Source organism: Corallococcus sp. AB030 (assembly GCF_003668965.1).
GTDB classification, from domain to species: Bacteria; Myxococcota; Myxococcia; order Myxococcales; family Myxococcaceae; genus Corallococcus; species Corallococcus exiguus.
In genome coordinates this window covers 1-87,391 of sequence record NZ_RAWQ01000010.1, presented here as the reverse complement: position 1 = coordinate 87,391, position 87,391 = coordinate 1, and the positions used below count along the sequence as shown (strand labels likewise).

At 70.2% G+C, this 87,391-nt stretch carries 44 protein-coding genes; 20 read left to right on the top strand and 24 right to left on the bottom strand.

Features of this window, described 5'->3' with window-relative positions; all coding sequences use genetic code 11:
• The 3 genes from D7Y15_RS04535 to D7Y15_RS04525 all read right to left on the bottom strand — a co-directional run.
• The coding region (locus D7Y15_RS04535; protein WP_148712685.1) for a DNA polymerase Y family protein at positions 1 to 1,469 on the bottom strand (1,469 nt) is incomplete at its 3' end.
• 20 nt (positions 1,470 to 1,489) lie between these two features.
• Positions 1,490 to 2,344, bottom strand: a complete 855-nt coding sequence (locus D7Y15_RS04530; protein ID WP_120575388.1) for an ImuA family protein — start codon at positions 2,342 to 2,344, stop codon at positions 1,490 to 1,492.
• A gap of 247 nt (positions 2,345 to 2,591) precedes the next feature.
• Positions 2,592 to 3,809, bottom strand: a complete 1,218-nt coding sequence (locus tag D7Y15_RS04525) for a VWA domain-containing protein (RefSeq protein ID WP_120575387.1) — start codon at positions 3,807 to 3,809, stop codon at positions 2,592 to 2,594.
• Between the two features lie 270 nt (positions 3,810 to 4,079).
• On the opposite strand from D7Y15_RS04525, the gene lon reads away from it, so the two are divergent.
• Both lon and D7Y15_RS04515 read left to right on the top strand, forming a co-directional pair.
• Entirely contained in the window at positions 4,080 to 6,539 is a 2,460-nt protein-coding gene (gene lon, locus D7Y15_RS04520; protein ID WP_120575386.1) for an endopeptidase La, read from the top strand.
• Between the two features lie 96 nt (positions 6,540 to 6,635).
• Positions 6,636 to 7,616 carry an aldo/keto reductase gene (locus D7Y15_RS04515; protein ID WP_120575385.1) on the top strand — a complete coding sequence of 327 codons (981 nt, stop codon included), beginning with the start codon at positions 6,636 to 6,638 and terminating at the stop codon, positions 7,614 to 7,616.
• A 23-nt stretch (positions 7,617 to 7,639) separates the two neighbouring features.
• Here D7Y15_RS04515 and D7Y15_RS04510 read toward each other — a convergent pair whose 3' ends face one another.
• The 4 genes from D7Y15_RS04510 to D7Y15_RS04495 form a co-directional block, all read right to left on the bottom strand.
• On the bottom strand, positions 7,640 to 8,608 hold the full coding sequence (locus D7Y15_RS04510; protein WP_121751803.1) for an FHA domain-containing protein: 969 nt from the start codon (positions 8,606 to 8,608) through the stop codon (positions 7,640 to 7,642).
• A complete protein-coding gene (locus D7Y15_RS04505) occupies positions 8,596 to 9,942 on the bottom strand; it encodes a serine protease (RefSeq protein ID WP_121751802.1) in 1,347 nt (448 codons plus the stop codon). Before D7Y15_RS04505 ends, D7Y15_RS04510 begins: the two co-directional genes overlap by 13 nt.
• 68 nt (positions 9,943 to 10,010) lie before the next feature.
• Positions 10,011 to 10,679, bottom strand: coding sequence for a hypothetical protein (locus D7Y15_RS04500; RefSeq protein ID WP_121751801.1), 669 nt, complete (start codon positions 10,677 to 10,679; stop codon positions 10,011 to 10,013).
• A gap of 54 nt (positions 10,680 to 10,733) precedes the next feature.
• A complete protein-coding gene (locus tag D7Y15_RS04495) occupies positions 10,734 to 42,233 on the bottom strand; it encodes a non-ribosomal peptide synthetase (protein ID WP_158629006.1) in 31,500 nt (10,499 codons plus the stop codon).
• Between the two features lie 313 nt (positions 42,234 to 42,546).
• Here D7Y15_RS04495 and D7Y15_RS04490 point away from each other — a divergent pair, with 313 nt between their 5' ends.
• From D7Y15_RS04490 to D7Y15_RS04450, 9 genes are all read left to right on the top strand, one after another.
• A complete protein-coding gene (locus tag D7Y15_RS04490) occupies positions 42,547 to 44,148 on the top strand; it encodes an MBL fold metallo-hydrolase (RefSeq protein WP_121751799.1) in 1,602 nt (533 codons plus the stop codon).
• 86 nt (positions 44,149 to 44,234) lie between these two features.
• Positions 44,235 to 45,242 carry a CPBP family intramembrane glutamic endopeptidase gene (locus D7Y15_RS04485; protein ID WP_158629005.1) on the top strand — a complete coding sequence of 336 codons (1,008 nt, stop codon included), beginning with the start codon at positions 44,235 to 44,237 and terminating at the stop codon, positions 45,240 to 45,242.
• Between the two features lie 76 nt (positions 45,243 to 45,318).
• Positions 45,319 to 45,798, top strand: coding sequence for a hypothetical protein (locus D7Y15_RS04480; RefSeq protein ID WP_120575378.1), 480 nt, complete (start codon positions 45,319 to 45,321; stop codon positions 45,796 to 45,798).
• 154 nt (positions 45,799 to 45,952) lie between these two features.
• On the top strand, positions 45,953 to 47,050 hold the full coding sequence (locus tag D7Y15_RS04475; RefSeq protein WP_121751797.1) for a 6-phosphofructokinase: 1,098 nt from the start codon (positions 45,953 to 45,955) through the stop codon (positions 47,048 to 47,050).
• A gap of 23 nt (positions 47,051 to 47,073) precedes the next feature.
• The gene (locus tag D7Y15_RS04470) at positions 47,074 to 49,053 is read left to right on the top strand and encodes a serine/threonine-protein kinase (RefSeq protein WP_121751796.1); all 1,980 of its coding nucleotides are present in this window, start codon (positions 47,074 to 47,076) and stop codon (positions 49,051 to 49,053) included.
• Positions 49,050 to 50,048: a hypothetical protein gene (locus D7Y15_RS04465; RefSeq protein WP_120575375.1), complete on the top strand. Its 999-nt coding sequence runs from the start codon at positions 49,050 to 49,052 to the stop codon at positions 50,046 to 50,048. Before D7Y15_RS04470 ends, D7Y15_RS04465 begins: the two co-directional genes overlap by 4 nt.
• A gap of 22 nt (positions 50,049 to 50,070) precedes the next feature.
• Entirely contained in the window at positions 50,071 to 51,972 is a 1,902-nt protein-coding gene (locus D7Y15_RS04460; protein ID WP_120575374.1) for a sigma 54-interacting transcriptional regulator, read from the top strand.
• Positions 51,973 to 51,991: 19 nt separating this feature from the next.
• Complete coding sequence (locus tag D7Y15_RS04455) at positions 51,992 to 52,576, top strand: hypothetical protein (RefSeq protein WP_120575373.1); 585 nt, start codon at positions 51,992 to 51,994, stop codon at positions 52,574 to 52,576.
• Positions 52,573 to 54,210 (top strand): carboxypeptidase regulatory-like domain-containing protein, encoded by a 1,638-nt coding sequence (locus D7Y15_RS04450; RefSeq protein WP_169819990.1) that lies wholly within the window; start codon positions 52,573 to 52,575, stop codon positions 54,208 to 54,210. The genes D7Y15_RS04455 and D7Y15_RS04450 overlap by 4 nt, the downstream gene beginning before the upstream one ends.
• An 8-nt stretch (positions 54,211 to 54,218) precedes the next feature.
• Here the strand turns inward: D7Y15_RS04450 and D7Y15_RS04445 are convergent, their stop codons facing one another.
• The 3 genes from D7Y15_RS04445 to D7Y15_RS04435 all read right to left on the bottom strand — a co-directional run bounded on the left by D7Y15_RS04445 (position 54,219) and on the right by D7Y15_RS04435 (position 56,643).
• Complete coding sequence (locus D7Y15_RS04445) at positions 54,219 to 54,728, bottom strand: hypothetical protein (RefSeq protein ID WP_169819991.1); 510 nt, start codon at positions 54,726 to 54,728, stop codon at positions 54,219 to 54,221.
• 12 nt (positions 54,729 to 54,740) lie between these two features.
• Complete coding sequence (locus D7Y15_RS04440) at positions 54,741 to 55,730, bottom strand: tol-pal system YbgF family protein (protein ID WP_233604822.1); 990 nt, start codon at positions 55,728 to 55,730, stop codon at positions 54,741 to 54,743.
• 178 nt (positions 55,731 to 55,908) lie between these two features.
• A complete protein-coding gene (locus D7Y15_RS04435; protein ID WP_121751795.1) occupies positions 55,909 to 56,643 on the bottom strand; it encodes a hypothetical protein in 735 nt (244 codons plus the stop codon).
• 180 nt (positions 56,644 to 56,823) lie between these two features.
• On the opposite strand from D7Y15_RS04435, the gene D7Y15_RS04430 reads away from it, so the two are divergent.
• Positions 56,824 to 57,249 (top strand): YciI family protein, encoded by a 426-nt coding sequence (locus D7Y15_RS04430; protein WP_120577702.1) that lies wholly within the window; start codon positions 56,824 to 56,826, stop codon positions 57,247 to 57,249.
• Between the two features lie 4 nt (positions 57,250 to 57,253).
• Here D7Y15_RS04430 and mutL read toward each other — a convergent pair whose 3' ends face one another.
• Positions 57,254 to 59,137: a DNA mismatch repair endonuclease MutL gene (mutL, locus tag D7Y15_RS04425; protein WP_121751805.1), complete on the bottom strand. Its 1,884-nt coding sequence runs from the start codon at positions 59,135 to 59,137 to the stop codon at positions 57,254 to 57,256.
• Between the two features lie 102 nt (positions 59,138 to 59,239).
• Here mutL and D7Y15_RS04420 point away from each other — a divergent pair, with 102 nt between their 5' ends.
• Positions 59,240 to 60,211 (top strand): SDR family oxidoreductase, encoded by a 972-nt coding sequence (locus tag D7Y15_RS04420; protein WP_120577700.1) that lies wholly within the window; start codon positions 59,240 to 59,242, stop codon positions 60,209 to 60,211.
• Positions 60,208 to 62,406 (top strand): lysophospholipid acyltransferase family protein, encoded by a 2,199-nt coding sequence (locus D7Y15_RS04415; RefSeq protein ID WP_121751794.1) that lies wholly within the window; start codon positions 60,208 to 60,210, stop codon positions 62,404 to 62,406. Before D7Y15_RS04420 ends, D7Y15_RS04415 begins: the two co-directional genes overlap by 4 nt.
• A gap of 36 nt (positions 62,407 to 62,442) precedes the next feature.
• On the opposite strand, the gene D7Y15_RS04410 is transcribed toward D7Y15_RS04415, so the two are convergent.
• Both D7Y15_RS04410 and D7Y15_RS04405 read right to left on the bottom strand, forming a co-directional pair.
• A complete protein-coding gene (locus tag D7Y15_RS04410) occupies positions 62,443 to 63,321 on the bottom strand; it encodes a GGDEF domain-containing protein (protein WP_121751793.1) in 879 nt (292 codons plus the stop codon).
• Positions 63,322 to 63,415: 94 nt separating this feature from the next.
• The gene (locus D7Y15_RS04405) at positions 63,416 to 66,007 is read right to left on the bottom strand and encodes a carboxypeptidase regulatory-like domain-containing protein (RefSeq protein ID WP_121751792.1); all 2,592 of its coding nucleotides are present in this window, start codon (positions 66,005 to 66,007) and stop codon (positions 63,416 to 63,418) included.
• A gap of 195 nt (positions 66,008 to 66,202) precedes the next feature.
• Here D7Y15_RS04405 and D7Y15_RS04400 point away from each other — a divergent pair, with 195 nt between their 5' ends.
• Positions 66,203 to 66,502 (top strand): DciA family protein, encoded by a 300-nt coding sequence (locus tag D7Y15_RS04400; protein WP_120577696.1) that lies wholly within the window; start codon positions 66,203 to 66,205, stop codon positions 66,500 to 66,502.
• Positions 66,499 to 68,109 (top strand): CAP domain-containing protein, encoded by a 1,611-nt coding sequence (locus D7Y15_RS04395; protein ID WP_199745879.1) that lies wholly within the window; start codon positions 66,499 to 66,501, stop codon positions 68,107 to 68,109. Before D7Y15_RS04400 ends, D7Y15_RS04395 begins: the two co-directional genes overlap by 4 nt.
• Positions 68,110 to 68,226: 117 nt before the next feature.
• On the opposite strand, the gene D7Y15_RS04390 is transcribed toward D7Y15_RS04395, so the two are convergent.
• Positions 68,227 to 68,460 (bottom strand): hypothetical protein, encoded by a 234-nt coding sequence (locus D7Y15_RS04390; RefSeq protein ID WP_120577695.1) that lies wholly within the window; start codon positions 68,458 to 68,460, stop codon positions 68,227 to 68,229.
• 313 nt (positions 68,461 to 68,773) lie between these two features.
• Here D7Y15_RS04390 and D7Y15_RS04385 point away from each other — a divergent pair, with 313 nt between their 5' ends.
• The gene (locus tag D7Y15_RS04385; RefSeq protein WP_121751791.1) at positions 68,774 to 70,909 is read left to right on the top strand and encodes a transglycosylase SLT domain-containing protein; all 2,136 of its coding nucleotides are present in this window, start codon (positions 68,774 to 68,776) and stop codon (positions 70,907 to 70,909) included.
• Between the two features lie 261 nt (positions 70,910 to 71,170).
• On the opposite strand, the gene cmk is transcribed toward D7Y15_RS04385, so the two are convergent.
• Genes cmk through D7Y15_RS04370 form a run of 3 tightly spaced genes read right to left on the bottom strand, consistent with a single transcriptional unit; the run spans position 71,171 to position 73,936 of the window.
• Positions 71,171 to 71,866 (bottom strand): (d)CMP kinase, encoded by a 696-nt coding sequence (gene cmk, locus D7Y15_RS04380; RefSeq protein ID WP_120577693.1) that lies wholly within the window; start codon positions 71,864 to 71,866, stop codon positions 71,171 to 71,173.
• Positions 71,863 to 72,954 (bottom strand): histidinol-phosphate transaminase, encoded by a 1,092-nt coding sequence (gene hisC / locus D7Y15_RS04375; RefSeq protein WP_121751790.1) that lies wholly within the window; start codon positions 72,952 to 72,954, stop codon positions 71,863 to 71,865. Before hisC ends, cmk begins: the two co-directional genes overlap by 4 nt.
• A gap of 13 nt (positions 72,955 to 72,967) precedes the next feature.
• Positions 72,968 to 73,936, bottom strand: coding sequence for an acetyl-CoA carboxylase carboxyltransferase subunit alpha (locus D7Y15_RS04370; protein WP_120577691.1), 969 nt, complete (start codon positions 73,934 to 73,936; stop codon positions 72,968 to 72,970).
• A 93-nt stretch (positions 73,937 to 74,029) separates the two neighbouring features.
• On the opposite strand from D7Y15_RS04370, the gene D7Y15_RS04365 reads away from it, so the two are divergent.
• Positions 74,030 to 74,722 (top strand): tetratricopeptide repeat protein, encoded by a 693-nt coding sequence (locus tag D7Y15_RS04365; RefSeq protein ID WP_120577690.1) that lies wholly within the window; start codon positions 74,030 to 74,032, stop codon positions 74,720 to 74,722.
• Positions 74,723 to 74,825: 103 nt separating this feature from the next.
• Positions 74,826 to 75,293, top strand: coding sequence for a hypothetical protein (locus D7Y15_RS04360; protein WP_120577689.1), 468 nt, complete (start codon positions 74,826 to 74,828; stop codon positions 75,291 to 75,293).
• A gap of 21 nt (positions 75,294 to 75,314) precedes the next feature.
• Here D7Y15_RS04360 and D7Y15_RS04355 read toward each other — a convergent pair whose 3' ends face one another.
• The 6 genes from D7Y15_RS04355 to D7Y15_RS04330 all read right to left on the bottom strand — a co-directional run bounded on the left by D7Y15_RS04355 (position 75,315) and on the right by D7Y15_RS04330 (position 83,767).
• Positions 75,315 to 77,162 (bottom strand): ArsA family ATPase, encoded by a 1,848-nt coding sequence (locus D7Y15_RS04355; protein WP_121751789.1) that lies wholly within the window; start codon positions 77,160 to 77,162, stop codon positions 75,315 to 75,317.
• Positions 77,163 to 77,499: 337 nt separating this feature from the next.
• Entirely contained in the window at positions 77,500 to 78,939 is a 1,440-nt protein-coding gene (locus tag D7Y15_RS04350) for a sigma-54 dependent transcriptional regulator (RefSeq protein ID WP_121751788.1), read from the bottom strand.
• Positions 78,940 to 79,011: 72 nt separating this feature from the next.
• A complete protein-coding gene (locus D7Y15_RS04345; RefSeq protein ID WP_169822133.1) occupies positions 79,012 to 79,674 on the bottom strand; it encodes a HAMP domain-containing histidine kinase in 663 nt (220 codons plus the stop codon).
• 255 nt (positions 79,675 to 79,929) lie between these two features.
• Positions 79,930 to 80,388 carry a cytidine/deoxycytidylate deaminase family protein gene (locus tag D7Y15_RS04340; protein ID WP_120563017.1) on the bottom strand — a complete coding sequence of 153 codons (459 nt, stop codon included), beginning with the start codon at positions 80,386 to 80,388 and terminating at the stop codon, positions 79,930 to 79,932.
• An 83-nt stretch (positions 80,389 to 80,471) separates the two neighbouring features.
• The gene (locus tag D7Y15_RS04335) at positions 80,472 to 81,362 is read right to left on the bottom strand and encodes a serine protease (protein ID WP_121751786.1); all 891 of its coding nucleotides are present in this window, start codon (positions 81,360 to 81,362) and stop codon (positions 80,472 to 80,474) included.
• A gap of 149 nt (positions 81,363 to 81,511) precedes the next feature.
• On the bottom strand, positions 81,512 to 83,767 hold the full coding sequence (locus D7Y15_RS04330) for a PrkA family serine protein kinase (protein ID WP_120598304.1): 2,256 nt from the start codon (positions 83,765 to 83,767) through the stop codon (positions 81,512 to 81,514).
• Between the two features lie 341 nt (positions 83,768 to 84,108).
• On the opposite strand from D7Y15_RS04330, the gene D7Y15_RS04325 reads away from it, so the two are divergent.
• A complete protein-coding gene (locus D7Y15_RS04325; protein ID WP_120577683.1) occupies positions 84,109 to 85,629 on the top strand; it encodes an Hsp70 family protein in 1,521 nt (506 codons plus the stop codon).
• A gap of 87 nt (positions 85,630 to 85,716) precedes the next feature.
• Here the strand turns inward: D7Y15_RS04325 and clpX are convergent, their stop codons facing one another.
• The gene (gene clpX / locus D7Y15_RS04320) at positions 85,717 to 86,994 is read right to left on the bottom strand and encodes an ATP-dependent Clp protease ATP-binding subunit ClpX (protein WP_120577682.1); all 1,278 of its coding nucleotides are present in this window, start codon (positions 86,992 to 86,994) and stop codon (positions 85,717 to 85,719) included.
• Between the last annotated feature and the right edge of the window lie 397 nt (positions 86,995 to 87,391).

Sequence of the window (87,391 nt, the reverse complement as noted above, 5' to 3'; positions counted from 1 at the left end):
ATAAGAGACAGTTGCACGCGGTAGTAATCCCTCTGGTACGGGGTGTCCGTCCACCATTCGCCACCCAGTCGCTCCGGCCCCGCCATCGCCGTCACCCGGTGCCGCCGCCCAGAGATCCGCGCCGCCAGCATCTCCCCGGACGCCGTCACCTCCGCGTCCAGCCGGGCCGGCTGGGCCAGCAGCCGCGACGGCCGCTCCCGGGCGGCCCCCGCCTCGCGCCAGACGGTGATGGGCGCGGCAGACTCCGGCGCCGGAGCCAGCGGGCCCGACGGGGACAGCAGACCGCGCCGCGCCTCTGGAGGATGGAAGGCCCGGGGCGTATGCGCGGACTCCGGCCGGTGCACGGCCTCCAGGGACGCGGCGAACAGCGCCCCCTCGCCCAGCGTCGTCGCCAGCCGCGACAGCACGCCCTCCAGGGCCGCGTCCCCCTCCGGCGCGTCCCCCAGCGCCAGCTGCTGGCCCAGGTCCTCGTCGTGCGCGTCCACCCGCACGGAGACCTCCGCCACTGGCCGCTCCAGTCGCAATTCCCCCAGCCGGTGCCGAGCCAGGTCCAACAGCAGCTTCGCTTGCGCCGTGGGCCGCGCCAGCAGGAGCGGCACCTGGGCCTCGCCGGTGGGGTCCAGGCGCAGCACGAAGGTGAGCCGCACCGCCGCCCGCTGCCGCCCGGACAGCCGCGCGCCCAGCCTGTCGAGCAGCGTCTTGAGCGCGAACTGCACGGGTTCGAAGGTGTCCGCGGGCGCGTCCAACACCACCCGATCCTCCAGCGCCTCCTCCAACGGATCCGGCGTGAAGGGCGTGTCGTCCACGCCCCGGCACCGCGCATGGACCCGGGCCGCACCGGCGCCTCCTCGCGCCGTCACCGCCCCGGCCGGCAGCGCCGCCACCTCTCCCAACGTGGACAGCCCCAGGACGGTGAAGGCCTTCGCCGCCGAGTCCTCCAGCGCGCCCATCGGAAGGGGCGCCAGAGCTCGCGCGCCCTGCCCCTCCGGCACCACCGCCACCCGCTGGGAGCCATACCGCGCCAGCACTCGCGAGGTGAACGCCTCCGACGCCACCGTCACGTGCGCCCGGTAGCCCTGCTCGCCGCAGACCTCCAGCACGCGCGCGCCCAACTCCCGTTCGCCGCCCACCAGGTGCGCCGCGCTCGCGTCGAACCACAGCCCGTCCGGTGCGTCGCGCTGGAAGCCAGGACACAGGCCGAGCAGCGACTCCCCCAGCGCGGCCAGCGCCTGGGCCTCGTCCTTCAACCGGTACGGGAAGTTCCGCAGCTCGGGCTCCAACGCGGTGGCCGCCGTCAGCGTCATCCCCGTCCGCACGCCGGCCTTCAGCGCGCGCGTGGAGGCGAACACCACCCGGCGCTGGCCGCGCACCTCCTCCACCAGCACCAGCGGCTGGCCCGCGAGCGCGGGAGACTCAATGACCTTGCGCTGCACCGGGAAGCGCGTGACGTGCAGGTAGCCCCTCCGCATGGCCCACCCTCTCTCTCTTGTCAGCGGCCGGCCGGGGACAGCGCGCTCCCCAGCGAAGGCATGGGCGCGTCCCGGCCGGGGCGCTGACCCAGGATGCCCATGCCGTTGCGCACGCGGTCGGCGGGGTCCCGGTAGAAGTCCGGCCCCGCATCCCCTGACGCCTCCACGTCCGCGTCCAGCAGCCGCGCTCCGGCATCCAGCCCCACCTCCGGGTAGAGCTCCCGCCAGGGGCTCACGACGCGCGTCCCCACGCCTCCGCCCCGGCTGCGCTCCAATTCCACGGACCAGCCCTGGACGCCCCGGGCCTCCAGTCGCAGCCGCGCGAGACCGTCCGCGGGCGCCTCCGGCGACGTCAGCAGCAACACCAGCGTCCCGCCTCGCGCCGCCGCGTCCGCGAGCTTGCGCGCCTCCGTCAGGGCCAGCCGCTCCGGACGGCCCGGAGCGCCCACGCCGAGCGTCAGATCCACCACCACCGCCGTGAAGGCACCACTGCGCGCCAGCTGCACGGCGGCCCACACCCGCTGCGCGAAGGCCTGGGGCCGCACGACGAGCAGCCGCTCCAGGTCCACGCCCAGCGCCGCCGCCGCGGGGGGATAGAGCTCCTTCGGACCATCCACCCACGCGCACAAGCGCAGCTCCCGGTGCGCGGCCGCCACCGCTCGCAACGCCAGGCTGGTGCGTCCCGACGCCGCCTCGCCGCACAGCTCCACGGAGTGCCCCAACGGCAGGCCACCTTGAGGCAGCAGCGCGTCCACCGCGTCCACGCCCGTGCGCAGCACCGACAGCGCGCGACGGGGCGCCGCCTGCAACTGGCGGATCCGTTCGCGCAGCTCCTCCACCACCGCCAACCCCGACCGTTCGACCGCCGCGCCCATGTGGCCTCCTCGCCTCGCGCACCGCGCGCGCATGGGGCCAGTATCCGAAGCCCTCTGACACCCAAACAGGCTGCATTCCGAGCGCATCGGACCTGTCGCGTCGGGTGCTCCGCTCGACGGAAGGAGGCGGATCCGCGCGCATTATTTTTTTGGCACCGGACATGACAGGTCACGTGCGGACCCACGAAAAAGGGCCCCGCGTCCTTCGCGGGGCCCTTCGGGTGATGCGCGGCGGATCAGCCCCGGGCTATCCGGCGCACAGCACCTTCACCTCCACCTTCGTGTCGCCCACGCGCCGCAGGCACGGGCCCAGGAAGAAGATGCGCGCGGAGCGGTCGCCGCTGGGGGGCTCGTAGCGGAAGTCGCCGTTGCCCGCCGTGCACGTCTGCACGGATCCATCCGCGCGCGTGACGTTCACCACCGCGAGCCGCGGATCCGGCAGGTTCACCACGGCCACGCTCTGCGCCACCGTGGCCAGGTCCGCGATGTCCAGCAGCGTCTGCTGGTAGCTCGTCTTGCAGATGGAATCCAGGTTCGCCCGGGTCGCGTCGAACGCCTTCGCCATGTCGCTCTGCCGGTAGCCGGGCCCGTAGGACGTCGGGCAGTCGACGTTGCGCACGTAGGTGGTGCCGCTCGTCGTGTCCACGATCAGCTCCGCGCGCTTGTCCGTCACCGCCACCGGCCCGATGGTCGCCCACAGCACCTCGCGCGACACGCCCTGGCTGTCACGCAGGCTCTGGAAGGCCTGGTAGTACTCCGACACCGGCGTCAGCTTGTCCCCCTGCTCCGTGCACGAGTCCACGGCCCGGTCCTCGCCCAGCGCCACCGGGGGCGGCCGCTGGGTGGAGCTGCAGTCCTCCTCGTCGGACACCACCACCACCAGCAGGCGGGCGTCGTCACGCAGGAAGCCCCCGTTGCCCCCTTCCGCCAGGGGTTGGGTGGCCAGGGGCGAAGCGACCGCCAGCCGCACCGCCTCGAAGGGCGCTTCCTGGCCGCTGCCGGAGGTGCCCTGGTCCACCAGCCGCTGGAACTTGGGCAGCAGCAGCGGATCCGACCCCTCGATGAAGCGCTCGGCGGTGGGCTGGTTCGCCTCGTCCCTCACCGGCCGCAGCCGGCCCTCCTGATCCGGGAAGGAGCGGATGACGTCCGCCCCGTCCGCGAAGCGCTGGCGCTGGTACACGGAGGTGGTGATGACCCCCACGCGGAAGTCCTGGGACACACCGTTGCCCTCCTTCAGCGCGGCCAGGAAGGCGGGCAGTTCCGTCGCGATGCCCTGCTGCTCCTCGCTCATGGATCCGGAGTTGTCGATGACGAAGAGGATGTCCGTCTTCTGGGGGGCCACCAACGGAGGGCTCGCCTCGCAGGTGTCCGGGACCGTGGATCCATCGTCATCCACGGGGGAGTGGCATCCGAGCGCCAGGAGCGCGGACAGCGACATCAGGTGGGCGCAGGTGTGGAGCTTCACATCGTCCTCCAGTGCGGGGACGCGCGCTCGCGCACCGCATCAGGCGTGAGAGGGGGCAAGCATGCCCCACCCCTTCACCGGACGCGAGACTTCTGGGCCGTTACATAGAGGAGAGTCGTACAGCCGACGAGGCACGGAAATAACGCACATCGCGTTTGCCATGTCCCTTTTGGTTGTTACGTTGGTTCATCCGCCGCAGAAAACAACCGGATGGTTCACCGGCCCGGCCGCTTGCTGACCGGGTTCAAGCAAGGAAGAGGCCGAACTCCCATGTCTGACGAGAAGAAGAAGGGCACCGCGGCCAGCGCCATGCCCACCGCGATGGCCCCTCCGGGGCTCATCAACAAGGAAGACATTCCGCAGGTGCTGCCCATCCTGCCGCTGCGCAACAGTGTCTTCTTCCCCGGCGGCGTGCTGCCCCTGGCCGTCGGCCGCCAGAAGACGATTGCGCTGATCAAGGACGCCGTCCGTGACGACCAGGTCATCGGCGTCGTGACGCAGCGCCGCGCCGAGGAAGAGGATCCGGGCGCGTCCGACCTGTACACGATGGGCACCGTCGCCCGCATCGTGAAGCTCTTGAAGATGGGCGAGGACAACTACTCGCTCGTGGTCCAGGGCCTCGCGCGCTTCCGCGTGATGGAGCTGGTCCAGGAAGCGCCCTACCTGAAGGCCCGCGTCGACGCGGTCGAGGACAAGACCTCCTCCGAGAACGTCGAGGTCGAGGCCCTGGGCATCAACCTGAAGAAGCTGGCGCGCGAGGTCATCGAGCTGATGCCCGAGCTGCCCGCCGCCGCCACGGAGCTGGTGGAGAGCATCACGCATCCGGGCCACCTGGCGGACCTCATCGCCGCCAACGTGGACGTGCCCATCGAGGAGAAGCAGGCCGTGCTGGAGACGGTCGACCTCAAGGCGCGCATGAAGCTCGTCCTGGAGCTGCTCAACCGCAAGCGGGAGATCCTCAAGCTCTCCAACAAGATCGACTCCGCCGTGAAGGGCGAGATGTCGAAGACCCAGCGCGAGTACTACCTGCGCCAGCAGCTCAAGGCGATCAAGGAAGAGCTCGGCGAGATGGGCGAAGAGGAAGAGGAGCTGGACGAGCTCCAGGAGCGCCTGAAGAAGGCCGCCCTGCCCCCCGAGGTGGAGAAGGTCGCACAGAAGGAGCTCAACCGCCTGAAGACGATTCCGGCGGCCTCCAGCGAGTACACCGTCGCGCGCACCTACCTGGACTGGATCGCGGACCTGCCGTGGTCGAAGATCAGCGAGGACAACCTCGACATCGAGAACGCGCGCCAGCAGCTGGACAAGGATCACTTCGGCATCAAGAAGGTGAAGAAGCGCATCCTGGAGTACCTGGCCGTCCGCAAGCTGAAGAACGACATGCGCGGGCCCATCCTGTGCCTCGTCGGTCCCCCGGGCGTCGGCAAGACGTCGCTGGGCCAGAGCGTGGCCAAGGCCACGGGCCGCAAGTTCGTGCGCCTGTCGCTGGGCGGCGTGCGTGACGAGGCCGAAATCCGTGGCCACCGCCGCACGTACGTGGGCGCGCTGCCGGGCCGCTTCATCCAGAGCATGAAGAAGGCCGGGACGAAGAACCCGGTCATGATGCTGGACGAAATCGACAAGCTGGGCGCGGACTTCCGCGGCGACCCGAGCGCGGCGCTGCTGGAGGTGCTGGACCCGGAGCAGAACAGCACGTTCAGCGACCACTACCTGGACGTGGCGTTCGACCTGTCGAAGGTCATGTTCGTCGCCACGGCGAACCAGCTGGATCCCATCCCCGGGCCGCTCCGCGACCGCATGGAGATCATCGAGCTGACGGGCTACACGTTCGAGGAGAAGCAGGCCATCGCCCGCATCCACCTCGTGCCGAAGCAGCTCAGGGAGCACGGCCTCAACGGGGACCACATCGAGATACAGGATGAGGCACTGCTCATCCTGACCACGTCGTACACCCGCGAGGCGGGCGTGCGTAACCTGGAGCGCCGCATCGCGGACATCTGCCGCGCGGTGGCGGTGGAAGTGGCCGGCGGCAAGATGGAGAAGCAGACCATCGGCGCGGAGCGGGTGAAGGAGATCCTCGGGCCCGAGATGTTCTACTCGGAGGTCGCGGAGCGCACGGAGGTTCCCGGTGTGGCGACGGGCCTCGCGTGGACCGCGGCGGGCGGAGATCTGCTCTTCATCGAAGCGACCAAGATGGCGGGCAAGGGTGGCATGACCCTGACCGGCCAGCTGGGCGACGTGATGAAGGAGTCCGCCACGGCGGCCCTGAGCTACCTGCGCAGCAAGGCGGAGGCGCTGGGCATCCCGTCCAACTTCCTGGAGAAGACGGACCTGCACCTGCACTTCCCCGCGGGCTCCATCCCCAAGGATGGTCCTTCGGCCGGCGTCACCATCCTGACCGCGCTCACCAGCCTGCTGACGGGCATCCGGGTGCGTCACGACACGGCGATGACGGGCGAGGCCACGCTGCGTGGCCTGGTGCTGCCGGTGGGCGGCATCAAGGAGAAGGTCCTGGCGGCGCACCGCGCGGGCATCAAGCGCGTCATCCTGCCGGAGCGTTGCCGCAAGGACCTGATCGACGTGCCGGATCAGGCGAAGAACGAGCTGGAGTTCATCTTCGCCACGAAGATGGACGAGGTCCTCAACGCCGCGCTGGAGACGTCTCCGTTCAAGGAGGGCGCCGCGATCGCCGCGCCCACCACGGACACGCCTCCGGCGGAAGTCCGGGCGTAACGAGGTCCATGGTTTGAAGTGACGCGGGCAGGTTCCCTTCATCGGGGACCTGCCCGTCGTCTTTTTCATGCAGGGCATACACGAAGGAGCGGACCCATGAAGTACGCCAACCTGGGACACACCGGCCTGCGGGTCTCCCGCATCTGCCTGGGCTGCATGAGTTACGGCACTCCGAAGTGGCGCCCGTGGGTGCTGGACGAAGAGGCGGCGCAGCCCTTCTTCCGCCGCGCGGTGGAGCTGGGCGTCACCTTCTTCGACACCGCGAACATGTACTCGGACGGGGTCAGTGAAGAGGTGACGGGCCGCGCGCTGCGCAAGTACGCGAAGCTGGACGAGGTGGTGCTGGCGACGAAGGTCTACTTCCCCACGGGCAGCGGCCAGAACGAGCGCGGCCTGTCGCGCAAGGCCATCACCCAGGCGTGCGAGGCGAGCCTCAAGCGGCTGGGCGTGGACACCATCGACCTCTACCAAATCCATCGGATGGATCCGAACACGCCCATCGAGGAGACGCTGGCCGCGTTGGATCAGCTCGTGCGCCAGGGGAAGGTGCGCTACCTGGGAGCGAGCTCCGCGTACGCGTGGCAGTTCATGCGAGCGCTCAGCGTGTCCGAGCGCAATGGCTGGGCGCGCTTCGTGTCCATGCAGAACCACTACAACCTGGTCTACCGCGAGGAGGAGCGGGAGATGCTGCCCCTCTGCGAGGCGGAAGGCGTGGGCGTCATCCCGTGGTCGCCGCTGGCGCGAGGACTGCTCGCGGGTTCGCGCAAGTCGCTGGACGACAAGGAGGCCACGACGCGCGCGGGCTCCGACACGCTGTCACCCATCCTCTACAACCAGCCCGGGGACTGGGACGTGGTGGAGGCGGTGAAGCAGGTGGCGGAGGCGCGCAAGGCCCCGCCCGCGCAGGTGGCCCTGGCGTGGCTGTTGTCCAAGCCCGTCGTCACCGCGCCCATCATCGGCGCGACGAAGCCCGAGCACCTGGAGGACGCGGTGAAGGCCGTGAGCCTCAAGCTCGCGCCGGAAGAAGTGAAGGCGCTGGAGGCCCCCTACAAGCCGCACGCGGTGCGCGGCCTGTAGGCGGTGGCAGGGGTGGACGCGCTTCAGCGCTCCTTCACGAGCGCGTCCACCTTCTTCTCCAGCGGCTTCACGTCCTCGAAGAACGAATCCATGGAGTGCGCTGGGGCCACGCGCAGCACCGGCGGCAGGAGCGAGCGGGGGAACTCCAGCTCCTCACTGAAGGGCTCATTGCCCAGCACCTCCGACGCGTTCGTGAGGATCAGCACGCCCACCGACGCGATGACGAGCCCGCGAACCACCCGCTTGCCGCTCCAGCGCGTCACGTAGCGCAGGTGCCAGTAGAGCCCCCACCCCACCAGTCCCAACACGGCCAGCATGCGCACGAAGCCCAGCCACGAGCCCAGCGAGAAGCTGAAGCTCACGAGCGCGAACAGGGGCGGTGAAAGCGCGAAGCCCAGCAGCACCAGGGCGGCGATGGTGGTGTGCACTCGGAAGTGGAAGCGCTTCCGCGCGATGCGGCTCGCCAGCGACCAGCCCCCGGCCCACAGGAGCGCCAGTCCCAGGGGCACCACCGCGGACATCAGCAGGTCGCCCCAGTCCGTCTTCCGGAACTGGGTCACCCGCTCGGAGATGAAGGACGTCACGACCAGCGCCTGCAGCGTGACCGCGAAGGCCCGGGGGCGCTCGATCAGGCGCTCGCTGGGGGCTTCGGGGGCTTCGTTGACGACGGTGTCCTCCACCACGAAGGAGCGGGGCCGGAAGCGCAGCACCGTGTCCCCCACGGACACGCGCGCGTCCGGGGTGATGACCAGTTCCTTCAGTGGCGCCCACGGCTCCACGCTGAAGGTGCCGTTGACGCTGCCCACGTCATGCAGCACCACCGCGCCGTCCTCGCGCCGCTCCAGGCGCAGGTGTTCGGCGGAGACCTTCGGGTCGTCCAGGATGATGTCGTTGGCGTAGCCGCGCCCCACCGTCACCGGCAGCGTGTCCAGCCGGTGGCGGGACTGGACGGCGTCCCCTTCCAGCACCTCCAGGAAGATCACTTCGCCCATGACAGGCCCTCCAGGTAGCGGCGCGCCAACTTGCGTGCGTTCTCCGCGGAGAAACCGCCCAGCGTGAGGCTGGTGTCCACGCCGTGCGTGGATGCGTTCAGAGTGGCCGCGCGCAGCACCAGATCATAGAGGCCCGGGAAGCGGCGGTAGGCGCGCATGCAGATGGCGGCGCGCACGGTGAGGCCGTTCACGTCCACGAACTCCGACTTGCAGCGGAAGTTGGTGACGTCCTCGCGAGTGGCGGCCACCGCGTCCGGGTCCTGCGAGAAGAGCGTGCTGTAGAGCGCGGAGAAGCGCATCGCGCCCAGCTTCTGGCTTTCCACGTGCTGGTGCAGGTAGGCCACCACGCCCGTGCGGTGGCTGGAGGACAGGAAGATGTCCTCCTCGGAGGAGCACTGGTAGCTCGTCACCGTGTAGGGAGTCTCCGGATCATGCGGCGTGTCGCCCCAGCACTTGAGGAAGGGGCTCCAGCGGCCGGGGACGCGGTACCCACCCAGCGACTGCTTCGGCAGGTCCGTGGCCATCAGCCGGTCGGTGATGCGCTGCTGGTTGGCCAGCAACTGGTCCTTCACGGACGTCATCAGCGCGGCCGGGTCCGGAGGCGCTTCCTGCTCCAGCGCCCGGTCGAGCAGCGCGCGCGCGCGGGCCACCGGCACCAGGAAGCCCACCTGGTTGCCCATGGTGGCCACGTTGACGCCCACGACGCCGCCTTCACCGCTGAGCGTGGGTCCGCCGCTCATGCCGGGGTTGATGGCGCCGGTGAAGTGCACGCGCTCGTAGAGGGCGTCGCGCACCAGGCCGTTGTAGGTGCCCTCCACGATGGTGGTGCCCAGGTCGCGCGGGTTGCCCATGGCGAACAGGCGCGTGCCCTGCGGCGGTTCGTGTTCCTCCAGCTTGAAGTAGTCGCTGACGGGCGTGTCCACCTGGATGACGGCCAGGTCGCTCGCCACGTCCACCGCGAGCAGGCGCACCGGCACCGTCGCGTCGCCGCGGTCCAGCTCCGCGGTGTAGTCCTCCGGGTGGAGCACCAGGTCGGAGACGACGTGGTAGTTCGTGAGGGCGTGGCCCTTCGCGCTCACGAAGAACGCGGAGCCGATGGAGGACTTCGTCCCGGAGCGGCGCTCGATGATGCGCACCTGCGAGACGCGGCCCTGGATGCGGCGGAACAGCTCGTGCGTGGCCGGAGGCAACGAGGCCACCGGCAGGGGCGGCACCACCACGTCCGCGATACCAGCGTCGGGCGCTGGAAGGGCCGGCGGGGTTGGAGACGCCGAGGGCGCCGGAGGAGCCACGGGCTCCTGCGCGAGCACGGCGACAAGAAGAAGGGAGAACATGGGCGGGCGGCACCGTATCCCACCGCGAGCCCCACCGGGGGACGCCTTGGCCCTCCTGTCAGGCCACGCTACGAAGTGGCCGGTCCCTCTCCCTGCCGGCGGCGGCGCCAGGCCGCGTACGACACCAGCAGGGCCCCGGCCAGGGTGCCCGCCAGCGCCCCCGCGAGCCGCCGGGAGACGACGCCCGCCACCGGGGCCTCCATGCGGAAGGTCTCCAGCGAGGCGCGCACCCCGGGGGCCAGGGCGTCCCAGCGGGCGGCGGGCGCGCTGACCGTCACCACGGCGTGGCGGCCTTCGGAGGCCAGCCCCGTCACCAGCACCGTGCGCACCTGCCCTGCTTCACGCAGCGTTCCCAGCACCTCCACCCGGGGCACGGGCCCGCCCACGCGGTCCACCCGCTCCGGCGTCAGCGCCACGCCCAGCTCCCGTTGGAAGTGCTGGACCACGGCGGTGGAGAAGGAATCGCGCTCGGAAGGACTGGCGGAGAAGCCTCCGTCCACCACGGCGATGAGGAACGTGGCCGCGTCCGGGCCCTCTCCGTCCGACAGCGCCGCGGACAGGGCGCGCGTGCGCACGCCGTCCTCCGACACCGCGCCCACCTGCGAGCCGGTGTAGCGCTCCCAGCGCGCCATCCGGAACGTGTCCGGAGGCCGGAAGCTGTAGCCATCCCGCCGCAGCTCCGTGCCGAGCGCACCGGACAGCGACAACCACACACCGGTGAGGACGGGCAGGAGCACGGGCCCCGAGGATAACCCCGAAGCCCGCGCCGCGCCCGCTCCCCTGCCCCGCCGCTACCCGATCTTCTTCTTCAGGTCGTCCACCGGCGTCGTGTGCGTGACGATGCGGGACTGGAGCTCCCGCGCCACGTTGGTGATGAGCGGCTTGCGCATCATCGTCATGTGCGTGCCCGGCATGTCCACGACCTCCACGCCGCCGGTGACGAGGTCCTCCCAGCCGGTGTGCTCACGCGTGTCCGGCCGCTGGCTGGCGCGCAGCAGCACGATCTTCCCGTCGAGCGGCTTCGCGTCGTACTGCGTGAAGGCGCGCGAGGTGGACTCGAACACCCGGTACAGGTTGCGCACGCGCTCCACGCCCACGTCGGCGATCTGCGTGTCACCCTGGCTGCCCACTTCGTAGAAGTAGTTCACGCGCTCCGCTTGCGTCATCTGCGAGATGCGCTCGCGCAGCTCCAACGGGTCGCGGCCCGTGGTGGCCGCCAGCATCATGGTGAGCTCGGAGGTGAGCATGTCCTCCAGGACCTGCTCCGGCGTCTTGTCCGGCACCATGTGCTGCACGGTGTACGCGTCGATGCTCGCCAGCAGCGCCACCTCTTCGCCCACGGCGCGCAGTTGCCGCGCCATCTCGAAGGCGATGATGCCGCCCAGCGACCAGCCCGCCAGGTGGTAGGGCCCGTGCGGCTGCACCTCGCGCACGGACGCCAGGTACAGCGCGGCCATCTCCGCCACGGTGCCCAGGGGCTCCTCGCCCTCGGTGCCCCGGGCCTGCAAGCCGTAGCACGGCTGATCCGCGTCCAGCTCGCGCGCCAGGTCCACGTAGCAGAGGACGCCGCCGCCCGCCGGGTGGATGGCGAAGAGCGGAGGCTTCGTGCCCTCCGGTTTCAGCGCCACCAGCGGCGACCAGGCGCGTGACTCGGCCTCCAGCAGCGCGGCCAGCTGCTCCACCGTCGACGCCTGGAACAGCGACGCCAGGGGCAGGTTCTTGCCGGTGAGCTGCTGGATGCGTCCCATGAGCTGCACCGCCAGCATGGAGTGGCCGCCCAGGTCGAAGAAGTCGTCGCGGATGCCAATGGGCGACATCCCCAGCGTCTCCTCCCAGACGCGGACCAACTGCAGCTGCAGCGGCGTGCGCGCCACCACCAGCGTGGAGCCTTCCGCGCGCGTGGTGTCCGGCGCGGGCAGCGCGCGGCGATCCACCTTGCCGTTGGACGTGAGCGGCAGCGAGTCCATCACCATGAAGGCGGACGGCACCATGTACTCCGGAAGCGTGCGCCGCAGCTGCTCGCGCAGCTCCGGGACCCCCGCCACGCTCTGGCCCGGAGCGCCCACCAGGTACGCCACCAGGCGCTTGTCGCCCGGCACATCCTCGCGCACCAGCACCACGGCCTCGCGCACGCTCGGGTGCGAGAGCAGGCCCGCCTCGATTTCGCCCAGCTCGATGCGGAAGCCACGCACCTTCACCTGGAAGTCCGCACGGCCCAGGTACTCCAGCGTGCCGTCAGGACGCCACCGCGCCAGGTCGCCGGAGCGGTAGAGCCGCGCGCCCGGAACAGTGCTGAACGGATCCGGGATGAAGCGCTGCGCGGTCAGCTCCGGCCGGCCCAGGTAGCCACGGCTGAGGCCGTCGCCGCCCACGTACATCTCACCCGTGACGCCCGGAGGCACCGGCTGTCCGTGCGCATCCAGCACGTACACCTGGAGGTCCGGAATCGCGACGCCCACTTCGCTGCCGCGCCCGCCCTCCGCGTCCGCCGCCGTGAGTGCGCGGTAGGTCACGTGAACGGTCGTCTCGGTGATGCCGTACATGTTGACGAGCACCGGCGCATTGTCCGCGTGGCGCGCGTACCACGGGCGCAGGCTGCCGAACTCCAGCGCCTCGCCGCCGAACACGACCGTGCGCAGGGACAGGCCCTCGTGGTCGCCCGTGCGCTCCTCGTGTTGGATGAGCTGACGGAACGCGGACGGCGTCTGGTTGAGCACCGTGACGCCCTCGCGCTTGAGCAGCGCGTGGAAGTCCGCGGGCGTGCGGCTGACTTCGTACGGCACCACCACCAGCTTGCCGCCGTAGAGCAGCGCGCCCCACATCTCCCAGACGGAGAAGTCGAACGCGTACGAGTGGAACAGCGTCCACACGTCCTTCGCGCCGAAGTCGAACCAGTGCTTCGTGCCGTCGAAGAGGCGCACCACCTGGGCGTGTTCAATCTGCGCGCCCTTGGGACGGCCCGTGGAGCCAGACGTGTAGATGACGTACGCCAGGTGATGCGGAGCCACGCCGCTGTCCGGCGGCGTCGTGGGCGCGGAGGCCCAGGCGGCGGCATCCGAGTCCAGGCACAGGCGCTTCGCCGCGCCCGACGGCACCACGTCCAGCAGGTGCTGCTGCGTGAGCACCACCGGCACGCGAGCGTCCTCCACCATGAACTCCAGGCGATCCCTCGGGTACGCCGGATCCATGGGCAGGTACGCGCCGCCGGCCTTGAGGATGGCCAGCAGGCCCACCATCAGCTCCAGCGAGCGCTCCACCGCGAGGCCCACCAGGACCTCCGGCCCCACGCCCAGCGTGCGCAGGTGATGCGCCAGCTGGTTCGCCCGCGTGTCCAGCTCGCGGTACGTGAGGCGCTGTTCGGCGTAGGTGACCGCGATGGCGTCCGGGGTGCGCGCCGCCTGACGCTCGAACAGCGTGTGCAGGCACGCGTCCACCGGGAAGCGGAAGGACGTGTTCCAGTCCGTCACCACCTGCGTGCGATCCTCTTCCGTGAGCAGCGGCAGTTGGTGCAGCCGCGCGTCAGGGTTGGCCCCGATGCCCGCCAGCAACACGCCCAGGTGACGGGCGAGCCGCTCGGCGGTGCTCGCGTCGAACAGGTCGGTGTTGAACTCGAGCCCGCCCTCGATGCCGTTCGCCGTCTCCGTGAGGCCCAGCGACAGGTCGAACTTCGCGGTGCGGTGCTCCACCTCCACGCCTTCCAGGGTGAGGTCGGTCAGCGTGAACGCCCCTTCCGGCGCGTTCTGCAGCGTCATGGACACCTGGAACAGCGGCGTGCGGCTGGTATCGCGCGTGGGCGCCAGCTCCTCCACCAGCTTCTCGAACGGCACTTCCTGGTGCGCGTACGCGCCCAGCGTCGTCTCCCGCACGCGGCCCAGCAGCTCGCGGAACGTGGGGTCGCCGTCCAGCTTCGTGCGCAGCACCAGCGTGTTGACGAAGAAGCCGATGAGGCCTTCCGTCTCCGCGCGCTGGCGGCCCGCGATGGGCGTGCCCACGCTGATGTCATCCTGCCCGGAGTAGCGAGACAGCAGCGTCTGCCACGCGGCCAGCAGGACCATGAAGGGCGTGGTGCCCTCCTTCAACGCCAGGGCCCTGAGCGTCTCCGTCAGCTCGCGGCTGACCTTCACCGGGACGCTGGAGCCGTGCGACGTCTGCACGGCCGGACGCGGACGGTCCGTGGGCAGCTCCAGCGCGGAGGGCGCGCCGGTCAGCTGCTGCTTCCAGTATCCGAGCTGCTTCTCCAGCACCTCGCCCTGGAGCCAGCCGCGCTGCCAGCCCGCGTAGTCCGCGTACTGCACCGGCAGCTCCGGCAGGGACGGCGTGCCGCCGTTGGAGAAGGCCTCGTAGGACGCGGCCATCTCGCGCACCAGCACGCCCATGGACCAACCGTCGGAGACGATGTGGTGCATGACGAGCAGGAGGATGTGCTCCTCCTCATCCAGCTTGAGCAGCTTCACGCGCAACAGCGGACCGGTGGCCAGCTGGAACGGCTGCACCGCTTCGTCGTCCGCGAGCCGGCGGGCCTCGTCATGGCGCTCCGGATCCGCGATGTCGGAGAGGTCCACCACCGGGAGCGGCAGCGACACCGCCGGGTGGATGACCTGCGTGGCCTGTCCGTTGTCCAGGTGGAACGACGTGCGCAGCGATTCGTGCCGGCGCACCAACTCCGTGAAGCTCTGCTCCAGCGCCATCACGTCCAGCGAGCCCTTCAGCCGAAGGACCATGGGGACGTTGTAGGCCGGGCTGGACGCGTCCAGCTGGTGCAAGAACCAGAGGCGCTGCTGCGCGAACGACAGCGGCAGGCGGCCCTCGCGCGGCAGCGGCACGATGGCGGGCGCCTGGGTGCCCGCACCGGCCTGGAGCGCCTGGTCGATGAGGACGGACAGCTTCTGCACCGTGGGCGCGTTGAAGACGTCCCGCAGCTGCAGGTCGATCCGGAAGATGCTCCGGACGCGAGACAGCACCTGCGTGGCCAGCAGCGAGTGTCCGCCCAGCTCGAAGAAGTCGTCCGTCGAGCCCACGCGGTCCACGTTCAGCAGCTCGCTCCACGCTCCGGCGAGCAGCTGTTCGGTGGGAGTGCGCGGCGCGATGAACGCGTCATCCTGCGCGCGCTCGTCGCTGGGGACGGGCAGCGCCTTGCGGTCCACCTTGCCGTTGGAGGTCACCGGCAGCGCCTCCATCACCACGAAGGCGGACGGCACCATGTACTCCGGCAGCGTGCGCTCCAGGTGTTCGCGCAGGCCCTTGCGGTCCAGGGACTCCACGTCACCCGCGACGTAGGCCACCAGCCGCTTGTCGCCGGCCACGTCCTCGCGGACAACGACGACGGACTCGCGCACGCCGTAGGCGCCCATGAGGGCGGATTCGATCTCCCCCAGCTCGATGCGGTAGCCACGCACCTTCACCTGGTGGTCGACGCGGCCCATGTATTCCAGCGTGCCGTCGGCGCGCCAGCGGGCCAGGTCGCCGGAGCGGTACAGCCGCGCGCCAGCGTCGGTGCTGAACGCATCCGGCACGAACTTCTCCGCAGTGAGCTCCGGCCGGCCCAGGTAGCCGCGGCCCACCTGCACGCCGCCGATGTACAGCTCACCCGGCACGCCCACCGGCACGGGTTGCAGCTGCGAATCCAGCACGTACATCCGCGTGTTGGGCAGCGGCTTGCCGATGCGCACCGCGCCGGAGGCGGAATCCTCCGGGGCCACGACGTGCACCGAGCAGCCCACCACCGTCTCCGTGGGGCCGTATTCGTTGATGAGCCGCGTGGCCGGCGCGTGCTTGCGCCAGAACGCCAGCTCCTCCGAGAAGAGTGCTTCGCCGCCGATGACGAAGGCGCCCGTGCGCCCCGCCGCCGCGTCCGCGCCCAGCAGGTCCGACAACAGCCGCAGGTGGCTGGGCGTCAGCTTCACCAGGCTGAAGCCCGTGCCTTCACGCAGCACGTCCGCCAGGCCTTCCACGCCCCGGGTCTCGGACACCATCACCACGCCCCGGCCCGCGACCAGCGGCGCCAGCATGCTGGTGACGGTCAGGTCGAACGCGAGCGACGAGTGCACCGGTGCGCCCGCGCCCGTATCCAGCCCGTACGCCGACAAGCACCACGTCAGGTAGTTGGACACGCCGCGGTGCTCGATGGCCACGCCCTTCGGCTTGCCCGTCGAACCGGACGTGTAGATGACGTACGCCAGGTTGCCGGCCGTCACCGCCGTCACCGGAGCGTCCTCGCGCTCGCGGGAGATGCTGCGCTTCCAGTCGCCATCCAGGCTGATCAACTGCTGGGTGGTGACGGGCAGCTCGTCCGCCAGCGAGTCCTGCGTCAGCACCACCGGCACCTGCGTGTCCTCCAGCATGAAGGACAGGCGATCCAGCGGGTACTTCGGGTCGAGCGGCACGTAGGCGCCGCCGGCCTTGAGCACGCCCATCACGGCGATGACCATCTCCAGCGAGCGCTCCAGGCACAGGGCGACCTTCACCTCGGGCCCCACGCCCAGCCGGCGCAGGTGGTGCGCCAGCTGGTTGGCCTTCGCGTCCAGCTGCCGGTACGTGAGCTGCTCACCCTCGAAGGTCGCGGCGATGGCGTCCGGGGTGCGCGCCACCTGCTCCTCGAAGCGCTGGTGGATGCAGGCGTCGCGCGGGAAGTCGGCCCGCGTGTCGTTCCACGTCGTCAGCAACTGCGTCCGCTCGCCATCCGTGAGCAGCGGCAGGCGCTGCACGGGCACGTCCGGCTGGGACGCCACGCCCTCCAGCAGGACGCGGAGGTGCTCCAGCATCCGCTCGGCGGTGCCGGCGTCGAACAGGTCGGAGTTGTACTCCATGGCTCCGCGCAGCTCTCCGTCCACCTCCGACAGGGTCATGTTCAGATCGAACTGCGCGGTGCGGTGCTCCAGCGGGACGGCGCGCAGCGTGAGGCCCTTGACCTCCAGCTCCGGCACCGGCGCGTTCTGGAACGACAGCAGCACCTGGAACAGCGGCGTGCGGCTGGTGTCGCGCGTGGGCGCCAGCTCCTCCACCAGCTTCTCGAAGGGCACTTCCTGGTGCGCGTACGCGCCCAGCGTCGTCTCCTTCACCTGGGCCAGCAGCGCGCGGAAGGACGGGGTTCCCTCCAGCTTCGTGCGCAGCACCAGCGTGTTGACGAAGAAGCCGATGAGGCCTTCCGTCTCCGTGCGGCCACGGCCCGCGATGGGCGTGCCCACGCTGATGTCATCCTGTCCGGAGTAGCGCGCGAGCAGCACCTGCCATGCGGCCAGCAGCACCATGAAGGGCGTGGCGCCTTCCTTCAGCGCCAGGGCCTTCAGCGTGTTCGTCACCGGCTTGCCCACGCGCAGGTTCACGCTGGCGCCCCGGTACGTCTGCACCGCCGGACGCGGGCGGTCCGTGGGCAGCTCCAGCGCGGAGGGCGCGCCAGTCAGCTGCTGCTTCCAGTACGCCATCTGCTGGGCCAGCACGTCACCCTGCAACCAGCCGCGCTGCCAGCCCGCGTAGTCCGCGTACTGCACCGGCAACTCCGGCAGGGACGGCGCGCGACCGGAGGCGAAGGCCTCGTAGAGGGCCGCCATCTCCCGCACCAGCACACCCATGGACCAGCCGTCGGAGACGATGTGGTGCATCGTCGCGAGCAGCACGTGCCGCTGGGCCTCCAGCTTGAGCAGCTTCACGCGCAGCAACGGACCGTTCGCCAGGTGGAACGGACGCTGCGCCTCTTCGTTGGCCCGACGCTGGGCCTCGGCCTCGCGGACGTCCTCGGGCTGACCGGACAGGTCCACCACCTGAATCGGCAGCGTCGCGGCCGGGTGGACGACCTGCGCGGGCTGGCCGTCGCGCATGGGGAACGTGGTGCGCAGCGATTCGTGGCGGCGCACCAGCTCCGTGAAGGCGCGCTCCAGCGCGGACACGTCCAGCGTGCCCTCCAGCCGCACCGGCAGCGGGAGGTTGTAGAAGGCGCTGTCCGGCTCCAGCTGGTTGAGGAACCACAACCGCTGCTGGGCGAACGACAGCGGCATCCGCTCCGCGCGCGGCAGCGGCACGAGCGGCGGCGCCCTCACGCCCCTGCCCTGCGCCACGAGCGCGTCCACGCGCCGGGCCAGGTCCGACACCGTGGGCGCCTCGAAGAGCGTCCGCAGCGGCAGCTCCACGTCGAAGGCCTCGCGGATGCGCGACGCCAGCCGCGTGGCCATGAGCGAGTGGCCACCCATCTCGAAGAAGTGGTCCTCCACGCCCATGCGCTCCACGCCCAACAGCTGCGCGAAGAGGGCCGCGAGCAACTCCTCCGTCGGCGTGCGCGGGGCCACGAAGGTGCGCGTGCGCGACACCTCGCCCGTCGGCGCGGGCAGGGCCTTGCGGTCAATCTTGCCGGCGGGCGTCAGCGGCAGCGCTTCCAGCACCACGAAGGCCGAAGGCACCATGTACTCCGGCACCTCGGTCTTCAGGTGGCGGCGCAGCTCCACCGCGTCCAGCGTGCCCGCGGCCTGGGGCACGACGTACGCCACCAGGCGCTTGTCGCCCGGCGCGTCCTCGCGCACCACCACCGCCGCCTCACGCACCTCCGCGTGGTGCAGCAGCACGGACTCGACCTCCCCCAGCTCGATGCGGAAGCCGCGCACCTTCACCTGGGAGTCGATGCGGCCCAGGTACTCGAGCTCGGCCAGGGACGTCCACCGCACGCGGTCACCCGTGCGGTACAGCCGGGCACCCGGCTCCTGGCTGAACGGGTTCGGGATGAACCGCTCCGCCGTCAGGTCCGGCCGGCCCTGGTAGCCACGCGCCAGGCCCGCGCCCGCCACGTACAGCTCGCCCGGGACGCCCGTCGGCTGGGGCCGGAGCGCGTCATCCAGCACGTACACCTGCACGTTCGCCCACGGCTTGCCGATGGTGAGCCGCTCCGGGTTCGCGCCGTTCTCGGTCAGCGTCGCGCAGACCGTGGCCTCCGTGGGGCCGTAGGCGTTGATCATCAAGCGCCCTTCGCCCCACTTGCGCGCCAGCTCCACGCTCAGCGCCTCGCCGGCGGAGATGACGGTGCGCAGGCCCTCCAGCCCTTCCGTGCCCAGCTGCGCGAGCACCGACGGCGTCAGGGTGACAGCGGTGATGTGCTGCTGCTGGAGCAGCGTGCGCAGCGGCTCATCCGGCAGCAGCCGGTCGCGCGGCGCGAGCACCAGCGTGGCCCCGGCGACGAGCGTGCCGAACACCTCGCACACGCTGGCGTCGAAGCTGGACGCCGCGTACTGCAGCACGCGGCTGCCCGGCGCGTAGCGGTGCGCGCGGCCCGCCTGGATGGCGGTGTTCACCAGGCCCTGGTGCTGGAGCAGCGTGCCCTTGGGACGGCCCGTGGAGCCGGACGTGTAGATGACGTACGCCAGGTTGGCGGAGGTCATGTTCACGGACGGCGCCGTGGTGGGCAGTGCCTGGAGCACGTCCCGCACGTCATCCAGGTGCAGCCCGACACGGTCTTCCGCGTGCAGGCCCGGCATGGGCTCGCCGCGCGTCACGAGCACCGTGGCGCCGCTGTCCTCCAGCATGTAGTCGAGCCGGTCGATGGGGTACGCCGGGTCGAGCGGTACGAACGCGCCGCCGGCCTTGAGCACGCCCAGCATGCCGACCACCAGATCCAGCGAGCGGTCCAGGCAGAGCGCCACGCGCACTTCCGGCGCGACGCCCAGGGTGCGCAGGTGGTGCGCCAGCTGGTTCGCCTTCGCGTCCAGCTGCGCGAACGTGAGCGACGTGTCCTCGTAGACGAGCGCCACGGCGTCCGGCGTGGCGCGGGCATGCGCCTGGATGAACGACTGGATGCACGCCTCGCGCGGGAACTCCACGCGGGTGTCGTTCCACACCACCAGCGCCTGCCGCGCCTCGTCCTCCGTCATCAGGGGCAGCGCCATCACGCGCTGGTCCATGTCCGTGGCGATGCCTTCCAGCATCATCACCAGGTGCTGCACCAGCCGTTCGGCGGTGGCGCGGGAGTACAGGTCGGAGTTGTACGCGAGCCGGCCCAGGAAGCCCTCGGACGCGTCCGCCAGCGACAGGGACATGTCGAACTTCGCCGTGCGCGCTTCGGCCTCGAACGTCTTCAGCGTGAGGCCGGCCACGGACACCTGACCGGACAGATCCTCCGCCTGGAGCACGAACATGGCCTGGAAGAGCGGCGAGCGGCTGGTGTCGCGCACCGGGTGCAGTTCCTCCACCAGCTTCTCGAACGGGACCTCCTGGTGGACGTGCGCGGACAGCACCGTGTCACGCACCTGGGTCAGCACGTCGCGGAAGGACGGGTTGCCCTCCAGCTTCGCGCGCAGCACCAGCGTGTTGACGAAGAAGCCGATGATGCCCTCCGTCGACGAGTGCCCGCGGCCCGCGGCCGGAGAACCCACGCTGATGTCGTCCTGGCCCGCGTGGCGCGCCAGGAGCACCTGCCACGCCGCCAGCAGGAACATGAACGGCGTCACGCCCTTCTCGCGGCACAGCGCCTTGATCCGCTGCGACAACGGATGCGGCACCTTCACCGCCACGCCGCCGCCCGAGTACGTCATCACCGCCGGGCGCGGGAAGTCCGTGGGCAGCTCCAGCGCGGAGGGCGCGCCGGACAGCTGCTGCCGCCAGTACTCCACGTGCTTGCCCATCACGTCGCTGCGCAGCCAGTCGCGCTGCCAGCCCGCGTAGTCCGCGTACTGCACCGGCAGCTCCGGCAGCGGCGACGGCTTGTCCTCGCGGAAGGCCGCGTAGAGCGCGGCGATCTCCCGGACGAGCAGGCTCATGGACCAGCCGTCCGTGATGATGTGGTGCAGCGACAGGAGCAGCACGTGCTCCGTCTGCGACATGCGCAGGATGAGGGCGCGCATGAGCGGCCCCGTGGCCAGCTTGAAGCCGCGGTTGGTCTCCGCGTCGGCCAGACGCTTCGCCTCGGCCTCGCGCTCCGCGTCCGGCAGGCTGCTCAGGTCCACGACGTTGAGCGACGCAGGCGTGGGCGCGTGGATGCGCTGCACGGGCTGATCGCCTTCCGCGTGGAACGTGGTGCGCAGCGATTCGTGGCGGCGCACCAGCTCCGTGAAGGTCCGCTCCAGCACCCCCACGTCCAGCTCACCCTCCAGACGGACGGGCAGCACGATGTTGTAGAACGCGCTGTCCGGCTCCATCTGGTCCAGGAACCACAACCGCTGCTGGGCAAGACCCAGCGGCAGCGAGCCCTCGCGCGACAGCGGCACGATGGGCGGAGCCTGGAGTCCCTGCTCCGAACGCACGGACTGATCCACGCGCTGGGCCAGGTCCGCGATGGTGGGCGCCTCGAAGAGCGCGCGCAACGGCAGCTCCACGCCGAACGCCTCGCGGATGCGCGAAGCGACCTGCGTGGCCAGCAGCGAGTGCCCGCCCAGGTCGAAGAAGTTGTCGCGCACCCCTACCCGCTTCACGTCCAGGATCTCCGTCCAGACCGTGGCGAGCATCTCCTCCGTCGGCGTGCGCGGCGCGGCGAACTCCGCCTCGCTGCGCTCCGTGCGGGCGTCGGACGGCGCGGGCAGCGCCTTGCGGTCCACCTTGCCCGCAGGCGTCATCGGCAGCGACTCCAGCACCACGAAGGCGGACGGCACCATGTACTCCGGCACCTCGCCCTTCAGGTGACGCCGCAGCTCCGCCACGTCCAGCTCCGTGTCCTCCTGCGCGACGACGTAGGCCACCAGGCGCTTGTCACCCGGCACGTCCTCGCGCACCACCACCGCCGCCTCACGGATGTCCGTGTGGTGCAGCAGCACGGACTCGACTTCGCCCAGCTCGATGCGGAAGCCACGCACCTTCACCTGGAAGTCGATGCGGCCCAGGTACTCCAGCTCGCCCGTCGCCAGCCAGCGCACGCGGTCACCCGTGCGGTACAGCCGCGCGCCCGCGTCCGTGCTGAACGGATGCGGCACGAACTTCTCCGCCGTCAGGTCCGGCCGGCCCTGGTAGCCGCGCGCCAGCGCCACGCCGCCGATGTACAGCTCACCGCCCACGCCCACCGGCACTGGACGCTGTGCCGCGTCCAGCACGTACACCTGCGCGTTCGCCCACGGCTTTCCGATGGTGATCCGCTCCGGGTTCACGCCGCCTTCGGTCAGCGTCGCGCAGACCGTGGCCTCCGTGGGGCCGTAGGCGTTGATCATGAGGCGCCCCGCGCCCCACTTGCGCGCCAGCTCCACGCTCAGCGCTTCACCGGCGGACACCACGCTGCGCAGACCCTCCAGCCCTTCCGTGCTCAGCTGCGCGAGCACCGACGGGGTCAGCGTGGCGGTGGTGATGCCCTGCTCCTTCAGCAGCGTGCGCAGCGGCTCGTCCGGCATCAGCCGGTCGCGCGGCGCGAGCACCAGCGTGGCGCCCGCGGCCAGGGTGCTGAAGATCTCCCAGACGCTGGCATCGAAGCTGGACGCCGCGTACTGCAACACGCGGCTGCCCGGCCCCACCCGCTTCGCCGCGGCGGCGCGCAGGGCCGTGTTCACCAGGCCCTGGTGCTGGAGCAGCGTGCCCTTGGGACGGCCCGTGGAGCCGGACGTGTAGATGACGTACGCCAGGTTGTGGGCGGACACGCCCGTGCGCGGCGCCTCTTCCGGCATCCGCTCGATGGCGTCCACGTCCATGTCCAGCTGGATGGTCAGGCGGCCGTCGGTGGGCAGCGAGTCCATCAGCGACTCCTGCGTCACCAGCACCGGCGCGCCAGAGTCCGACAGCATGTAGTCGAGCCGCTCCACCGGGTACGACGGATCCAACGGGATGAAGGCGCCGCCGGCCTTGAGGATGCCGAGCATGCCCACCACGAGCTCCAGCGAGCGCTCCAGGCAGAGCGCCACGCGCACCTCGCGTCCGACGTACCGGCGGCGCAGGTGGTGCGCCAGCTGGTTCGCCTTCACGTCCAGCTCCGCGTACGTGAGCGACTGGTCCTCGTACACGAGGGCCACCGCGTCCGGCGTGGCCTCCGCGTGCGCTTCGATGAGCGAGTGGATGGTCGCCTCGCCCGGCAACTCCGCGCGGATGCTGTTCCAGCCCACCAGCACCTGGTGCCGCTCCTCGGCGGACAGCAGGGGCAGCTCACCCACTGGCGCCTCGGGCTTCGTCACGATGCCCGTCAGCAACACGTGCAGGCGCGCCATCATCCGCTCCGCGGTCGCACGGGCGAACAGGTCGGAGTTGTACTCCAGGCGGCCCACGAAGCCGTCCGCCGCGTCCAGCATGGACAGGGCCAGGTCGAACTTCGCGGTGCGCGCTTCCGCCTCGTAGGCGCTCAGCGTGAGGCCCGGCACGGACAGCTTCGCCGCCAGCTCCTGGTGCAGCACGAACCACACCTGGAAGAGCGGCGAGCGGCTGGTGTCGCGCACCGGCTGCAGCTCTTCCACCAGCTTCTCGAACGGCACTTCCTGGTGCGCGTGCGCGCCCAGCACCGACTCCCGCACCCGCGCGAGCACCTGGCGGAAAGAGGGGTCCCCTTCCAGCCGCGTGCGCAGCACGAGCGTGTTGATGAAGAAGCCGATGAGGCCTTCGGTCTCCATGCGGCCACGGCCGGCCACGGGCGAGCCCACCGTGACGTCGTCCTGGCCCGCGTGGCGCGCCAGCAGCACCTGCCACGCGGTGAGCAGCAGCATGTACGGCGTGACGCCTTCCTTCAGCGCCAGGGCGCGCAGGGCATCCGACAGCTCGCGCGGCAGCGTGAAGGGCAGCGTCTCACCGCGGTACGTCTGCACCGCCGGGCGCGGGAAGTCCGTGGGCAATTCCAGTGCGGAGGGCGCGCCGGTCAGCTGCTGCTTCCAGTAACCGACCTGCTTCTTCAGCACGTCGCCCTGGAGCCAGCCACGCTGCCAGCCCGAGTAGTCCGCGTACTGCACCGGCAGCTCCGGCAACGGCGACGGCTTGCCCTGACGGAAGGCCTCGTAGAGCGCGGCGACTTCACGCACCAGCACGCCGCGCGACCAGCCGTCGGACACGATGTGGTGCACCGTGAGCAGCAGCATGTGGCGCACGTCCGAGATGCGCACCAGCGTGGCGCGCATCAGCGGGCCCGTGGCCAGGTTGAAGGGCTTGCCCGCGTCCTCGTCCGCCAGACGCTGCGCCTTCGCCTCGCGCTCCGCCTCCGGCAGGTGCGTGAGGTCCACGAGCGGCAGCGGCATGGCGGCCGCCGGGTGGACGACCTGCACCGGGTTGCCACCCTCCGCGCGGAAGGTGGTGCGCAGCACTTCATGCCGGCGCACCAGCTCCGTGAAGGCCTGCTCCAGCGGGGCCACTTCCAGCGCGCCGTCCAGCATCACCGGCGCGGCGATGTTGTAGAACGCGCTGTCCGGCTCCAGCTGATCCAGGAACCACAGGCGCTGCTGCGCGAACGACAGCGGCAGCGTGTTCTCGCGAGACAGCGGCAGGATGGCCGGTGCCTCCAGGCCGAAGCCCTGGCGGACCGCCTCATCCACGCGAGCGGAGAGCGTCTCCACCGTGGTCGCCTCGAAGAGCGCGCGCAGGGGCAGCTCCACGCGGAACGCGCTCCGGATGCGGGAGATCATCTGCGTCGCCAGCAGCGAGTGGCCGCCGAGCGCGAAGAAGTCGTCCTTCGCCCCCACGCGCTCCACGCCCAGCAGCTTGGACCACAGGCCCGCGATGAGCTCCTCGGTGGGAGTGCGCGGGGCCACGTGGGCGCGGCCGGCTTCGGACTCCTGCTCCGGCGCGGGCAGCGCGCGGCGGTCCACCTTGCCGTTGGACGTGAGCGGCAGCGCGCCCAGCATGACGAAGGCGGACGGCACCATGTAGTCCGGCAGCCGCGACTTCAGGCCCTGGCGCAACGCCCCGGCCTCCAGCGTGTGGCCGGGCACCGCGACGACGTAGGCCACCAGGCGCTTGTCTCCCGGCACATCCTCACGCGCCAGCACGACGACTTCCGCCACGCCGGGCAGGCCGCTCATCGCGGCTTCAATCTCCGGCAGTTCGATGCGGAAGCCGCGCACCTTCACCTGGAAGTCGACGCGGCCCAGGAACTCCAGCGCGCCGTCCGGCAGGTAGCGCACGCGGTCGCCCGTGCGGTACACGCGCGCGCCCGGCTCCGGGTGGAACGGATCCGCCAGGAAGCGCTCCATCGTGAGGCCCGGCTGTCCCAGGTAGCCCCGGGCCACGCCCGCGCCGCCGATGAACAGCTCGCCGGGCACGCCCACGGGGACGGGCTGCAGCGCCGCGTCCAGCACGTACATCCGCGCGTTGGGCAGCGGACGGCCCAGCGGCACGGAGGCCGTGGCGGCAAGCGCAGTGCCCCGCTCCACCTTCCACGTCAGCACGCCGACCGTGGTCTCGGTGGGACCGTAGTGGTTGAAGACTTCGAGCCCGGGCACGAGTGCGTGCACGCGCGCAACGAGCGCCGGATCAGACGCTTCACCGCCCAGCACCAGCCGCTTGCGAGGCAGGACGCGCTCGGGCGACGGCGACGACAGGAGCGCCGTCAGGTGCGAGGGGACGATCTTCAAGCAGTCCACCGCGTGGCGCTCGAAGTAGTCGCCCAGCGCGGCCGGGTCGGAGGCGCGGTCGCGCGAGATGAGGTGCAGCGTGCCGCCGCCGCTCAGCGTCGGGAAGACGGCGGTGTGGCCCAGGTCCGCGGCCAGCGTGGACACCGACGCGAAGCTCGCCGCCGGGGGCAGCTCCAGCCGGACCGTCACGCCCTCTACGTAGTGGTTGAGCTGACGGTGCTCGATGGCCACGCCCTTGGGCCGGCCCGTGGAGCCGGACGTGAAGATGACGTAGGCCAGGGAGCTCGCGTCACCCAACCGCTTCGGGTCGTCCTCACGCTCGCGAGAGAGCAGCCCGGCGTCGGAGTCCAGGCACACGTGTCCCCTGGAGGCGTCCGCCACGTGCTCGGCGAGCGAGGCCTGGGTGACCACGAGCGAAGCCGCCGCGTCCTCCAGCACCGTGCGCAGGCGCTCCGGCGGGTGCGACGGATCCAGCGGCACGTACGCGCCACCGGCCTTGAGGATGCCCATCATGCCGACGATGGCGTCCGGGGTGCGCTCGGTGAGCAGGCCCACGCGAGCATCCGGGCCCACGCCGCGCGCGCGCAGCCAGTGCGCGAGCTGGTTGGCCCTGCGATTCAGCTCCCCGTAGGTGAGCTGGCCGTCGTCGCAGACCACCGCCACGGCGTCCGGCGTGCGGGCCGCGTGGACGGAGAAGCGCTCATGGACGAAGGTGTCACCCGCGGGCTGCGCGCCCGTGGCGTTCCAATCCACCAGCAGCTTCTGGCGCTCCGCATCCGGCAGCAGCCGCGCGTGCTCGTGACGCGCGTGTGGGTTGGCGGCCATCGCTTCGAGGGCGCGGAAGTAGTAGCCCGCCAGCGCCTCCGTCTGGTCCGCGTCGCGCTGCGTGCCGTTGGTGCGCAGCACGAGCATCAGCGCGCCGGTGTCCGGGCGCTGGAGGAACAGCGTGCTCAGCGGAAGCTCCATCCACGCGGTGGACGGCGTCTCCTCCAGCAGGCGCACGCCTTCGAGCTGCGACAGGCCTCCGGCCACGTGGAAGTGGACGAAGTTGAAGATGGTCTCGAACAGCCGCTGGCCACCCAGCTGCTGCTGCAACCGGCCCATGGGGTAGCGGCGGTGCGGCCAGATGTCGCCGTCCGCCTTCGAGACCTGGCGCACCAGGTCCAGCCACGAGCCGTCCGCCAGCGTCACCGGGAACGGGATGCTGTTGAGGAACAGGCCCACCATGCGCTCACTGTCGGCCGTCTCCGGACGGCCGTTGGAGACCACGCCCGTCACCACCGAGCGCTGTCCCTCCATCAGCGCGCGCACGCGCAGGTGCGCCGCCAGCAGCACGGTCTTCAGCGGCACGTTGACCGCCTGTGCCACGCGCTGCAGTCCTTCCTGGAGCGCGGCGGGCACGTCCACCTGCCGCATGCTCAGCACCGGCTCCTGGCCCGCGGGCAGCGGCGCGCGAGGAGCAGGACGGTCCACTTCCGCGAGGCGCGACTTCCAGAACTGCTCGCCCTCGCCGGAGGTGAGCGACTGGTGCTCCAGCGCGACGAACTGACGGTAGGTGACGGCCAGCGGCGCCGCCTCCGGGGCCGGCGTGCCGCGCAGCAGGTTCACGTAGCCGCGGAACAGCTCCGACAACAGCGTCGCGAGGCTCCAACCATCCAGGATGGCGTGGTGGAAGATGAGCGAGAACTGGAGCGTCTTCTCCGTGCGCCGGTAGATCGCGAAGCGCAGCAGCGGCGCGCGGTTCCAGTCGAACGGACGGCAGCGGTCCGCTTCCACGAGCCTGCGCAACAGCGCGTCCTGCTCCGCGGCGGGCACGTGGCGCACGTCGTGGAGCTCCAGCGGCACCTGGGCCTCGCGGTGCACGAACTGCAACGGCTGCTCGTAACCGGTGAGGTCGAACGACGTGCGCAGGATGGCGTGGCGGCGAGCCAGCTCGGCCAGCAACTGGCGCATCTTCGCCTCATCGAGCGCCATCTCCAGGTGGTAGCTGGTGGCGTCGTGGTACATGCCGGACGCCTGGTCCAGCTCGCTCTGGAAGAGCATGCCGGCCTGGAGCACGGCCACCGGATACGCATCCTCCACATCCGCGGGGAGGCGCGCGCGGTCCGCTTCGGACAGCAGGCTGAAGGGCTCCGAGCCAGGGACGGCCTGCGCCGCGGCCTTCGACGGGGCCGCGTGCACCAGGTTCCCCAGCGCGCGGATGGTGGGCTGACGCAGCAGCTCCACCATGGGCAGATCCAACCCGCGCTCGCGAAGCTTCGCGATGAGCTGGATGCTGCGGATGGAGTCACCGCCCAGGTCGTAGAAGCTGTCGTCGATACCGACGCGCTCCACGCCCAGCACCTCCGCCCAGACCTCGCACAGCGCGGTCTCCTCCATGGTGCGAGGCGCGGCGTACGCGGTGGACATCTGAGGACGCTCGCTGCCGGGCACGGGCAGCGCGCGGCGGTCCACCTTGCCGTTGGGCGTGAGCGGCAGCGCGTCCAGCGCCATCAGCGCCGTGGGCACCATGTACGCGGGCAGCTTGTCGTGCAGGAACGCACGCATCGTGTCCACGCCCAGCGGCTCCGCGCCCTCTTCCGTGACGACGTAGGCCACCAGGGCCTTCTCGCCCGCGACCTCCTGCACGGCGACGGTGACGTCGAGCACGGACGCGTGTCCGCGCAGCGCCGTTTCAATCTCGCCCGGCTCGATGCGGAAGCCGCGCACCTTCACCTGCTGGTCGATGCGGCCCAGGAACTCCAGGGCGCCGTCCGCGCGGAAGCGGACCTGGTCCCCGGTGCGGTACAGCCGCGCGCCCGGCACGGTGCTGAACGGATCCGGAATGAACTTCTCCGCCGTCAGCTCCGGCTGGTTCAGGTAGCCGTGCGCCAGGCCGTCGCCGCCCGCGAACAACTCGCCAGGGGCGCCCAGGGGCACGGGCTGCAGGGACGCGTTGAGGACATGCACGCGCGTGCCGTTGATGGGACGGCCGATGGGCACGGAGATGCCCAGCGCGCCCGCGTTCTCCACCGGGTAGCACGCGGTGAACGTCGTGTTCTCCGTGGGGCCGTAGCCGTTGATGACGCGGCAGCCGGGCAGCTGCTCCATCACGCGCAGCACGTGCGCGGGGGACAGCACGTCACCACCCGCCAGCAGCTGGCGCACGGGACGCAGGCCGTCCAGGTTGCCATCCACCATCTGGTGGAACAGACCGGCGGTGAGCCACAGGGTGCTCACGCCCTCGCGGTTGATGACCTCCCCCAGTTCGTCGAGGGTGGGCGCGCGCGGCGGGAACACGGCGAGCTTCGCGCCGTTGAGCATCGCGCCCCACAGCTCGAAGGTGGACGCGTCGAACGCGAGCGGCGCCAGCTGGAGGAACACGTCCTTCGACGACAGGCTCACCCACTCCGGACCGCACACCAGGCGCACCACGGCGCGGTGGGGCACGGACACGCCCTTGGGGCGACCCGTGGAGCCGGAGGTGTAGAGGACGTACAGCTCGTCCTCGCCGCTCGGCGCGGTGTCGAGGTTGGCGTCCGAACGCTTCGCGAGCGCGGCAGCGTCGTCATCCAGGCAGATCACCTGGAGCCACTGCGCGGGCAGCTCGTCCGCGATCGCGGAGACGCTGACGAGCGCGGACAGGCCCGCGTCCTCGATGAGCATCGAGAGGCGTTCGGTGGGGAAGCTGGGGTCGAGCGGCACGTACGCGCCGCCCGCCTTGGCGATGCCCAGCACCGCCACGACGAGGTCCAGCGAACGCTCCAGGGACACACCCACGCGCTTGCCGGGCCTGACGCCCAGGGCGCGCAGGTGGTGCGCGAGCTGGTTGGCGCGCGCGTTGAGCTGGCCGGCGGTGAGCGTCCCGCCCTCGAAGCTGACGGCGACCGCGTCCGGGGTGCGGGCGGCCTGCGCCTCGAAGACGCGCGACACGGGCTGGCCGTGCGGGTACGTCCGCGGGCGGTCGTTCCACGCGGCGAGCGTGTTGCGCTCATCCGGCGTGAGCAGCGGCAGCGTGCCGATGCGGAGCTCGGGGTCGTCCACGACGGCGCGCAGCAGCGACTCGAAGTGGGCGAACAGGCGCTCCACCGACGCGCGATCGAGCACGTCCGTGTTGTGCTCCACCGTGACGGTGAGCCCGCCCTGCCACGGGAACACGACGACGAGCAGGTCCCACTTCGCGGTCCCGTTCGTCTCCGCGTCCAGGAGGCTCAGCTCCAGGCCGGGGAGCTGGAGCGGCGGCAGCGGCGCGTTCTCCAGCACGAACTTCACGTTGAAGAGCTGGCCACCCGGCTCGCGCGGCGGCTTGAGCGCCTGCACCAGCGTGCCGAAGGGCAGGTCCTGGTGCTCGTAGGCGTCCAGGGTCCCCTTGCGCACGCGGTCCAGCAGCGAGCGGAAGGACAGGTCGCCCGACACCTGCGTGCGCAGGACAAGCTGGTTGGTGAAGAAGCCGACCAGGGACTCCAGCTCCTCGCGGGCGCGGTTCGCGATGTCCGTGCCCACGACGATGTCGTCCTGGCCGGTGCGGCGGTGCAGGAGCGCGTCGAACGCGGCGAGCAGCACCATGAACAGCGTAGCGCCCTCCCCTCGCCCCAGCGCTTCGATGCGGGACGTGAGGTCCGGGGACAGGTGGAAGCGGCGGCTGTCACCGTGGAAGCGGTCGCCCGCGGGACGCGGCGCGTCCGTGCGCAGCGCGATGCGGGGCGCTCCGGCGAGCTGCTTCTTCCACCAGGAGATCTGCTGCTCCAGCACGTCGCCGCTCAGCCACTGGCGGTGCCAGAGGGTGTAGTCCGCGTACTGCACGGGCAGCGCGGGCAGCGGCGAGGGCTCTCCGCGCGAGAACGAGGTGTAGAGCGCCTGGAGCTCGTTCATGAACACGCCCACGGCCCAGCCATCCACCACGATGTGGTGCATGGCGAGGCACAGCACGTGCTCGCGCGCGCTCAGCTTCAGGAGCTGGGCGCGCAGGAGCGGGCCCTGAACCAGGTCGAACGGCCGGGCGGCCTCCGCGTTCAGGTGCTTCCGGGCCTCGGCCTCCGCCTGGTCGGCGGGCAGCGAGGACAGGTCCACCACGGGCAGCACGAACGGCTTCGCCGGCAGGATGACCTGCACGGGCGCGCCGGACGCGTCCTGATGGAAGACGGTGCGCAGCGCATCGTGGCGCCGGACGATCTCCTCCAGGCCGCGGCGGAGCACGTCGACGTCCAGGTCGCCAGTCAAACGCGCCGCGCTGGGCACGTTGTAGATGGGCGTGCCCGGCGTGAGCTGCTCGAAGAGCCAGAGGCGCTCCTGATCGAACGACAGCGGCAGCGAGCCCTCACGCGACGCGGGCTTGAGCGGCGGCGTCTTGAACTTCCGCTCGGCGCCGGTGGCCTCGTCCACGCGGGCGGCCAGGGCGGCCACCGCCGGAGACTCGAAGAGCGCGCGCAGGGGCAGCTCCACCTGGAACTCGCCGCGCAGACGCGACACCAACTGCGTGGCCATCAGTGAGTGGCCGCCCAGTTCGAAGAACGAATCCTCCGCGCCCACGCGTTCCACGGTGAGCACGCGCGCGAAGAGGGCCGCCACGCGCGTTTCCGTCGACGTGCGCGGGGCCACGTAGGCATCCGGACGCGTGAGCGCACCCGTGGGGGCGGGCAGGGCCTTGCGGTCCACCTTGCCAGCGGGCGTCATCGGCAGTGCGTCCAGCACCACGAACGCCGACGGCACCATGTACTCCGGCACGCCGTCCTTCAGGTGCTTGCGCAGCGAGGCCGCGTCCACCGTCCGCTCCGGCTGCGGAACGACGTAGCCGACGAGCCGCTTGTCGCCCGGGACGTCCTCGCGCACCACGACCGCCGCCTCACGCACGTCCGAGTGGCGCAGCAGCACGGCCTCGATTTCACCCAGTTCGATGCGGAAGCCACGCACCTTCACCTGGTGGTCGATGCGGCCCAGGTATTCGAGCTCGCCCTCGGCCAGCCAGCGCACGCGGTCGCCGGTGCGGTACAGCCGCGCGCCGGGCTCCTGGCTGAACGGGTTGGGGACGAACCTCTCCGCCGTCATGTCCGGCCGGCCCTGGTAGCCGCGCGCCAGGCCTTCACCCGCGACGTACAGCTCGCCCGCGACACCCACGGGCACCGGATGGTGCAGGGCATCCAGCACGTACACCTGCACGTTCGCCAGCGGCTTGCCGATGGTCAGGCGCTCCGCCCGGACACCGCCGTGCGTAAGGGTCGCGCAGACCGTGGTCTCGGTGGGGCCGTACGCGTTGATCAGCGTCCTCCCCTGCCCCCACTTGCGAGCCATCTCCACGCTCAGCGCCTCACCGGCGGAGACGATGGTGGACAGCCCGTCCAGTCCGTCCGTGCTCAACTGCGCGAGCACCGACGGCGTCAGCGTCACGGTGGTGATGCGCTGCGACTTCAGCAGCGTGCGCAGCGGCTCATCCGGCAGCAGGCGGTCGCGAGGCGCGAGCACCAGCGTGGCCCCGGACACGAGCGTGCTGAACACCTCCCACACGCTGGCGTCGAAGCTGGACGCCGCGTACTGCAACGCGCGGCGGCCCGTACCCAGGCCCTTCGCCGCGGCGGCCTGCCGGGCGGTGTTGTTGAGGCCCCGGTGCGGCAGGAGCGTGCCCTTGGGGCGGCCCGTGGAGCCGGACGTGTAGATGACGTACGCCAGGGTGTCGGCGTTGGCGCTGGAGGCCGGAGCGGTCTCCGGCAGCGTCCGGAGGTGCGTCGCCTCCACGTCCATGCGCACGACGCGCAGGCCGTCGGAGGGCAGCTGCTGGCTCAGCGATTCCTGCGTCACCAGCACGGGCGCGCCGCTGTCCTCCAGCATGAAGGACAGGCGCTCACGCGGGTAGGACGGATCCAACGGCACGAAGGCGCCACCGGCCTTCTGGATGCCGAGCATCGCCACCGCCAGCTCCAGCGAACGCTCCACGCAGAGCGCCACGCGCACCTCGGGCCCGACGCCCAGCGTGCGCAGGTGGTGCGCCAGCTGGTTCGCCCGCGCGTCCAGCTGCGCGTACGTCAGCGAGGCATCCTCGAACACCAGCGCCTGCGAGTCCGGCGCGCGACGCACCTGGGCCTCGAAGAGCACCGGGAACGTCACGTCACCCGTGACGTCGCCGCGAGTGTCGTTCCACGCCACCAGCACCTGGTGACGCTCCTGCTCACCCATCAGCGCGAGCTGGGACAGCTTCGCCATGGGCCGCACCGCCACGGACTCCAGCAGCACCCGCAGGTGCTCCGTCATCCGCCGCGCCGTCGCCGCCGCGAACAGGTCCGTGTTGTACTCCAGCGTTCCTTCCAGCCCGCCCGCCGTCTCCGTCAGCGACAGCGTCAGGTCGAACTTCGCGGACTTCGCGTCAACTTCGTACGGCGACAGCTCCACGCCCGACAACTTCAGGTGCGGCAGCACGTCCTGCTGCAACGCGAACATCACCTGGAACAGCGGCGCGTGGCTCAGGCTGCGCTGCGGCTGGAGTTCTTCCACCAGCTTCTCGAACGGCACGTCCTGGTGCGCGTACGCGCCCAGCGTCGTCTCACGCACCTGCTTCAGCACCTGCTGGAAGCTCGGGTTGCCCGCCAGCTTCGTGCGCAGCACCAGCGTGTTGACGAAGAAGCCGATGAGGCCCTCCGTCTCCGCCTGCGTGCGGCCCGCGATGGGCGAGCCCACCGAGATGTCGTCCTGCCCGCTGTAGCGAGACAGCAGCACCTGGAACGCCGCCAGGAGCAGCTGGTACGGCGTGACGCCTTCCTGCTTCGCCAGCGCGTTCAGCGAGCGGCTCAGGTCCACGCCCAGCTTCACCGGCACCGTCGCGCCGCGGTACGTCTGCACCGCGGGACGCGCGAAGTCCGTGGGCAGCTCCAGCACCGCCGGCGCTCCGGACAGCTGCTGCTTCCAGTAGCCGACCTGCTTCTCCAGCACCCCGCCCAGCAGCCACTCCCGCTGCCATTGCGCGAAGTCCGCGTACTGCACCGCCAGCTCCGGCAGCGGCGACTTCTGGTTGAGGACCTGGGCCTCGTAGAGCGCGGCGACCTCACGCACGAGCACGCCCATGGACCAGCCGTCGGAGACGATGTGGTGCATCGTCACCAGCAGCACGTGCTTCGCTTCTCCCAGCTTCAGCAGCTTCGCGCGGAAGAGCGGACCCGTGCCCAGATCGAACGGGCGCGCGGCTTCTTCCTCCGCCAGCCGCCGCGCTTCCGTGTCCTGTGCACCGGAGACATCCACCACCGGCAGCTCGAAGACCTTCGCCGGGTGGATGACCTGCACCGCCTGACCGTTCTCATCGCGGAAGGTCGTGCGCAGCGACTCATGCCGGCGGACGATCTCTTCCAGGGCCCGCCGCATGGCTTCCACATGCAGCGCGCCCTCCAGCTTCACACCGCCCGCCACGTTGTAGAAGGCGCTGCCCTGCTCCAACTGGTCCAGGAACCACAGACGCTGCTGCGCGAACGACAGCGACTCCGTGGCGCTCCGGGGCCGAGGCGTGATCGCCGGGGCCTTGGACGCATCACGGCCTGACACGGCCGTATCCACGAACGCCGCGAGCGAAGCCACCGTGCTCAGCTCGAAGAGCGAACGCAGCGGGACCTCGGCGCCGAAGGCCGTGCGCAGCCGGGAGACCAGCTGCATCGCCAGCAGCGAGTGTCCGCCCAGCTCGAAGAACGAGTCCTCCGCGCCCACGCGCTCCACGCGCAGCAGCTGCGCGAAGATCGTCGCGACCTGCTCTTCCGTCGCAGTGCGCGGAGCCACGTACTGACCCTGCGCCACCTGGGCCTCCGGAACCGGCAGCGACTTGCGGTCCACCTTCCCGTTCGGATTCAGAGGCAGTGCGCTCAACACCACGAACGCCGACGGCACCATGTACTCCGGCAGCCGCGCCTTCAGACCCTTGCGCAGCTCCGCCACGTCCAGAGACGCACCCGCCACGTACGCCACCAGGCGCCTGTCGCCCGGCACGTCCTCGCGCACCATCACCACGGACTCGCGCACGCCGGGCTGCGTGGACAGCACCGACTCCACTTCGCCCAGTTCGATGCGGAAGCCACGCACCTTCACCTGGAAGTCGATGCGGCCCAGGTACTCCAGCTCGCCATTCGGCAACCAGCGGATGCGGTCGCCCGTGCGGTACATCCGCGCGCCGGGCTCCTGGCTGAAGGGATTGGGGATGTACCTCTCCGCCGTCAGAGCAGGCTTCGCCAGGTAGCCTCGCGAGAGGCCCGCACCAGCGATGTACAACTCGCCCGGCACGCCCTGCGGTACCGGACGCAGCCACGCATCCAGCACGTACCCCCGCGAGCCCGTCAGGAGACGGCCAACGGTCGGCTCCCGCGCCGCGCCTTTCTCCACTCGCAAGTACGTCGAATACGTCGTGTCTTCCGTCGGGCCGTAGAAGTTGTAGACGGCCTCCACGTTCTTCAGCCCGTACACCGCCTGCGCCAGCCGGTTCAGCAACGGCTCACCGGCGAGGTTCACCGTGCGCACCGTCTCCGGAACGCCTTGGCTGCGCAGCAACTCCGCCATCGCGGAGGGCACGGTGTTCACCAGCGTCACCCGGCTCGCGTCCTTCATCGTCGGGAGCGCCAGCGCGTTCTCCGCGACGATGACGGAACCACCGATGCTCAGCGGCGCGAAGACTTCAAACACTGAGATGTCGAAGTTCAGCGACGTCGACGCCAACATGCCCGACAGCTGTTGCGGCGTGAAGAACGTCGTCGCCCAGTGCAGGAAGGCCACCACGCTGCGCTGCTCGATGGCCACGCCCTTCGGACGGCCCGTCGAACCCGACGTGTACAGCACGTACGCCAGATTCCTCACGCCCGTGCGCGCATCGACGCGCGAAGCAGGGTTCTTGGAGATGTTCTCCCAATCGGTATCCAGGAACACGTTGCGCGCCGAGTGCGCAGGGAGCACGCCCAGCAACTTCTGCTGCGTCAGCACCACCGTCGCCTGCGCGTCCTCCAACATCCAGCCCAGGCGATCCTGCGGGTACGCCGGATCCAACGGCACGTAGGCGCCGCCTGCCTTCAGCACGCCCAGCAGCGCCACCACCATCCGTGCGGAGCGCTCCAGGCTCACGCCCACCAGCATGTCCGGGCCCACGCCCATGCCACGCAGGTGATGCGCCAGCTGGTTCGACTGCGCCTCCAGCTGCGCGTACGTCAGCACCTCGCCATCGAAGTAGACGGCCGCCGCATCCGGCGTGCGGGCAACCTGCGCCTCGAAGAGCGCCTGCATCGTCCCGGTCACCGGAGCCGGCAGGTCCGTCCCCGACACGTCCAGCAGCAGCGACTGCTTCTCCTGCGCGCCCATCAGCGACAGGTCGAACACCTTCGCCATGGGCCGCACCGCCACGGACTCCAGCAGCACCCGCAGGTGCTCCGTCATCCGCCGCGCCGTCGCCGCCGTGAACAGGTCCGAGTTGTACTCGAGCGTCCCTTCCAGTCCGCCCGCGGTCTCCGTGAGGAAGAGCGTCAGGTCGAACTTCGCCGTCTTCGACTCCACTTCGTACGGCGACAGCTCCATGCCCGACAGCTTCAGGTGCGGCAGCACGTCCTGCTGCAACGCGAACATCACCTGGAACAGCGGTGCGTGGCTCAGGCTGCGCTGCGGCTGGAGTTCTTCCACCAGCTTCTCGAACGGCACGTCCTGGTGCGCGTACGCGCCCAGCGTCGTCTCGCGCACCTGCTTCAGGAGCTGCTGGAAGCTCGGGTTGCCTGAAAGCTTCGTGCGCAACACCAGCGTGTTGACGAAGAAGCCGATGAGGCCCTCCGTCTCCGCCTGCGTGCGGCCCGCGATGGGCGAGCCCACCGAGATGTCGTCCTGGCCCGTGTACCGCGCCAACAGCACCTGGAATGCCGCCAGCAGCAACTGGTACGGCGTGACGCCTTCCTGCTTCGCCAGCGCATTCAGCGAGCGGCTCAAGTCCGCGCCCAGCTTCACCGGCACCGTCGCGCCGCGGTACGTCTGCACCGCCGGACGCGCGAAGTCCGTCTGCAACTCCAACATCGCCGGAGCCCCGGCCAGCTGCTGCTTCCAGTAGCCGACCTGCTTCTCCAGCGCTCCACCCAGCAGCCACTCCCGCTGCCACTGCGCGAAGTCCGCGTACTGCACCGCCAGCTCCGGCAGCGGCATGGCGCGGCCCTGCGAGTGCGCCTCGTAGAGCGCGGCCATCTCGCGCACGAGGACGCCCAGCGACCAGCCGTCGGAGACGATGTGGTGCATCGACACCAGCAGCACGTGCTTCGCTTCGCCCAGCTTCAGCAACTGAGCCCGGAAGAGCGGACCCGTGCCCAGATCGAACGGACGCACGGCCTCTTCGTTCACCCGGCGCTGAATCTCTGCCTCACCCGCGACCGACAGGTCCACCACGGGCAGGTCCATCCGGCCCGCCGCGTGGATGATCTGCACCGCCTGACCGTTGTCCTCACGGAACGTCGTGCGCAGCGACTCGTGCCGCGCGACGATCTCCTGGAGCGTCAGCCGCAGGGCTTCAACGTCCAGCGCGCCATCCAGACGCACCGCGCCCGGCACGTTGTAGAGCGCGCTCCCCTGCTCCAACCGGTCCAGGAACCACAGGCGCTGCTGCGCGAACGACAGCGGCAGCACGCCCTCTCGCGACACCCGCTTCAGCGGCGGCAGGTTCCCGGCCTCCGCCTGCTGCTTCTTCCCGTCGACGAACGACGCGAGCGAGGCCACCGAGTTCAGCTCGAAGAGCGAACGCAGCGGGACCTCGACGCCCAAGGCCGTGCGCAGCCGGGAGGACAGCTGCATCGCCAGCAGCGAGTGTCCGCCCAGCTCGAAGAACGAATCCTCCGCGCCCACGCGCTCCACGCGCAGCAACTGCGCGAAGAGCGTGGCCACCTGCTCCTCCGTCGCCGTGCGCGGCGCCACGTACTGGCTCCGCGACTGGGCCTCCGGCACCGGCAGCGCCTTGCGGTCCACCTTCCCGTTGGGCGTCAGCGGCAGCGCGTTCATCACCACGAACGCCGACGGCACCATGTACTCCGGCAGCCGCGACTTCAGTCCCTTGCGCAGCTCCGCCACGTCCAGAGACGCGCCCGCCACGTACGCCACAAGGCGCTTGTCGCCCGGCACGTCCTCACGCACCACCACCACCGACTCACGCACGCCGGGCTGCGACGCGAGCGCCGACTCCACCTCGCCCAGTTCGATGCGGAAGCCACGCACCTTCACCTGGAAGTCGATGCGGCCCATGTACTCCAGCTCGCCCGTTGCCAGCCAACGCACCCGGTCGCCCGTGCGGTACATCCGCGCGCCCGCGTCGGTGCTGAACGGGTTCGGCACGAAACGCTCCGCCGTCAGCGAAGGCTTCGCCAGGTAGCCGCGCGCGAGGCCCGCGCCCGCGATGTACAGCTCGCCCGGCACGCCCTGCGGCACTGGACGCAGCCACGCGTCCAGCACGTACGCCCGCGAGCCCGTCAGCGGACGGCCAATCGTCGGCTCACGCGCGGCACCCTTCTCCACCCGCGAGTACGTCGAATACGTCGTGTCTTCCGTCGGGCCGTAGAGGTTGTAGACGCCCTCGACGTTCTTCAGTCCGTACAGCGGCTGCGCCAGCCGGTTCAGCAGCGGCTCGCCCGCGAGGTTCACCGTGCGCACCGACTCCGGCACGCCCTGGCTGCGCAGCAACTCCGCCATCGCGGAGGGCACCGTGTTCACCAGCGTCACGCGGCCCGCGTCCTTCAGCGTCGGCAACGCCAGCGCGTTCTCCGCGACGATGGCGGCACCACCGCAGATCAACGGCGCGAAGACTTCGAACACCGACAGGTCGAAGTTCAGCGACGTCGCCGCCAGCACACCCGCCAGCTGCTGCGAAGTGAAAGCCGCCGTCGCCCAGTGCAGGAAGGCCACCACGCTGCGCTGCTCGATGGCCACGCCCTTCGGACGGCCCGTGGAGCCCGACGTGTACAGCACGTACGCCAGGTTCCCCACGCCCGTGCTCGTCGCGACAGGCGTGGTCGGCTGCCGCGCGATCACGGCCCAATCCGTGTCCACGCAGACGGCCTTCGCGGAGTGCTCAGGCAGCACGCCCAGCAGCTTCTGCTGCGTCAGCAGCACCGTCGCCTGCGCGTCCTCCAGCATCCAGCCCAGACGATCCTGCGGGTACGCCGGATCCAGCGGCACGTACGCGCCGCCCGCCTTCAGCACGCCCAGCAGAGCCACCACCATCCGTGCGGAGCGCTCCAGGCTCACGCCCACCAGCATGTCCGGGCCCACGCCCATGCCACGCAGGTGGTGCGCCAGCTGATTCGCCTGCGCATCCAGCTGCGCGTACGTCAGCACCTCACCATCGAAGTGGACCGCGGGCGCATCCGGCGTGCGCGCGACCTGCGCCTCGAACAGGGCCTGCATCGTCCCGCGCACCGGGACCGACAGGTCCGTCCCCGACACGTCCCTCAGCAGCGTCTGCTTCTCCTGCGCTCCCATCAGCGACAGGTCGGACAGCTTCGCGCCCGGATCCGTGAGCAGCGACTCCAGCAGCACCCGCAGGTGCTCCATCATCCGCCGCGCCGTCGCCGCAGCGAACAGGTCCGTGTTGTACTCAAGCGTCCCGTCCAGCCCGCCCGCCGTCTCCGTCAGGTAGAGCGTCAGGTCGAACTTCGCCGTCTTCGACTCCACGTCGTACGGCGACAGCTCCACGCCCGGCAGACGGAAGTGCGGCAGCACGTCCTGCTGCAACACGAACATCACCTGGAACAGCGGCGCGTGGCTGAGGCTGCGCTGCGGCTGGAGTTCCTCCACCAGCTTCTCGAACGGCACGTCCTGGTGCGCGTACGCACCCAGCGTCGTCTGCTTCACCTGGGCCAGCAGTGCGCGGAAGGACGGATTGCCCTCCAGCTTCGTGCGCAGCACCAGCGTGTTGACGAAGAAGCCGATGAGGCCCTCCGTCTCCGCACGCGTGCGGCCCGTGATGGGCGAACCCACCGAGATGTCGTCCTGCCCCGAGTAGCGCCCCAGCAGCACCTGGAACGCCGTCAGCAGCAGCATGTACGGCGTGACGCCTTCCTTCTTCGCCAGCGCGCCCAGCGCCTTGCTCAGCTCCGCTCCCAGCTTCACCGGCACCGTCGCGCCGCGGTACGTCTGCGCCGCCGGACGTGCGAAGTCCGTGGGCAACTCCAGCACGGCGGGCGCTCCGGACAGCCGCTGCTTCCAGTAGCCGACCTGCTTCTCCAACACGCCGCCCAGCAGCCACTCGCGCTGCCACTGCGCGAAGTCCGCGTACTGCACCTTCAGCGCCGGCAGCGGAGAACCCCGCCCGCCACGGAACGCGTCGTAGAGCGCGGCGACCTCACGCACGAGCACGCCCATGGACCAGCCGTCGGAGACGATGTGGTGCATCGTCACCAGCAACACGTGCTTCGCTTCACCCAGCTTGAGCAACCGCGCGCGCACCAGCGGACCCGTGCCCAGGTCGAACGAGCGCACGGCCTCTTCATCCACGCACCGCCGCGCCTCCGCCTCGCGCGACGCCTCCGGGAAGCCCGTCAGGTCCACCACCGGCAGCTCGAACGGCTTCGCCGGGTGGATGATCTGCACCGCCTCGCCGTTCTCCTCGCGGAACGTCGTGCGCAGCGACTCGTGCCGGCGGACGATCTCCTCCAGGCCCCGGCGCATCGCCTCCGCGTCCAGCGCGCCGTCCAGCCGCACCGCGCCCGGGATGCTGTAGAGCGCGCTGCCCTGCTCCAGCCGGTCCAGGAACCACAGGCGCTGCTGCGCGAACGACAGCGGCTGCGTGGCGCCACGCGGCCGGGGCGCGAGCACCGCCGCCTTCGGCTCCTGCTTCGACGCCGTGATGCGCTTCGCCAGATCCACCAGGCTCGGACCCTGGAGCAGCAGCTCCATGGGCAGCGCGATCCCCAGCCCCTTCTCCACCGCGTGCGCCAGCTCCACCGCGCTCAGCGAATCCAGGCCGTAGCGCGTGATGGGCTCACGCACATCCACCGTCTTCGCTGGCATCTTCAGCTGCTCCGCCACGCGCTCCACCAGCCACGTCAGCGTGCCCCGCGCGGCCTCCGGCACATCCTCGCGCACCGGCGCCGCGGCGGGCTCCGAGGCCTCGGCGGCATCCGACTCCTCCGCCTCCTCGAACCCCGGCTCGCGCCACACCAGCACCGTGCGCAGCTCGTCCGCGAGGAACTGCGCCTTGCTCGCGTGCCGCTGGATCTTCCCGCTGGAGGTCTTCGGGATGCTGCCGGGCTCGATCAGCGCCACGGCGTGCACCTGCACCTCGTGCCGCTCGGCGACGCGCTGGCGGATCTCCTTCACCGCCGCCTCCGCCATGTCCACCTGCTTGCGCAGGTTGCCCGCCTTGCGCAGGTCGATCTCCTGCACCACCACCAGGCGCTCCTCGCCCGCCACCTCCAGCGACACCGCCGCGACGCTGCCAGCGCGCAGCGCGGGGTGGCTCTCCTCCACCGTCTGCTCGATGTCCTGCGGGTAGTGGTTGCGGCCCCGGATGATGATCAGGTCCTTGGCACGGCCGGTGACGTACAGCTCGCCGTCCCGCATGAAGCCCAGGTCGCCGGTGCGCAGGAACGGGCCTTCGTCCGTGCCCTTCACTCGCGCGTGGAACGCCTCCGCCGTCGCCTCCGGCTTGTTCCAGTAGCCCAGCGCCACGCTGGGGCCGCGCACCCAGATTTCACCCACGCCGCCGGGCGCGCACGCCTCGCGCGTCTGGGGATCCACGATGGCCACGGGGTGTCCCGGCCGCTCATCGCCGCAGCCCACCAGGACGCGCGCCTCCGGCTTCGCCGCGTCCACCAGCACCGCCCGGCGCTGCTCCAACGCCGGAGCATCCAGCGCGCAGCGCACCGGCGGCGCCTCCACGCGCCCGCCCGACACCAGCAGCGTCGCCTCCGCCAGGCCGTAGCACGGGAAGAAGAACTCACGCTTGAAGCCGTGCGGCCCGAAGGCCTGCTCGAAGCGATCCAGCGTCGCCGGACGGATGGGCTCCGCGCCGGTGAACGCCACCCGCCACGAGCTCAGGTCCAACGACTGACGCTCCTCCGCCGGGATGCGCCGGATGCACAGGTCGAACGCGAAGTTCGGCCCGCCGCTGATGGTGGCCTTGTAGCGGGTGATGGCCTCCAGCCACACGCGCGGGTTCTTGAGCATCGTCATCGGCGACATCAGCGCCGCGTGGAACGTCGCGTACAGCGGCGTGAGGATGCCGCCGATGAGCCCCATGTCGTGGTACGGCGGCAGCCAGATGACGGCCGAGCTGCTGGGGCCCAACTCGAACGCGTCGGTGATCAGCGCCAGGTTGTGAGCCAGGTTGCCGTGGCTCAGCATCACGCCCTTGGGCGAGCCCGTGGATCCCGACGTGTACTGGAGGAACGCCAGCGTCGACGCGTCCACCGCCGGCGGCGTCCACTCCAATTCCCCACCGGCCGGAATCTCGTCCGTCCCCACCCAGTGCAGCGAGCGCAGGTCCGGCGCCTGCTCGAAGACGAACTCCGTCATGGACAGGATGCCGGACGTGGTGAGCACCACCGTCGCGTTCGCGTCCTGGATGATCGCGCGCAGGCGCGGCAGCGTCCGCTCCAGCCGCATCGGATCCGGCGGATACGCCGGCACCGCGATGAGCCCCGCGTAGAGGCACCCGAAGAACCCCGCCACGTACTCCAGCCCGGGCGGGTACAGCAGCATCACGCGCTCGCCCGGCTTCGCCACCTTCCGCAGCGCCACCGCGATCCGCCGCGCCCGCGCATCCAGCCCCGCGTAGCTCAGCGATCCGTCTTCCTGCCCCGCGTCGTCCAGGAACGTGTACAGCGGCTGATCGGGCCGTGATTCAGCCCGGCTCCGCAAGATTTCGACGAGAGTGGAATGCGAGGGCGTCAGCTCAGGGGAACGCGGCAAGGAAGAACCCATGTGGAAAGCCGGAGATCACCGCAAAGGTTTCAGTGGGCCGACTTCCTGTGCGACGCACACGCACGATGTGCGTGACACAGGCGCCCTTGCAATGTGTCCGGGGGAGCAGAACTGGATACGAGAATACCACTAGGAATGGGTTCTACTGAACTTGAACAAATTGCTCGAATCGCTCACATTCGCTCGTCAGCCCTGCTTCCTGGTCTTCAGCACTCACTCCGCCCTCCCTTGACTCCGCGAGTTCCCTTCTTCGAACCGCCGTGAATCGAGTGCGGGTGCGGGGACTCCCTGATCGCACACCATGACTGCTCCCCTGTATCGCCTCGCGGACGCCACTCTCGTTGAACCGCTCGTCCAGGACTTCCAGGCCTGGTGGATGACGGTGGCGCCCATGCCCGCGAGCCTGCATCTGCAGGCCTATCTGCTGCCGCTGCTGAAGGCCTACCTGCAGACGCCGGACTTCCACGCGAAGGCAGCGAAGGATCCGGAGCTGAGCGGCAGCTCCTTCGTGGGCATCGCGCCGGAGCGCGCGGAAGAGGTGCGCGCGCTCATGCAGCGGATGACCACCGCGCAGGAGGACAACATCAAGCTGGCGGAGGCGTTCGACGAGTTCCAGACGCAGCTGCTGGCGGAGGCCAAGGGCCAGTCCCTGGAGCCGCTGTATTCGCGGCTGCCGGACGTGCTCAAGGGCAAGGTGGAGCTGGTCTACGACTACGTGAACCGCCCGTCGATGCGCGTGCACGAAGGCCTGCTGTACCGCGGCCCTCACCACAAGACGGAGCTCCAGTCGATGCGGCTCCGCCGGCTGAAGGCGGACGCGGAGCGCGACTCGCTGCTCACCACGCCGCGCCTGATGGAGGCGGGGCAGCTGGACTGGAAGGTGCCCTTCCACGACGAGCGCCTGGACAAGCTCTTCAGCCTGGACGTGGAGCCCAAGCCGCTGGAGTGGATCCGCGACCTGCTGGGCGACGCGGTGAAGTCCGACGCGGACCTGATGCCCCTGCTCACGGAGGCGACGCAGACCCTTCCCGAGACCTGGAGCGGGCCGGGGGTGCGCATCCGCTACGTGGGCCACGCGTGCGTGCTGGTGGAGTGGAAGGGCACGTCCATCCTCATCGACGCGGTGGTGCCGGTGCGGCCGGAGAAGATGGGCCCGCTGGAGCGCATGTCCTTCGCGGACCTGCCCCGCCGCATCGACTACGTGGTCATCACCCACAGCCACCCGGACCACCTGGACATCGAAACGCTGCTGCGCCTGCGCCACCGCATCGGCACGCTGATGGTGCCGCGCGCCAGCGGCGCCCTGGCGGGGGACTACTCGCCGCGGCTGTTGGGCAAGGCGCTCGGCTTCAAGAACGTGCTGGAGCCCTACTTCTACGAATCCCTGCCCATCCCGGACGGCGAGATCATCGCCGCGCCGTTCATGGGCGAGCACGGCGACGTGGCCCACGCCAAGTCCGCGTGGATCATCCGCACCGGCGAGGATCGCCTGTTCTTCGCCGCCGACTCCATGTGCGTGGACGAGACGACGTACCGCGACCTGCGCAGCACGGTGGGCGATCTGCACACGGTCTTCATGAACACGGAGATCGTCGGCGCGCCGCACACGTGGATGCTGGAGGGCTTCTTCCCCAAGAAGCGCGACCGCAAGCTGGAGAAGAACCGCCGGTGCCGCGGCAGCAACTCCGCCGAAGGCCTGCGCCTCCTGGAGCTCGTGGGCGCGAAGCGGATCTTCAATTACGCCATGGGCCTGGAGCCCTGGATGGAGCACATCATCGGGCCCGCCGCCACGCCGGAGACGCCCCGCATGAAGGAGTCGGATCTGCTGCTCACCACCGCTCGCGAGCGCGGCCTCCAGGCCGAACGACTCGAGGGCGCGCGGCAGGTCCACCTCAAGGGCTGATTCGCACGCGGGCGCAGGGCGGCCTGGCCGCCCTCCCCTCGTACGTTGGGCTCGACGGGACGAGCCCAACCGGTATGCTCCGGAACATGAGGAATCCCCGGAAAGAAACCCTCACGTTCATCGCGGTGGCGCTCGCGGTGAGCTGGACGATGGCCGTGGCGTTCATCGCGGGCGGCGAGAAGTCCGTGTGGCTGATGCGCTGGATGATGTGCGTTCCGGGCATCGTGGGCCTCGCGTGCTCGTGGTTCTTCCGGCGCGAGCCCCCTTCCGCGGTGGGCTTCTCCTTCCCCGGCTGGAAGTGGTGGTTCCTGGGGCTGGCGCTGCCGCTGGCGTACGGCGCCGTCATCGCGCCGCTGGCCTACGCGATCCGGTTCGCGACCGGGGACGCGTCCTTCATCCATTTCCAGCCGGAGCTGCTCAAGGGTCCGTTCGGGGTGACGGGCGTGGCGACGGTGCCGGTGATGATCCTCCTGTTCTGGGCGCTGACGGTGACGTGGTGGCTGGCCGCCGCCTCCGTGCGCTGGCGCTGGGTGGAGAAGCTGGGCGCGAAGCTGCCCGAGCGTTGGCGCTGGCTGCGCTACGGCCTGGTCGCGCTGGTGTGGGGGCCCGTCGTGGGCTTCGGCGTCCCCAGCGAGCTGGGTGAGGAGGTGGGCTGGCGCGGGACGCTGGTGCGCTGGTGGATGCACCGGCCGGCGCTGGCCGCGGCCATCACCATGCCGGTGTGGGCCGCGTTCCACCTGCCCCTCATCTTCTCCTCCACGCAGCGCGGGCACGTGGGGCAGAACGTGACGTTCCTCCTGTCCATCGCCGTGGCCGCGGTGGTGTTCGCGCAGCTCTACATGGCGTCGCGCTCCATCTGGCCGCCCGCCCTCTTCCACATCAGCTGGAACATCATCAACCCGCTGCTCTTCGGCAGCGTCTACAACGGCCGGCCGGGACTCTTCGGCGGTCAGGTCTGGGTCTTCAACGGCGAGGGCGTCTTCGGGCTCCTGCTCCACGGGCTGGTGGCCGTGTGGCTCTTCCGCCATTGGAAGCGGAGCGCCCGGACCACGGAAAGCGCGGTATTGCCGGAGTCCTCCGCGACGCCTGCCTGAGGCCTTGCGGCCCGGCGAGCGCAGGCTTTTCCGCATGTGACATCCCGGGCGGGCAACAGTTACTCTCCCGCGCGAGATGACCCCTGCCGTCCGGGCCGACATGGAAGCACGTGCCGACCGCGCCCTGCGCCGGGGCGAGCTGGCGGAGGCGTTCGAGCTCTTCGAGCACCTCCTGGCCGCCTTTCCGCGCGAAGAGAGCCTGGCCGCCAGGCTGGCCCAGCTGCGCGACAGCCTCCAGCCCGAGGAGCTGCAGCACCTGAAGAACCGCGTGCGCGAACCCCAGCGCCTCCCGCTGGGCCCGCCGTCGCCCATGCAGGAGGGCGAGCGACTCTTCACGTTGGGTGACTATGTGGGCGCCGCCGCCGCGTACCGCCGGGCACTTCAGGAGCGCCCCGGCAACGAACTGGTGCTGGAGCGGCTGGAGGAGCTGTACCGGATGGCCCGCGAGATGCCCGTGCAGTCCCCCACGGACCGGGCCCTTCCGCCACAGAAGGAGGATCGCCTCCAGGCCCTCCTGGACCGGCTGGCCTCCCGGCGTCGCCTCAAGCGCGACTGAGGGGCCGCCCCCGCGTCCCGGCGAGCGCGGATCCGACGCAACCGCTGATTCGCGCGTTGCACCCCCCTGGGGTGGCACCTACAATCGGCACCGACGTTGCTGTCATAGTGCCGCCCGTTCCTACTGACACCCGCGTCCGACTTCCTACGATCCTATGGCTCGACCTCTTCGACTCGGCGTCCTCACCGGCGGTGGCGACTGCCCGGGACTCAATGCGCTCATCCGTGGCCTCGTCCGTCGAGGCGTGCACGAGTTCGGCCACTCGTTCGTCGGCATCGAGAATGGCTACATGGGCCTGGTGGAGCCGGAGCTCGTCCGCCCGCTCGGTGTGGAGGACACGCGCGGCATCCTGCCCAAGGGCGGCACCATCCTCGGCACGTCCAACAAGGCGAACCCGTTCTCCTACCCGGTGCGTGAGGATGATGCCTGGGTGGATCGGGACGTGTCGGATTCGGTCCTGCGCCGCTGCGAGGAGTTGCGGCTGGACGGACTGGTCGCGATTGGCGGGGACGGCACGCTGTCCATCGCGCACCAGCTGGCGGAGAAGGGGCTGAAGGTCGTCGGGTGTCCGAAGACCATCGACAATGACTTGTCCGGCACGGACCAGACGTTCGGGTTCGACACCGCGCGGCTCATCGTCACGGAGGCGCTGGACCGGCTGCACTCCACCGCGGAGGCGCATGACCGCGTGATGGTGGTGGAGATCATGGGCCGCCACGCGGGCTTCCTCACGCTGGAGAGCGGCATCGCTGGCGGCGCGGACCTCATCCTCATCCCGGAGATTCCGTACCGCGTGGAGTCCATGCTGGAGACGCTGAAGCGGCGGGCCACGCGGCGGCGCAGCTTCTCCATCATCGCCATCTCCGAAGGCGCGTATCCGGAGGGTGGCGCGCTGTCCGTGCTGGCGGAGGCCGCGGACATCCCGGGGCGGGGCGTGGTGCGGCTGGGCGGCTCCGGCAAGGTGTGCGCGGATCTGCTGGCGAGCCACATCGCGGCGGAGATCCGCGTCACCGTGCTGGGCCACCTGCAGCGCGGCGGCAGCCCGAGCGCGGCGGACCGGGTGCTGGCCACGCGCTACGGATGCAAGGTGCTGGACCTGGTGCGGGACAACCAGTGGGGGCACATGGTGGCGCTTCGGAACAACGAAGTCGTTCCCGTGCCGCTGAGTGAGTCTCGCAAGGAGCGACGCGTGGACGTCCAGGGAGACCTGGTGCGGTTCGCGCGGAGCATGGGCATCGGGTTCGGGGACTGAGGGGAGAGCGCGCACCGCACGCCATGACGCTCGTCGGCCGCCATATCGGTCGCTATCGCATCCTGGAGGAGCTGGGCTCCGGGGGCATGAGCGTCGTGTACAAGGGCCTGGACACGGCCCTTGACCGCGAGGTCGCGGTGAAGGTGCTGCACCCGCACCTGGCCGGCAAGGACGAGTCGCGCCGCCGCCTGGCGCGCGAGGCCCGCGCGGTGGCGAAGCTGCACCACCCCAACATCCTGGAGGTGTTCGACTTCTCCTCGGCGGAGGCGCACGACGCCTTCATCGTCACCGAGTACATCCGGGGCCGGACGCTCAAGACGTACCTGGATGAAGGCCCGCTGGAGCCGCCGGAGCTGGCGGCGATGATCATCCACGAGCTGGCGGCGGCGCTGGCGCACGCGCACGAAGCGGGCGTCATCCACCGCGACCTGAAGCCTGAGAACGTCATGGTGCGCGAGGACGGGGTCCTCAAGCTCATGGACTTCGGCATCGCGCGGCTGCTGGACATCGAGGACCGGATGACGGTGACGGGCGCGCTGGTGGGTTCGCCCGCGCACATGTCGCCGGAGATCATCGAGGGCCTGGAGGCCGGGCCGGAGGCGGACGTCTTCAGCCTGGGGATCATGTTCTACGCGCTGATGACGGGCCGCCTGCCCTTCACCGCGTCGAACACCACGGCGACGCTCAAGCGCATCCTGGACGGGGCGTATGAAGACCCTCGCCGCCGCGTGCCCGCGCTGTCGGATGAACTGGCGGAGATCTGCGCGACGTGCCTCCAGCGCGACCCCGCGCGGCGCTACCCGAACGCGGGGAAGCTGCGCGACGCGCTGGCGGATGCGCTCGCGGGGCTGGGCTTCTCCCGCGTGGGCGAGGAGCTGATTTCGTTCTTCGCGGATCCGCCGTCGTACCAGCGGCTCGCGCGCCAGCGCATCGTCGCGGCGCTGCTGGAGCGTGGGGAGCGGCAGCTGGCGGAGAAGCGGACGCCGCGCGCACTGGCGTGTCTCAACCACGTGCTCGCGCTGGACGCGACGAATGAACGGGCGCTGGGGTTGCTCAAGGGCATCCAGCGTCAGCAGCGGCGGCGCACGTGGCGCAGGCGCGGCATCCGCGCGGGCATCGCGGCGGGCGTGGCGCTCGCGTTGGGGTTGGGCGGCTGGCAGCTGATCCGGATGAACGCGAGCGCGCCCGAGACGCCGAAGGTGCAGACGACGGATCCGCGCACCGAGGGCTCGAAGGCCTCGGGTTCCCAGCCCACGGCTGGCGGAACGACGGGCGCCTCCACGGGCACGCAAGGCACGGGCGCGGTCCAAGGCTCGCAGGGCACGGGCGGCACGGCGGGTTCGCCCGATCGCACGGGCACCCCTCAGGGCACGCAGGCCACGGGCTCGCGACCCAACGGTGCGCAGGGCTCGGGTGGCACGGGCACGCCTGGCCGGGATACCGACCTCAACCCTCGCGTCCCCTCCCCTCCAGATCGCACGTCCTCGCGCCCCACGGTGGTCGCCAGCCTCGACCCGCAGGACGACTCCAAGCCCGCGCGCAACGGCAAGCTCCCCGTGTCCATCCTCGTGCGCCCCTACGGCTCCATCCGCGTGGACGGCGGCCCCGCGGGCACGAAGCAGCTCGCGCAGCACGACGTGCAGCTGTCCCCTGGCGAGCACACCGTCATCGTCTCCTGCGACTACTGCGAGGACGCCACGGAGACCATCGACGTGAAGCCGGACCGCGAGAACGTCTTCCGCCTGCGCGCCTTGCTGAAGGCCTCGCAGCTGGCCATGGACTACCAGCCGCCGGACGCCACCGTGCGCGTGGGCGACGTGGAGCGCGCCGCGAACGACAGCCTCCAGCACCCCTTCGACATCCGCTCCCCCCGAGGCCCCGCCAGCTTCCAGCACCGCGTGGAGGTGGAGATCTCCTCCCCCGGATACAAGACCGAGAAGCGCGTCGTCCTGCTGGAGCCCGGCAAGCCCACCACCCTGCGCGGGAGCCTGGCGCCCGAATGAGCCGAGGCCCGCTGCTTCTCGTCGTCCTCCTGCTGGCCGCCCTGCTCGGCCCCGCGTCCGCGCGCGCCCAGGCGCCCATGGGCGCGGATCCGGAGGTCGCCGCGCTGCGCTCGTCGTTCGAATACGGCAAGTACGCGGAGGTGCTGGAGCGCGCCGGTCAGCGCATCGACCGGGGCGACCTGCCGGAGGAGGACCTGGTGGAGCTGCACAAGCTCGCGGGCCTGTCCGCCTTCAACCTCAACAAGACGGACGACGCCGAGCGCCACCTGCGCGCCGTGCTCCGGTTGGATCCCGACTTCAGCCTGGACCCCTTCGTCGTCCCGCCCCCGGCCGTCGCCTACTTCGAGGACCTCAAGAACCAGATGTCCGGCGAGCGCGATTTCCTTCGGCAGGAGCAGCGCCTGCGCCTGGAGCGAGAGAAGACCGAACAGGAGCGCCGGGAACAGGAGCGCGTCGCCCTGGAGACGCAGCGCCGCCGCGCGGAGGAGCTGGCCCGTCAGGTCACCGTGCGCACCGTGGAGAAGCACAACTTCCTGGTCAACTTCGTCCCCTTCGGAGCCGGCCAGTTCCAACAGGGCCGCAACGGCATGGGCATCGCCTTCGCCGCGACGGAAGGCGTGCTGGCCATCACCAGCATCATCGCGTTCTTCGCGTACGATTCGCTCTTCGAGGAGCGGCTCATCAACCTGGACAACGTGCTGGACGAGGACGGCCGCGCGTCCATTCCGGTGCGCTACATCCCCACGGACCGCGCCCGGCAGGCGGACACCTGGCAGCTGCTCAAGCTCGCGTCCGCCACCGGCTTCTACACCGTCTACACCCTGGGCGTGGTGGACGCCGTCTACCACCACGAGGACCAGGTGGTGAGCAGCACCACCGTCGAGTCCCGCCCCGAACCGAAGCCCTCTCCTACCGTCTCCCAGGCCGCGCCGCCGCGCGTGCGGCTGTACTCCACCAAGGGTGGGCTGGGCGCCGGCTTCTCTCTCACGTTCTAGCCCCGAACCCCAAAGTCCGCCCATGGCCAGCCTCACCGTTCGCACCCCCGATGGAAAGGTCCGCACGGTCTCCCTGCTCAAGCGCATCACCAGCCTGGGGCGGGGATCCGACAACGACGTGCCACTGGAGGACGCCAGCGTCCCCTCCAACGCCCTGCACGTCACCTTCGACGGCTCCCGCTACGAAGTCGGCAGCCTGGGCGCCACCTTCCACGTCAACGGCAAGCGGCGCGACAATCACGCGCTCGCCACCGGTGACGTGGTCAAGGTTGGCGGCACCGAGCTGACCTTCTCCCGCGAGGACGCCCCCCGCGAGCCCGTGCGCCGCGAGGTGCCCGAGCGGGAGGTGTCCCTCCTCCCCTCCGCCGCCACGGCCTCGTCTGATTCGCACACGGCGGAGCTACCCGGCGTGGTGGGCCGCGAGCTGGTGCTGCTCAAGCGGCTCACCGCGTTCAGCGAGCGGCTCTTCGGCAGCTACGACGTGGACCGCATCCTGGAGAGCCTGCTGGACGAGGCCATCGAGGTCACCCGCGCCGACAAGGGCTTCCTCATCCTGATGGAGAGCGGCGAGCCGCGCGTGAAGGCCGCGCGCAACGTGGCCCGGGAGAACATCGAGGACGCGGTGGAGAAGCTGTCCGACTCCATCATCGCCAAGGTGGTGAAGGACCAGAAGGCCATCATCGTCGCGGACGCGCTGGACGCGCCGGAGTTCAAGGCCAGCGAGTCCGTGGTGAACCTCAAGGTCCACTCCGTCATGTGCGTGCCGGTGATGCACAAGGGCGACCTGTTCGGCGTGCTCTACGTGGGCAACGATCGACTGGTGAACCGCTTCGAGCCCAAGAGCATGGACATGCTCACCGTGTTCGCGGCGCAGGCGTCCCTGCTCTTGCAGAACGCGCTGCTCGTGAACGACCTCAAGCTCGACAACACGGAGCTGCGCCGCAAGCTGGAGGACCAGCGCTACGGCGACATCGTGGGCGCGTGCCAGGGCATGCGGGACGTGTACAAGCGCATCGACAAGATCGCGCCCACGGACATCTCCGTGCTGATTACGGGAGAGACGGGCACGGGCAAGGAGCTCATCGCCCGGGAGGTCCACCGCCGCTCGCCGCGCACCAAGGGTCCGTTCATCACGGTGAACTGCGGCGCCATCCCGGAGAACCTGCTGGAGAGCGAGCTGTTCGGCCACGCCAAGGGCGCCTTCACCGGCGCGGTGGCCACGCGGCCCGGCAAGTTCCAGGCAGCCATCGGCGGCACGCTCTTCCTGGACGAGATCGGCGAGATGCCGCTCCAGCTCCAGGTGAAGCTGCTGCGCGCGCTCCAGGACAAGATTGTCTACAAGGTCGGTGAGAACCGCGGCGAGCCGGTGGACATCCGCGTGGTGGCCGCGACGAACAAGATTCTTGAAGACGAGGTGAAGCGGAACACGTTCCGCGAGGACCTCTACTACCGGCTCAACGTCGTCACCGTGAAGCTGCCGCCCCTGCGCGAGCGCGGCGAGGACGTCATCGTCCTGGGCCGCTTCTTCCTCCAGAAGTACGCGCGCGAGTTCAACTCCAAGGCGCGCGGCTTCACGCCCGCGGCCGCCGTGTCGATGAAGAAGTACGGCTGGCCGGGCAACATCCGGGAGCTGGAGAACCGCCTGAAGAAGGCGGTGGTGCTGGCGGACAAGCCGCTGCTCGGCGCGGACGACCTGGACCTCAAGCCGGAGAACCTGGAGCCCATCATGCCGCTGCTCCAGGCGAAGGAAGAGTTCCAGAAGCGTTACATCAACGAGGTCCTGGCCCGGAACAACGGCAACCGCACCAAGACGGCCAAGGACCTGGGGGTGGATCCCCGCACCATCTTCCGCCACCTGGAGAAACTGGAGGCGGAGAAGACGGGCGGTCCGCTTCCTCCCGAGGAGAACGAGGAACTGCTATAGCGTTCCTCCAAGCCACGCCATGCACCGTCACGCGACGCGACAGTCCCGGGGCATCCTCCAGCCGTTGGTGACGGCCCTGGGGCTCGCGGCGCTCGCGACGGGCTCCGGGTGCCTCATCCCCCAGGACGTGGCGCTGCTGGAGAGCCTGCCCGAGTTCAGGAACCGCCCGCCCCGCATCGTGGAGGAGCAGGTGGAGCCCTCCGAGCGCATCCTGCGCGCCTTCGGCGTGGGCAGCTGCACCCAGGACTTCAACGTGGTGGTGGAGGACCTGGACGTCGACGACCGCATCACCGTGGAGTGGTACGTGGACTACAACCCGTCCAACCCCACGGGCTACTACCGGCAGATCGTCCTCGCCAACACCGGCCAGCCCCGCCGTGACGACCGCGGCACGCTGCGCATGGACCTGCGCTCGGCCAACAACCCGCTGGCCCCGCCGGGCATCCACCTGATCGAGGCGTTCGTCACCGACCGGCACCTCACCAACCGCCAGCCGGATCCTCCGGACGAAGTCATCCTCGCGGACGGCGGCGTGGTGAAGAACCCGGGCTTCGTCACCTCGTACGCGTGGGTGGTGAACACCGTGGCGGGGGACTGCCAGTGAGGCGCGCGCTCCGGGCCCTGGCGCTGGCGCTCGGGCTGACCGGGGCCGGGTGCGGCTTCCTGGATGACGAGCCGCCCCCGGAGCAGCTGGTGTGCCGCTCCGACGCGGAGTGCGCCGCCGGCCAGGTGTGCTTCGTGGATGGCTGCGGCAACCCCGGCGGCGACATCGTCGTGGAGGTGCAGCCCCATCCCAAGGCGGGCCTGCTCGCGCAGGACTTCCCGGTGGACCGGCTGCGGGCGGAGCAGAACCTGGAGCTCTTCAGCCCCGTGCGCCTGACGGGCACCGTCACGAGCGGCACCACCGCCACGGAGGACGGTGGCACGGCGCCCGTCCCCTACCGCGCCCCCATCCACCTGCTGGCCACGGGCGACAGCCGCCTCATCCCGGGCGTGGCACGGCGCTATGAGACGACGCTCACCCCGGACGACGGCGCGTGGGTGCTGCCCGTGGGCAGTGGCCAGTACACCGTGACGCTCACGCCGGTGGACCCGTCCCTGCCGCCGCTGTCGCGCGACGCCTTCGTGGACCCTTCCTCGGGCGGCATGGTGGCCTTCGACCTGCCCACCGCGTCGCGCGTGGTGACGGTGACGGGGACGCTGATGCTCCAGGGTTCGAAGCGGGTGGACGCGGACATGGAGGTACAGGTGCTGGATGAGTCCCTGCGCCCGCTGTCCCAACGCGCCCGCGTGGCCCGCGACACGGGCGCGTTCCAGTTGGTGCTGGGCGCGGATGACGCAAGACGCGCCACGGTGCTCGTGCGCGCGACGCCCGTGAACGCCGGGGATCTGGTGCCCTGGAAGACCTTCGTGGTGGATCCGTCCACCATCCTCCCCATCCCGCTGGAGCTGGGCGACCCCGGCGCGGCCGTGACGGTGGAGGGCCGCGTGCTGGAGATGAACGGCCAGACGCCCATGGCTGGCGCGCGCGTGTCGCTCCAGGGCCGCGTGGCCGGCGGCGGCACCTTCAAGGGCGTGCCGGTGCTGACGGACGCGCAGGGGCGCTACCAGCTCACGTCCCTGCCCGGCGTCGCGGAGTCCCCGCTCACGCTGGTCATCGTCCCGCCGCCCAGCTCGTCCTCGCGGCTGACGCCCCAGCAGGTGGCGGTGGCGGCGGTGGACACGGTGCTGCCAGACGTGACGTGCCCGGAGCGCATGACGGTGGTGGGCAGCGTGAAGAACCCGGAGGGCACCGGCCCCGCGTCGGGCGTGCGCGTCGTGGTGGAGCCGGTGGGGGCGCTCGAAGGCTATCCGCAGCCGCCCCTGGGCTTCGAGTCGCCCCTCACCACCAACAGCGACGGCAACTTCGCGCTGGCCCTGGACCCGGGCGAGTACCGGCTGGACTTCCTTCCTGGGGAGAACCTGCCGCGCGTCAGCCGCTTCGTCACCGTGCCGGCCGGCACCGCCGATTCAGAGGTGATGACGCTGGCGGCCTTCACGCTGTCACGGGGCCGTTCGTTGAGCGGCCGCATCACCCTGCCCCCGGACCCCGCGCTGGCGCCGGACGGAATCGGGGCGAACGCTTCCGTGCGCTTCTTCCGCGTGGTGACGGTGGGAGGACGGCCGGAGTCCATCCTGCTGGCGCAGACAGTGTCCGACAGCACGGGGCGCTACTCCACCGTGCTGCCCACGCGCTGAAGCCGTGACTACCGGCCGCTGTCCTTGCGGCGCGCGGTGTCGAAGGCGGCGTGCAGCGCGTCCACCGCGCCGCCCACCTCGCCCGCGTACTGCACCGCGTGGATGGTGTAGAGGTCCTGCACCCGCGTGAGGTGGCGGTACACCGAGCGCAGCTCCACGCGCGCCGGATCCCTCGACTCCAGGGCGCACTCGGACTCGGACTTGCGCACGCGCGTCAGCCAGTCCGTGCGGAAGCGCATCCACTCCTGGTCGACCTTGCGGGCGGGGAGGACGTGCACGAGCTTCTCGCGCTCGGACTCCAGGTCCTTCCAGTGCGCGTCCGCGGCGTCCAGGCATTCGCGCACGGTGAGCGGTGGCGTCACGGCCGGGGGCCTCGCGGGCGTCATCGCCGCGACGGAGTGCCCCACGTTCCAGATCATCCACAGCGAGACCAGCGTGGCCAGCGTGATGTGGACCGCGTACGCGGCGCCACGGTAGCGGCGGAAGCGGGCGTCTTTCTGCGAGTCGGGAGCGGACACGGGGCCCAGGTCTTACGACCCTGGACCCCGGGTGGCAATGCTTCCCTTGCACACCGTCCGGAAGGCGAACCCTGCCCGGACGGCGGCGGGCACCGCTGCGGCGTCGCCACCGGAGGCGGCGCGCTTGGCGGAGTTCAGACGGCCGCGGAACTGCGACAGGTACTGGGTGGCCGGGTACGTGGCCAGCGCGTCGCGCACCGTGTCCGCCGCCTTATCGAACGCGCCCGTCTCCTGGTACGACTGGGCGAGCAGCAGCATGGCGTAGTCGCGCGTCTTGGACTTCTTGTCGCCTTCCACGAAGCGGGCCAGCAGCGGCACGGCCTTCTCGTGCTGACGCAGCTGGTTGTAGGCGGTGCCCAGGAAGAAGGACGCGTCCAGCGCGTCCGCCTCCTGCGGGTTCATCGCCAGGAAGCGCGACAGGTTCTCCACCACGGCGGGCATCTCGTTCTTGCGGAAGGCGATCTTCCCGCGCTCCAGGGCGGCGTCGCCCGTCTCACGGCGCAGGATGGCGGCGCGGTCGTTGAGGGCCTGGCGCTCCAGCGAGGACAGCTTCTGCGTGTCCAGCTTCACCAGCGCGTCGATGCCCTTGAGGCGCTCGTCGCCCGGCAGCGTGGTCATCATCTTGTAGACCTCGTTGGCGGCGCGCTGGGCCGTCAGGTGCGAGGTGGAGTCCGCGCGCTGCTTCTCCAGCTGCCCGGAGAGGTCCGCGACCTGCTTCTCCAGCCGCTCGCGCTCGTTGGTGTTGCTGGAGCTGCGAGCGCCGTTCACCAGCACCGCGCCACCGACCGCCAGAACCGCGAAGAGCGTGTAGGCCACCGCCGAGGAGAGCCATTGCCGCTTCTGGAAGTCCTCGTGGCGCTTGCCCACCGCCTTCACCTCCGCATGGAGGTTCTTCAGCAGGTTGTCCGTCTTGATGACGAGGTTGCGCGACTCGATGACCTCGCGGCGGAGTTCGGAGAGTTCCTTCTCGAGGTCAGTCTTCGGCTGTTCAGAGGGGGGCATGGACATCTTCCTGGGACCGGAAATGACTTCGGCCGACTCACGCATGCTAGGGGACTCTCCGGGATGAGGGGCGGGTTCTTTTTCCGCTCCCAAACAGGGCCCTTGGTGGCCACCATTCCCCGAAAGTCCCTGCTTCGCGCGCGCTCGCCTGCTTTCGTCTTGGAACTTTCCCGAGCCTCTAGAACGAGGCCATCGGGCGGGACGGATTCGGCGGGAACGTATACGTCACACCGAGCCCGAACCCACTGCCTCCGTGGCTGAAACTGAAGGGCCCGGGCCACTTCGCCGCGTCTGGAGACTCCACGGGGCCGCGCAGGAACATGAGGCGGTATTCAGCGGTGATACCCCACTCCGCGGACAGGCGGAGCGTGGCGCCGAGCGAGCCCACCCAGGCCTGGGTGACATTCTCCTTGATGGACGAGCCCTCGCGCGTCGAGGAGACGACCGTGGGCCCCGTGAGCACGCCCGCGAAGGGCACCAACCCCTGCGGTCCGATGTCGAGCACGCCCTGGAAGCGCAGGCCGAGGAGCGCGCCGTACGACACGGTGCTGACCTTGCGGGACACGGTGCCGTCGGCCCCGGGCTCGGACAGGCGCAGGTTCTGCGCGGTGCCGAACAGGTCGATGCCCACCTCCACCAGGTCCGACACCGCGTAAGCGAACGAGGCCACGCCGAACGGACCCCCCGAGGACTCCGGCGCGCGCTCCAGGCCGTTGCCCGGCCCCTTGGCGCCATACCAGGCGTCGTAGAGCGTGCCGTTGGAGGTGAGCCGGTAGCCGGCCTGCACGGTGATGCGGCCCACGCCGTCCAGGTTGGCGGGAGCCCGCCCCTCGCTCCAATCGCCGTCATCCTGGGCAAGGGCGAGGGCAGGCGCGGCGACGAGGGCGAAGACGAGCGGCAGACGGCGGAGCATCAAGGCGCGGATCCCGGGGCTTTCTGCCGGCACGGGCGCTCGCGGCCCGGTGCTACAGGCGTGTCGCACACCGTATCCGGGGGCCATGCCGCGTCAATTTTCCGGCCGTCCCCCACCGTGTCGATTTCGCGCCCTACCATTCGTCGCCATTGTGAACCCGACGTTCCAGGAGAACTCCCCATGCGCTTCATGATGATCGTCAAGGCCAACACCGACAGCGAGACCGGTCGCATGCCCTCGACGGAGGAGCTGACCGAGATGGGCAAGTACAACGAGGAGCTGGTGAAGGCCGGCATCCTTCTCGCGGGTGAAGGGCTGCACCCCAGCTCCAAGGGCGCCCGCGTGGCGTTCTCCAAGACGGGGAGCACGGTGACGGATGGTCCCTTCTCGGAGACGAAGGAGCTGGTCGCCGGCTTCTGGATCATCGAGGTGAAGTCGCGCGAGGAGGCCATCGCCTGGGCGCGCCGCATCCCCTTCCAGGAGGGAGAGGTGGAGATCCGCCAGGTGGCCTCCGCCGAGGACTTCGCGGAAAGCGATCCCACCGGCGAGCTGCGCGCGAAGGAGGAGGCGCTGCGCGCGCAGGTCGAGGCGAAGGCCAAGGCCTGAGCCGTCAGCGAGCGCGCCGCTCCAGCTCCAGCAGCGGCATCTCCAGCACCACCACCGTGCCGTGCGTGCACGGGGGTGTGAAGTCCGCGCGGTCCAATTCGCCCAACAGCGCGCGCAGCTGCGCGTCGGTGAGCGGCGAAGACGATGCTCGCCGCGCGGCGTGACAGGCCATCACGCGCACGGCCTCCGCCAGGCTCGTCACGTCCAGCGGAGCGCTGCGCGGAGGCAACGCGCGCGACAGGGCTTCCAGAAGTGCGCGAGGGTCCACGCTCTCCAGGCCCGCCGGCACCGACTTGAGCGCGAGCGCCGTGCCACCGAAGGGCTCCACGTCCACGCCCAGCTTGAGCAGCGCCTCGCGGCCATCCACCAGCGCCTTCACCGCAGCCAGCGACAGGTCGACCGTGGTGCCGAACAGCGACGGCGGCGGCGCCTTCGTCTCGTCCTCCAGCCGGCGCAGGTACGCGGTGAGGCGCGCGCGCTCCAGCGCGGCGTGAGGGTCCAGCACCACCAGCGTGCCGCCGGGGCCCTCGCAGACATGGAAGCGGCTGCCCAACAGGCCCATGGGGCGCAGCGCCGCGAAGTAGCCCGGAGGCGGCGCCTCGTTGAGCTGCGGCTGGGCCTCACCGAACCCGAGCGAGCGGCCCGGCACCTGGGGGCCCTGGAACGGACCGGGGAACGCACTTCCCTGCGCTCCACCGTTCGGCGAGAAATAGGACGGCGTCAGCGGGCGCGCTGGCGTGGAACCGTCGGGACCCGGTGCGTCCATCGCGGTGGGCAGCGGCGCGCCCCAGGTAGCCTCCTGCGCGCGGGTGAGGAAGCGCTCCACGGCGTGCGCGTAGTGCGCGGCGTCCCGGGGCTGCGGGTTCGCGGCCTGCTCTTCCGGCGAGCCCAGCCACGGGGCCGCGCGCAGCACGCGTGAGAGGGCGGCGCTGATCGCGTCCTGCACGCCACGGGCGTCCGCGAAGCGCACCTCCATCTTCTGCGGGTGCACGTTGACGTCCACCGCGGCGGGCTCCACGTCGATGTGCAGCACCACCACCGGCTGACGGCCCGCGGGCAGGAAGTCCTGGAACGCGCGCTGCACGGTGCTGATGAGGCCGCGGTCGCGGATGTAGCGGCGGTTGACGAAGGTGTAGAGGCCGCGCGCGTTGGGCAGCGTGTACTCCGGCGACGCGAGGTAGCCCGTGACGACGACGCCCAGCCGGCGCTCCTCCACGGGGAACAGGTGCGGGAAGGACGCGGGGCCCAGGGCCGCGGCGATGCGCTCGCGCGGATCATGTTCGGCGGCGGGGCTGGAGAAGAGCTCGTTGCCCTCGTGCGAGGCGAAGAAGCCGACCTCCGGGTGCGCGAGCGCCAGGCGCACCACGGCCTCCTCGCAGTGCTTGAGCTCGGTGGCGCCCTGGCGCATGAACTTGCGGCGCGCGGGCACGTTGAAGAACAGGTCCTCGATGGTGATGACCGTGCCCACGCGGGGCGGCGCGGCCTCCACCGTGGGCGGGCCGCCGCCCTCCACCATGACCTTGGTGCCCTCGTGCGCGTCCGGCTCCGCGGTGTGCAGCGTGAAGCGGGACACGGAGGCGATGGCGGGGATGGCCTCGCCCCGGAACCCCATGGAGTCGATGTGGAAGAGGTCGTCCAGTTCGCGCAGCTTGCTGGTGGCGTGGCGCTCCAGACAGAGCGTGGCGTCCTCGCGGCTCATGCCGTGGCCGTCGTCGGAGATGGTGATGCGGCCCACGCCGCCCGCCTCCAGCTCCACGCGCACGGTGCGGGCCCCGGCGTCGAGCGAGTTCTCGCACAGCTCCTTCACCACGGAGGCGGGGCGCTCCACCACCTCACCGGCGGCGATCTTGTTGATGAGCACGTCGCTCAGGCGCGCGATTCGGGACATGGCGATCAACCACCCTCCGCCACCTGGATGACGTTGTCCAGAACATCACGGGCACACGCGGCTGACATTCCTGGACGGCTGGGCTAACACCCGCCCCTGCGAATGGAAGTGATCCGAGCAGGCAAGGGCCCGATGCGTATCGCGGTGACAGGCGCCAGTGGCGACTACGGCAGGCTGCTCCTGCCGAGGCTGGAAGCGGACCCCGGCGTGGAGAGCATCCTCGTGCTGGACACGAAGGAGCCCCACCCGATGAGCAAGGTGGAGTTCCACCGAGTGGACCTCACCCGCTACGACGCGGAAGGTGAGCTGACGGACGCGCTCACCGAGCGCCCCGTGGACGCCCTCTTCCACCTGGCGTTCCTCTTCGGGCCCATCCTCAACGGCCCGCTGGCGCACGAGCTGGAAGTCATTGGCACCATGAACGTGCTGACGGCGGTGGGCCGCGCCCGGCTGCCCCGGCTGGTGGTGCCGTCGCTGACGGTGACGTACGGCGCGCGGGGCAACAACCCGGCGCTCCTGCGCGAGGGCTCCCCGCTGTTCGGCTGTCCGCACAGCCGCTTCGTGAACGACAAGGTGGAGGTGGAGGGACAGGTGCGGGCGTTCCGCGAGCGCAATCCCGACACCCGCACGCTCGTGTTGCGGTTCGCTCCCCTGCTCGGCCCGAGCCTGGACAATCCGGCGACGCGGTTGCTGTCGCACGCGGTGGTGCCCACGCTCCTGGGATTCGACCCGCTCTGGCAGGCGATCCACGAGGACGACGCGGGCCGGGCGCTGCACCTGGCCCTGCGGGCGGACACGGCGGGAGAGTTCAACGTCGTGGGGCGCGGGGTGTTGCCTTTGTCGGGGCTCATCCGCCAGGCGGGCGCGCGACCGCTCCCCCTGCCGGGGCCGTTGTTTCGTGGAGCACTTCGCGCGCTCGGGGTGGTGGGGGCGGGCACGTTGCCGGTGGCCCTGCTCGACTACATGCATTACTCCTGGGTCGCGGACGGGGAGCGCGCCGAGTCCGCGCTGGGGTTCGTGCCCCTCCACCATGTCAGGGACGCCGCCTCGGCGCTCAGAAGGAGCCAGTCATGACCAAGGGTGTCCTCGGGAATGATCCCTTCCAGCGGGGCGCCGCGCCTCGCACGGGCGAGGCGAAGGACGACGCGGCCGACCCGAAGGCCGCGAAGAAGTCCGCGTCGTCGAAGTCTGCGAAGGGTGCGAAGTCAGCGGGCAAGGCGAAGCGCGCCAAGGGTGGCGCGTCGAAGTCCAGCGCCCAGGCGAAGGCGCCCAAGGGCGGCAAGGCCGCGGAGGCGAAGCAGGCCGCCGCGACGCCGAAGACGCCCGCCGCCAAGGTCCACATGTTCGAGGCCCGCCCGGACGGACGCGGGAGCGCGAGGCACGAGCAGGACGCGCGCGACGTGGAGCACGCCTCGGGAGCGAAGCACGGGCGTTCGTCCGCGAAGGACCCGCACGCTTCGGGAGGGGCACCGGCCGCGAGGCCTGGCGCCCACGACGCCGTGCACGCTTCAGGAGAGCCTCCCGCTGGCGAGGAGGTCTCGCCCCTGCGCGAGCCCTCCGTGCCGGGCCCCGCCGCCGAGCCTCGGACGTCGCGGCCCCAGGTGCTCGCGGACGAGGTGCGCGGCTCGCGTCCCCAGGAGCGCACGGTGGACCGCGCCCTGACGGAAGCCCTCGCGTCGGACGCTGCGGAGGCCGCGGCGAAGACGGCCGTGGATGAGCTGTTCGAGGGACGCAAGGGGCCGGACCGCGACATCGAGCGCGTCCTCGCGACGGAGCTCGTCGCCGAGGTGGCCGAGTCCGCCGTGCGGCAGGTTCTGGACGACGGCAATGGCGACGCCGCCGAGCGAGCGGTCGCCACCGCCGTCGCGACCCAGGTGGCCGAGGCCACCGCAGGCGTCGCCGTGGACGAGGTGCTGGACCGCCACGCCACCAGCCCCGAGGAGCGCGCCCTGTCCGCCGCTGGCGACGGCGATGCCCTGGACGAAGGCGGCGAGGAGGCCTGGCCCACCGACGCCTGGAGCCGTGACCCGAAGGACGTGCCTCCTCCCGAGGACACCGAGGACCTCTGGACCGCGGACGCCTGGCGCCGCGACCCGGAGGGGATGTCCGCGCCGGAGGACCCGGACGAGGAGGACGACCTGGTCACCGGCGTCGAGCGCGTCGAAGAGGACGGCGTGCACATCTCCGTCTCGATCATCGAGGGCGCCGCCCCCACGGACGTGGAGCCGGAGGTGGAGCTGCCGGACGAGTCCCACGACGAGCTGCCTCCCAGCCGCCGGCCCCTGTCGCTCGTGAGCGACCCCGGCGAGGTGCCCCTCCCGGAGGAAGTGGAGCGGGATCCGCAGGGCTTCGACCGTCCGGAGGAATCGGCCCCGCCGTCCGGCTTCGCGGGCCGCGCCGCGGGCATGTTCTCGCTGGCGAAGGAGATCGCCGGCCAGGCGCTCGCGAGCGACGGCCTGGGCCGCGCCGTGGGCGCCATGCACGGCCTGATGGAGGCCGTGCGCACCAGCCTGGGCACTGGCGGTGGCAGCCGGTTGGACGACTACGGCAAGGACGAGGGGCTGGTGGAGAGCCTCCAGCCCGTCCTCGACTTCCTCTACGAGCAGTACTGGCGCGTCTCCGTGGAGGGCGTGGATCAGGTGCCGCGCGGCGCCTCCATCCTCGTCGCCAACCACTCCGGCGCCCTGCCCTACGACGGCCTGGTGATGGCGCAGGCGCTCCTGCGCGAACGCCCGGATCTGCTCGAGACCCGCTGGCTGGTGGAGGATCAGGTCTTCCACGCGCCCATGCTTGGCACCCTCTTCAACCGCCTGGGCGCCGTGCGCGCCTCGCCGGAGAACGCGCTGCGGCTGCTCGATGAGCACCGGCCGCTCGTCGTCTTCCCGGAGGGCTACCAGGGCGCGAGCAAGCCGTTCGCGGAGCGCTACCGCCTCAAGCGCTTCGGCCGCGGCGGCTTCGTGAAGCTGGCCCTGCGCACCGGCGCGCCCATCGTGCCGGTGGCCATCGTCGGCGCGGAGGAGACGTCTCCGCTGCTGGGCCGCCTCCCGGGTGGCTTCCTCGGGTTCCCGTCGCTGCCGCTCACCGCGCCGGGCCCGCTGCCCGCCAAGTGGACCATCCGCTTCGGCGAGCCGCTGACCATGGAGGGACTGTCTCCGGAGGACGCGGACGACCTGGGCGAAGTGCAGCGGCTCACCGAGCGCACCCGCGAGTCCATCCAGGGAATGCTCCAGGCCCTGCTGCGCGAGCGCCGCTCCGTGTTCACGGGCTGAGCTCCGGCTGAGCTTCGAGCGATGCTCCGGGGGCCATCAGCCGCAGATGCGGTTGCGCCCCTGGCTCTTCGCGGCGAAGAGGTGCTCGTCCGCCGTGCGCACCATCTCCGCGGGCTCGCGGTGGTGCGGCTCCAGCGCGGCCACGCCCATCGACAGCGTGACGGGGATGACCTGCTTGTCGAACTCGAAGCGCTGCCGCTCCACCAGCTTGCGCACCTTCTCCGCGAGCTGACGGGCACCGGCCAGGTTGATCTCCGGCAGGAGCAGCGCGAACTCCTCACCGCCGTAGCGGGCGAAGACGTCCTCGCGCCGGATGCGCGTGCGCACCGTGGACGCCAGCTGCTTGAGCACCGAGTCGCCCGCCAGGTGCCCGTACGTGTCGTTCACGTCCTTGAAGTGATCCAGGTCGAACATCACCAGCGACAGCGTGCGCTCGTAACGGCGGCTGCGGGAGATTTCGCGGTCCAGCTGCTCGTCGAAGTAGCGGCGGTTGTAGATCTGCGTGAGGCCGTCCATGGTGGTCAGCCGGTAGATCTCGTCGTGGTACGCCGCCTCGATGTTGCCGCCCGCGATGAACTTGAAGATGGTGCGGCCAATCTTCACCAGGTCGCCGTTCTGCAGCGACCGCGCCGACGACGCGATGTCGTCATTGACGAACGTGCCGTTGGTGGACCCCAGGTCCTCGATGCGCACGCCCTTGGTGGTGTTGGTGATGCGCGCGTGGTTGCGGCTCACCGCTTCCTGATCAATCTGGATGTCCGCCTTGGACGACCGGCCGATCAGCGTCTCCTCACGCGCCAGGTCGTACTTGCGCCCCAGGTCCAGGCCGTAGATGACCACCAGCGCCGCGTCCAGGTTGACGGGGCGCTCGGAGATCTTCGAGATGACGGTGACGACCGTCTCCTTCTGGCCCATGACGCCAAACGTATCACCGCGCAATTCGCGAAAGCGAATTCACGGCCGGAACGGGTGCCCCGCCAGGTCGTAGACGCACTGACACCCCAGCACGTCAGGGCACGCGCACCGTGCGCGCGGCGCTGACGGCGGGCCGCAGCGGCAACCCGAGCCCGTCCACCAGCGACGCCACCAGCGTGACCTCCATCCCGGAGCAGGCGGGCGGAAGGGAGAGCGCCACCTCGCCCGACCGCGTGGCCACGTCGCCGAGCACCACCGAGAGGTCGCAGGCCGGGCCGCCATCACGAACGGTGAGCAGCACCCCGCCCTCGTCGCCATTGCCTGCGTCCGTCCCCACCTGGAAGCCGTCCACCCGCACGCGCACGGTGGCGCCGCGAGCCAGCGACGCGCCTTCAGCGGGCGCCAGCCACGTCACCTGGGGCCGGCCGTAGTTCAGCGTGGACGCGGCGCGCACCGACGAGGCGAGCAGTTCGGGCGCCATGCCCCCGGACTCCGCCAGCGTGGAGAGGTTCGTCGAACGGCCCTCGGACATGGCCACGTTCAACGCCTCCACCGACAGCGATGCGCGCGAGCCCTCCGTGTCGCCCTGGAAGGTGCGGTCCTCCAGGCCCGAGGGAGGCAGCGGCAGGCGCACGCCGGTCACGGAGCGGCGGCTGTCCGCCCAGACCGTCCAGCGCCGGCCGGCCACGTTGGTGAAGGTCGCGCGCACGATCGTCGCACCCAGCAAGGAGGTGTCCATCCGCCACTCGCGCGGCAGCAGGCCGTGCCACGGCGATGCGTCCGGGTTGTAGTGGGCGCCCTCCGGGATGCCGAGGAACGCGTCCGCGAGCGTCACCGGCGTCGTGCCCTCTGGATCGAAGTGGGGCGCATCCAGCGGGGTCATCACCGCGCTGGTGGCGAGGCCCACGGGCTCCTCACCGCCCAGCGCTCCCGACGACGCGACCGCGACCAGCCGGTACGCCTGTCCCTCCAGGCCGTGATGGGCCGGCGCCATGCGCACGCGCACGAGGCCCGGAGAGGACAACAAGGGCTGCGTGTCCGTGTTCGGATCCACCGGATTGGCGTTGACGGCGGCGCCCAGGCCCAGCGGCACCGTGCCCTGTCCGGGCGCTGTCACCGAGCCCACCACCAGCGCGCGCGACAGGTAGCTGTCGCGGAAGCGTGGAAGCGGCGGGACGCGCACCACGAACGGGAAGGCCAGCGGCACCTGCTGGAAGTCCAGCGACGTGAGCGGCCCGCTGGGAGGAATCTTCCCCTCGATCGGCGCATGGAGGGGGAAGCGAACATCGCGCTGGACGGCGGAGGAGAACCGCCCGGACTGCGGTAGCGCGCGCGCCAGGAGCAGCAGCGGATCCGTGCCCGGATCCATCATCCCCGCCGGAAGCTCGCCGGACGGCACCTGGGCGGTGAGGGCCCAGGCGGTGCGAGTGCCACAGGTCCCCGAGCGCGTGGCCGTCTCCGGATCCGTTCCGTCCGCGGGGGCCGCGTCGCACACCCCGGAGATGCCCGGCACATCCACGGACTCCGGCGGCAGGACGCCGAGCCCGTTCACCCAGACGCTGGCGGGCAGCTGGAACTGGCGCGTCACCCCACGGAGCGTGAGGTCCACATCCCGATCGGATCCCTGCACCTGGGCGGAGGCCGACTCGGACAGGAGCCCCGGCACGGACAGCCCCGCCATGCCCAGGGACAGCGCGCCGCCCACGCCCACGGGTGCCAGGTGGGTGAACCGGGCGCGCACTCCGCCCACGCGGTCCGCCGGGTTGCGGCGCAACGGCAGCCGCAGGTCCCGCGTGCCGGTCATGTCGTAGTTCGCCACGGTGAGGTAGCCGAAGTCCGGGTGGAAGACAGACACCGTCGAATCGCTCCGGGCCACCAGCACGGCCACGCCCAGCGCATCCGTGGACTCGCGCGCCGTCGCGCCACCCAGCGCGTCCGCCACCACCACCGAGGCCCCCTCGACGGGGTAGCCCGTGAGCGCGTCCGTCACCACCACCCGCACCTGCCCCGAGGCCGTGTGCGGGGGCAGCACGGTGACGCGCGCACGGCACGTGACGTTGCCCAGCCGGGCCTCCACCGCCTCCACCTCCGCGCCCGCCGACTCCAGCGTGAACGTGGCCCCGGAGCCCGTGCCCCCGCCCTTCACGCGTGCGGACACGGCGGACCAGGCGAGCCCGTTTCGAGGGACGAAGGGCTGGCCCGTGACATCGGACATCCAGGCTTCGAAGCGCAGGGTGGTGCCCACGGGCGCGATGATGCGCTCGGGCACCACGCGGCAAGCCGCGACGGTGGACGACGGCGGGGGCGGCCCACAGGCGCCGTCGCGGCACAGCTCCCCGTCCTCGCAGTCACTGTCGCCGGTGCAGAGGGCGGGAACGCAGCGGCTGGCGTCACAACGGCAGCCCAGCGCCTGCGACTCACAGGCGGCGATGGCGTTCACCTCTCCGCGGCGCTTCACCGAACAATCGAGGTCCGTCCGGCACGAGGGCTCACAGCGCGACAGGGCGGTGTTGCAGAAGAACAGCGCCGGATCCCCGCAGTCCTGATCCACCGTGCAGAACGCGTCCGCCCAGCCCCCGTGGATGAACGGCGCCTCCATGTCGGACATCGCGCAGCCCATGGCGCACGCCAGCAGGCATGCGAGCACGAGGCCGGGGGACCGGACCGGATGGGGGATGGAACGCATGGGAACTCCGAGGGGGACCGGCCTTGTCCCGACCTTACAGGGGGAAGGCCCGCGACGCGACCGGCGATGGCACCGCAACCGCTTTCGCTGGAAGCCTGGAACCGGGGCGGAACCGGGGTCCTGGGAAAATCAGACGGGCGGGCAGGCAAGTGTCGGTTGGCTTCCGTCGCCAGGGGTTCCAGAATCGGACCGACGATGGCACGCGCTGAACCGAAGACCTTGGAGAGCCTGCTGCCCCGGGTGCTGGCGCGCCTGGCGGGAGAGTCAGGCCGCGCGTCGTCGCTGATGCCGCTCTGGACCGCCGCGGTGGGAGAGAACATCGCGCGCCACAGCCGTCCTCACCAGTTGGACGGAAGCACGCTGATCATCACCGTGGAGAGCGCCGAGTGGGCTCAGGTCCTCTCCCGCCAGGCCGACTCCCTGCGCGAGCGGTTCAACGAGAAGCTGGGCGCTGGCACCGTGAAGACGCTCGTCTTCCAGTTGGAGTCACGATGAGGCGCGCGCTCCTGGGATTGCTGCTCGCTGGCGCCGCCGTCCTCCCCGCATCCGCCGCGCCGCCGTCCCCGGCGGTGGCCTCCGTGTCCGTTCCCTCCCAGGAAGGACAGGACAGTCCGCCCCCTGTCCCGGAGGAGACGCCCCGGGCCCAGGAGGCCCGGGCCCGGCTGCACGTGCAGCGCGAGTTCGAACGCGTGGGCCGCCGCGCCCCCACGAACGACAAGGCGCTGGAGGCCGCGGCCCGGAGGCTCGCGCGCGAGGCACTGAGCGAGTTCACCACCGGAGCCCCGGACCTGCTCACGTTGACGGAGGCGGTCAGCGACTCGGGCGCCGCGGATCCGTCCCCGAAGGTGCTGGTCATCCGCGCATGGGTGCACTCGCACGCCATCGAGACGTTCCTCGCCCGCACGGACTTCAACGACGAGCGCGTGAGCCACTTCGGCGTGGGCGTGGCCTTCCTGGGCGAGCGCGCCGCGCTGGTGCTGCTCGTCGCGGACCGCAAGGCGGAGGTGCTCCCCTTCCCCCGGACCATCGCCAAGGCCGGGACGGAGAAGCGCGTGTGCGGCCGGCTCGTGCCGCCGCTGCTGAGCCCGCAGGTCTTCGTCACCCGGCCGGATGGCGAGGTGGAGGCCGTGGCCCTGAGCCGCGCGCCCTCCGGCACGAATGGTTTCTGCGCCCTGGTGGGCTTCGACACCCCCGGCAGCTACACCGTGGAGGTGGTGGGCCAGGCGAACGCGGGGCCGGAGGTGACGTCGCTGTTCCTCGTGCAGGTGGGGGCCCGTTCCGCGCGCGGCGGACAGGAATCCCAGCGCGAACCCACAACGCTGGCCGAGGCCCGCACCGCCCTCTACGAGCGCATCAACACCCTGCGCCGCGCCTACCAACTGCCGGAGCTCACGCCGGATCCGACGCTGGAGGACGTATCGCTGCGCTACAGCACGCGCATGGCGACGGAGGGCTTCTTCGCGCACATCGCGCCGGACGGCTCCACGCTCACCCGCCGCCTCCCGGAGGGCGCGCGCTACGTACGCGCCGGAGAGAACCTGGGGCTGGCGGCGGGTCCGCTCGCGGCGCACTTCGGCATCGAGCACAGCCCCGGCCACCGCAAGAACCTGATGGACCCCGCGTTCCGCTTCATGGGCGTGGGCGTGGCCTTCCAGAAGGTGGACGGCCGCGACCAGGCCATCGTCACGGAGGTCTTCACCGCGGCCTCGCCCGGCGCGGCGCTTCCGGCGGACCCGGTGTCGGATGTCTACGACGCGCTGTCCCGGCACCGCGCCACGCTCAAGCTGCCGCCCCTGGTGCGCAGCGAGGCGCTGGAGCGGCTGGCGCGCGACCACGCCCGCCGTGCGCAGGCGCAGGACGAGCCCACTGCGGGAGACGGCGACCCGTCCCCGCTGCACGAGCGGGTGTTCTCCGCGCTGCCGGACGCGGGCACCGCTTCGGTGGACTTCTTCGTCGTGGGAGACCCGGGCGCCGTGCCGGAGTCACGCAGCCTGGCCACGGCCACCTACACCCGGGTGGGTGTGGGGCTGGTGCGAGGCGACTCCAAGCGCTTCGGCCAGGGCCAGTACTGGGTGGCCGTCATCTACGCCGCGGTCCCCTGAAGCGTTGGCTTCGGAAGAGAACGTCGACGCGAACGCCGGCCACGACCGGGCTTCGGGCGTGACCGGGTGCGAGCTCGCGCGGGCCCGGTGGAACGGGCCCCATGTCAGACGTCCCGGTTAGACAGGACGGCGCTGCGTGGCGTACGCCTCGAGCCCCATCTGCGGAGGCGCGAGGTTGGCGTACATCGGGCACTTCATGCACGTGAACGACTGCCAGCCGCGACGGACGGCCTCATCGAGGCAGTTGTCGTAGTGGTTGCAGTTCAGGTTGCGATGCGTCTCGACGCCTGCCCGCTTCGGGCCGGCTTCGGGATTGATGGTCTGCTGCAGATCGGATGGACACGGCTTCATGGAGCCTCCCCTATGAGCTGTTTCCCCCCCCGAGGTCTGTGTACGAGCAGTGCTACCGACGACAGGTCTTCCTGCGACGACAGGTCTTCCTGACACGACGGCGGTCCGGAGTAGCGCTCAACAGCGGCGCAACGTAAGGATTCCCTCCGGATAGCGCAACGGGCCGACAACCCCGCGGGACCAGCCCGTGGGCGCGGGATCTAGGACTTGTCGGGCCGACTGTCAAACCGACCCCCGCCCACCTGGTGGGGAATGTCGACTGCAAACCTCTCGTTCCGAAGCCGCAAGGCCGCGAAGTGAAAGGAAGAACCACATGAGTTGGACCGGCTGGGTGGCGGGTTGGGTGACGGGGGTGGCGCTGGGGCAGTCCCCGGCGACGCTGGAGGCCGTCCGCCTGCACCGGTCCGACGCGGCGGCGCTCGCACAGGCGGAGCTCGCCGCGTGCGAGCAGGCGAAGTGCCCGGACGCGGGCCGCCTGGGCCTGCTCGCCGGGACTCTAGTACTTTCGGACGGGGACGCCGTTCAGGCGCGGGACCTGCTCACCCGCCACAAGCCGCCCGCGCCCCTGGAGGCCTTCCACGCCTTCTACCTGGGCCAGGCGCGCTTCTACGCGGGCGACCCCAACGGCGCGGCGAAGGACTTCGAGCGGGCCCTGGAGAAGGCCTCCCCGGCCCTTGCCGTGCGCGCCCGCGCCCGCCTGGGTGAGTCGCTCCTGGACGCACACCGGCCCAAGGACGCGTCCCCGGTGCTGGAGTCCGCGGCGGCGGCGCAGCCCACCCCGGAGCTGCTCTTCCAGCGCGCCCTGACGCGCGCGGCCACCGGCAACGCGGCGGGCCTGCGGGCGGACCTGAAGACAGTGGCGCTGCGCTTCCCCACCCACCCCTACGCGGACGAGGCGCTGGAGCAGCTGGCCACGCTGAAGCCGGCGGTGAAGCTCACCCTGCCCGAGCACCTCCAGCGAGCCCGGGGCTTCCTCTCCGACGGCGCGGCGTCTCGGGCCGAGGACGAGCTCCTGAGGGCGGAGAAGCTGGGGCTGGTGAAGGGTGCGCCCGCCCAGGCACAGGTGGCGCTCCTGCGCGCGCAGGTGCTCTTCGCGCGAGGCAAGCGCGAGGAGGCGGAGAAGGCGCTCGCGGTGGCGCGCAAGGGGCCGCCGGCCATCGCCGCGGAGGCCGCGCTGGTGGTGGCGCGCCGGGCGCTGAAGTCGGACGACAACGAGAAGGCGCGCAAGCTGATGGCGGCGCTGGACAAGGCCTATCCCTCTCAAGCGGCTGGTGAGGAAGGCGCGTTCTTCGCCGCGTGGTTGGATTTGCAGGGCGGCCGCTTCGAGGACGCGGCGAAGTCCTTCGAGGACTACGAGAAGCGCTACAAGGGCTCGCGCCGCCGCGATGAGGCGATGTGGTTCCGCGCCCTCTCGCACATCCGGCTGGAGCAGTACGCCAAGGCGCGCCAGGCGCTGGACGACCTGGTGACGGCCTACCCGAAGACGAGCATGGCGCCGCAGGCGCGCTACTGGCAGGCGCGCACGGAGGAGCTGGGCGGCGGCAAGCCGGCGACGTTGGGACCCGCGTATGAAGCCGTCATCAGCGCGGCGCCCGCTTCGTTCTACGCGCTGCTCGCCACGGAGCGGCTGCGTGAGCTGGGACGCACGCCGCCCGCGGCCTTCCCGCAGCCTCCGAAGCAGCTCACCCTGCCCCGCCCTCCGGAGCTGGAGTTGGCGGTGGCGCTGACTCGCGCGGGCCTCTTCCGCGACGCGGCGGACGAGGTGCAGTCGCGCGTGTCGGGCCTGCGCGGCGCGGACCAGGCACTGCCGTTCGCGCACGCGCTCTTGCAGCTGGGCGAGTTCGGCCACGCGCATGTCGTGGCGGCGCGCTACCTGTGGGGCCGGGCCTTCGGGGCGAAGGCACCGGACGCGCTGGCCGCGTTCTACCCGCGCGCGTTCGCCCAGGCGGTGGAGACGGAGGCCACGCGGCAGGCGCTGGATCCGTTTCTCGTGTGGGCCATCATGCGCCGCGAGAGCGCCTTCCGCCCGGAGGTCATGAGCGCGGCGGACGCGCGCGGCCTGATGCAGATCATCCCGCCCACGGCGACGGAGATCGCGCAGAAGATGGCGGAGCCCGCGCCCGCACCGGCGGACCTGTTCGCCCCGGAGCGCAACATCCGCTACGGCGCGTGGTACCTGGCGCAGCTGATGAAGCGCTTCGCGCACCCTGCCCTCGCGGCGGCGGCCTACAACGCGGGCCCCAAGGCGGCGGTGCGATGGACGCAGGAGCGCGGCACCCTGCCCCTGGACCTGTTCGTGGAGTCCATCCCGTACCGGGAGACGCGCGGCTACGTGAAGCAGGTGGTGGCGGACCTGTACCTCTACCACCGCTTCTATGAGAAGGACGGCACCCAGGCCCGGCTGGCCATGACGGTGCCCGCGCCCAGCACGGACGGCGTCAGCTTCTGACGGAAGGCTTGTGACGGATCAGGCGCCGCGTCAGCACTGGCGGCGCTGACGCTCCGACCTGGGCGGACGGCTTTCCGACGGACGCGGCGCGTGCGGACTTCAGGTGCCGCGCAAGGCCCGGAGGCGCTGACGCTCCGACCTGGGCGGACGGCTTTCCGACGGACGCGGCGCGTGCGGACTTCAGGTGCCGCGCAAGGCCCGGAGGCGCTGACGCTCCGACCTGGGCGGACGGCTTTCCGACGGACGCGGCGCGTGCGGACGTCAGGCGCCGCGCGTGGCCCGGCGGCGCTCGATTTCGAGCTCCAGCGACTGCACCACCTCCGACAGCGGCATGCTGCTGGAGTCCACGTGCACCGCGTCCTCGGCGGGCTTCAGGGGCGCCACCTCACGACCGGAGTCCGCGGCGTCGCGGCGCGTCTGGTCCTGGAGGACGCCCTCCAGGCTGCTGTCCACGCCCTTCTGGAACAGCTCCTCGAAGCGGCGGCGCGCGCGCACTTCCGGGTTCGCCTGGAGGAAGAACTTCACGTCCGCGTCCGGGAACACCACCGTGCCGATATCCCGGCCCTCCAGGATGGCGCCCGACGATGCCTCCAGGGCCAGCCGCCGCTGGAGCGCCAGCAGCCCCGCGCGCACCACCGGCCGCCCGGACACCTGCGACGCGCCCATGGAGATGGGCGGCGTGCGGATCTCCGACGACACGTCCTCGCCGCCCAGGAAGACGTGGTTCTCCTCGCCCACCACCTGGAAGTGGATGCGCACGCGCCCGAGCAGCTCGCCCAGCTTCGCGTCGTCGTCGAACGCGATGCCCTCGCGCGAGGCCATCAGCGCTACGCAGCGGTAGATGGCTCCGGTGTCCACCAGCGCGAACTCCAGTCGCCTCGCGAGCAGCTTGGACACGGAGGACTTGCCCGCTCCGGCCGGCCCGTCGATGGCGACGATGAACGGACGCGTGCTCATGACAGGACCTCCTTCAGCGCCGCCACGCACCGGGCATTCTCCTCCGGAGAACCCACGGAGATGCGCAGGCAGTTCGGGTGGCCGTTGCCCGCCATGGGCCGCACGATGACGCCCCGGCGCAAGAGCTGCTCGTACACCTCGGCGGACGGACGGTGGCAGTCCACGAAGACGAAGTTCGCGTGGCTGTCCGTCAGCGTGAGCCCCAGCTTCGGCAGCTCCTCTCCGTAGAAGCGCAGGCCCACGCGGTTGTTCTCGCGCGTGTGCTTCACGTGCTCCGTGTCCTCCAGCGCCGCCATGCCCGCCGCCTGCGCCACCGTCGTCAGGTTGAACGGCATGCGCGTGCGGTGCACGTAGCCCGCGAGCTTCGCGTCCATCACCGCGCTGCCCAACCGGATGCCGGCCAGCCCGTGGATCTTGCTGAAGGTGCGCAGCCCCACCAGGTTCGGATACGCGTGGAACAGCTCCACCGCGCTCGCGTAGTCGGGCCAGTCCACGAACTCCGCATAGGCCTCGTCGTGGACGACGAGCACGTCCTTCGGCACCGCCGCGAGGAACTTCTCCAGGTCCTTGCGCCCGAACGTGGTGCCCGTGGGGTTGTCCGGGTTGGCCAGGAACACCATGCGCGTGCGCGGCGTGACGGCGCAGGCCATGGCCTCCAGGTCGTACCGGAAGCCCTCGCGCATGGGCACCTCCACGAACGCACGGCCATGCGCCTGCGCGGAGATGCGGTACGCGGGGAACGAGCCCTTGCACAGGAGGATCTCCTCCTCGGGCGTCGTGAACGTGCGCATCAACAGCTCGATGAGCTCGTTGGAGCCGCTGCCCAGCACCACTTCCTCCGGCTTCACGCCCAGGTGCGCGGCCAGCTTGCGCACCAGGTGGAAGCTGGTGGCGTCCGGGTACAGGTGCACCTGCGCGGCGGCGTTGCGCATGGCCTCCACCGCGCGGGGCGACGGGCCCAGCGGGTTCTCGTTGGAGGCCAGCTTGATGACGCCTTTGAGGCCGTACTCCCGCTCGGTCTCCTCGATGGGCTTGCCCGGAACGTAGGCCTTGAGCGTCTCGACGTAGGGAGGAACGAGCGGTCGCATGAAGTGTGAACCTCTACTTGCCGGAGTACATGCCGAGTGCGCGGAACTTGTCGTAGCGGTCGCGCACCAGCGCGTCCGGATTCAGCTCCGCCAGCTGGCCCAGGTGCTTGCGCAGCGTCTTGCCCAGCGCTTCCGCCGCCTTGGCCGGGTCGCGGTGCGCGCCGCCCGGAGGCTCCGGAATCACCTCGTCGATGATCTTCATCTCCAGCAGGTCCGGCGCCGTGGGGCGCATCGCGTCCGCGGCCTTGTCCGCCTTGGTCGCGTCGCGGAAGAGGATGGAGGCGCAGCCCTCCGGGGAGATGACCGAGTAGACGCTGTTCTGGAACATCAGCACGCGGTTGCCCACGCCGATGGCCAGCGCGCCGCCGGAGCCGCCCTCACCCACCACGGTGGAGATGATGGGCACGCGCAGCCGGCTCATGACCTCCAGGTTCATGGCGATGGCCTCCGCCTGGCCGCGCTCCTCCGCGCCAATACCCGGGTACGCGCCCGGCGTGTCCACGAAGGTGAGGATGGGCTTCTCCATCCGCTCGGCCAGCTCCATCAGCCTGCGCGCCTTGCGGTAGCCCTCCGGGCGCGGCATGCCGAAGTTGCGCGCCATGTTCTCCTTGGTGTTGCGCCCCTTCTGATGGCCGATGAGCATCACCGTCTTGCCATCGAAGCGCGCGAAGCCACCGACGATGGACGGGTCCTCGCCGAAGTGCCGGTCGCCGCACATCTCGAAGAAGTCCGTGAAGAGGTAGTGGACGTAGTCCAGGAAGTACGGGCGCGCGCTGTGGCGCGACAGCTGCACCACCTGCCAGCGGGTCAGGTCGCTGAAGATCTCCGTCTGGAGCTTCTTCGCCTTCTTCTCCAGCTTGGAGATTTCGGAGGAGAAATCCACGGTGCCGCTGGTGGAGAGGACCTTCAGCTCCTCGATCTTCTTTTCCAGCTCGATGAGCGGGCGCTCGAAGTCGAGCGCGTAGCCAATGCCGGTTGCCATGGCGCCGAACTAGCACCAGGGTTCAGGCCTTTCAACGCGCAAGCGGTTACGCACCCCCTGGAATGTCCGGGAGGTCCGCCCGTCTGGAGCCACATGGTCCTCGCCCTCTCCCTGCTGGCCCTGACGCTGTCCGCCGCTCCGGCCGCGCCTCCTTCCGGCCGGGCCCTCAACACGCAGGGGTTCCGGCTGTACCAGTCCGGCCGTTATCCAGAGGCCCTGGAGAAGTTCCAGGCCGCTGCCCAGGCCACGCCGGACTACGCCCTGGCCCACTACAACGCCGCCGCCACCCTGGGCCTCCTGCGCAAGCAGGGCAAGGTGTGCGAGTACAGCGCCCACCGCGACGTCATCGTGGAGAAGCTGGCCACCGCCGTGCGCCTGGACGCGCGCCGTCTCCAGCGGGCGAAGGAGGACCGGGACCTGGACGTCATCCGGGACACGCTCGGCTGGCAGAAGCTGCTGGGCCGCACGCCCCAGAAGGAGGCCGACGTGCCGGCCCTCCTGCGGGCGGTGTCCTGGTACGGCCCCGGCGTGGGCGTCTACGGCACCGTCCGTGCCCTGAAGTTCCAGGACGGGGGCCGCGTGGAGTTCTGGAAGCGGGACGTGGACGACTCCGGCACGCCCCGCGAGTCCCGGACCCCGGGCACGTACACCGTCAAGGGCCGCACGGTGGAGGTGAAGCTCCCCAACGCCGCGCCCGTCACCGGAACCCTCAGCGAGACGGGCGCCCTCACCTTCCCGGAACCCCTGGGCGGCTTCACCGACAGCCCGTCGGAGTGCGACGCCTGAGGCCAAGTGACGTCCCGTGCACGCCTACCCGCGTCCAGGGGACACCGCCCTGGCGCGCCTGCCTGCCGGTGAGCACCTTCCTCCCGTAGCCGAGGGGGAAGCCGTGCACAGACTCAACGCCAGACACTGGGGGCTGGCCGCCATCATCGCGGTCGCGCCCTTCGTCCTCGCCTTCGTGCTGGGAGCCTCGGCGCCCCAGCTGCTGGAGCCGGTGCTCGGGACGCCGGTGGGTGGGCTGAGCTGGGGACTGGCCGCGGTGCTGGGACTCGTGGGCGGCGCCCTCTTCGCGCGCATCCTCGCGGCCCTGCAGCGTCCGCGCATCCAGGCGTCGCCGGTGCTGCGCGTACTGGGCACGGTGGGCGGCGCCAGCGCGGTGGTGACCCTGTGCATCGTGCCAGCGGTGGCGCTGATGCTCCTGGGTCCGGGCTGGGTGCTCCATCAGCACCTTCAGGTGCCGGCGGCCCCGACGGTGCGCTCACTGGAAGCGACCGCCGTGGACCTGCTGGGACAGGCGCGCCGGGCGAATCCCCACCGGCTGCCGCTGTCCCTGCTCCTGCCGGGCCCCCACTGAGGAGCCCGGCGCGGCCAATGCTCAGGCCGCCTTGATCTTCGCCGGCGGCGCGGACAGCGCGTACCAGGCGGTGCGGAACGCCTTCAGCTCGCGCAGCCCCGCGGGGTGACGGCCCAGCGCGGGCGCCATCGTCACGGGCAGGCCAATCTTCTTCTCCATGGCCTTGGCCGCGTTCAGCTCCAGCTTGCGGCGGTTCTCGCACTTCTCGCAGGTGGACTTGGGACCCACGCGGTTGACGAGCACCCGCTCCACCTGGAGCTTGCGCTCCTTGAGGTACTCCACCAGCCGCTCCGTGCGGGTGGACGCCAGGTCCTCGCCGCGCGTGACGACCACGAAGCGCGACTCGCTGGGGGACGCCAGCGCGTCCTCGAAGCGCTTCACGTGCTTGAGCATCGCCGCCAGGTCATCCGCCAGCTCGCCCAGGCCCTTGGCGCGGTGCTTGTTGAGGATGCCGTGCAGCGCGCCCAGCCACGTCTTCGCCGTATCCGCCAGCTCCACCACGCGCACGTTCGTCACCTGCGGCGACGAGTCCACCACGATGCGCTTGAACCGCTCCTGCACCAGCGCGTCCGTCAGCACGGACATGGCCGCCAGCTCGTCGATGCCCGGGGGCGCGCACTCCAGCAGGTTGCGCAGGTAGAGCAGGTCCGCCGGCACGTCGTTGCCCGCCTTGGGCGCGCCCTCGAAGGCCTTCTCCGCCTTCTCCTTCAGCCGCTTGCGCAGGGCATTGAACCAACCCGCCATGTCCAGCTCGCGCGCGTACAGGCCCTTGGTGCCCTTCACCTGCGTCTCGGTGTCCGTCAGGCGGCTCTGCAGCACGTCCGACAGCGAGTGCGCGGGATCCGTGGAGATGAGGAGCACCGGCCCCTCCTTCTCCGTCAGCGTCACCGCCGCGCTGAACTCCAGCGCCTTGGTCTCCTTGCCCGCCGCCCACTCCTTGGCGAATTCCTTCAGCCCGTCCAGCCCCCGGGGCGCCACCTCGCGGCGGCCCAGCAGGTTCACGGGTACGGTCTTGTCCAGCGCCTGGTACTTGCGCACGTGGGGGGCCTGCAGACCCCGGCGGCCCTGACACGCCGGACAGCCCTCGTGGTCCTCCACCTGATTGACCACCACCTCCGTCACCGGCAGACCGCGCTCGCGCAGCTGGGTGAAGTACATGCGCGTCTGCGCTTCCGGCACCGGCTCCGCCAGGGCCACCAGGTGGAAGGCCGTGCGCGCGGGGTCCTTCAGCAGCGCCAGCAGCTTCTCCGCCTTCTGGCCCACCTGATCCAGGAAGCCGGCGGGGGTCGCCTCCGCCGCGGCGGCGGCCGCCTTCTTGCCCTTGCCGCTGGGGGCCGGGGCGGCGCGGTCCTGGCCCGCCTTCACGAAGCCCAGGAACTTGCGCAGCTGCGCCGGCATGTCGAACAGGCGCAGCGTGTGGCTGGTGGGCGCCGTGTCCACCACGATGCGGTCGTAGTCGCCTGACTCCAGCAGCTCCACCACGTGGAAGAGGGCCACCAGCTCCTCCAGCCCAGGCACCGCCTGCTGGTAGAGCTTGCCCATCTCCTCGTCCGACAGGTGCGTGCCCTTCACCGCCGCCTTCGCCAGCGCCGGCAGGTACTCCGCCAGGAACGGCTTGAGCAGCGCGGGCGGGTTCAGCTCCGCGCCGAAGAGGCCGCCTTCGCCCTTGCCCGCCTGGAGCTTGGTGGGCTTCGCCGGCAGCTTCTTCTTCACGAGGTCCGACAGGGACTGGACCGGATCCAACGAGACGACCAGCACCCGGTGCTTGGGCACTTCTTCGGAGAGCCTCACCGCGTACGCTGCCGCAAGCGTGGTCTTGCCGACCCCGCCCTTGCCGCCGAAGAAGTGAAGTACTCTCGCGTCGCTCATTGCGTTGTGGCCTTCCTTGTGCCCCCCCGGCGGCACCCCAGATGACTCACGTCGGACGACCGCACCATGGGGGGCGGACGTGGCCCGAAATGAAACGTCCCGGCCGGGCCCTCACCAACGGGTGGGAGAGGCCCGGATGATCCCCCGTCCAGGGGGGAAAAGTCAAGAATTGACAGGGGTTTTCGAGACCTCCCCCGCCCGCTTAAGCCGGCTTGGGGAGGCCCCGTGCGCGCTCTCCAGGAGCCCTGCCAAGGGCCCGGAATCCGGGCCTTCTTGCCTACCCATCAGGTCAGCGGTGGGCGGCCGCAGGTCGCCGAGCCGGGGGACGGGGCACGGATCAGCGGGTCAGGAAGCTGCTGGCGCTCATGGGGCCGTCGTTGCCCTGTCCACCCAGGGGGCTGCCGCCACCCGGGGTGCCCTGGGCACGGTTCTCCGCCGCGTAGCGGTTGAGCTTGTTGTAGAGCGTCTTCTCGCTCACCCCCAGCACCTCCGCAGTGCGGGCCTTGTTGTTCCCGTTCCGCTGGAGGCTGCCCAGGATGTACTCGCGCTCCACGGCGTCCAGGCTCAGGCCGAACGGCAGCTTGAACGTGTGGCGCTCCGGGCTCTTGCCGGCCATGTCGGGCGGCAGGTGCTCGCGGGTGATCAGCTCCCCGTCGCAGAGGATGACGGCGCGCTCCACGGCGTTGCGCAGCTCGCGGATGTTGCCCGGCCAGTCGTAGTTCTTGAGCACCTCCATCGCTTCCGGGTGCACGCCGGAGACGCGCTTGGCCGAGTCCCCACGGAACTTGTCCACGAAGTGCTGGACCAGGATGGGCACGTCGTCCCGGCGCTCGCGCAGGGGCGGCAGGTGCAGCTGGAACACGTTGAGGCGGAAGTAGAGGTCCTCGCGGAAGCGCTGGTTCTTGATCTCCTGCTTCAGGTCGCGGTTCGTGGCGGACAGCACGCGCACGTCCACTTCGATCTCCACCTTGCCACCCAGGCGGCGCAGGCGGCCCTCTTCCAGCACGCGCAGCAGCTTGGCCTGCAGGTCGATGGGGATCTCACCCAACTCGTCCAGGAAGAGCGTGCCGCCGTGGGCCATCTCGAACACGCCCGGGCGGCGCTGATCCGCGCCGGTGAAGGCGCCGCGCTCGTGGCCGAAGAGCTCGGACTCAATCAGCGTCGCGGGGATGGACGCGCAGTTGATGGCGATGAAGGGCTTGTCGCGGCGCAGGGACAGGTTGTGCACCGTGCGGGCGACCACTTCCTTGCCCGTGCCGGACTCGCCGCTGATGGAGACGCTGGCCTTGGAGGGGGCCACCTTCTCCATCATCTCGATGACCTTGCGCATCCCGGTGGAGCTGGCGATGAGGTCCGTGGAGCCCAGCTGCTTGAGGCGGCGCCGGAGCGTCTGCACCTCGCGCAGGGTCTCCTTCTTCTCCAGCGCGCGGTCGATGCAGACCTTGAGCCGCGCGGTGTCCAGCGGCTTCACGATGAAGTCGTAGGCGCCCTCGCGGATGGACTCCACGGCGGTGTCGATGGTGCCGCGGCCGGTGAGGAACACGACCGGGCAGTCCGGCAGCTCCTCGCGCAGGTTGCGCAAGAGCCACAGGCCATCCGTCTCCGGCATGGCGAGGTCCGACAGGACGACGTCGGGCCGGAACTCACCGGCCTTGCGGAGGGCGTCATGCCCGTCGAACGCGGTCTCGACCTTGTGACCCCAGGTGGACAGCATCTCCGCCAGGGCCTCGCAGGTCTCACGTTCGTCATCCACGGCCAGGATTCGTGCGCTGCCCAAGGTGAAAACCTCCACTGCGATGAAGCGTGATGAAACCGGATGGAAGACCGACCGCGCCCGAAGGGGAGAACCTCAGGTGCGCGGGAACACGAGGCGGCACGTTCCCGCCTCCACGAAGAACTCGATGCCCAGCTGGGCCGCGCGGAGCGTCAGCGCGGCCACGGTGTCCGACGCTCGCTCGGGCGCCGAGGAGCCGTCCGCGACCTCCAGCACCGCGTTCGGCCCTTCCGCGCGGACCGAGACGACCACCGTGGAGCCGGACTCCGCGCGATGGAAGGCGCGCATCAGCACCTGCACCAGGAAGAAGCCCAGCTCGGTGGTGTCCTCCAGGTGGGCCTGCACGTCCGGCTCGATGTCGCGCTGGACCTGGAGGCGGCGCCGGCGGCTCTCATGGCCCAGCACGTCCAGGGCCTTGCCGGTGGCGTCCGACAGCGGCGCGTCCCCGGAGGGGCCCGCTCCGCGAAACACGATGAAGTCCGAGAAGAGCTTGAGCAGGCCGTCCACGCGGGCGATCTGCTCGCGCATCGCCTTGAGGTTCTTCTCCTGGGTGGCCGGCACCTGGCCGGACTCGCCCTTGAGCTTCTCGGAGAGCACCTCGAGATGGATGGCGAGCGCGTTGAGCGGGTTGCGCACGTCGTGCAGCAAGCTGTCCATCAAGGGCGGAACCGCGTCGTAGCGGGCCGCGCCCACCACCGGGTCCGACACTTCCTGGACAGAAGGCACACTGATAGCCATGAGAGATGAGTTAACCACCTGGAACTCCTAGGAATTTCCGTCGCCCCACCCCCGCCGCCGCCCTACCGAGCCAGGATTTAGGGAGCACCCCAGGGATCGTCAACCCTGGGTCGGTAATTCTTGCCGGAGTTCTAAAATTCCCGTGTCGGAACAGCCACTTACGACCTCTCGCAAGTGTCATTCAACGAACGGGAACCCCATCCCGGGCGATCAGCGTGTCCAGGGGTTGTCCACCCCCGGACAGCGCGTCCGCCCTCAGGTGCCGGTGGCGGGCGAAGGCGGCTGGGCAGCGGCGCCCACGCCCACGAGCTGGAGGCCCAGCCGGGCGGCGTACTCGAAGATGCGCGGGTCCCGGTAGAACTCGCCAAAGACGATGCGGGTGCAGCCGCTGTTGGCGATCAGCTTGAAGCACGGCCAGCACGGGCTGGCGGTCGTGTAGATGGTCGCCCCGTCGATTCCGACGCCGTTCTTGGCGGCCTGGATGATGGCGTTGGCCTCCGCGTGGACGGTGGCCACGCAGTGGCCGTTCTCCATCATGTGGCCCACTTCATCGCAGTGGGGCAGGCCGCGGATGGCGCCGTTGTAGCCGGTGGACAGGATGGTCTTGTCCCTCACCAGCACCGCGCCCACGTGCTTGCGGTCGCAGGTGGCGCGCGTGGCCACCTGCTGGGCGATGTCCATGAAGTACTGATCCCAATTGCCCCGAGCGGACATGCGCGTGAACCCTCCAGCGAAAGAGCCCGCAGCTCTAACGCTGGATCAGGCCCGCACCAATTTCTCGGTCCGGGGCTGTTGGATCAGCGACTCGCCGTCTTCTGGGGCCCCGCACCCTCCGCGTCCGCGGAGCGCTCCAGGAGCCGGCCGAAGCCTTTCGCCTGGAGGAAGCCGCGCACCTTGGCGCTGGGCGCGGCGAACGTCTCGCCGGGCATGGGCACGTCGAAGCTGAAGTTCTGGGAGGCGACCTCGAAGTCCACCTTCGCGGTGCGGTAGCCCTCCACGATGGCCAAGAGCCGCCCCGTCTCGATGCTGAAGATGCCACCGCCGGAGGCCCCATAGCCGATGGGCGCGTCCGTCTTCAGCATGCGCGGGTGCTTCGTCTCCTTGTCCCACTCCACCTGGGACACCATGCCGCCGGAGATGGACAGCGCGCGGCCGTACGGGGACGCCGCCACCACCACGTCCTCGCCCGGCTCCGGTTCGTCGTCCGCGGCCAGCTCCGCCACGGGCCACGTCACGCCCGTCACGCGCAGCAGCGCCAGGTCCACGTCCGGCACCTGACCCGTGGCCACCACCTCCGCCAGGTACTCGTGCGTCTCCGCGCGCCGGTCCAACACGACCTTGAGCACAGGCTCTTTCAGGTCGCCCTGCTCCACCGCGTGCGCGTTGGTGAGGACATAGCTGACGGGCCCGGCCTCACCGGCCTCCGTGCCAATGACGACGCCCGACGCCGAGCGGCGCACCTTGCCGTCCTCCGTCGTCACCAGCCGCACGTTGAGCGGGAGGATGCGCCGCACCATCGCCTTGCGCGTCGGTTGCGGCGTGGGCTCGGGCCGGGACAGCGCCCGCTCCACCCGGAGCGGAGCCTGCGTGTGCGTCGCGACCGGAGTGTCCTCGGAGGACTGCGACGGGGCACTGGCGCACGACACGAGGGCCCACAGGAGGGGGGTGCCCAACAGCAACCGGTTCATCAACACTCCAGGCGCAAGGATGAGGAGGGACGAAAAGACGACGACACACGCGCAACTCGGTGCGAAGCCGCATCATCCCGAGCCCTGGCCCGGATTGGGAAGCAGACGAGCAGGCATCGGCTTCCTGGATGCCTGCCCTCCGCCACCCGTCAGGTGTAGCGCTGACGCATCAGGAACAAGATGGCGTCCTTCGCGCAGAACTCGCAGTAGCCGTAGCGCTCCGCCATCGTCTTGAGCGTGTCCTGCACCTGCGTCTGCTCGCGCGAGGAGAGCTGGTTGCGGTCCTCGGAGAGGTACTTGAGGACGTTCTCCTTGTTCTTGCGCAGCACGCGCTTGCGCTCCTCGAAGTAGTGGTCGCGCAGGCGCTTGAACATGTCCGGGAAGATGCGCGGGTAGTCCATGGCGCCGTCCGGGTTGTCCAGCCGGTGCGCGCCAATGCTTGCAATCAGCCCGCGGCGGAAGTCCGCGGGGGCCTCGCCCTGCGGCATCACGATGGCCTCCACCTCCGCCATGCGCGCCTCGTCCGGCTTCTCCGATTCGCCCGTCACGCGGTTGCGCATCTTCTCCCCGCGCACCCAGTGGCTGACGCTCTGGATGTAGCGCTCCACCAGCTCGCGGTACTGGCCTTCCGACACCAGGCCCATGGAGTCGCGCACCTCCGAGTCCACGCGGTCCAGGTACGTGCCCTCCACCACGCGCACGAAGGTTTCGTGGTCGTGGTAGCCGTCCATCACCTCCTGGAGGAGGAACTCGTAGACGCTCTTGTCCTTGCAGAGCGCGTGCAGCTCTTCCAACACCGCCAGCGCGTGGAGGCACTTGTAGTCGGGGTTCTGCGCGGCGTTGAAGAGGGCCGTCTTGATTTCGCGCGCGCTCGCACCGGAGCGCCCCTCGTAGTTGGGGTACGCGTCGGACTCCTCGTACATCTCCTCGCGCAGCTTGAGCAGCTCCTTGGTGTTCGCGGAGGACAGCCGCGCGGGCACTCCCGCCTCCTGGTACAGGTGAAGCTTCTCCACCGGGGCCACCTGCTCCACCAGCGGCTTCACGTTGGCCGGGTAGCGGTCCGGGATGGGCTTCTTCAGGCGCGTGAGCACCGCCCACATCGCGGCCACCTCCGTCGCGTGCGGCGCCACGTGCTTGCCCACGGACGTCGCGGTGATCTGCGCGTCGTAGATCTCCTGCTCGACCTTGTAGCGGCGCAGGTACGGCACGCGCACCAGCTCGATGCGGCCCTTGAACGACGCGAAGTCCGGCAGCTCCTTGAACGCGTTCAGGTGCTTCTCGTTGGAGGACGCGATGAGCACCTCGTCCAGCTGGAGCACGAAGGGCTCCAGCGGCACCTCGCCCGTCTCACTGAAGCCCAGCAGGTACTTGAAGGCCTCCAGCGGGCGCTTGAGCAGGTCCGCGTACTCGATGAGGCCGCGGTTGGCGTGCACCAGCGGACCGTGCGGCTCGAAGAGCACCGTGCTGTGCAGCGCGGCCGGCATGTTGAGCTGGGTGCGGTCCGCGGAGATCTGCTGCGCGGCGGCGTCCACGCTCATCTGCGGCTCCACCGTCACCGTGCCCACCTGGTAGCGGCGCGACACGTAGAAGCGCTCCACCTGCACGTGGCGCAGGACCTTGAGGTAATCGCCACCGTAGGAGTTGAGCAGCGCGGTGTAGATGCGGCGGCACTTGGCGCACAGCTCGCCGTCGCGCACGTAGTCGGACAGGATGAAATCCCCCGTCGACCCGTCACCGTTGCCCAGCCCCTTCTTCTTGAGCGCACCCTCCAGCAGCGCCTTGCGCTCCGTGGGGGGCACCGCGAACAGCGGGTGGTCGCGCAGCTCACAGGGCATGCGCAGGTCCAGGGCCTCCGCGTCCAGGTGGGCGTACGTGGTGAGCTCACCCTCGGCGGTCTTCGCGCCCGCGCGCTCGCCGAAGCCGATGGAGCCCTTGATCAGCTTCTCTGACGGGAAGACCCACGCGATGCGGTAGAGGGCCCCTTGAGGCTGACGGGAGTAGTCCTCCATGCCCTGCTTCAGCGCGTTGACCAGGCTGGACTTCGCGCTGCCGTTGGGGCCGTGCAGCATGATGAGCTTGTTGATGCGACCGGCGCGCACGAAGTTGCCCAGGATGCGGTAGAGGGCGTTCTGCACCTCCTCCTGCCCGGCGACGCGGCCGTCATGTTCAGCGGACGGGACGTCGAAGACCTTGAAGCGCCGGATGGTGCCGGTGGGGTGCGGCACCATTTCCGTGCCGTAGTGGTCCATCACGTCCCGCAGGTACTGCGCCGCGTTGCGCGACTGGCCCTTCGGGTCCGTGAAGAAGAGCGACAGGTACTCCTCGAAGGACAGGATGGACCGGTTCTTGACGAAGTCGGCGCTGACCTGTGCGCCCACCTCCTGCAGATAGCCCTTCGCTTCCACGGCGGCTCCCCTCTGTGGATGGGTGGTCTCTCGGATGTAGCCACGGCGCTTCGCCGTCGCATGTGAACCCCTGGGGCTGACCTTCGTTCCCGGCCCTAGGGATGTAAAGCGACCCGCCCTGCCCTCGCGGGCGGTGTGTTCGGGGTCGCGCGCTTGGATGCCGGCCGTGTCCCACCCGGCCAGGCGGGCGGCCAGGGGTGGAAGGTCCAGGCGCGCTGGAAGTTTGAGGACGTCCGTCGGATGACGGATGGTTCGCGATTCGCGGACCCGGGACGGGTGAGATACGGTCCCGGCAAGCCACACCCCATCCGCCGCAACGCCTCACCCGGAGCCCACACGCGATGCACAAGGAGCCCATCATCGGCATCGACCTCGGCACGACGAACTCGTGCGCGGCGATCGTCGAGGACAGCGGGAACGTCAAGCTCATCCCCTACAAGGGCGGCGAGTACACCATCCCCTCCATCTTCGCCATCGACGACAAGGGCAACGAGCTCATCGGCTTCGAGGCGAAGCGCCAGTGGCAGCTCAACCCGCGCAACACCGTCTACGGCTCCAAGCGCCTGGTGGGGGTCAACTTCAGCAGCGACGTCGTCGGCACGATGAAGAAGGCCGTCGCGTACAACATGCGCGCCGGCGCCAAGAACGACGTCACCCTGGACGTCGGCAAGAAGGAATTCACCCTCCAGGAGATCAGCGCCAAGATCCTGGGGAAGATCCGCGACGTCGCCGCCAACTACCTGAAGACGCCCATCAAGCGCGCGGTGGTGACGGTGCCCGCGTACTTCAACGACCGGCAGCGCCAGTCCGTGAAGGACGCCGGCAAGCTGATCGACCTGGAGGTGGTGCGCATCATCAACGAGCCCACCGCGGCGGCGCTCGCCTACGGCGTGGGCAAGACGTTGAAGGAGAAGGTCGTCATCTACGACCTGGGCGGCGGCACCTTCGACGTCTCCATCATCGAAATCCGCGACCGCGTCTTCGAGGTGAAGGCCACCGGCGGCGACGTGTTCCTGGGCGGCATCGACTTCGACAACGCCATCATCCACCACGTCCTCAAGGACTTCGCGGCCAAGACGGGCATCGACCTGGCCACGGACCCGGTGGCCATGCAGCGCATCAAGGACCTGGCCGAGCGCACGAAGATTGATTTGTCCGCGCGCGAGGAAGTGCCCTTCAACATCCCCTTCATCACGATGACGGCGCAGGGCCAGCCGCTGAACATCGAGATGAAGTTCACGCGCAAGATGCTGGAGCAGCTGACGAACCAGCTGGTGGACCGCACCCTGCAAATGGTGGCGCGCGTGCTGGTGGACTCGGGTCTGTCCACCAAGGACATCGACGAAGTGATGCTGGTGGGCGGCCAGACGCGCATGCCCGTCGTGCAGGACCGGCTCACCAAGTTCTTCGGCAAGCCGCCCAGCAAGGGCGTGCACCCGGACGAGGCGGTGGCCATTGGCGCGGCGCTCTACGCGCACTCGCTCGAGGACAACACCAACCTGCGCATCCAGCTGCTGGACGTGATTCCCATGGCCATTGGCCTGGAGCGCGGCGACGGCGGCTTCCACGTCGTCTTCCCGCGCAACGCGTCTATCCCCAACGCGAAGCAGCTGCTGGCCACGACGAGCATCGACAACCAGACCGAGCTCGCCATGCGCATCTACCAGGGCGACCACGACACGGTGGCGCGCAACGACCTGCTGGGCGAGTTCACCTTCTCCGGGATCATGCCCGCCAAGGCCGGCACGGTGAACGTGGAGATCATCTTCGACGTGAGCGTGGAGGGCATCCTCACCATGCGCGCGAAGGACCCCGCCACCGGCCGCGAGATGAAGACCACGGTGCGCGTCACGCAGAACTGAAGCACCTGGCGCCAGAAACACCACGGCGCCCCTGCCTGCTGGAGGCGAGGGGCGCCGGATGGAATCACCGACCGTCTGGGGGAAACCTCAGGCGGTCTTCTTTTCCTTCTCCATGACGATCTGCGGAGGCTCGTGCTTGGTGATCACCTGCTCGGTGATCTTGCACTCCTTGACGCCCTCGCGGAACGGCACGTCGTACATGATCTCCAGCATGGCGTCCTCCATGATGGCGCGCAGGCCGCGCGCTCCGGAGTGACGGCGCATCGCCTCGCGAGCGATGGCGCGCAGCGCTTCCTTGGTGAAGGTGAGCTTCACCTTCTCGATCTCGAACATCTTCTGGTACTGCTTCACCAGGGCGTTCTTCGGGATCGTGAGGATGGTGACGAGGTCATCCTCCTTCAGGTCGTTGAGCGTCGCGATCATCGGCAGACGGCCGATGAACTCCGGAATCATTCCGAACTTCATCAGGTCTTCCGGCTCGGTCATCGCCAGCAGCTCACCCACGCTGCGCTCTTCCTTGTGGGTGATCTTCGCGCCGAAGCCCAGGCCCTTCTCACCCACGCGGCGCTTGATGACGCCGTCGATGCCGTGGAAGGCACCGCCGCAGATGAAGAGGATGTTGGTCGTGTCGACCTGGACGTACTCCTGCTGGTTGTACTTCTTGCCGCCGCGCGGGGTGACGTTGGCGCGGGTGCCTTCGATGATCTTCAGCAGGGCCTGCTGCACGCCCTCGCCGCCCACGTCGCGGGTGGCGCTGGGCATGTCGCCCTTGCGGGCAATCTTGTCGATCTCGTCGATGTAGACGATGCCGCGCGCGGCCTTCTCCACGTCATAGTCGGCGTTGTGGAGGAGGTTCTGGATGATGTTCTCGACGTCCTCACCCACGTAGCCGGCCTCGGTGAGGCTGGTGGCATCCGCGATGGTGAAGGGGACGTTGAGGAAGCGCGCCAGGGACTGCGCGAGCAGCGTCTTGCCAGAGCCCGTGGGGCCGATGAGCAGGATGTTGCTCTTCTGCAGCTCCACGTCCTCGCCGCCAGGGGCCTTCACCCCGGGGCGCGGCCGGGCAGTCGGCTTCTTCTGATAGATGCGCTTGTAGTGGTTGTACACCGCGACCGAGAGGACCTTCTTCGCCTGGTCCTGGCCGATGACGTAGTCGTCGAGGAACGCCTTGATCTCCAGCGGCGTGGGCAGGCTGACCTGCGGCTTGCCTTCCTCGCGTTCGTTCTCGTCCGCGATGATGTCGTTACACAGCTTGATGCACTCGTCGCAGATGTAGACCGTGGGTCCGGCAATGAGCTTCCGGACCTCGCGCTGCGACTTTCCGCAGAACGAGCAGGACAGGTTGACGTGGTGCTCCTTCTTCACTGCCGCCTCCGAGTTCGCCGGTCCCGGTTCGGGACCTTCTCCACCGACCACCGCACTCCATCACCCCGCGAAGCCGCCCACGTCTTTCGACGGCTTCAAGCCCACCTACAGGCCCTGAACCCACTATAGGGCCCTCCCCTTCGGGCAGGAAGCCCGGTGGAAGCGCCCTATCCTTCCGAGCGTTCAGCCCAGGTCAACGGGTCGGTCTTGGATAACAGCGACTCAGGCGTCCGTCACGCTCGACGCGAGTTCTTCGACATCGTCCGCCAGGGAGGCCGCCCGCTCGGCGACAGCGTTGGGGACTCGACGGCTTCCCGCCAGCTCGGAGGCGAGCTTTCGCGCCAGCTGCGCCAGTTTCCGTACCTGGAGGCTCTCCGGGGGCGGCTCGGGCGGGGGC

Coding starts and splice junctions, on each gene's coding strand:
- D7Y15_RS04530 (WP_120575388.1), bottom strand. CDS start 2,344: ATGGGCGCGGCGGTCGAACGGTCGGGGTTGGCGGTGGTGGAGGAGCTG.
- lon (WP_120575386.1), top strand. CDS start 4,080: ATGTCTGACGAGAAGAAGAAGGGCACCGCGGCCAGCGCCATGCCCACC.
- D7Y15_RS04515 (WP_120575385.1), top strand. CDS start 6,636: ATGAAGTACGCCAACCTGGGACACACCGGCCTGCGGGTCTCCCGCATC.
- D7Y15_RS04510 (WP_121751803.1), bottom strand. CDS start 8,608: ATGGGCGAAGTGATCTTCCTGGAGGTGCTGGAAGGGGACGCCGTCCAG.
- D7Y15_RS04505 (WP_121751802.1), bottom strand. CDS start 9,942: ATGTTCTCCCTTCTTCTTGTCGCCGTGCTCGCGCAGGAGCCCGTGGCT.
- D7Y15_RS04490 (WP_121751799.1), top strand. CDS start 42,547: ATGACTGCTCCCCTGTATCGCCTCGCGGACGCCACTCTCGTTGAACCG.
- D7Y15_RS04485 (WP_158629005.1), top strand. CDS start 44,235: ATGAGGAATCCCCGGAAAGAAACCCTCACGTTCATCGCGGTGGCGCTC.
- D7Y15_RS04480 (WP_120575378.1), top strand. CDS start 45,319: ATGACCCCTGCCGTCCGGGCCGACATGGAAGCACGTGCCGACCGCGCC.
- D7Y15_RS04475 (WP_121751797.1), top strand. CDS start 45,953: ATGGCTCGACCTCTTCGACTCGGCGTCCTCACCGGCGGTGGCGACTGC.
- D7Y15_RS04470 (WP_121751796.1), top strand. CDS start 47,074: ATGACGCTCGTCGGCCGCCATATCGGTCGCTATCGCATCCTGGAGGAG.
- D7Y15_RS04465 (WP_120575375.1), top strand. CDS start 49,050: ATGAGCCGAGGCCCGCTGCTTCTCGTCGTCCTCCTGCTGGCCGCCCTG.
- D7Y15_RS04460 (WP_120575374.1), top strand. CDS start 50,071: ATGGCCAGCCTCACCGTTCGCACCCCCGATGGAAAGGTCCGCACGGTC.
- D7Y15_RS04455 (WP_120575373.1), top strand. CDS start 51,992: ATGCACCGTCACGCGACGCGACAGTCCCGGGGCATCCTCCAGCCGTTG.
- D7Y15_RS04440 (WP_233604822.1), bottom strand. CDS start 55,730: ATGCCCCCCTCTGAACAGCCGAAGACTGACCTCGAGAAGGAACTCTCC.
- D7Y15_RS04435 (WP_121751795.1), bottom strand. CDS start 56,643: ATGCTCCGCCGTCTGCCGCTCGTCTTCGCCCTCGTCGCCGCGCCTGCC.
- D7Y15_RS04430 (WP_120577702.1), top strand. CDS start 56,824: ATGCGCTTCATGATGATCGTCAAGGCCAACACCGACAGCGAGACCGGT.
- mutL (WP_121751805.1), bottom strand. CDS start 59,137: ATGTCCCGAATCGCGCGCCTGAGCGACGTGCTCATCAACAAGATCGCC.
- D7Y15_RS04420 (WP_120577700.1), top strand. CDS start 59,240: ATGGAAGTGATCCGAGCAGGCAAGGGCCCGATGCGTATCGCGGTGACA.
- D7Y15_RS04415 (WP_121751794.1), top strand. CDS start 60,208: ATGACCAAGGGTGTCCTCGGGAATGATCCCTTCCAGCGGGGCGCCGCG.
- D7Y15_RS04410 (WP_121751793.1), bottom strand. CDS start 63,321: ATGGGCCAGAAGGAGACGGTCGTCACCGTCATCTCGAAGATCTCCGAG.
- D7Y15_RS04405 (WP_121751792.1), bottom strand. CDS start 66,007: ATGCGTTCCATCCCCCATCCGGTCCGGTCCCCCGGCCTCGTGCTCGCA.
- D7Y15_RS04400 (WP_120577696.1), top strand. CDS start 66,203: ATGGCACGCGCTGAACCGAAGACCTTGGAGAGCCTGCTGCCCCGGGTG.
- D7Y15_RS04395 (WP_199745879.1), top strand. CDS start 66,499: ATGAGGCGCGCGCTCCTGGGATTGCTGCTCGCTGGCGCCGCCGTCCTC.
- D7Y15_RS04390 (WP_120577695.1), bottom strand. CDS start 68,460: ATGAAGCCGTGTCCATCCGATCTGCAGCAGACCATCAATCCCGAAGCC.
- D7Y15_RS04385 (WP_121751791.1), top strand. CDS start 68,774: ATGAGTTGGACCGGCTGGGTGGCGGGTTGGGTGACGGGGGTGGCGCTG.
- cmk (WP_120577693.1), bottom strand. CDS start 71,866: ATGAGCACGCGTCCGTTCATCGTCGCCATCGACGGGCCGGCCGGAGCG.
- hisC (WP_121751790.1), bottom strand. CDS start 72,954: ATGCGACCGCTCGTTCCTCCCTACGTCGAGACGCTCAAGGCCTACGTT.
- D7Y15_RS04370 (WP_120577691.1), bottom strand. CDS start 73,936: ATGGCAACCGGCATTGGCTACGCGCTCGACTTCGAGCGCCCGCTCATC.
- D7Y15_RS04365 (WP_120577690.1), top strand. CDS start 74,030: ATGGTCCTCGCCCTCTCCCTGCTGGCCCTGACGCTGTCCGCCGCTCCG.
- D7Y15_RS04355 (WP_121751789.1), bottom strand. CDS start 77,162: ATGAGCGACGCGAGAGTACTTCACTTCTTCGGCGGCAAGGGCGGGGTC.
- D7Y15_RS04345 (WP_169822133.1), bottom strand. CDS start 79,674: ATGGCTATCAGTGTGCCTTCTGTCCAGGAAGTGTCGGACCCGGTGGTG.
- D7Y15_RS04340 (WP_120563017.1), bottom strand. CDS start 80,388: ATGTCCGCTCGGGGCAATTGGGATCAGTACTTCATGGACATCGCCCAG.
- D7Y15_RS04335 (WP_121751786.1), bottom strand. CDS start 81,362: ATGAACCGGTTGCTGTTGGGCACCCCCCTCCTGTGGGCCCTCGTGTCG.
- D7Y15_RS04325 (WP_120577683.1), top strand. CDS start 84,109: ATGCACAAGGAGCCCATCATCGGCATCGACCTCGGCACGACGAACTCG.